This window comes from Adhaeribacter arboris (assembly GCF_003023845.1).
GTDB classification, from domain to species: domain Bacteria; phylum Bacteroidota; class Bacteroidia; order Cytophagales; family Hymenobacteraceae; genus Adhaeribacter; species Adhaeribacter arboris.
The window spans coordinates 6,853,600-6,968,942 of the sequence record NZ_PYFT01000001.1; the positions used below are offsets into that span (position 1 = coordinate 6,853,600).

At 42.8% G+C, this 115,343-nt stretch carries 90 protein-coding genes, 2 tRNA genes and 1 pseudogene (1 of these 93 running past the window's edge); 44 read left to right on the top strand and 49 right to left on the bottom strand.

What is annotated here, in order from left to right:
* A protein-coding gene (locus AHMF7605_RS27705) for a CocE/NonD family hydrolase (RefSeq protein ID WP_199200319.1) crosses the window boundary here: on the bottom strand, window positions 1-13 show its 5' end (the start). Its footprint begins 1,970 nt before the window's first position; the window shows 13 of its 1,983 coding nt (coding positions 1-13); its start codon is at window positions 11-13; its stop codon lies beyond the left edge, outside the window.
* Between the two features lie 689 nt (window positions 14-702).
* On the opposite strand from AHMF7605_RS27705, the gene AHMF7605_RS27710 reads away from it, so the two are divergent.
* Window positions 703-1,068 (top strand): BlaI/MecI/CopY family transcriptional regulator, encoded by a 366-nt coding sequence (locus AHMF7605_RS27710; RefSeq protein WP_106933164.1) that lies wholly within the window; start codon window positions 703-705, stop codon window positions 1,066-1,068.
* Between the two features lie 12 nt (window positions 1,069-1,080).
* Window positions 1,081-3,348 carry a M56 family metallopeptidase gene (locus AHMF7605_RS27715; RefSeq protein ID WP_106933165.1) on the top strand — a complete coding sequence of 756 codons (2,268 nt, stop codon included), beginning with the start codon at window positions 1,081-1,083 and terminating at the stop codon, window positions 3,346-3,348.
* A 701-nt stretch (window positions 3,349-4,049) separates the two neighbouring features.
* On the opposite strand, the gene AHMF7605_RS27720 is transcribed toward AHMF7605_RS27715, so the two are convergent.
* Window positions 4,050-4,901, bottom strand: a complete 852-nt coding sequence (locus AHMF7605_RS27720; RefSeq protein WP_106933166.1) for an SDR family oxidoreductase — start codon at window positions 4,899-4,901, stop codon at window positions 4,050-4,052.
* 434 nt (window positions 4,902-5,335) lie between these two features.
* Entirely contained in the window at window positions 5,336-5,746 is a 411-nt protein-coding gene (locus AHMF7605_RS27725) for a T9SS type A sorting domain-containing protein (protein ID WP_106933167.1), read from the bottom strand.
* 150 nt (window positions 5,747-5,896) lie between these two features.
* Between AHMF7605_RS27725 and AHMF7605_RS30020 the strand changes: the two genes are divergently transcribed.
* The 4 genes from AHMF7605_RS30020 (at window position 5,897) to AHMF7605_RS27740 (ending at window position 11,262) form a co-directional block, all read left to right on the top strand.
* A complete protein-coding gene (locus AHMF7605_RS30020) occupies window positions 5,897-6,055 on the top strand; it encodes a hypothetical protein (protein ID WP_158267638.1) in 159 nt (52 codons plus the stop codon).
* Window positions 6,056-6,184: 129 nt separating this feature from the next.
* The gene (locus tag AHMF7605_RS27730) at window positions 6,185-6,703 is read left to right on the top strand and encodes a response regulator transcription factor (RefSeq protein WP_106933168.1); all 519 of its coding nucleotides are present in this window, start codon (window positions 6,185-6,187) and stop codon (window positions 6,701-6,703) included.
* An 827-nt stretch (window positions 6,704-7,530) separates the two neighbouring features.
* Window positions 7,531-8,652 (top strand): acyltransferase family protein, encoded by a 1,122-nt coding sequence (locus AHMF7605_RS27735; RefSeq protein WP_106933169.1) that lies wholly within the window; start codon window positions 7,531-7,533, stop codon window positions 8,650-8,652.
* A gap of 147 nt (window positions 8,653-8,799) precedes the next feature.
* Entirely contained in the window at window positions 8,800-11,262 is a 2,463-nt protein-coding gene (locus AHMF7605_RS27740) for an ABC transporter permease (protein WP_106933170.1), read from the top strand.
* A gap of 437 nt (window positions 11,263-11,699) precedes the next feature.
* Here the strand turns inward: AHMF7605_RS27740 and AHMF7605_RS27745 are convergent, their stop codons facing one another.
* Entirely contained in the window at window positions 11,700-12,050 is a 351-nt protein-coding gene (locus AHMF7605_RS27745; protein WP_106933171.1) for a hypothetical protein, read from the bottom strand.
* Between the two features lie 927 nt (window positions 12,051-12,977).
* Between AHMF7605_RS27745 and AHMF7605_RS27750 the strand changes: the two genes are divergently transcribed.
* Complete coding sequence (locus AHMF7605_RS27750; RefSeq protein WP_106933172.1) at window positions 12,978-15,257, top strand: glycosyltransferase family 4 protein; 2,280 nt, start codon at window positions 12,978-12,980, stop codon at window positions 15,255-15,257.
* Window positions 15,254-16,261: a glycosyltransferase family 4 protein gene (locus tag AHMF7605_RS27755; RefSeq protein WP_106933173.1), complete on the top strand. Its 1,008-nt coding sequence runs from the start codon at window positions 15,254-15,256 to the stop codon at window positions 16,259-16,261. The genes AHMF7605_RS27750 and AHMF7605_RS27755 overlap by 4 nt, the downstream gene beginning before the upstream one ends.
* Here the strand turns inward: AHMF7605_RS27755 and AHMF7605_RS27760 are convergent.
* The 7 genes from AHMF7605_RS27760 to AHMF7605_RS27785 form a co-directional block, all read right to left on the bottom strand.
* A complete protein-coding gene (locus tag AHMF7605_RS27760) occupies window positions 16,250-17,722 on the bottom strand; it encodes a glycoside hydrolase family 130 protein (RefSeq protein WP_106933174.1) in 1,473 nt (490 codons plus the stop codon). The two genes, AHMF7605_RS27755 and AHMF7605_RS27760, sit on opposite strands and share 12 nt — an antisense overlap.
* Before the next feature lie 200 nt (window positions 17,723-17,922).
* Window positions 17,923-18,096 carry a hypothetical protein gene (locus AHMF7605_RS30025; RefSeq protein ID WP_158267639.1) on the bottom strand — a complete coding sequence of 58 codons (174 nt, stop codon included), beginning with the start codon at window positions 18,094-18,096 and terminating at the stop codon, window positions 17,923-17,925.
* A 67-nt stretch (window positions 18,097-18,163) separates the two neighbouring features.
* On the bottom strand, window positions 18,164-19,234 hold the full coding sequence (locus AHMF7605_RS27765; RefSeq protein WP_146153689.1) for a DUF6544 family protein: 1,071 nt from the start codon (window positions 19,232-19,234) through the stop codon (window positions 18,164-18,166).
* Between the two features lie 944 nt (window positions 19,235-20,178).
* The gene (locus tag AHMF7605_RS30310) at window positions 20,179-20,814 is read right to left on the bottom strand and encodes a L,D-transpeptidase family protein (RefSeq protein WP_199200320.1); all 636 of its coding nucleotides are present in this window, start codon (window positions 20,812-20,814) and stop codon (window positions 20,179-20,181) included.
* Window positions 20,768-21,739, bottom strand: coding sequence for a L,D-transpeptidase scaffold domain-containing protein (locus AHMF7605_RS30315; protein WP_199200321.1), 972 nt, complete (start codon window positions 21,737-21,739; stop codon window positions 20,768-20,770). The genes AHMF7605_RS30310 and AHMF7605_RS30315 overlap by 47 nt, the downstream gene beginning before the upstream one ends.
* 357 nt (window positions 21,740-22,096) lie before the next feature.
* A complete protein-coding gene (locus AHMF7605_RS27780) occupies window positions 22,097-23,164 on the bottom strand; it encodes a response regulator (RefSeq protein ID WP_106933176.1) in 1,068 nt (355 codons plus the stop codon).
* Complete coding sequence (locus AHMF7605_RS27785; protein WP_106933177.1) at window positions 23,161-24,348, bottom strand: PAS domain-containing sensor histidine kinase; 1,188 nt, start codon at window positions 24,346-24,348, stop codon at window positions 23,161-23,163. Before AHMF7605_RS27785 ends, AHMF7605_RS27780 begins: the two co-directional genes overlap by 4 nt.
* Before the next feature lie 361 nt (window positions 24,349-24,709).
* Between AHMF7605_RS27785 and AHMF7605_RS27790 the strand changes: the two genes are divergently transcribed.
* From AHMF7605_RS27790 to AHMF7605_RS27820, 7 genes are all read left to right on the top strand, one after another.
* Window positions 24,710-25,033, top strand: a complete 324-nt coding sequence (locus tag AHMF7605_RS27790) for a hypothetical protein (RefSeq protein ID WP_106933178.1) — start codon at window positions 24,710-24,712, stop codon at window positions 25,031-25,033.
* A gap of 2 nt (window positions 25,034-25,035) precedes the next feature.
* On the top strand, window positions 25,036-25,251 hold the full coding sequence (locus tag AHMF7605_RS31230) for a hypothetical protein (protein WP_394336243.1): 216 nt from the start codon (window positions 25,036-25,038) through the stop codon (window positions 25,249-25,251).
* A gap of 184 nt (window positions 25,252-25,435) precedes the next feature.
* Window positions 25,436-26,410 carry a 2-hydroxyacid dehydrogenase gene (locus AHMF7605_RS27800; RefSeq protein WP_106933180.1) on the top strand — a complete coding sequence of 325 codons (975 nt, stop codon included), beginning with the start codon at window positions 25,436-25,438 and terminating at the stop codon, window positions 26,408-26,410.
* A gap of 162 nt (window positions 26,411-26,572) precedes the next feature.
* Window positions 26,573-27,250, top strand: coding sequence for a porin family protein (locus AHMF7605_RS27805; protein ID WP_106933181.1), 678 nt, complete (start codon window positions 26,573-26,575; stop codon window positions 27,248-27,250).
* 74 nt (window positions 27,251-27,324) lie between these two features.
* Complete coding sequence (locus AHMF7605_RS27810) at window positions 27,325-27,597, top strand: hypothetical protein (RefSeq protein ID WP_106933182.1); 273 nt, start codon at window positions 27,325-27,327, stop codon at window positions 27,595-27,597.
* A 96-nt stretch (window positions 27,598-27,693) separates the two neighbouring features.
* Complete coding sequence (locus AHMF7605_RS27815) at window positions 27,694-28,878, top strand: hypothetical protein (protein ID WP_106933183.1); 1,185 nt, start codon at window positions 27,694-27,696, stop codon at window positions 28,876-28,878.
* Window positions 28,879-28,880: 2 nt separating this feature from the next.
* Entirely contained in the window at window positions 28,881-30,668 is a 1,788-nt protein-coding gene (locus AHMF7605_RS27820) for an OmpA family protein (protein WP_106933184.1), read from the top strand.
* 70 nt (window positions 30,669-30,738) lie between these two features.
* On the opposite strand, the gene AHMF7605_RS27825 is transcribed toward AHMF7605_RS27820, so the two are convergent.
* Window positions 30,739-30,810: transfer RNA gene (locus AHMF7605_RS27825), tRNA-Glu, on the bottom strand.
* A gap of 211 nt (window positions 30,811-31,021) precedes the next feature.
* On the opposite strand from AHMF7605_RS27825, the gene gap reads away from it, so the two are divergent.
* Window positions 31,022-32,029, top strand: a complete 1,008-nt coding sequence (gene gap / locus AHMF7605_RS27830) for a type I glyceraldehyde-3-phosphate dehydrogenase (protein ID WP_106933185.1) — start codon at window positions 31,022-31,024, stop codon at window positions 32,027-32,029.
* Between the two features lie 112 nt (window positions 32,030-32,141).
* On the opposite strand, the gene AHMF7605_RS27835 is transcribed toward gap, so the two are convergent.
* Complete coding sequence (locus tag AHMF7605_RS27835; protein ID WP_106933186.1) at window positions 32,142-33,026, bottom strand: PIG-L deacetylase family protein; 885 nt, start codon at window positions 33,024-33,026, stop codon at window positions 32,142-32,144.
* 213 nt (window positions 33,027-33,239) lie between these two features.
* On the opposite strand from AHMF7605_RS27835, the gene AHMF7605_RS27840 reads away from it, so the two are divergent.
* From AHMF7605_RS27840 to AHMF7605_RS27850, 3 genes are all read left to right on the top strand, one after another.
* The gene (locus AHMF7605_RS27840) at window positions 33,240-33,446 is read left to right on the top strand and encodes a hypothetical protein (protein ID WP_106933187.1); all 207 of its coding nucleotides are present in this window, start codon (window positions 33,240-33,242) and stop codon (window positions 33,444-33,446) included.
* A gap of 648 nt (window positions 33,447-34,094) precedes the next feature.
* Window positions 34,095-35,033 (top strand): dienelactone hydrolase family protein, encoded by a 939-nt coding sequence (locus AHMF7605_RS27845; RefSeq protein ID WP_106933188.1) that lies wholly within the window; start codon window positions 34,095-34,097, stop codon window positions 35,031-35,033.
* A gap of 745 nt (window positions 35,034-35,778) precedes the next feature.
* The gene (locus AHMF7605_RS27850) at window positions 35,779-38,559 is read left to right on the top strand and encodes a CHASE domain-containing protein (RefSeq protein ID WP_158267640.1); all 2,781 of its coding nucleotides are present in this window, start codon (window positions 35,779-35,781) and stop codon (window positions 38,557-38,559) included.
* A 158-nt stretch (window positions 38,560-38,717) separates the two neighbouring features.
* On the opposite strand, the gene AHMF7605_RS27855 is transcribed toward AHMF7605_RS27850, so the two are convergent.
* From AHMF7605_RS27855 to AHMF7605_RS27880, 6 genes are all read right to left on the bottom strand, one after another.
* On the bottom strand, window positions 38,718-41,030 hold the full coding sequence (locus tag AHMF7605_RS27855; RefSeq protein ID WP_106933190.1) for a DUF7133 domain-containing protein: 2,313 nt from the start codon (window positions 41,028-41,030) through the stop codon (window positions 38,718-38,720).
* A 150-nt stretch (window positions 41,031-41,180) separates the two neighbouring features.
* A complete protein-coding gene (locus AHMF7605_RS27860) occupies window positions 41,181-42,533 on the bottom strand; it encodes an MFS transporter (protein WP_106933191.1) in 1,353 nt (450 codons plus the stop codon).
* 703 nt (window positions 42,534-43,236) lie between these two features.
* Window positions 43,237-43,878: a hypothetical protein gene (locus tag AHMF7605_RS27865; protein ID WP_106933192.1), complete on the bottom strand. Its 642-nt coding sequence runs from the start codon at window positions 43,876-43,878 to the stop codon at window positions 43,237-43,239.
* 121 nt (window positions 43,879-43,999) lie between these two features.
* Window positions 44,000-44,761 (bottom strand): patatin-like phospholipase family protein, encoded by a 762-nt coding sequence (locus AHMF7605_RS27870; protein ID WP_106933193.1) that lies wholly within the window; start codon window positions 44,759-44,761, stop codon window positions 44,000-44,002.
* Between the two features lie 4 nt (window positions 44,762-44,765).
* Window positions 44,766-45,608: an MBL fold metallo-hydrolase gene (locus tag AHMF7605_RS27875; RefSeq protein WP_106933194.1), complete on the bottom strand. Its 843-nt coding sequence runs from the start codon at window positions 45,606-45,608 to the stop codon at window positions 44,766-44,768.
* Between the two features lie 126 nt (window positions 45,609-45,734).
* Window positions 45,735-46,685, bottom strand: coding sequence for an acetyl-CoA carboxylase carboxyltransferase subunit alpha (locus AHMF7605_RS27880; RefSeq protein ID WP_106933195.1), 951 nt, complete (start codon window positions 46,683-46,685; stop codon window positions 45,735-45,737).
* 225 nt (window positions 46,686-46,910) lie between these two features.
* Between AHMF7605_RS27880 and AHMF7605_RS27885 the strand changes: the two genes are divergently transcribed.
* Window positions 46,911-46,984: transfer RNA gene (locus AHMF7605_RS27885), tRNA-Asp, on the top strand.
* A 659-nt stretch (window positions 46,985-47,643) separates the two neighbouring features.
* Here the strand turns inward: AHMF7605_RS27885 and AHMF7605_RS27890 are convergent.
* From AHMF7605_RS27890 to rbsK, 10 genes are all read right to left on the bottom strand, one after another.
* Window positions 47,644-49,365, bottom strand: a complete 1,722-nt coding sequence (locus AHMF7605_RS27890) for a GMC oxidoreductase (RefSeq protein ID WP_199200322.1) — start codon at window positions 49,363-49,365, stop codon at window positions 47,644-47,646.
* 1 nt (window position 49,366) lies between these two features.
* Window positions 49,367-50,281, bottom strand: coding sequence for a TIM barrel protein (locus AHMF7605_RS27895; protein WP_106933196.1), 915 nt, complete (start codon window positions 50,279-50,281; stop codon window positions 49,367-49,369).
* A gap of 3 nt (window positions 50,282-50,284) precedes the next feature.
* Window positions 50,285-52,405, bottom strand: coding sequence for an outer membrane protein assembly factor BamB family protein (locus tag AHMF7605_RS27900; protein ID WP_106933197.1), 2,121 nt, complete (start codon window positions 52,403-52,405; stop codon window positions 50,285-50,287).
* 249 nt (window positions 52,406-52,654) lie between these two features.
* Complete coding sequence (locus AHMF7605_RS27905; RefSeq protein ID WP_106933198.1) at window positions 52,655-54,373, bottom strand: ATP-dependent DNA helicase; 1,719 nt, start codon at window positions 54,371-54,373, stop codon at window positions 52,655-52,657.
* A 213-nt stretch (window positions 54,374-54,586) separates the two neighbouring features.
* A complete protein-coding gene (locus tag AHMF7605_RS27910; RefSeq protein WP_233219328.1) occupies window positions 54,587-55,816 on the bottom strand; it encodes a RagB/SusD family nutrient uptake outer membrane protein in 1,230 nt (409 codons plus the stop codon).
* Window positions 55,780-56,091 (bottom strand): hypothetical protein, encoded by a 312-nt coding sequence (locus tag AHMF7605_RS27915; protein ID WP_158267641.1) that lies wholly within the window; start codon window positions 56,089-56,091, stop codon window positions 55,780-55,782. The genes AHMF7605_RS27910 and AHMF7605_RS27915 overlap by 37 nt, the downstream gene beginning before the upstream one ends.
* Window positions 56,092-56,151: 60 nt before the next feature.
* The gene (locus AHMF7605_RS27920) at window positions 56,152-59,157 is read right to left on the bottom strand and encodes a SusC/RagA family TonB-linked outer membrane protein (RefSeq protein ID WP_106933201.1); all 3,006 of its coding nucleotides are present in this window, start codon (window positions 59,155-59,157) and stop codon (window positions 56,152-56,154) included.
* Window positions 59,158-59,188: 31 nt separating this feature from the next.
* Window positions 59,189-61,192 (bottom strand): alpha-amylase family glycosyl hydrolase, encoded by a 2,004-nt coding sequence (locus AHMF7605_RS27925; RefSeq protein WP_146153690.1) that lies wholly within the window; start codon window positions 61,190-61,192, stop codon window positions 59,189-59,191.
* Window positions 61,193-61,202: 10 nt separating this feature from the next.
* Window positions 61,203-62,204 (bottom strand): GRP family sugar transporter, encoded by a 1,002-nt coding sequence (locus AHMF7605_RS27930; RefSeq protein WP_106933203.1) that lies wholly within the window; start codon window positions 62,202-62,204, stop codon window positions 61,203-61,205.
* 140 nt (window positions 62,205-62,344) lie between these two features.
* Window positions 62,345-63,271, bottom strand: coding sequence for a ribokinase (gene rbsK, locus AHMF7605_RS27935; RefSeq protein WP_106933204.1), 927 nt, complete (start codon window positions 63,269-63,271; stop codon window positions 62,345-62,347).
* A gap of 201 nt (window positions 63,272-63,472) precedes the next feature.
* Here rbsK and AHMF7605_RS27940 point away from each other — a divergent pair, with 201 nt between their 5' ends.
* Window positions 63,473-65,014: a hypothetical protein gene (locus AHMF7605_RS27940; protein ID WP_106933205.1), complete on the top strand. Its 1,542-nt coding sequence runs from the start codon at window positions 63,473-63,475 to the stop codon at window positions 65,012-65,014.
* Here AHMF7605_RS27940 and AHMF7605_RS27945 read toward each other — a convergent pair whose 3' ends face one another.
* On the bottom strand, window positions 65,015-67,024 hold the full coding sequence (locus AHMF7605_RS27945) for an alpha/beta hydrolase family protein (RefSeq protein WP_158267642.1): 2,010 nt from the start codon (window positions 67,022-67,024) through the stop codon (window positions 65,015-65,017).
* Window positions 67,025-67,318: 294 nt separating this feature from the next.
* Here AHMF7605_RS27945 and solA point away from each other — a divergent pair, with 294 nt between their 5' ends.
* From solA to metQ, 4 genes are all read left to right on the top strand, one after another.
* Window positions 67,319-68,440: an N-methyl-L-tryptophan oxidase gene (solA, locus tag AHMF7605_RS27950; protein ID WP_106933207.1), complete on the top strand. Its 1,122-nt coding sequence runs from the start codon at window positions 67,319-67,321 to the stop codon at window positions 68,438-68,440.
* A 105-nt stretch (window positions 68,441-68,545) separates the two neighbouring features.
* Window positions 68,546-69,577, top strand: coding sequence for a methionine ABC transporter ATP-binding protein MetN (metN, locus tag AHMF7605_RS27955; protein ID WP_106933208.1), 1,032 nt, complete (start codon window positions 68,546-68,548; stop codon window positions 69,575-69,577).
* The gene (gene metI, locus AHMF7605_RS27960) at window positions 69,570-70,232 is read left to right on the top strand and encodes a methionine ABC transporter permease MetI (protein ID WP_106933209.1); all 663 of its coding nucleotides are present in this window, start codon (window positions 69,570-69,572) and stop codon (window positions 70,230-70,232) included. Before metN ends, metI begins: the two co-directional genes overlap by 8 nt.
* Window positions 70,233-70,241: 9 nt before the next feature.
* Window positions 70,242-71,054, top strand: coding sequence for a methionine ABC transporter substrate-binding lipoprotein MetQ (gene metQ / locus AHMF7605_RS27965; RefSeq protein WP_106933210.1), 813 nt, complete (start codon window positions 70,242-70,244; stop codon window positions 71,052-71,054).
* A gap of 352 nt (window positions 71,055-71,406) precedes the next feature.
* Here the strand turns inward: metQ and AHMF7605_RS27970 are convergent, their stop codons facing one another.
* Window positions 71,407-72,183 carry an NUDIX hydrolase gene (locus AHMF7605_RS27970; protein WP_106933211.1) on the bottom strand — a complete coding sequence of 259 codons (777 nt, stop codon included), beginning with the start codon at window positions 72,181-72,183 and terminating at the stop codon, window positions 71,407-71,409.
* A 157-nt stretch (window positions 72,184-72,340) separates the two neighbouring features.
* Between AHMF7605_RS27970 and AHMF7605_RS27975 the strand changes: the two genes are divergently transcribed.
* The 5 genes from AHMF7605_RS27975 (at window position 72,341) to AHMF7605_RS27995 (ending at window position 79,009) form a co-directional block, all read left to right on the top strand.
* Window positions 72,341-72,727: a hypothetical protein gene (locus tag AHMF7605_RS27975; protein ID WP_106933212.1), complete on the top strand. Its 387-nt coding sequence runs from the start codon at window positions 72,341-72,343 to the stop codon at window positions 72,725-72,727.
* Between the two features lie 39 nt (window positions 72,728-72,766).
* A complete protein-coding gene (locus AHMF7605_RS27980) occupies window positions 72,767-76,543 on the top strand; it encodes a ThuA domain-containing protein (RefSeq protein ID WP_394336223.1) in 3,777 nt (1,258 codons plus the stop codon).
* A gap of 130 nt (window positions 76,544-76,673) precedes the next feature.
* Window positions 76,674-77,552: a sugar phosphate isomerase/epimerase family protein gene (locus AHMF7605_RS27985; RefSeq protein ID WP_106933214.1), complete on the top strand. Its 879-nt coding sequence runs from the start codon at window positions 76,674-76,676 to the stop codon at window positions 77,550-77,552.
* A gap of 46 nt (window positions 77,553-77,598) precedes the next feature.
* The gene (locus tag AHMF7605_RS27990; RefSeq protein ID WP_106933215.1) at window positions 77,599-77,898 is read left to right on the top strand and encodes a Dabb family protein; all 300 of its coding nucleotides are present in this window, start codon (window positions 77,599-77,601) and stop codon (window positions 77,896-77,898) included.
* Between the two features lie 262 nt (window positions 77,899-78,160).
* Window positions 78,161-79,009, top strand: a complete 849-nt coding sequence (locus tag AHMF7605_RS27995) for a ThuA domain-containing protein (RefSeq protein WP_106933216.1) — start codon at window positions 78,161-78,163, stop codon at window positions 79,007-79,009.
* A gap of 334 nt (window positions 79,010-79,343) precedes the next feature.
* On the opposite strand, the gene AHMF7605_RS28000 is transcribed toward AHMF7605_RS27995, so the two are convergent.
* From AHMF7605_RS28000 to AHMF7605_RS28015, 4 genes are all read right to left on the bottom strand, one after another.
* On the bottom strand, window positions 79,344-79,790 hold the full coding sequence (locus tag AHMF7605_RS28000; protein WP_106933217.1) for a DUF937 domain-containing protein: 447 nt from the start codon (window positions 79,788-79,790) through the stop codon (window positions 79,344-79,346).
* A gap of 453 nt (window positions 79,791-80,243) precedes the next feature.
* Entirely contained in the window at window positions 80,244-81,131 is an 888-nt protein-coding gene (locus tag AHMF7605_RS28005; protein ID WP_233219280.1) for an ABC transporter permease, read from the bottom strand.
* Window positions 81,132-81,364: 233 nt separating this feature from the next.
* Entirely contained in the window at window positions 81,365-82,837 is a 1,473-nt protein-coding gene (locus tag AHMF7605_RS28010) for a sugar ABC transporter ATP-binding protein (protein ID WP_106933218.1), read from the bottom strand.
* Between the two features lie 193 nt (window positions 82,838-83,030).
* Window positions 83,031-84,059: a Gfo/Idh/MocA family protein gene (locus AHMF7605_RS28015; RefSeq protein ID WP_106933219.1), complete on the bottom strand. Its 1,029-nt coding sequence runs from the start codon at window positions 84,057-84,059 to the stop codon at window positions 83,031-83,033.
* 153 nt (window positions 84,060-84,212) lie between these two features.
* Here AHMF7605_RS28015 and AHMF7605_RS28020 point away from each other — a divergent pair, with 153 nt between their 5' ends.
* Genes AHMF7605_RS28020 through AHMF7605_RS28030 form a run of 3 tightly spaced genes read left to right on the top strand, consistent with a single transcriptional unit; the run spans window position 84,213 to window position 86,945 of the window.
* The gene (locus tag AHMF7605_RS28020) at window positions 84,213-85,226 is read left to right on the top strand and encodes a GntR family transcriptional regulator (protein ID WP_106933220.1); all 1,014 of its coding nucleotides are present in this window, start codon (window positions 84,213-84,215) and stop codon (window positions 85,224-85,226) included.
* A gap of 55 nt (window positions 85,227-85,281) precedes the next feature.
* Window positions 85,282-86,094, top strand: a complete 813-nt coding sequence (locus AHMF7605_RS28025) for a sugar phosphate isomerase/epimerase family protein (protein ID WP_106933221.1) — start codon at window positions 85,282-85,284, stop codon at window positions 86,092-86,094.
* Between the two features lie 17 nt (window positions 86,095-86,111).
* Entirely contained in the window at window positions 86,112-86,945 is an 834-nt protein-coding gene (locus tag AHMF7605_RS28030) for a phosphogluconate dehydrogenase C-terminal domain-containing protein (protein ID WP_106933222.1), read from the top strand.
* 584 nt (window positions 86,946-87,529) lie between these two features.
* Here the strand turns inward: AHMF7605_RS28030 and AHMF7605_RS28040 are convergent.
* The 3 genes from AHMF7605_RS28040 to AHMF7605_RS28050 form a co-directional block, all read right to left on the bottom strand.
* Window positions 87,530-89,191: a response regulator gene (locus AHMF7605_RS28040; RefSeq protein WP_106933224.1), complete on the bottom strand. Its 1,662-nt coding sequence runs from the start codon at window positions 89,189-89,191 to the stop codon at window positions 87,530-87,532.
* A 291-nt stretch (window positions 89,192-89,482) separates the two neighbouring features.
* A complete protein-coding gene (locus AHMF7605_RS31020) occupies window positions 89,483-90,961 on the bottom strand; it encodes an ATP-binding protein (protein WP_106933225.1) in 1,479 nt (492 codons plus the stop codon).
* A 16-nt stretch (window positions 90,962-90,977) separates the two neighbouring features.
* Window positions 90,978-91,277: a phosphoribosylpyrophosphate synthetase gene (locus tag AHMF7605_RS28050; RefSeq protein ID WP_106933654.1), complete on the bottom strand. Its 300-nt coding sequence runs from the start codon at window positions 91,275-91,277 to the stop codon at window positions 90,978-90,980.
* A gap of 1,008 nt (window positions 91,278-92,285) precedes the next feature.
* Here AHMF7605_RS28050 and AHMF7605_RS28055 point away from each other — a divergent pair.
* Window positions 92,286-92,978 (top strand): DUF421 domain-containing protein, encoded by a 693-nt coding sequence (locus AHMF7605_RS28055; RefSeq protein ID WP_106933226.1) that lies wholly within the window; start codon window positions 92,286-92,288, stop codon window positions 92,976-92,978.
* Between the two features lie 12 nt (window positions 92,979-92,990).
* Window positions 92,991-93,683 (top strand): DUF421 domain-containing protein, encoded by a 693-nt coding sequence (locus AHMF7605_RS28060; RefSeq protein ID WP_106933227.1) that lies wholly within the window; start codon window positions 92,991-92,993, stop codon window positions 93,681-93,683.
* 772 nt (window positions 93,684-94,455) lie between these two features.
* On the opposite strand, the gene AHMF7605_RS28065 is transcribed toward AHMF7605_RS28060, so the two are convergent.
* From AHMF7605_RS28065 to dprA, 3 genes are all read right to left on the bottom strand, one after another.
* Complete coding sequence (locus AHMF7605_RS28065) at window positions 94,456-95,652, bottom strand: class I SAM-dependent rRNA methyltransferase (RefSeq protein WP_106933228.1); 1,197 nt, start codon at window positions 95,650-95,652, stop codon at window positions 94,456-94,458.
* A 196-nt stretch (window positions 95,653-95,848) separates the two neighbouring features.
* Window positions 95,849-96,676: an aminotransferase class IV gene (locus tag AHMF7605_RS28070; RefSeq protein WP_106933229.1), complete on the bottom strand. Its 828-nt coding sequence runs from the start codon at window positions 96,674-96,676 to the stop codon at window positions 95,849-95,851.
* Between the two features lie 143 nt (window positions 96,677-96,819).
* Window positions 96,820-97,944, bottom strand: coding sequence for a DNA-processing protein DprA (gene dprA, locus AHMF7605_RS28075; protein WP_317046572.1), 1,125 nt, complete (start codon window positions 97,942-97,944; stop codon window positions 96,820-96,822).
* A 358-nt stretch (window positions 97,945-98,302) separates the two neighbouring features.
* On the opposite strand from dprA, the gene AHMF7605_RS28080 reads away from it, so the two are divergent.
* A complete protein-coding gene (locus AHMF7605_RS28080) occupies window positions 98,303-99,385 on the top strand; it encodes a PAS domain-containing sensor histidine kinase (RefSeq protein ID WP_106933230.1) in 1,083 nt (360 codons plus the stop codon).
* Between the two features lie 24 nt (window positions 99,386-99,409).
* Here the strand turns inward: AHMF7605_RS28080 and AHMF7605_RS28085 are convergent, their stop codons facing one another.
* Window positions 99,410-99,610 (bottom strand): hypothetical protein, encoded by a 201-nt coding sequence (locus AHMF7605_RS28085; protein WP_106933231.1) that lies wholly within the window; start codon window positions 99,608-99,610, stop codon window positions 99,410-99,412.
* Window positions 99,611-99,891: 281 nt separating this feature from the next.
* Here AHMF7605_RS28085 and AHMF7605_RS28090 point away from each other — a divergent pair, with 281 nt between their 5' ends.
* Complete coding sequence (locus tag AHMF7605_RS28090) at window positions 99,892-100,104, top strand: hypothetical protein (protein WP_106933232.1); 213 nt, start codon at window positions 99,892-99,894, stop codon at window positions 100,102-100,104.
* A gap of 244 nt (window positions 100,105-100,348) precedes the next feature.
* On the opposite strand, the gene AHMF7605_RS28095 is transcribed toward AHMF7605_RS28090, so the two are convergent.
* The gene (locus AHMF7605_RS28095) at window positions 100,349-100,687 is read right to left on the bottom strand and encodes a MerR family transcriptional regulator (protein WP_106933233.1); all 339 of its coding nucleotides are present in this window, start codon (window positions 100,685-100,687) and stop codon (window positions 100,349-100,351) included.
* Window positions 100,688-101,002: 315 nt separating this feature from the next.
* Between AHMF7605_RS28095 and alaS the strand changes: the two are divergent.
* From alaS to AHMF7605_RS28110, 3 genes and pseudogenes are all read left to right on the top strand, one after another.
* Window positions 101,003-103,644: pseudogene (alaS, locus tag AHMF7605_RS28100) on the top strand (alanine--tRNA ligase).
* A 110-nt stretch (window positions 103,645-103,754) separates the two neighbouring features.
* Window positions 103,755-105,215, top strand: coding sequence for an Asp-tRNA(Asn)/Glu-tRNA(Gln) amidotransferase subunit GatB (gene gatB, locus AHMF7605_RS28105; protein WP_106933234.1), 1,461 nt, complete (start codon window positions 103,755-103,757; stop codon window positions 105,213-105,215).
* A gap of 261 nt (window positions 105,216-105,476) precedes the next feature.
* Window positions 105,477-106,601, top strand: coding sequence for a TlpA disulfide reductase family protein (locus tag AHMF7605_RS28110; protein ID WP_106933235.1), 1,125 nt, complete (start codon window positions 105,477-105,479; stop codon window positions 106,599-106,601).
* Between the two features lie 108 nt (window positions 106,602-106,709).
* On the opposite strand, the gene AHMF7605_RS28115 is transcribed toward AHMF7605_RS28110, so the two are convergent.
* The 3 genes from AHMF7605_RS28115 to AHMF7605_RS28125 all read right to left on the bottom strand — a co-directional run bounded on the left by AHMF7605_RS28115 (window position 106,710) and on the right by AHMF7605_RS28125 (window position 108,640).
* Complete coding sequence (locus tag AHMF7605_RS28115) at window positions 106,710-107,270, bottom strand: hypothetical protein (protein ID WP_106933236.1); 561 nt, start codon at window positions 107,268-107,270, stop codon at window positions 106,710-106,712.
* A 46-nt stretch (window positions 107,271-107,316) separates the two neighbouring features.
* Window positions 107,317-107,856, bottom strand: a complete 540-nt coding sequence (locus AHMF7605_RS28120) for an acyl-CoA thioesterase (RefSeq protein ID WP_106933237.1) — start codon at window positions 107,854-107,856, stop codon at window positions 107,317-107,319.
* Window positions 107,857-107,986: 130 nt separating this feature from the next.
* Window positions 107,987-108,640, bottom strand: a complete 654-nt coding sequence (locus AHMF7605_RS28125) for a protein-L-isoaspartate(D-aspartate) O-methyltransferase (protein ID WP_106933238.1) — start codon at window positions 108,638-108,640, stop codon at window positions 107,987-107,989.
* 248 nt (window positions 108,641-108,888) lie between these two features.
* Here AHMF7605_RS28125 and AHMF7605_RS28130 point away from each other — a divergent pair, with 248 nt between their 5' ends.
* The 3 genes from AHMF7605_RS28130 (at window position 108,889) to AHMF7605_RS28140 (ending at window position 112,398) form a co-directional block, all read left to right on the top strand.
* Window positions 108,889-110,286 (top strand): sugar transferase, encoded by a 1,398-nt coding sequence (locus AHMF7605_RS28130; protein WP_233219281.1) that lies wholly within the window; start codon window positions 108,889-108,891, stop codon window positions 110,284-110,286.
* 74 nt (window positions 110,287-110,360) lie between these two features.
* A complete protein-coding gene (gene mgtE / locus AHMF7605_RS28135) occupies window positions 110,361-111,695 on the top strand; it encodes a magnesium transporter (RefSeq protein WP_106933239.1) in 1,335 nt (444 codons plus the stop codon).
* A 4-nt stretch (window positions 111,696-111,699) separates the two neighbouring features.
* Entirely contained in the window at window positions 111,700-112,398 is a 699-nt protein-coding gene (locus AHMF7605_RS28140; RefSeq protein ID WP_106933240.1) for a hypothetical protein, read from the top strand.
* A 25-nt stretch (window positions 112,399-112,423) separates the two neighbouring features.
* On the opposite strand, the gene AHMF7605_RS28145 is transcribed toward AHMF7605_RS28140, so the two are convergent.
* Window positions 112,424-113,035, bottom strand: coding sequence for a hypothetical protein (locus tag AHMF7605_RS28145; protein WP_106933241.1), 612 nt, complete (start codon window positions 113,033-113,035; stop codon window positions 112,424-112,426).
* A 198-nt stretch (window positions 113,036-113,233) separates the two neighbouring features.
* On the opposite strand from AHMF7605_RS28145, the gene AHMF7605_RS28150 reads away from it, so the two are divergent.
* Window positions 113,234-113,818 (top strand): riboflavin synthase, encoded by a 585-nt coding sequence (locus AHMF7605_RS28150; RefSeq protein ID WP_106933657.1) that lies wholly within the window; start codon window positions 113,234-113,236, stop codon window positions 113,816-113,818.
* A gap of 119 nt (window positions 113,819-113,937) precedes the next feature.
* Here AHMF7605_RS28150 and AHMF7605_RS28155 read toward each other — a convergent pair whose 3' ends face one another.
* The gene (locus AHMF7605_RS28155) at window positions 113,938-114,204 is read right to left on the bottom strand and encodes a hypothetical protein (RefSeq protein WP_106933242.1); all 267 of its coding nucleotides are present in this window, start codon (window positions 114,202-114,204) and stop codon (window positions 113,938-113,940) included.
* Window positions 114,205-114,372: 168 nt separating this feature from the next.
* A complete protein-coding gene (locus tag AHMF7605_RS28160) occupies window positions 114,373-115,305 on the bottom strand; it encodes a DUF4249 family protein (RefSeq protein WP_106933243.1) in 933 nt (310 codons plus the stop codon).
* Window positions 115,306-115,343 lie beyond the last annotated feature (38 nt).

Here is a 115,343-nt window from a genome sequence, read left to right on the forward strand (position 1 = left end):
ATAAAAAAGGCAATAGACAACTCTTTAAAAACACCGGATCAAAAGTTCAGTAATCAAGATCTGTTGCCCGCATACTTTCCGGAATCTAACCGGAAATTGAAATTTATTGATTAGTTATAAAATCCGGAGAGTCATTCTATTTACTTACCATTCTTTTGTCCGGAATTAGAAATCTCATGTCAATAAACTCCGCTACCACCAGCCAGAGTACGGCTTTAGTTTTCGAATGATCTTATGCATACCGTCTGAATGTATATAATCTTATACCCAATGGAAAGGAATAAGACGTATTAACTGATTATAATTAAAATCAAGTAGCCAAGAAAAGTTGACACCAGTTTGGCTATGGAGGACCTTCTAAGGTTGTGGTGCTTGAGCATTCTGACGGTTAGGGGCGTGCTGCGCACGTTCCCACCCGTCCGGAAGAGTCAAACGAGGCCCGCCGGCCACGAGGCAAACTTGAAGCCTCAAACTAGATAGCACTATTCCTTGGATACGGGAACCAACTCCAACGACAAACAGCTACTAGTACTTTTAACAAATACGTCTTATACGTTTCCAGCCAGAATAATAATTTGATTTACTTCCCTTATCAGCTTCAAAGGCATTATTTTGTTACATACTCCTAATGTATTAGTTTTTCTACTAATAAATTAGGATTACTCCTAATTTATTAGTAGTATTGGTGAAACAATTAAGATTATGCAGAAATTAGGAAAACGCGAAGAGCAGATCATGCAAATTGTTTGGCAACTCCAAAACGCTTTTGTCAAAGACATTATCGATGCCCTGCCGGAGCCCAAACCCCACTACAATACCGTTGCAACCATGGTAAAAATCCTGACGGATAAGGGATTTTTGAACGCGGAAAAAATTGGGAATACCTTCCGGTATACGCCCTTAATTTCTTTGGGGGAGTACCGCCAACAAGATGTGGCCACCATAAAACGGAAATATTTCAATAATTCTTTCTCTAAAATGATCACGCATTTTGCCCAGGAAGAAAACTTGTCGAACGAAGAGTTGGATGAACTGATTCGCATTATAAAATCGCAAAAAACAAATTAAATTTCTAAAGCCATGATGGAGTTACTACTTAAAGCTTCGTTTGCCCTAGTGGTAGTTTTCTTGTTTTACAAACTTTTGCTGCAGCAGGAAAGCTTTTTTACTATTAATCGCTTTTACTTGCTGGCCGGTTTACTTTTGGCCTTTGTTCTGCCATTTGTTACGTTGCCCAAATTAATGAATCACCAGGGTTATTTAACTACCGTTTGGCAACCAGCTAATAATTACCCGAGCAACAGCATTCATCCGAAGGCGCCAGTGAATGAAATAAATCTTTCTCCTGAACCGGCCCGGTCCTCCTCGGTTAGTACTTCTACGCCGGTACAAAACGAAGCTTCTACTCCTAAAAAGCTTTCTAATAGCGCTACTTTTAGCGGACTGTTTTGGTTGGGCGGGCTTTATTTATTCGGGGTAATGGTTTTTTCGATAAGTCTGCTTTTTCAGGTCGGCAGCCTTTTTTATAAAATTCTCCGGACCGAAGACAAAATATACGATGGGGAAGTGGTAATTGTGAATACCACGCACCGGCAAGCTCCCTGCTCCTTTTTTAAGTACATTTTTATTTATCCCGACGATTATGACTTTGAAACTTACGAGCAAATACTCGCGCACGAAAAAATTCACGTTCGGTTAAGGCACAGTGTTGATTTGCTGCTCGCCGAACTTGCGGTGATTGTACTTTGGTTTAACCCTATTATTTGGCTGTTGAAACGCGAAATAGAGAAAAATAACGAATACCAAACCGATGCCTTGCTCCTGGCGAAAGAACCGGTAAGCCCCGAACATTACCAATTAAATTTATTGCAGATTGCGGTTCCGAATAAACCTCTCTCTATTACCACTAACTACAATCAATCCTTACTAAAACAAAGAATTATGATGATGAACGCAAAAAAGTCTACGCCGCACGCTTACTGGAAGTACAGTTTTCTGGTGCCATTGTTTTTCGGAACGATACTCATGATGAACGAGCCGGCTACCAGTCAGGAATTACCCATAAGCGACATTTTGCTGCCGATGAAACCCATTAGCCAAGCTAAACCAATAAAAGAAAACGTTTTTACTACCAAAGTTGCGGTTAATTTGGCGCGAAAGCCACCAAAGCCCAGCAAACCCAAAGGGAAGTCCCTGCCCATCCAAAGCAACGACTCCGATATGTCGGCGGGTTATTGGTACAGCCACCAGGAGGGCAATGAATATTGCCTGGAATTAAAAGGTAGCCGGAATAATACCACCTGGAACATGTCGCAGTGCTTTGATAAAAAGCTTTTTCAAAAAACCGGTAATGAGGTGTACAAAATGAACAACGAAGTAGGTACGCTGCAATTAACCGGTAACCTGGAAGCCGAAGTTGGCCAGGGAAAATATACCTTTACCGAGAAACCTGCCTTTAAACAATATTTAGCCTCTAACAATTTAGTAGCCAAAGATAAAAACCTGCTATTTCATTTATTCTTTGCCGGCGTAAACCGGGCATACGTTGATTTCTTAAAGAAGAACTACGCCGAGGTAACCGGCGACCGTTTGCTGGAAGTAGCTATTCACGACGTCTCCCTAGCCGATCACCAAAGTTATATTACTATGTTCCAGGAACATAGCCATAAGAAACCAAGCTTGCAAGAAGTATTAGAAGCTAAAATCCACGGCATTGATAAAGAATACGTTCAGGAATTAGGGAAAATGGGCTTTAAAGATCTTAGCATGAAGAAAATGATAGAAGCTAAAATTCATGATGTAGATCCGGCCTACGTAGCGAATTTAAAAAAAGCCGGCTTCCCCAATTTAACTATGGATAAAATTATCCAAGCCAACATTCATGATATTAATCCAGAGTCGGTTAAAGAGTTGCGCGCCCTCGGTTTCGGGGATCTTAGCCTGGATAAAATGATAGAATTAAATATTCACAACGTTAACGCGGGCTATATTCAGGAACTGCAATCCGCCGGTCTTAAGAATCTTGCCTTAGAACAAGTTCTCGAAGCCCGGATTCATGATTTAAATCCGGCGTCGATAAAAGCAATCCGGGATTTAGGTTTTAAAGATTTAGATTTTAGCGAACTAGTAAAGGCTCAGATTCATGACGTGGATGCTGCTTATATCGCTGAATTAAAAGAAGCCGGGTTCCCGAATCTGAGTATGGATAAAGTAGTAGAAGCTAAAATTCATGACGTGGATGGTACCTTCATTAAACAAGCCCGCCAAAAGGGTTATAACTTTAACAAACTCGATAAATATATTGCTCTCAAGATTCATAACTCGGCCATTGAAGCTTTAAAAGAGTAAGGAAAACATAGAATTAAGTAAGCTAAATAGATAAGGAGAGCAATTACTCATCTGACTGCTCTCCTTATTTTTAATATTTAAAACTGTATTATTGAGGAAGTAAAGGAAATTTATTCCATTTATTTTTTTGGCCTGATTTGCTTAGTTTCAATCAAATAAGTCTCTTGGCGGCGGTTTTTAAAGTAACATAAAGCCAAGCGGCAGCAGATTTATTTGGGCTTTTGCGGATTTTGCTCTCTAAAAGTGGAGAATTGTTTTGGCCAATTCCGGAAAAAATTCGCTGGATTATAGGTATTTCTTTAAAATTTTAGGCAACCATCCATTTTTGTTTTCTGCTTGGGTAACCAGATTCTACTTTTCCTGGCTTTTCTCCTGAACACCACTTTTCTCTTCGTTTATTTCCTTCCTATTACTAATTGAGCAAGCAGAGCATAATTTAATCTCGAAAGCTCTAAAGGTTCAGAAAACTACTTGCATCTGGCTGAAATTGGTTCAGGAAACCTTAAAAAATGAAGCCTTCAAAATTAAGTAATAAGATAAAACTCGGTATAGCTGCTCCGAATGAGCCTCTTTTTTAGTTGGGGTATTAATCCGTGAGAGATACAAGGTCGAGTTTTAAGGGCATGCTAGGTTTAAACGGCTAAAAGCTACTATTATGGCTTACGTTTCTCCGGGCCTAAGGTGAACAATAAAAATTAAGATTAAGCAACAACTTGCGGGAATTGAGTAAAATAAGTTTCGAGGGAGAATGGCTTTAGACCGGTTATCTGTTCCACGGCGTTGCTTACCGGGGCAACTTCTCCGGCGGCAATGGCCAGGTAAGAGCCAATCCAGGTAGCTACTTCCCAGGCAGGAGCGCCTAAATCGTTCCGCCATCGGATGCCTTGCGTGATGGTTTCTTCTTGGTAAATATATTCTTTGCCTTGCAGTTGCGTGAACCGTTCGGCGGTTTGCGCTAGGGTTAAGGCTTCCGGGCCGGTAAGGTCGAAAGTTCCTTGGTAGGGAAGCGGGTCCAATAGTACATGGGCAATGGTTCGGGCTACATCTTCCCGGGCTACCCAGGCCACCTGACCGCGTCCGCCCGGTCCTTTCATTAACCGGTTTTCACCGAACATCTCGGGGATCAGATCCATGTAAAAGCTATCCCGGAGCAGGGTAAAAGATAAACCGCTTTGCCGGATAAATTCTTCGGTCTGGAAATGATCCTGGGACATAGGAAATTTACTGCGGGGAGAAGCTCCCTGAAACGACAGATAAACAATATGCTTTACTCCGGCCATAACCGCGGCCGCAATGGCATTTTTATGTAACAAGGCTCTCTGGCCCGGAGCGGCATACCCAGAAACAATAAAGGCAGTATCTATGTCACTAAAAGCATTCCCCAAGCTAGTACTATCCTTGTAGTCTCCTTTTACTTTTTCGGCTTTAGTGAAACCGGCTAATTTTTCCGGTTCCCGGCACATTAACCGCAGCGAATCATAATCTTTTAAGATTTCGGCTACCCGGTTACCAATGTGGCCGGTAGCGCCCGTAATAAGTATTTTATCCGCCATTATTCTTTAACTTAATTTTTTATTCTATCTACGGCTACTGGCCGCTTTTAAGCCGAAAAGTATTTTTTTTTACCCGTTTATACCTTTCCATTCCACATAAGCATCTTTTAGCCTTTCTATCCTTGACCAATAACGGATAGTTAAACGTGCCTGCTAGCGCGAATTTGCAATCCATCAAAATGACCGTACCGTTTAAAGGTAAAGAAAGCTGTAAGGTGGTTTTCCTTCGAGAATACCAATAAAAGCAATTAGAATAAACTTGTTCAGGATGCCGAAAAGGTATTTTCTGGAAAACCCCTGATAAGGTAAATAAAGGCACCTTTCTACATCGCTACTTTTGGAAAGCCTACCAGGATAGGACTTCTAATGATAGCACAAAAAAAGCCAGCCTTTTACTGGCTGACTTTTTAAATTATATTGGGCTTTCGTCTACTCTACCCAAGGGAGAGTTGCTGAGAAGCTGCTTGCGAAGGCACTGTTTTCAGTTCAAATTGCTGCTGCTGAATAACTTTGCCATCCGTTACTTTCACCTGGTACACGCCATCTGCTAAGGCTTTCAGGTCAAAGCGGACGAGGGTTCCTTGGTCTTTTTTAGTCAGGTTTTTGGTAGCAATGGTTCTACCGGAGGCATCAAATAAAAGTATGGTAATCCGGCCATTGGGTATGGAGGCAACCATAACATCTAACTTCGATTTTTGCAGGTTCCCAAAGGTGACGCCTAAGTCCGGGGCAGTCGCCGTTTGTTCTGGCGGGGTGATCTTCTTAGTCGAAGCAAAACTGACATTTGAAGCGCCGATAATTAAGGTAACAAGAAGGGCGGCAACTAAATTTTTTAAGTTTTTCATATTGGTAAATACTTTAGAATAAATTGGTTAAGAATTTTCGCGGCTCACTATCGGCCGGTTTGATGATTCAAAGGAAGAGCTTTCTTGGTCGCGTAAAAAATAGAATAGACCATTGGGGCGGGAACCTAGACTAATAGGAGATAGTAGTCTATGAATGCTCATTTAGGCGCTCTAAAAAAGTGCCAGAGCCTTTCATCGAGGGAAAAAGGTGCTTTCATCGGTAAATTCTGGCTTTTGATAGATGGATGGAGCCGGATAGAAGAAATAAATAATTCTTTAGGAGCTAGTATAAAATGGTTAAAAGAATAACACTGCGAAAAGTTCTTTTTAAAACCTGTTTCCTCTGGCAGTAGTAATATGCCAATTTTTAAGTTTGTTTAATCTTATTCCTGAATTTTTCCAGAATTAACGCTTTACTTGTAGCCAAATGAAAGCACCATGAAAATACTGGTTATTGAAGATGATCCGGACATGTTGGATACCATTACCCAATCGCTCCAAAAAGAAAAATACGTGGTAGAGGTGGCCACCACCTACGATGGCGCCCTGGAAAAAATTGGGGTATATGCCTACGATTGCATCTTATTGGATATTACTCTACCCGGTGGCAGTGGGCTCGACCTTTTACAGGAACTCAAGAAACAGCAAAAAGCCGAAGGCGTGATTATTATTTCGGCTAAAAATTCCTTGGATGATAAAGTAACGGGCTTAGAGTTAGGCGCGGATGATTACTTAGCGAAACCCTTTCACCTGGCCGAATTGCACGCCCGGGTCAAATCCGTACTCCGCCGCAGAAAATTTGAAGGCAATGCGAATCTTACCCTGGAAAATGTAGTGATCGACCCGGACAAACACCTGGTGTGGGTGGCGGTAGAAGAATTAATTTTAAACCGGAAACAATTTGACGTCTTACTTTATTTCTGTAATCGATCCGAGTCGTTAAACGTTACTTTTTGAATGTAATGTTTTCCATGCTTTCTTAAAGAGTATCCTTATTAAGTTGCTGTCTACGGTTGGTGGCTGAACGATGCCCGGATAGTGGGAAAACTAAAATCCATTAGTTGTTTTAAGGCTTAATAGAGGTACAAATGGCGGCTAGATAAATTTCTGCCTCACTCTCGCCAAATCCATGCGGACAGTAGTTTTATTCTGTCAAAGGCGTTCACCAAGGTATTCTCGCAGGAAAGCTTATGGGGTACCATTTTACCGCTAAAAATCTAGTGGGTAATGGCATCAATTTGATAAAGATTATTTTTCATTGTATCACTCTCAAAAATTACAGCCAACGAGGATTTAAGTATGATGTATATACCACCAACGTAGGTGAAATATACTTAACTACGTTAACGAATATACAACAAACAATGGCAGAAAAAGTAACTTTTACTCTTAACTTATAAATTACCACAAGAAAGGTCAACCGACACCCAGCCTGCAATGCTGGAAAGGGATTGGTTCTTACCCGATTGTTACGGTAAACCAGCAACAGTAAAAAAGTAGGACGGCATAAAAAGTGCCAGTGCGATGCTTAAAATGGGAAATGTTCGAAAATATCCTCGCCATAAACTTTCCTTATTGCCAAAGCAGCAAGGTAGTAAAAACGGGAAGAAAAGTGCCGCGTCCAGAACTTGCTGAGTTGCTTTAAACAAACGTATTTTCCGGCGGAGTATCTGCGTTTAACGGCAATAAACTTAATGTAGTTGAATTTTTATTCATGAAATGCCATTGCTAATAACTCTTATTAAAGGTTCAACGTTAATGGCATTTCGCTCTTACCAGAATTAATGAATAAGCTCCAACTAAACCCCGGCCATCCTGAAGCCAACGCCAACCTGGGCATTCTACAGACTAAGCAGCATTTTATAGTTCTCGATGGGTTAAGGGGGATAGCAGCTTTAGCGGTCGTGATTTTTCATTTTATGGAGTGGGTTTACCCAGACTCCAGTAGAAATTTTATCGGGCATGGTTTCTTAGCCGTAGATTTTTTTTTCTGCTTGTCCGGGTTTGTCATCGGGTACGCTTATGACGACCGCATAGGAAAGATAGGAGTGATGGAGTTTTTAAAATCCAGGCTGATAAGGTTGCATCCTTTGGTTATTTTAGGTTCGGTATTGGGCCTGTTAGCTTTTCTCTTGGATCCCTACGCAGTTTATAAAGGAGTGTATGGCACCGGTAAACTTATTTTAATTTTTCTTTGCTCCGTCTTACATATTCCCTTTCCGGTGATGGAAGACCGTGCCTTTAACTTGTACGGCCTCAATGCCCCTTCGTGGTCATTATTCTGGGAATACCTTGCTAATATTGTTTATGGCCTAATTCTCTACAAGCTTTCAAGCCGCTATTTAACTATACTTACCTTGCTGGCAGGGGCTATTCTTTGTCTGGTTGGTTATCGGGCCGGAAACTTGCTGGGGGGCTGGTCAGGAGGGACCTTCTGGGATGGCGGGGCTCGTATTGCTTACTCCTTCTCCGCCGGGCTGTTCATCTATCGTTCTAAATGGGTTATTAAAAATAAACTCGGGTTCATCGGCCTGGCTTTCTTGCTGTTACTGGCCTTCGTTATGCCCCATTTTAAATGGAACTGGGTGGTAGAAGTTCTGGTGGTTCTATTTTATTTTCCATTACTTGTTGCCTTAGGAGCCGGCGCCAGCTTGTCAACGAGAGTGGAAAAAATATGTGTATTCTCCGGAAATATCTCGTACCCCCTCTACATGACCCATTACGCCGCTATCTGGGTGTTTGGCAACTATTACACGAGCCACAAGCCCGGAACAACCGAGTTATTTGTGATAGTTTCCATTGGAACGGTTTTACTGGTCGGTGTAGCCTATTTAGTAATGGTGGGTTATGATATCCCCGTAAGGAGGTACCTCAACAGCAAAAGGCAACAACGGACTGGACAATAATTCCTGTTTATCGTGTACTGTAATTGAACAGTATTGTATCAAAAACGAACAAATTAGTTTAAACCTACTTCTTATAACTTATTGATTTACATGGATTAAGTGGCATGGCTATTTTTTTGCTTCGGAATGAAAGTTAATTCAAGGGCTATGCTTAAAAATTATTTTAAGACCGCATTCAGAAGGTTGATCCGCAACCGGAATTATACGGTTATCAACATTGCCGGCTTGGCGGTGGGTATTGCCGTTTGTATGATGATCTTTATCATTATACAATTTCATACCAGCTTCGATAATTTTCACGCCCAGAAAAAGCGCATCTATCGGGTGTTAACCGAATACCATCGGGCAGATGCAGCAGGTATTTCTTACGGGAAAAACGTTCCTTTTCCCCTGCCCACCAGCTTAAAAACGGCTTTTCCCCAAATAGAACAAGTAGTTCCGGTTTATGCCAGCCACAACGATGAGTTTCAGGTATTGGATGATAATGGAACCCCGGTAAAAAATTTTAAAGAGCAGAACGGTGTATTTTATACCGAACCTTCCTTTTTCAGCTTGTTTGATTTTCCGCTGCTCGCCGGTACCTATGCTTCCTTAAAAGATCCGAATAATGTATTGCTTACAAAAGAAATAGCGGAAACCTATTTCGGCGACTGGAAAACAGCCATGGGTAAAACCATTAAACTAACCGGAACCTATCGGATAGGCGCCGGATTGTTTCAATTTCCGCCCATCGTGCTGAGAGTTTCGGGTGTTCTCGCCACCATACCGGCCAATACCGACTTTCCGCTAAAAATGGTGGTGGCGTACGGAACAGATTTTACCGGAGATAAACAATACGGTTTTGCCCAACCCGGTTGGAACGGAACAGCACCCGATTTTGGTTGCTATGTTTTGTTGCCGCCAACTATTTCGGCTAATAATTTCAATCAACAATTAAGAGCCTACGCACGCAAGGTACAATCTCCCGACAATAAGGATAATTATATTGTCCAGCCATTACATGCCGTGCATTATGATACCCAAACAGGCAATTACAGCAACAAAACCATCAGTCAGGAACTGCTCAACGTATTGTGGCTGATTGCCGCATTCATTTTGTTAATTGCCTGCGTCAACTTTATTAATCTCTCCACGGCACAGGCGGTTAACCGGGCCAAAGAGGTGGGCGTAAGAAAAGTTTTGGGAAGTAATAAATCGCAATTGCAAATCCAATTCATCACGGAAACATTTTTAATCGTTATTAGTGCGGTACTGCTGGCCGCCGTTATTACTCTGCTTGCCTTGCCGGCTGTGAATCAATTTTTAGAACTTTCGCTTTCATTCAACCTCGGGAACAATCCGGCCATTATTTTATTCCTTTTGGCGGTAACAATGGTGGTAACCGCCCTTGCCGGTTTTTATCCATCTATTGTTTTATCTCATTTCAATCCGGTGAATGCTTTAAAAAGTAAGCTCACCGTAAATACAACAAAAGGAGTTTCATTGAGAAGAGGATTGGTGGTGTTTCAATTCATCATTGCCCAGGCGCTGATTATCGGAACCCTCATCATTGTACAGCAGATGAAATATTTTATGAATCAACCCTTAGGCTTTGATAAAGATGCCATTGTAAATGTTCCTTTCCGGCCGAACAATTCGGGCGGCAAGCTGACGGATTATTTAAAACAACAGTTATTGTCGGTAAACGGCGTGCAGGCAGTAAGCTTCAGTTCCAACACTCCCGTGGAGGATGATAATGAAATGTGGACCACCTTAAAATTTAATCATGCCGTAAAAGAAACCGGCTTTCAGGCTATTACCAAATTCGCCGATACGGGGTATGTGTCAACTTATACATTACAACTGGTAGCCGGAAGAAATTTGCAACCCTCCGGGATGACAAGAGAATTTTTAGTGAATGAATCGCTGGTGAAAAGTTTGGGTTTTAAAAACCCGGAAGATATATTAAATAAAGAAATAAGCATAATGGGTGGGGTAATAACATGCCCGGTAGTTGGGGTATTGAAAGATTTTCATAACCGATCTTTCCGCCATAACCTGGCGCCTTTGATTATTACGACCAATAACACCATGTACCGCCAGGTTGCCATAAAATTAGCCACCACCCACCTGGCTTCTACCATGCAATCAGTTAAAAAAATATGGGAGCAGACCTTTCCCGATTATGTTTACGAATACAAGTTTTTGGATGATAAAATAGCCAGTTTTTACAAACAGGAAAACCAGTTGTCAACTTTGTATACAATTTTTGCCGCCATCGCGATATTTCTTAGCTGTCTTGGTTTGTATGGTTTAGCCTCCTTCATGGCGGTGCAGCGGATAAAAGAAGTGGGTATTCGTAAAGTATTGGGTGCTACTGTCGGCAATATTGTTTATTTGTTTTCAAAAGAATTTATCCTCCTCATTGTTATTGCCTTTGTAATTGCGGCACCCCTCACCTGGTATTTCATGCACCAATGGCTGCAAGATTATGTTTATCGCATCCACATCAGTTGGTGGTTGTTTGCGGTAGGCGGACTGGCGGCCCTAATTATTGCCTTGTTTACGATAAGTTTCCAAGCCATAAAGGTAGCCATTGCCAACCCGGCGCAGAGTTTGCGAACGGAATAGTTTTGAAAGGTTAACTGCCAGACTTAATTAAAAACGTTCCTTTCAAAAGGCTTAGCTGAATTTATAAGCGTGCAATATCCGTTTAAAAACGGCTATTGCACGACTAAGCAGCCTTTAAAAGAAGGGATTTAGGAAGTTGAAGAGCAGTACTGAACTAAGATTAATGCCAAACAAGGGCTCTCGTTGAAATGGAATCATCCTCCAGAGGCGACATTTAAAAAGGTGTTTGCTTGTATACAGCGATGGGGAAGAAAAAGGCGGCATATTTTAGCTTTAGTGCCAGTCTTAACTTTAGATAAATAGTTTCTTAAGAACAGTATTAAAAAGCCAGCCCGTAAACGGCTGGCTTCTTTTATTATTTCGGGTTCCTGCCTATGCTAACTAATCGTGAGCTGCTTAGAAGCCTTTTGGGAGGGCACCGTTTTAAGTTCAAATTGCTATTGCTGTGTGGTCTTACCATCCGTAACTTTTACCTGGTACACCCCATTAGCCAAAACTGTCAGGTCAAAGCGGACGAGGGTTCCCTTATCGTTTTTTGCCAATGTTTTGGTAGCAATGTTTTTTTCGGTGGCATCATACAGGCGAATCGTCATCCGGGCATTTATTACGGAGGCAACCATGACATCTAAATTCGATTTTTGCAAGTGGCCAAAGGTGACGGCCAAATCAGTAGCAGGTGCTGGTTGTTCTTGCAGAGTGGTCCGGTTAGGTAAAGCAAAACTAACACTAGAAATGCCGACAATTAAAGTAAAAAGCAGGGCGGTAACTAAATTTTTCATGTTTTTCATATTGGTAAATAGTTTAAAGTAAAGTGGTTAAAATAAGGGCGGCTAACTAGCGGCCGGTTTAATAATTCAAAGGAAGCCCTTTTACTACTAGGTAAAAAATGGAATAGACCACAGGCCCGGGAACTTAGACCAGTAGTAAATACGAGTCTATGAATGTCCTTTTATGAGCTTTATAAAGGCGCTAGCGCCTTTCTATAGGGAGAAAAGTTCTTTTCATCTTTAAATTCGGGGCACTGATAAATCTAAAAAGCCGGAGGAAAGAGATTTAATAAGTTTGTTCGTGAACAAAAATTGGAACTGCTTTAGAGTGGAAGGGAAAATTTTTAAATGGCCGTCTCGCAATTAGAGATAAGAAGATGTAAAGGAACAATGCTTTTATGATGTCAATTAATTCGGTTTTTATTACAAAATCATCCTGGGTAATCGCTTTTTTACACGCAGAAAACACTTTTTTATAAGCTCAAAAATTCTAAATCCGGAAACTCCGCTTAAGTAGATTTTATTTTTCTAATTTTTTCGTATTGTATTCATACTGTTCTCTAATTAATATCGAGTTTCTTATTTATTGATAGTAAATTTCTTAGAATAATTATATTGTACAGCTGAGCTAATGTAACTAATAGATTTATATAATTTATTAATACTTGAATTATACCTTAATGATAAGCGGTTTTATTAAATTGAAATAAACCGATTTTACCATCTACCTTCATTGGATTCAAACCCATGCTTTTAGTTTAGTAACCAGATATTTACCAATGAGAACCGCCAGTTTGTAAATTGCCATCATCCAGAATTAGGTAATACTATTAATTAACGCTATCTTCCTAAAAAGTCATAAGCAGCTGATTCTTTTATTCTTACAGAATTAATTATTGCAAGCCCGCTCTCCTACGGCTCTATGGCGGTTACTTAACCTTACGAAGCATGAAAATAGCCTATATATCTACTTTTTTACCCCGCGAATGTGGTATAGCCACTTTTAATAATAATGTTGTCAGGGCAATATTGGCAAACCTGAAATTGCAGAGACAAACCTGGCAGGCAAGCGTATTTGGAATGGCAATGAATGATTCGGAAAGTTTGTCTGAATACGAATACCCGGAAGAAGTTAAGTTTGTAATCCGCCAGAATAGTCAAAAGGATTATATCTTAGCAGCAACTTATATAAACACCAGCGATGCAGATGTTTGCATACTGGAGCATGAATTTGGAATTTTCGGGGGAGAAAGTGGTATTTATATATTACCCTTGCTGCATCGCTTAGAGAAACCTCTGATTACTGTACTTCACACTATTTTAAAGGAACCTTCCTATACCCAAAAAATCATTATCCAGGAAATAGCCCAGCGCTCCGCCAAATTAATGGTTATGAGTCGGCGGGGAATTGAATTCCTGATTGATATATATGGCATTGCACCCGAGAAAATTCAATTTATTCAACACGGAGCGCCCGATTTGGAGGCTCCTCAGGTTAATCCCTTGCATGCTATATCTCCCTTCCGGAACCGGCGGGTACTTTTTACCTTCGGGCTGCTAAGCCGCAACAAAGGACTAGAAACGGTAATTCGGGCTTTGCCCGCTATTGTGGCGCAACACCCGGATGTTACCTATGTAGTGTTAGGAAATACCCACCCGGGCGTGCTGCGTAGTTCGGGCGAAGAGTACCGGGAACAATTAAAACTGCTGGCAATAAAATTGAAAGTAGACAAGCACTTGGTTTTCATTAATAAATTTGTTTCCGAAGAAGAGCTGATTAATTATCTGAAAGCGGCTACCATTTACATTACCCCTTATAACAACGAGGCCCAGATTACCAGTGGCACTTTATCTTATGCAATCGGTGCGGGTGCCGCAGTAGTATCTACTCCCTATTGGCATGCTCTGGAACTGCTCGCCGAAGACCGGGGTCGTTTATTTGGATTTAAAGATTCGGAAGCTCTCGCAGAAATTGTAAATGAATTACTAAACAATCCCGAAGAATTAAAAGCACTGCAACAAAATGCGTACGAGTATGGGCTGCAACTACGCTGGCCTAAGATTGGGGCGGAGTATATTCAGGCGATAGAGCTAGCCCTTACCCAAGCGGAAGTAGGCGAACCCAAACTTCTTCATATTGTAGACCCGGAAATTATTCCCGAGTTTAGTTTAGCGCATGTACGCCGGCTTACCGACGATACCGGCATTGTGCAACATGCCAAGTACGGCATACCCAATTTAAAAGAAGGCTACTGCCTGGATGATAATGCCCGAGCCTTAATTATGGCCCTGATGGCCTATCAGCAGAATAAAAGTCAGGAGGCTCTTGCCTTATTGCCTATTTACCTCAGTTACATTCATTATATGCAGCGCGAGGACGGTAATTTCCGTAATTTTCTGAGTTTCACCCGCCAGTATCTCGACGAAATTGGTTCTGAAGATTCTTTTGGCCGTACGGTTTGGGCTTTAGGTTACCTGATAAGTTGTGCGCCCAACAATTCTTACCGGGAATTTGCCGGAGAATTATTTTCCAGGTCAGTTATTCACTTTAAACAACTTCACCATTTACGCGGCATTGGTAATACCATTATTGGCGTTGCCTATTATTTAAAAACCCACCCGGATGATGAAGGAATGGTGCGGGAACTGATTAATTTAACCGCTTCTTTAATGCATGCCTACGAAACTCATCGGGAAGATACCTGGCACTGGTTTGAAGATAAGCTTACCTATGATAATGCTATTTTGCCGCTAGCGTTACTACACTCCTGCGAAATTACCGGTGATGAACAAGTAAAGCGGGTAGCCATGGAGTCTATGTCTTTTCTGGATATTTTAAGTTTTAAAAATGGGTTCCTTAGCCCTATTGGTAACCAAGGATGGTATAGCCAAGGCAATGAGATGCCCTTATTTGACCAACAGGCAATTGAAACTATGGCCATGGTTTTAATGTATCTACAGGCTTACCAAACCACGCGTGAACCGGAATTTATTCAGAAAATGTTTGTCAGTTACCAATGGTTTCTGGGGGAAAATATTTTACGTGTGCCCTTGTACGACCAGGAAACAAAGGGGTGTTGTGATGGCCTGCAGCAAACGGCTATTAACCGGAACCAAGGAGCCGAGAGTACCCTGGCATATCTAATTTCTCATCTTACCGTTTTAAAAGCTCTGGAATTAGAATACCAATACGACCTGGCTGATAAAGAATTAGCACCCACAGTATGAGGGTAGCTGTACTAGCACCCATTGCCTGGCGAACGCCGCCCCGACACTATGGCCCCTGGGAACAAATGGCATCTAACGTGGCGGAAGGTTTAGTAGCCACTGGTATGGAAGTTACCCTGTTTGCTACTGCCGATTCCATTACGCAGGGCAAACTGGACGCGGTAGTTCAAAAAGGTTATGAGGAAGACCGTGAGCAGGATGCTAAGGTGGTAGAGTGTCTGCATATCAGTAACCTGATGGAAAAAGCAAGTCAATTTGATATTATCCATAATCATTTTGATTTTTTACCGCTTAGCTATTCCAAATTGATTTCTACGCCTATGGTGACGACTATTCACGGATTTTCGTCTTCTAGAATTATTCCGGTGTATCAAAAATATGCAGCTAATACAAGTTATGTTGCCATTAGCCACGCTGACCGCAGCCCTCAGTTGCCATATATAGCCACTGTGTATAATGGACTACGCACGGAGGATTTTACCTTTATCGAGCAACCAGAGGATTATTTATTATTTTTAGGTCGCATCCATCCGGATAAAGGCACGGCGGAAGCTATTCAAATTGCCCAGCAATGCGAAAAAAAATTACTTATAGCCGGTATTATTCAGGACCAGACTTACTTCCAGGAGAAAGTACAACCTTTTTTAAAGGACTCCATTATCTTTCTGGGTCACGTGGGTCCGGAACAAAGAAATAAATTGCTGGGAAATGCCGCGGCATTATTGCATCCCATTCACTTCAACGAACCATTTGGCTTAAGTGTGGCAGAAGCAATGCTTTGCGGAACACCGGTTATTGCCTTCAACAAAGGCTCCATGCCCGAGTTAATTCAAGCTAACCAGACGGGTTTTTTAGTGGACAATGTTTCTGAGGCCGTGGAAGCAGTTCAGCAACTCGGAAAAATAAACCGGTTAGACTGCCGGGAATGGGCTACCACAAACTTTTCGCAGCAAAAAATGACAAGTGACTACCTTACCGTTTACCATCAGATATTAAACCGCTGAAGACTTATCCAGAAGCTTATTGAGCAAAGAGGTTACATCAACGGTTACAAACGAAGAACTGTAATCAGATAAACCATAAGGAATAACCAGTTTGCCATTATGAATTAGAGAGCCGCAGGAATACAGTACATTGGGTACGTAACCTTCTCTTTCTTCCTTGTTAGGGATAAGCAAAGGCTCACTTAAATGACCTATTTCTATTGCCGGATTATCCAGGCTAAGCAAACTTACGCCCAGGCAGTATCTTCGCATCGGACCAACCCCATGCGTAATTACCAGCCAGCCCTGTTCCGTTTCTATGGGCGAACCGCAGTTACCAATTTGAATAAATTCCCAGGGATATTTGGGTTCCTGGATTCTCACTGGGTTTTCCCATACATTAATGTTATCCGAAAACATAATATAATTGCTCCAGCCATCAATTCGGGATATCATGGCAAACTTGCCGTTGATTTTACGGGGAAATAAAGCCAGATTCTTGTTATGCGCTCCGGCTCCGTAAAGGGGCATTACCCGGAAGTGGTAAAAATCGCGGGTTTTAATTAATTTAGGCATAATAGCCGAACCATCGTAGGCCGTATAGGTGGCATAGTAAACCGTACGCCCGTCTTCTTCGGTAAAGTTCACAAATCTAGCGTCTTCTATACCTTTGCGTTCAAAGTCTGAAATAGGGAAAATGACCCTATCTGATATATCCGTATCTAATGAAAAGGCTAAATCGTAATGCGCATCGGCCAGCCAGAGCACCTTTTCGTATTCTCTTTTCTGGGCACTATCTGGCTGTAATTCCTGCGCAGCCATTACCAGTTTTCTAAGCGAAGTAAAATCAAACTCTTCGTTTAATTGTTCTTCTACTTCCTGTAATACTTGCGGGTTTATTTGGGTGGTAAAGGCATTGTCGAAGAATGTTTTTTTGTTAAACATGGCTCCGCTCACTAGTTCTGCTTCATCGATGTAATTACCGGCAGGCAACACCACTATATTCGCATCTTTGTCCAGCAAGGCCCGCCGAAAAACAATAGAAGAGATATGGCCTTCACCTACTGCCCTGAAACTAATAATAATTCTTTTTTCTCCTGCTTCCAGTTCGGACTGGTCCGGGTCTTCTACAATAGATGGATTAAAAAAAGCAGCTGATTCAATGGAATATTCATGGGTGAAGTAGGACCCCAGTAATAATTTCCGGTAAGGTTCCATTTTTCCATAATCCAAACCTAACTCGGGGAACAGATATTGTAACTTGGCGCAGTGCCGGTTTAATACCTTGGTAATGTTTCGGTGCCTTTTGGAGTATTCCTGTAAAATGGGGGAGATGGTACTAAATACTTGTTCTTCACTGAGGCGCATCACCCGGCTTATAACATGTCGGGCACGTTCATCGCCATTAAAAAAGAAACGGGCAATTACCCGTTTCATATCCGGATTCACTTTTACAGATTTTCTTTCAATGGAAAGTCTCATGGTATTTGGGTATAAAGAAAAAAGACGATCCACCAATGAAAGCCTTAACTAGGTAGTTAGGTACGTGATTGATTTTCAATACCCAAATTCACTATATTTCTTAAAGATAGACTAAATTTAGGTGGACAGACTCTTTTATTTTTAAAGGATAGTTTACCAGAATTTAGAATTATTGCATTTTCTTAGATTTCCTAAATTAATCACTTGATTGCCTCATTGCTTCGCGTTGCATGTTGGTCAATTTTATTTAAGTCCCATTTTTGCAAGCAGGAAGCAATTGAGGCTTCTGATAAATCGGCCTTTAAATTAGTATCTAAAATTGAGGCCAATTCTGCTAAAGTTTTATTGTAAACGGCACTTTTAGTTTTACTCATTATTTATTTTGATTAGCTTCAATTTAAAGATAGAGAAAGGCCTCGCTTATTATCTATAGTTGTTAATTTAATCAAGGTATTTGCTGTTATATTCTAGCTTGATGAGTTTGAAAGTTCCATAACATAAATCTCTATCTGGATAACTGTAAATGGTTTCTGCATTTCCAAACAGTTTGTAATTATTTATTTCATGGTAATCTTTTAAGGGAGTTGACCAAGGTAACTGCTTGCCAGCATCAGCAGAATAGCGGTCTTCCGAAACAAAATTTATGAGTTCGCCGCTGTCATTAAAGAACAGCCACGCAGAAACCGTGATATTGTTATTCGTAAAAGATGCTTTCACTTTATTATTTTCTACCTCTAACCACTTTATTCGCTTGTCAATAAGGGTAGGTGGAGCCAAACAACACATGTCATTGAAAAAGGTAACCGTTTCTGACAAATCCATTTCTGCTCCGTCTTGGTATTGCACTTTGAACAAGGAGAACAGCCGGATATCCATATAAGCCGCTCCATTTTTAAAGCAGTGATAACCTGCCACAGGTAATTTTTTCATTACTGCTTTCATAAAAAATAACCGCGTTGGCGTTTCCATAAAATTATACTGCTCGGAAGTAAAGGACATCCATTCGGATTGCTCGTCTTTTCTGATTTTGCCAGTAAATTCTACTTTAAAAGTATTCACCTTGGGTTTACCAAGAGAACCTGTAAAACGAAGGTATTTTTTAACAGGCTCGGGTAAGTGCTGGATGTCGGTTTCTGTTAGTTCAGAATTTTGGAAATATTCTGGCTGCTGCAATCCGGTTTTAACAGCTTGTTGATATTGATTATAAAAATGGGATGTTGCATAGCCAATTATTGCGGCAATAAGAATAATTACATTGGCAATTGTTCCAAATTTAGCATCGTGCCAAAAGAAACTAATCAAGACTTGTGAGGTCACTAAGGCTATCAATCCAAACAGCCACCAATAATTATTTTTTAAAGCAAATAATAGTGCGGCTATTACAAAAAAGATACAAGCAAGCAGCCAAATCACCCCAAAAGGTTTTGAAATAGTTTGTGTTAATTGTTTTATCTCTGATAGTCTAAAAGCTTTCACAAAGCCAAGTAAATGGATTAACCCATGAACTATCATGAGTATAAAAAAGGCTATTCGCATACTTGACTATTCTATACTGTTGGCTCTTTGATGCTGGCTTCAACTCATTGGTAGCATTCATGCATTTACTATAAAAACACATTCCTATAGGCCTCAGAATAGCTTTATAAGATTAGTTTATCACTTTTTATTTTACCCGTACTAATTTTTGTTTTTTCGGTTTTGCCTTCATAAATGGCTTCTCGGGTAAGGTGAGCAAAGGCCGGGTAGCGTGGTAAATTAGTTGCTTAGAGATACTTTTATAAAATAGATAAACTTTTAAATAAATAGTAAATGTTGCTAGATAATTTGCCGATCAATTAAATACAAAATATCCATAAGTTTTAGGTTTTCATTCCTGTTAAATATTCTAAGTTGCGCTAATTCAGAAGTTGATAAATAGTTAGAATAAAAATAATTATCATGATGGCTGAATATATCAACTTATTGTATTTAGCTATAAAAGTAGGAAGATAAATATCAAAGTTGTCTTTCCTGGAATTGGAGTATTTACTGGCAATAAGAGTTAAGGGGCACCTGCCCTTAAAAATTAGTAAGGTAACGACTTCTGCCATTATGAAACCGTAATCTATCCATAGCCATTTATCGAGTTTATTTACTATTGTTGCATAAAGCATATAGAAAATAATAGAACTGAAAAACAGCCATATTAAGGTGTGAATGATTTTAATCATTGTTAATTTTGCTCCGTACTCCATGTTATAATAGCGCATCGCGGTTATTTATCAAATAACTACAAATCTTTTTAAGTGGGTTATTGCTTCGACAGTTATAATGCCTATTAAAACAATAGCACCGGCAAGAAAATATATTAGTCCAGAGAGCTTTACATTATTCGTAATAGATTAACTCTAATTAACCTCTAGCTATTTAGTTTTAAACCTGTAAAAGAAAGAAGGTTATTTTTTATTTTAGAAGTGTTATTGATAAACACCTTCACCCGAAATAATTGTAGCTGCAAGCCGTTCATCGAGGTTGTAAATATCTTTTCGGAAGTTCAGCCGGCCATTTCGGTCTATAAAGGCAGTAAAATAGGCAATAAATACCGGTACCTTATTTTTTATGGTTACATAATGTTCTTTACCAGAGTGCATAGCACTATCAATTTTGGCGGAATTCCATTTCTGGTTGTCTTTAAGCAGAAAGCCGGCGAGCTTTGCCGGTTCGGCAATCCGGATGCAACCATGACTAAAGGCTCTGGCTGATTCATTAAACAACGATTTTGCTGGGGTATCGTGCAGGTAAATATTATAGCTGTTTGGAAATAGAAATTTAACTAGCCCCAAGGAGTTTGACGGTCCCGGTTTTTGTCTGACTACCGGCAAACCTGCTCGGTAGCCGGTAATTTCCATGTTATGATTTTTAAGGTAATTAGCATTCTTTTTCATGCCCGGAATTACCTCCTTCCGCAAAATTCCCGGAGGTATGTTCCAATAAGGACTAAATACTACATATTTAATTTCGCCGTAGAACAGGGTAGTGGCGTGATCGGTTTGGCCAACTACCGCATTACAACTCCATAGTAAGCTGTCGGCCCGGTACACATCGGTACACATGCAATTTATATTCAGGAATATTAACTGCTACATACTCTCTGTTTAGGGTTACCGGTAGCCAACGACTGCGTTCCATATTTACCAGAATTTGTTTAATCCGGCTTTTTAAAGGAATATTCAGTTCAGCTATGGTTGCTTTGTTAGGTAAACCATTCTTTATCAAACCATTTCGTTCCTGGAAATTCTTTATAGCCGAAGATAAATCGCTGTTAAACACTTGGCTTAAGGTATCCCCTTGGTAATCTTCCAGCTTAAATAAGCGTTTCTTTATTTGAAGTATCGTTGAAGAAGTATCTCCCGGTTTAAGTGGTTTTATAGTAATTGCTATAGGCAACCAGGTTTCCCGGGCTTCTAAGGCCCGGTACTTTTTTAAATATGTTTTTAGTAATTCATATTGGCGATAAACAGGCTCATTAGCAGACAATTCTTTAATTGGTGTGGTTAATAGACTATCCAAATATTGATCATAAGCAACTTTTTTTCTGGGTAAATACCATTTGTTAGATTTGCTTACTGCTGGTGTCATGCCTTCCCAGGCAAGTTTTGAAAATACAAAATATTCAGATGTGAGCATTAGCTCCAGCCGGATATCGGGCTTTCCTAAAGAATCTGTATTATTACTTCCGTACAATAAAGAATCAAGTGCTTTTAGATAGGAAAGTTGCTTGTAAACCCCATCATTTTCTAGATTCATTAACCTGTTTCCTAGATTCCCGGCTTGTTCGATTAATACACCATTATCAAACCAAGCATACGAAAAATTTCTTTTATGATAAAAACTCCTGATATCCTGTTCATAGCCTTTAACATCAGGATAACTCTTAAAAAAATCAGTAAGCTGCGTACTATCAAAAACAAGATTTGATTTTTCGCTAAAATTTCCCGATATAGTCTGATCCCAGTCTTTCTTTAAAGAATTAGTCACCTCCGTTTTCTTAGATGGCTGGCTGCAACTTATTACTGAAAAACTAATGATAAAAATAATTAGGAAGGAATATCTTAGATAACATAAATGCATAGGAATAAGGGAAAATGAGAATGAATACCATAGGCTGGCAACGGATTTTATGCATTTAGTAAATACTTGCTATTTTCTACTGTTTACCTGTTACCTGACAAAGATCGGCAACCGGCATCAGAATTACCATGATCTTAAACAGATGATTTTATGATTCTTATCACAAATTTATTTAAGTAGGAATTAGGGGATATATAGACAAACTACCAAGTTTAATTAAATGGGTTTAATTTTTCTTGATTGGGAAAATGAACTTGGAGCTTCTTACTGTTTTATTCGTCGGAGTTTTTCTACTGATAAGATTTTAATGGTGCTGCCTTCTTTTAGAATCATTTTTTCGTCTTTAAAATCGGTAAGGGTACGACTAATAGTTTCATTGGCCGTACCTACCATAGCCGCCAGATCATCGCGGGAAATTTTTATTTCACAAGTTTCAACTGCGGCGCCCTCAAACTTTTCTGCCAAGTTAATTAAGGCATCTGCTACTCTTTTTCGAACGGAATCATAAGCCAGTTTTAATAGTTGTTCTTGCTTTTCCTGGACATTGCCGGATAATAACTGAATAAATTTCTTCGCAATACTGCGATCTTTAAACAAAAGGGTATTAAACTCATCTTTTGGAATAAGAAAAAGTTCTGTGGCTTCCATGGCTTCCGCATTTTCTGGATAAGGCGTGTTTAACAGAACAGACTCATAACCTAGAAAATCGCCGGTATTAAATATGCCGGAAATTATTTCCCGGCCATCCTGGTAAAGCATATACGACCGGATTTTCCCACTTTTAACCAGATAAACATTCAGTGGTTGGTCGCCGCCCATGTAAATATTTTGCTTTTTTTTGTAGCTGCGAAGGCGGCTATTTCCGGAAATATCGTTTAAGAGTTTGGCCGACCGGGCTTCATCCAGTAAGCCCGTAAAAGAAACCGTGTTATTAGCCTGATGGATGGCCCGCTCGCGCTTTTGTAGCCTGCTTTCGATAGCCGTTAGCAATTCCATATCATTAAAAGGCTTCGTGAGATAATCATCTGCCCCCATTTCCATGCCTTTGCGCATATCCGCCCGTTCTGCTTTAGCCGTTAAAAAGATAAAAGGAATATCGGTGGTGTTTTCATTCTTATGAAGCAGGTACAAAACACTATAGCCATCCATTTCCGGCATCATAATATCACACAAAATAATATCAGGCAGGTTCGCCTGCGCTAGTTCAATACCTTTTTTTCCATTTTCTGCGGTAAAAACCGTAAAGTCGGCCAGAGTTAGAATTTCAGCGGTACTTTCCCGGATATCCTGGTTGTCTTCTATGAGCAGGACTGTTTTTTTTAGTGCGTTCATCTGTTCTTAAATATTAACGAAACAGAAGTTCCTTCGTGTTGGGCACTGTGGTAAATAACTTTTCCCCCCATTAATTCCACGTAGCGCTTTACAATATTTAAACCCAGGCCGGTTCCGGGAATATTGCCCGTATTATGCGCCCGGAAAAAAGGCTGAAATAAGTGTTTCTGTTCCTCTTCCGGGATACCAATGCCATTATCTTTTACCGTAATGCAAACTTCGGCCTCGTCTACTTCAGAATTAAATTCAATAAACGTGTTTTCGCCGGAGTATTTAATGGCATTAGATACGAGGTTAATGGCGGCATTTTTTAATAAGGCTGGATCTAGGTAAACATGACTAATGGCCCCGGTATGTTGGTAGACAATATTTTGATTTTGTTTGGCAATTAATTGCATTTCTTCGATGAGTTCTTCCGAAAATTTTACCAAATCAAAGGATTGTAAGAGTGCTTTTGTTTTACCGGCTTCTAATTTTTCCAATGACAAAAAATCGTTCAGAATCCCGGTTAAGTGTGCAACGGAGTTTTTAATTTTTGCCGTGTGTTTCAGAATGTTTTCCGGCTCTAATTTTTCCAAGTATTTGTCGATTAATAAAGCGGAAAGTTGAATAGAACTTAAGGGGGTCCGGAATTCGTGCGAAGCCATTGAAACAAACCGGGTTTTGAGCAGGTTTAATTCTTTTTGCTTTTCCATGGAGCGATCCGCTTCATCCCGTGCTTTCTCCAAATCATTAATCAAATGCTCTAAATTCTGGGTGCGTTCTTTAATCTTTGCTTCCAGTTCGCTGGTATATTTTTTTAAATTTTCTTCTGCTTCTTTTTCCTTAGAAAGGTCGTGAATAAAACCAGTGTATATTTTGCGGTTTTCGTATTCCACTTCACTCACAGCCAACCGAAACGGGAAAGTAGTGCCATCTTTTTTTAAACCTAACACTTCCCGGCCAGTCCCAATTATTCGTTTTTTTCCGGTATCCTGGTGCCGATGCAGGTAACCATTATGTGCTCCTTTATCCGGTTTGGGTATCAGCACACTTATGTTTTCACCACTCACTTCCTCTTCTTCATAGCCAAAGAGCCTCAGGGCCGCGGGGTTCATTGTTTCAATTAAGCCCTGCGAATCAATGGTAATAATGCCGTCGATGGCGGTATTAAAAATAGCGTGCAGTAATTTTAAATTATCCATTTAGAGCAGTTAACACAAGTAGTGACTTATTTTACGTTGCTTTAAAAAAATCGTGTATGAGTTGCAAGCAGAACAAAGAATAAGGCTTAGCCGGTAAGGGTGAGAACACACGCTTGACGTTAGTTCAGGTCTTAAAGGCACTGTTTCTGTTTGGAGGATATCTTCCCGTAGAGCCTATTAGTATTGAGAATCACTTTTTTACAGCCTCTATATCATTCTTTACCCCTTAAGTGCACGCTACCTTTGACTTATTAATAATCTAAAATTTAAGCCAAAGGAAATGAACGTTTCATACATCCATACCGCCCAAAACAAGAGATTTTTAAAAGGCCTACTCGTCTTGATTATCATATTAGGCCTAATGTCTATTACCCTTTTATCGGTACAAGGGCAAACACCTTACAAACTGGTAACTGGCTCTCTAGTACAAGTCACCGGTACCTCCAACCTGCACGATTGGGACATACTGGCCAGCACCTTTACCTGCGAAGGAAATTTCACAATAAAGGTGCAAGAAATAAATTCGCTCTATTTCTCGCTGCCAGTAACGCACCTTAAAAGTAAGGATAGATTGATGGATACTAGGTCTTATAAAGTATTAAAAGCGAATGAATACAATAAAATTACTTTTAAACTAATTAATGCTACCATTTATCCATTCAAAAAAAGTAATAAAACATCTTAACCATAAGAGGGGTTTCTAATCAAGTAAATCTCCGGACGAGCTATGTTTTAAACCAGGATGAAAGCATTTCCTGCGAAGGATCGCAAAAGATCAAAATGAGTGATTATAAAATAAAGGCGCCAACTTATATGATGGGTGCTCTTAAAACGGGCGACGATGTCACCATCAACATCCTCTTAAAACTCCAAAAAACAGATAATTTATCCGCAAGTAATTAATATCACTAAAAAAGGGTTTTATGAAAAAAGATATATATACCTTATTTAAAGCCTTAGTGTCATTTTTTAGGCCAGAGTTAAAGATTATTTAAAGTGATGAACATCACTTTTTCGCTTGATCTGGCGCACAGCATAAGCGGGTGTTAGAAGGTAAATTTGTACAGAATCTAATATACCCCGACCTATGAAAGTTGTAGCTTACAGTATAAAGCCTTTTGAAAAAGAAGTTTTGGTGAAAGCTAACAAAAAGAAGCATGATATAACGCTTATTTCTAACGCTCTAAGCCTAGAAACCGCCGATTATGCCGAAGGTAAAGATGCCGTGGTAGTATTTACCAATGATGATGTTTCGGCACTTGTAATAAATAGACTAGCTGATTTGGGAATTAAATACATCGCTACCCGCTCGGTTGGTACCGATCATATTGATATAGAAGCCGCCTATAAAACAGGTATTAGCCTCGCCAATGTACCTACTTATTCTCCCCAAGCTATTGCCGAACATGCCATTGCTCTGGCCTTATCGCTTAACCGCCATCTTATTCAGGCCGATGAACATAGCCATAATTTTGACTTTAAATTAGATGGACTAACTGGATTTAATTTTTATGGTAAAACGGTAGGCTTAATTGGATTAGGCAATATAGGTCAAGCCATTGCCGCCATATTTAATGGTTTTGGGTGCCGGGTAATTGGCTATGATGTGGCCAATCTGGTTAATTTGGCGGAAATTGAGTTACTATCATTCGACGAAGTACTTCGCCAGGCAGATATTCTTTCGCTGCACGTTCCATTAACCCCCGCCACTAAATATATGATTAATGCCGCCAGCATGGCTATCATGAAGAAAGGTGTCATGTTGATTAACACTTCCAGAGGAGGTTTATTAAAAACAATTGATATAATAGAAGCTTTAGAACAAGGAAAAATTGGATACTTGGGAATTGATGTTTATGAGCATGAAAAAAACTTGTTTTTTGAAGATCACCAAAATGACCGGAACAAAGATTTATTACTTCAAAGATTAATGACTTATCCGAATGTACTGGTTACGCCGCATCAGTCATTTCTTACCCATGAAGCTTTACAGCAAATTGCCGATCGAACTATCAAAAACCTGGATTTATGGCAAAAGGATAAAGTAGTTGCATCTACTTAGATATGCTTTCAAAAAGCTAGAGCTAAAAATAATGAATTTTTAACATATAGTAATAATAGTGAATCATTTAAGATAAACCAGTGCAAATAGTGAAATAGAATTAAAATAAATCAGTGCAAATAGTAAAATAGAATTTAATAATATTTATAAACCTTAGAAATCATGTTACACAATAATTGTTTTAAAAAATTAGCAGGAGTAAGCTTCGCCTTTTTAATGCTAATGGGTATCAATCAAGTGAAAGCACAAAATAGCAATCCGGGACCTAAATTCGGGGTAAAAGCAGGACTAAACTTTTCCCAACTCTACGTAGATCAGGCAAATGCCGAAGACGAAAATATGAAAGTGGGCTATCACTTCGGGGTGTTCGGGAAAGTTCCGATTACGGATTTTCTGGCCATTCAGCCAGAAGTACTCTATACCAATGTAGGTTCTAAAATAACTTACGGCGGTTCTGATTTGTCGAACCTTCTGGGTATTGAGCCAGGAGAGGTACGTTTTAATTTAAATTACGTGCAAGTACCGGTTGCTCTGGCGGTTAATATTGGTCCGCTTAATGTTCACGCCGGTCCATATTTTTCTTACCTGGTATCTGCCAACGTGAAAGATTTAAAATCATCGGACTTGAACTCTTCGGATATTACGGACTTAAAAACCGACAACTTTAATCGGTTTGATTATGGTGTGATGGGGGGTGTAGGCTTTGATGTGAAAGGAGTAACCGTAGGAGCCCGCTATAACTATGGCCTGCGGGAAGTAGGAAACAGTGGTCTGGCAGGTGAATTAACCGATAATTCTAAGAACTCCGTTGCGCAAATTTACCTTGGATTTGGTTTGTAGGGTTTATTTTTCAATTGCTGCTTATTTATCCTTTTTTAAGGAAGTTCCAGAAAATTCCTCCTTCAAATTTAAATATGATGGCTAGCCTTAACCGGATAATCGTGCTGAAAACACTCATTAAACACGAAACGCTCCTTTTCAGCGATATCGCGAAAGAAGAAAATCTAGGCATGATACCCAACGAAATCCACCTGCAATTCTTGTTGGATGAGTTAGTGGAAAGTGATCATATCCATATACTAAGTGGGGTTACTCCTTGTACGTATACCATCACAGTGAAAGGCATTAACGAAGGCAAAAGACTAGCCCGGGAAGGTGAAAATTTAGATCCCAGCAGAGCAAAGTAGCTGAACCACCAAATAATGGACCTAAAAGCCTTGCTACCTTTCAGGGAGTAAGGCTTTTTTTTGCTTTTAAAAATTCAATACCATACCTGCAAGATTATGAAAACTAAATTCTACATATCGCTTTTTCTCTTAATAGTGAGCTTGCCGGTTGTGGCCCAGTATAAAACAGTGGTCTTTAATTATGAGCGCGCTTATTTTGATGATGGCCAGCCCCTGCCCGCCGAAAATAAATTCATTATTTCGGGAGAAGCCAGTGCCAACGTGGAAATAGTAGAAGTAAAGATCTACCATTCTCCCAACATTAAAAAATCTCCATTTTACCAGAACACCTGGGAGAAAAGGGCTACGAGCCCTCCCGCTACTTTCACCCTGCCGGTAAACCAGCCTTTGCGCGGAAACCAGGAATATACTTTAGTACTGAACTATTATTCTAAAGCTTCGGAGGAGCAGCAGCAACAATTAATAGCCCAGATCAATTCTGCTTTAGGAGCCTACATCGACCAGTCGTATCAGATGGAGCGATCCAGCATAACCATGCTGCAACATCCTAAGACCATGCGCAGCGACCTGAACGCTATTGTTCAACAGGGGCTTTCGTTACATCGTAATCAAATTAACTACTCTTTTGAAGGGTTTTCTGACTTGGTGTATCAAAAGTTAAAACAGTTGGGAGAACTAAATCTACGAAAAGCCAGCTTTAATATTTTTGCAAAAAAAGATGAAAATACTCGAACCGTAAAGTTACGGTATGCGCAGGATCAGATAGCAGCCTTGAAATTAATGATAAACCAGGAAGTAGCGCAATATGCCGGAGTACAGCTATATGCGCTTACGGATAGTAAAAAAATTACCGACTATGTAACCGAGAAAACTAAAAATGCCTTAGCCCTTAATGTTGGTTATGGCGGTGCTTATTATTCGGGTACCTTCGATAATTTATCTTACGATGCGGCGCCGTACGCAGGTATCTCTCTTCCATTTGGTAAGGCACCCTTCGTATCTCCTTTCTGGGCAAAAACCAGTATTTCTACAGGGGTATTTTTGCAAAATTTAAAGTTTGGCCCCGGTAATGTGGCTACCGGACCTTTAGTGCATCGTCCGGTTTACGTTGCTCTGGGTTACCGGGTACTGCCATTTATCCGCCTGAACGCGGGGGCAACGGTTTTACAAAACAAACTTACGAGTAGTACCAGCACCGATTTAAACCTGGATAAGGTATACATCCGGCCCTTTGTAGGTTTAAGCATGGAAATCAATTTGTGGCTGAACTTAAACCGCTAATCATGAAACTTTTTTTATTCATATTACTAGCTGGTCTTAGCTGCCTAAATGCTGTAGCGCAGCACAACTTGTATAAATGGCAGTTAAAAGGCTATACGGGTGTTGCTAATTATTACAACCCAAATAAGAAAACCATTGATTATTTTAAATTAGGAGATAATTTATGGCACCGACTGGAAATAGGTCGGAGTTTAAGCAAAACTTTCGGCCTTTCGGCCAGCGCTTCTTTTGGTAAAGTGAGAGGTCTGGCACCGCAGGACCGCAGCTTTCTTACGGATGTTCGTATGACCTCGGTACGACTTTATTTCTATACCGATAATGGCTGGCTGTTAAAATCCTCTTCCTTAATTTCACCTTTCTTTTTTGGTGGTTACGGCTTAAGTACTTTTAACCAAGGCAGTAATAGTGTTTCTAGCGAAAGTAAATACAGGCAGGTACTTCCGTTTGGTTTGGGGCTCAAGTTCCGGATAACCGAAAGGTGGCAACTCGATCTGCAAACCGAAACAGTGTATAATACCCACCCTTCCTCAAATGAAATAGCAAACGAGCAAAACAAGTATAATAATGGTTTTCTGCACACAGGTCTGGCGCTTGCCTATAATTTTGGATTTAAGCCATCTTCGTTTAAAGCGTCGCGGTTTTACGCGAGCTTCCAAGACCCACTTGCACAGGCTGATTCTACTCAAACGACAAAGACCGCTAACCTCTCTAAATTAACTGCCCGGCCCACTTTGCTGGCTACTCGGACCGATCGCCTGGTAAATCCACGATTAATTATGGTTAGAGATACCGTTTTAATATCCGAAAAAAACACTCCGCAGAAACCCGATACCCTAAACCGCCAAATGTTTATTACGCAAAAACGAGATACTGTGTATTCGGCGGATAGAAATCGGGGTATTACCCGAACAAACCTTATTAGTTCGCATACTATTCGTACTACAGCAAGAGAAAAAGCATTAAATGATAGAGAAAGAGCAATAGCCGAAAATGACCTTAGAACAAGTCGGGCGGCAACTTTTAGGCAAGCAGAAGCGGCCCGGGTACAAGAATTGTTAAGAACAACTGTACCTTACCGGGTAACACCCAGCACCACTACTCGGGTATACCAACCTGGGTATCAGCTCAACCGTAATAGCCGTACCCCTTTATATCCGGCCAGTCAAAGTTCCTTAATGCTACTTCAAAAAGATAAAAGCGACCTGGCGGAAGCAAACCGGAAAAATAACGAACTACAATACGCCTACGACTCATTAAATGCATTAAATAACAAAGACAGCGTTCTAACAACACAACTAAGACAGCAAAAATCCTCTTTCAAAGCTTTAGATAATAGAGTGGTGGGTTATATGCAGGACCAGGCCGTTTTGAATGAAATCATGAAACAACGTTTGGCAGCTTACGAAAACGAATTAGCTCGTTTACCCCAGGCGGCAACATCAACTCTTAATGACACACCAGAAGCAATAAGCGGCTTTGACACGAACGTATTCTTCACAATAAATAGTTACGTAATACCTTCCCAAAGTTTTAACAGTTTACTTACCTGTGCCACTTTGTTAAATGCAAATCCAGGAAAAAAACTTCAACTCACCGGCTATACCGATAAGACGGGTAAATCAAGTTATAACTTATTATTAAGTCGAAAAAGAGTGGAAGCTGTTTCTGATTTTTTTCAAGATCAAGGTATTGAAAAAAAGCGCATATTGATGCAGTATTTTGGCGAAGCAGAATCAGATGATAAGTTAAATTCACTCGGCAGAAAAGTAATGTTACATATTCTTGATTAGGCGAAGTGTTCTTGATTAGGGAAGTGAAGGCATAAAAAAGCCTCTCCGGCTTAGCGAAGAGGCTTTGCAGTAGCCCGTAGGGGAATCGAACCCCTGTTACCAGAATGAAAATCTGAGGTCCTAACCCCTAGACGAACGGGCCGTATACTTACCTGAAAAACAGATTATGTTTTATTTTGGTGGTGCAAATATAGGCTGCCTAACGTAGTTTTCCAAAAAAATCATAAAAATTTAAATATTTTCAACAAAACAGATTACTTGCCACTTTTCAACTAAAGAATAAAATAATTTGTTTTAAAAATATAGATTAATAAATTCGCCCCTATTCTATTAACCCCTTAAACGTAGTTATCATGCCACAAATAAAAGTTGCCATCAATGGTTTTGGTCGGATTGGCCGTCTTACTTTCAAATCGTTACTAGGAAGAGAGAACGTAGAAATTGTAGGAATCAACGACCTTACTGATAATAATACCCTCGCTCATTTATTAAAGTACGATTCGGTGCACGGTAAATTTAACGGTACCGTATCGGCGGATGAGCAAAGCTTAACGGTCAATGGTCAGCGGATTGAAGTATTCGCGGAACGAGATCCAAAAAACCTGCCTTGGGGAAAACTTGGGGTAGACGTAGTGCTGGAATCAACCGGTCGTTTTGTGGACGATGTAAGCGCGGGCGCTCACTTAACGGCGGGAGCTAAAAAAGTAGTTATCTCGGCTCCGGCTAAAGGTAAAGTAGCCACTGTAGTATTAGGGGTAAACGAAAATATCCTGACCGGCGAAGAAACCATTGTGTCGAATGCTTCTTGTACCACCAACTGTTTGGCTCCTATGGCCAAAGTTCTGGACGATGCTTTCGGTATTGATAGAGGATACATTACTACTATCCACGCCTATACCTCCGACCAGAATTTGCACGATGCGCCGCACAAAGATTTAAGAAGAGCGCGGGCAGCGGCTCTTTCCATTATACCAACTTCAACTGGGGCGGCTAAAGCGGTTGGGCTGGTATTGCCGCACTTAAATGGTAAATTAGATGGTATTGCCATGCGGGTTCCCGTACCAACTGGTTCATTAACCGATTTAACGGCCATTTTAAAAAGTACTCCTACCAGAGAAGAAGTAAATGCTGCCTTTAAGAAAGCGGCCGAAGCTGAATTTAAAGGTATCCTGGAATACACGGAAGATCCGATTGTTTCTGTAGATATCGTTGGCAATACGCATTCTTGTATTTTTGATTCTGAACAAACTTCTATCAGCGGTAACCTGGTGAAAGTAGTAGGTTGGTACGATAACGAAGCCGGCTACTCTGCCCGGGCTGCCGACCTTATCGAAAGACTAGCGCAACAAATTAAAGCATAATGTTTTAGATTAATTATTAAATACTAAAAAGCCCATCTTTTGATGGGCTTTTTGTTTATTTGGGTTTCGAGATAGATTACTCTTACAACTGGAAAAATAAACCACAAACTGGTTAAGGTTTCGCGGGCAGCATGGGGAATAGCCGGCGGATGTCGGCATCAGTGGGCCTTTTGCCGTATTCACAAATTTCGAAGGCTTCTACGTTAATTACTTTGGCTGCCTTATCGGCGCCGTACCATTTTTCTAAAGTTTGTTTTATTTCCGGCGAAGGTTGCGAACGGCCCAGCCATCTTTTTGCCAACCATTTCTTCCGCTCTTCCGGGTTAGTAGGTACAGTGGTGTCGTGGTCAATCCAGGGCAGCCACTCGTAAACCTGCGATACGTGCGCGTCCAAGGCATCTAATTTTTTGGGAAAAACCGGGGTTATATCAATAGCTATATCGGGACGAAAAGGATTGGGCCGCTGAAAATTATCGCGGGCATACAAGAAAACGGGATTATTTTCCAGGGCGGGTACACTGCTTAATATATTGGGTACTATTACCAGAAAGGACGCATCCTGCACCAGTATCCCGGTATAACGATGGTCGGGGTGATAATCATTTGGTCGCGGGGCAATTACCAGGTCGGCTTTCCACTCTCTTATTCGTTTAATTACGGCTAAGCGATTCTCCAGGGTAGGCAGCAGTTCGCCGTCGTGATTATCCAATACTTCGTATTCCACGCCCAGGCGACGCGCGACTTCTTGGGTTTCCTTGTAACGTCTTTGGGCCAGTTCTCCCCCGCTTATTTTTTGGTGCCCTTTGTCGCCGTTGGTTAAAGAAACAAATTTAACGGCGTGCCCGGAAGCGGCATACAAAGCAGCCACACCACCGCTCGAAATATCGCAATCATCGGGATGAGCGCCAAAAACCAAAACCCGAATTCTATTATTTTGGCCAGTGGCGTTTAGATAAAAAGTGAAGAGTGTTAGCAAACAAAGAAAATACTTTCTCATGTTACCTGAGTTATAAATGGTTTATTCCGTTACCGCCGGGTATTACTTGTCCGGCAGCAGGATCCTGCTCTAAAATAGGGAAAAGTCTGTTATTTCTATTAGCTCCAAATAAAATATACCATTCCAAACACGCTAAAAAATGGCTGCAAAAGAAATTAACTAAAAACATTATATTTTTAGCGGAGCATTAGAGTAGGTTCTAAAAAATGCTTTTTGAATAAAATATTACTTAAAGATGTAAATCAGACTTTGTTTTTTTGTAATTCTACAAGTAAACAACCTATAAAAGGTAAGCGGGATATAGCAGAATATATCTACGGAGAGGAATACGCCGGAAAGAATCAGACTTTTGCAGCCGAACTAGAACGAATGGAAGAAAAATACCGCACGTTTTTAAAAAAACCGGAAACCCTAAAATAAAACCGCACCGCACGACCGATTACAAAACCATTATGCTTTGCGTGCTGCTTCCAGGCAAGTTTCTTTCCGGTTCAACGAAGCTTCGGATTTGCCCGGGGAGATTAAACAAGAAGGTACAGAAGCCTTTCACCGCATCTGGAAATTAGCCTAATTATATTTTTTAAATAGTAGCAAGCATAAATTAGAATACTTCCACTTCTGACCTTTTACCTATAGTAAATAAATAAAATTGTGCGTTTAATAGATTTGGATATTTTAGGTACTGCCACATGAAGGATTAGTGCTTCAATTAAAATAAGGTAATCAGAGTAGAATTCCTGACCAATTTTGCTTTTAAGTAAAAGGCCAAATTAAAATCTATATAACCATGTTAGAAATAAGAGGATAAGTACTCGACATCTAATTGAATAGAGTTAATTTTGTCTTGATACATGTGCCTTACTACTTGTGTCCATTTACTTAGTTTAAATAAATAAAGATTTATGCAGCTATTAGCAGCAAAGTAAGAGACATGTCTTTCGCCTTCCATGTAAACCGGCTCTTTAAGCTGACTTATGCGGTAACTTTATTTAAAATCACTTTATTTGTGGCTTAGGTATGTCTTAGTTATGAGCGTTACTGCCTGCCTATTCGCAAAATAACTCCGCTATGGTCCCCAAAACTGCTTCAACTCTTACTACCGAAAACAAGCAAATGCAACGCGCAAAATTGTATCAACTCCTAGGCCGATTACCCGACCGGCACCGGCCTATTACAGCTAAAGTAGTTTCGCGGGAAGAAACGGATGAAATAATAATGGAGAAATTGCTCCTGGATTTGAATGGGTTGGAATTAGCATCCGCTTATTTTACGAAACCGAAAACCGCCTCCGGAAAAATACCGGTGATTTTGTTTAACCATTCGCATTTTGGGCAGTACGAAGTAGGGAAAAACGAGTTTGTAAAAGGCCGCCAAGAAATGCAAAGCCCACCTTACGCGCTTGCTTTAGCCAGGGCAAGGTACGCCGGCTTGTGTATCGATAGTTGGGGATTTGGGGAAAGAAGCAACCGACCAGAAGTAGATATCTTTAAAGAAATGCTCTGGAAAGGTCAGGTAATGTGGGGCATGATGGTGTACGATAACCTGCGGGCCCTTGATTATCTGGAAACCCGCCCCGAGGTGGATACCCAACGCATCGCAACTATGGGCTTGTCGATGGGCAGTACCATGGCCTGGTGGCTGGCTGCTTTAGATGAGCGCATTAAAGTTACCGTTGATTTAAATTGCTTAACCGATTTTCAAGCGTTAATAGAAGATAAGGGATTAGACCGACACGGCATCTATTACTACGTACCCGATTTGTTGAATCATTTTACTACATCCGGCATCAATGCCCTCATTGCGCCACGTCCGCATTTTGGTTTGGCAGGCAGCCTCGATCCTTTAACTCCTTTAAAAGGTTTAGAAAAAATAGATGCCGACTTAAAGAAAGTTTATGCTGCTGAGAATGCTTCCAATGCCTGGAAATTAAAAATTTACCCGGTGGGCCACCTGGAAACCCCGGAAATGCGCCAGGATATTATGGCTTTTTTTAAAAAATGGTTGTAATAAAATTTTCTACCTGCTCTGCCATTCTTCTTAACTAACAAGCAATTATTCTTTGGTGTAATTTCTCCTAAATGTAATTTTAGTATTCATGAAAGTTTTAACTATTTAAAAGGTAGCAAAAGGATGTTTCACTATTTTGATTTAATCCTGTATTGGTTAATTGCAGTTAGCAAGGAGTTGAAGTAAGTTGTACGTGGTAATATTTTCTCTTATTTGAAAATTTGATCAGGTAGATTAAAGAACGCCAAAAATTCCAATTCTCTACTTCAAACTAGTTTTAATCAGTTACTTAAATCTAAAAACTACCAGATAGTAAGCTAAGAAGCCTTACACAATTAATCGCTTTTCAAGCCTCCATCAAATTCAACTTAAGTTGGGATCTAAATAAGGCTGCTTATAGTTACGGTTAATTAGTTTGCTATATGCCATCGGTAGAACGGTAAGCACAAAAGCTAGTTTTAAAAATTTCCAAATAAAATTAGGCTTGTTTGGCCGTGTTAGAGTTCTGGTTAAGAGTTATTATATTCTAACATTTTTGTCTTAATTTAGTACTTATAATGGATATAATTGCTGTTTTAATAATATAAATACGAATTAATTGCACTTTTCTATGGTAATAAGAATAAGGCAGTTTTTACAGAATTATTTTTCTGCGACAATCACTTTACTGTTTTGTTTGTTTGTAACGCTTTTTGTTTTTTATACCCTTAAAAACAAAACGAAGGAAAACAATCAAAAAACTTTTTTGAATAAAACCATTCAAGCCAGAGAAGCTTTAAACCGGTGGGTTATTAATTATTTTCAGGTTTTAAAAGGGGGAAAAGCTTTATTTGCTGCGTCGGGCAAGGTAACCCGACAAGAATGGAAAAATTATATTGGTGCTTTAGAGGTAACTAAAAACTATCCGGGTATTCAAGGCATTGGTTTTGCCCAGGTTATTCACCCCGCGCAATTATCAAAACATATCCAGGAAGTTAAAAACTTAGGTTTTCCGGAATATAGAGTAAGTCCGGAAGGGTTACGATCACTTTACACGCCCATTGTTTTTATTGAACCTTTTTCGGGTCGTAACCTGCGGGCTTTTGGTTTTGATATGTTCAGTGAGCCTGTTCGTCGGTTAGCCATGGAAAAAGCCCGCGATTCCGGTAAGCCTACTTTAACCAGTAAAGTACGTCTGGTGCAGGAAACTCAAGAAGATAGGCAGCCGGGTTTTTTGTTGTATTTACCCGTTTACCAGCAGCATATTACCCCGGCTACGCTGGCCGAACGCCGCCAATTATTAACTGGTTTTGTTTATAGTCCTTTCCGCGCGAAGGACTTTATGACAACCATCTTTAACCACAACTTTAATGATTTAAACATTGAGGTCTACGACGGAATAGTTCTTACCCCAGAAAATCTTTTGTACGATTCTAATATTTTTAAGCCGAATAAAAATAGTCATGCCCCAGTTCCGGTTTTTACGCGGGTGCTGCCTTTGCAAATAGAAGACCACACCTGGACCCTTAAGTTTACTCAAATTGTGGAGCCTCCTTCTTCCGATAAAAATTTGCCTGATCTTATCTTGGCAGGAGGAGGTATCATTAGTTTTCTGATATTTCTGGCGATGTATTTAGTGGCAAACACTCGCCGTTTTAACCAATTAAAACAAACTATTACCGATAATGCAACTGCCGCTTTATTTATGATGGATGCCAATGGCTATTGCACCTTCATGAATCCGGCGGCCGAAGCAATGGTTGGGTATACGCTGGAAGAAATTCAGCAAAAGCCATTGCACGATATGATTCACCATACCCGACCGGATGGCAGTCCATACCCTTTGCACGAATGCCCGATTGATCGGGCTTTACCTACAAATAACAATATGCGGGCTCACGAAGATGTATTTATTCGGAAGGACGGAACATTTTTCCCGGTAAGTTGTGCTGCCAGCCCTATTTATGAACATGGTGTTCCCGTTTCAACGGTTATAGAAGTCCGGAATATTACAGACGAACAAGAATCCAGAATTGCATTAGAGGAAAGTGAAGCCCGTTTCCGGAATATGGCCGATAGTGCGCCCGTACTCATCTGGATGAGTAGCAATGAGGGAAAAATAACTTACGTAAATAAACAATGGCTGGAATTTACGGGTCAAACATTAGCAGAAGCTCTGGACCATGGCTGGGATAAAGCCGTTCATCCGGAAGATAAAGAAAAAGTTAAAGCTATTTACAATAATGCCCGAAACAAGAAAGTAAGCTACCAGGTCGATTACCGTATCCGGCGGCACACCGGTACTTACCGGTGGGTAGCCTCTACGGCTACTCCCCGCTTTGATAATAAAGGACAATTACTAGGCTACATTGGGTCGATTAGCGATATAACCGAAAGAAAAGAAGCAGAAAAACGTTTAAAAGAAAATGCGGATTTGCTGCATCAGATCTTTTTAGAAGTGCCCGCTATTGTGGCTTTAATCCGGGCGACCGATCAGGTGTATATGCTGGCTAATCCTATGTTTAGTAAGTTACACGGCAACCGCCCCTTATTAGGCCGCAACATCCGCGAGGCCAACCCCGCTCTAAATAGAGTAGGATTTGCGGAGCACATAAATAAAGTGGTAACTACCGGAAAACCATTTGTGGGAAAAGAACTGCCTATAACTTTCGAGAACGAGGGCCGCACCCAAACCGGTTATTTTAACTTGGTATTGCAACCTTTAACTACGAGCCGCAACCAGGTAGCCGTAGTTTTGCTTTTTGCGGTAGAAGTAACGGAATTAGTAGAAAGCCGCAAAAAGCTGCTCACCACGAACGAAGAATTACAGCAAACGAATGCCGAGTTGCGGCGAATCAATACTGATCTGGACAATTTTGTTTATACGGCCTCGCACGATTTAAAAGCGCCCATTGCCAACTTGGAAGGCTTAACCACCGATTTAAAATATACCCTCCGAGACCAGATTGGCGACGACGAAAAATTGCTGTTAACCTTAATTGCCGATTCCATTTTAAAACTCAAGCGCACTATAGTCGATTTAACCGAAATAACCAAAGCTCAAAAAGAAGCATCCGCCCCAAAAGAGTATCTTAATTTTGCCGAAGTTCTGGATGATGTAATAGCCGATCTTCAACCTATACTAGATAAAGCTAATACTAAATTGCATATTAGTTTGGAGGCGCCGGATGTTTTCTATGCCCGTAAAAACTTACGGAGTATTTTGTATAATTTACTATCAAACGCGGTAAAGTATTGCTCTCCCGGTAAAGCGCCCAATATACGTATTTCTACCGTAGATGCGGGCGATTTTATTCTTCTCACTGTTGCCGATAATGGTTTAGGTATACGTTCCGATCAGCAATCGAAGTTATTCAATATGTTTAAAAGAGTGCACACGCACGTAGAAGGTAGTGGTATTGGCTTGTACATTATGAAGCGGATTGTTGAAAATAACGGCGGACGAATAGAGTTAATCAGTAAAGAAGGCGAGGGCTCAACTTTCCACGTGTATTTCCAAAAAGAAAAGCAAGTTATTCAAGGCTGACCTATCTTTTATAAAAAGCATTTTAGTTTTTTCAGAATTCTATTTTGAATGGTTGCACAACTATTTTTCATACTGCTTCTACTTACGAACCCCGCCTTTTTTGCGCTACTCTTTACCGTGCAACTTGTGCTTATATTATTTCATTTAGTAGTAAAGTTTCATTTAATCAGTTCCTGCACGGTAAATGCTTTTTGGCGGGCTTTCAGGTTCTGACGGATTTTGGCGACTTCTTCGGCGCTAACTTTATCGGCATTGTTTTGCCACGACCGCCGGATATAGCTAAGCACTTGGGCAATATCTTCGTTAGCTAAATCTTTATCGTAACCAATTCCCGGCATGTCGCCGTTAATTTCGGGTGCCTTATACAAGTGCCCTTTTACCTGTACCGGACCAGTTAAGCCAAATAATACAATCGAAACTAGTTTTTCTTTGTCGCCGGTAACCCACTCAGAACCATTTAAGGGAGGAGCTAAACCGTTTACTCCGTTACCATCCGGCCCGTGACAAGTCTGGCAAGTAGAAGTGAACATAGCAGCACCTTTCGGGAATTCTTTTAACAGTACTTTCGGGTCTTTATTTTTCCGGGCACTTTTAATATTGGCAACAACTCCTCGCAATTCTTGGTGAATAACTAAATTGGTATCCGGCGCCAGAACTACTAATTCTTTTTGGAAAGCTTCTTCCTGCTCCGGTAGGGTGCTAATGAGGGCATCCGCTACGTACTCGTTATTCGGGAAACTTTTAACTAACTGCTGCCGCAAGGTTTTAGCGGCAGTTTTATCAATCGGCTGTAGGTAAGAAACCAGGAAGGCAAGGTAGGGTGCGGCTAAGGTATCATTCTGCGATATTAGACTTTTTAATTCGGGTAAGTAGCTTTTATAAGTATTTTTCGTCAGCACGGAAGGTAATACGCTCAAAGCTTGCATGCGCACGGGCCAGGTAGGCTCCCGAAGTAAGTTTAAAACTTCCTCGGTTTGTAACGCACCTAATCCTTCTAAAGTCCATAAGGCGTGCATCACCAACAAGGAGTTGTCCTTATGTTTTAGGGCCTGGTGCAAAGCGGGTAAGGCTTGCGTGTACTTGCTGTCGATTAACATTTGTTGGGCTTTGTCCCGCACCCAACCATTCGCATGCCCTAATAAAGTAACTAGCTGGTCCGGATTTCCGGGTAAGGTAACCGCTTTTGCCGGTTTATTTGCCGGGACAATTTTGTAAATGCGGCCGCAATTTAAAGGTTGGGTAAGCTGCCGGCGGCCAATTTCGTTTTTTAAATAAGTGGTTAAGTACGTTTTATGTTGAATGATACCCCGGTACATATCCACCACGTACAAAGAGCCATCCGGGGCGTCGTATAAATTTACCGGTCGGAAACGCTCGTCTACGCTGGTTAAAAATTCATGACCTTGGTAAGCTTGTTCACCTTTCACCACTAAGCCTTGCTCGTTAATTATGTTACGCTTAATCAGGTTGGCGGAAGGCTCCGCCACAAAAACACTGGTCGCATACTCGGGGCCAAATAAATCACCGCGGTATACCAAAGGGGCGCAGGCCGCGGTAAAGTTTACCAGGTGCTTACTTTCATTTAAAATGCCGTTCATGTAGCCGCGGTTAACCCCAGGCGTAGGGCGGGAAGGATATACCTTATTATCCGCCACAATTTTTTGCACGTATCCGGCTACCCGGCGCTGATTTTTATTGGTAGCGCCTAAACCCGGGGTAAAATAATCGCCTAATAAATTTTCGGAGTTGGTATTGTAATATAAGCGTCCGTAATTATCCTGGCTGATGCCCCATTGACCCCGGAAGTGAGTGGGTTCTATGAGCCATTTATCGCCTTTTTTCCGGTAACGCTTACTCGATTTGGCATTGTAAATCCAATTATCCATGGCCCGGTATAAGCCGTTCGGTTGGTGTTCTACGTTACCTCCTTCGGCATAGGAAGCATCTACCAAAGTTTTTTTACCCGGCCGATCATTTTTAATTTCGTAATAATACAAGCTAGGCGGCTCGGCTACTAAAATGCCCTTTTCAATTAAACAAATAGCTCGGGGGAGGACAAGGGAATCTAGAAATATCCTGCGTTCATCCGGTGTTCCGTCTTGGTTGGTATCTTCCAGAATTACGATTTTACCAGTGGGCTTATCTTCGCCGGTGCCAATAGTATCGGGCATGTAGCCATCCATTTCTACTACCCAAGGGCGCGCCTTCTCATCAAATGTTAAAGCTACCGGAGTACTCACTAAAGGTTCGGCAGCGATTAATTTTACTTCAAAACCTGGTTCTACCCGCATTTTATTTATTGCTTCCAGCGGGGAAATTACCGGTGACGAACTTAAATCCACTGGAGCAGGTTCCGTTTTCCGGTTTGTTTCCGGAGCAGTTGTCTGGGTAACCTGGAGGGGTTTATTCGTGTGGCAGTAAAATAAAAAACAAGTAAGAACTAGTAGAAAAACGGATCTTAATTTAAGCATAAAGAATAAAACAAATAATGTTTTTTAAATTAACCTGTCCTTTAGTTTATCAAAGAAACCTGGAAAATATTGTAAGACTAACCATTTATTAGTCATTATTTTAACTACTAGTAAGGGCGGTTAAGTTCCGATTGATAAAAGGAGGTGTTTTTATAAATCAACGGGTTTCATGCGGGCAGTGAGCAAGTGAATAACGAACCAGGCCACAAAATAGGCAAACCCGCAAATTATAAATAAAATATTGTAACCCGCTCCAATGTTGCCGGCCGCCTTGTAGGAGTCTAGCAGCGAACCTACCAGTAAAGGAAATAAAGCAGATGCAATGGACCCCGCCATACCGCCCACACCTACCACCGAACTTACTGCTTTCTTCGGCACAATATCGGATACAATAGTAAATATATTGGCGCTCCAAGCTTGGTGAGCGGCCGCCGCTAAACTAATAATACCTACCGCCACCCAAATATTGGGGGCGTACTGGGCTAATATAATGGGCAATACCGCAAATGCGACGCAGAGTAAAGTTGCTTTCCGGGCTTTTAATACCGGCCAGCCGCGTTTAATTAAATAAGATGATAAATAACCGCCGCCAATGCTGCCAAAGGTAGTGGCTGTATACACAATGGCTAAATGTAAGCTGGGTTTTTTAAGATCGAGGTTAAACGTGGTGGCAAAATAGGAGGGAAGCCAAAACAGGAAAAACCACCACACTGGGTCGGTTAAAACTTTACCTAAAATAAACACCCAGGTTTGGCGAATCTGGAGTAAGCGACTCCACTTTAATTTACCCGTATTTTCGGGTGCAGGTGGTTCGTTATCGCTGTGAATATACGCAAATTCAGGGGGGGTAATTTTTTTGTGCCGGCTCGGGATTTCGTATAAAAACCACCAGAACAGCAACCAAATAAACCCGATGGCGCCGGTAATTAAAAAAGCTTCCTGCCAGCCATAAGCTCCTAAGATCCAGGGTACTAAAATAGGAGCTGCCACAGCCCCAATGCTGGTGCCGGAATTGAAAATACCAGTGGCCAAAGCTCTTTCTTTTTTCGGGAACCACTCCGCTACGGCTTTCACGGCCGCCGGAAAGTTACCCGCTTCCCCTAAGCCCAATAAGCCTCTAACTATGCTAAAGCCCAAGGTGCTTTTTACAAGAGCGTGTAACATAGCCGCCACACTCCAAATAATAATCGAGATGGTATAGCCTAATTTAGTACCTATTCTATCAATAAAATTACCAAAGATAATATACCCAAGGGCATAAGAAGAGGCAAAAACCATTACAATATTCCCGTAATCCGTTTCCGTCCAGTTAAATTCATTTTCCAGGGTAGGTTTTAGTAAACCAATCACCTGCCGGTCGATATAGTTAATGGTAGTGGCAAAAAATAAAAGCGCACAAACCACCCAGCGGTAATTTCCTGTTTTTGGTTCGGGCGTAATGGGGTTAGTAGGGGAGGTAGTTGCTCCGGCGGCTTGAAATTTTAAAGATTTACTATTTTCCATTATTATAATCTTATGTAACTACCACTTTTCCTCCGGTTGCCGGAAACGGGACATAAATTAGTAATAAAGAGGAAAGAATTCTAAATTTTTCCGGTTGTACTCAAAAAGAATCTATACGTAACTAAAAATACTAAGTAAAAAGCCACAATATTATAACATTAGAAATTAGATTTTTTCTAAGATCGGCAATTGAAATCAAAAGTTTAATGGAGTGGGATTTGCCTGGCTACTTTGTAAGAAAAGAAATACTAAATCCAATTTTGAAGGCTGTATTGTTATCCGTAGGTGATTTACCTTGGAGTATGTTCCAATCTCCAAACCGCGTGTTATTGGGTTTAACAAGTCTCGGCTTGCCTCATATCCGACTGCCTAGGTGTTTTCAACGGTTTCCAACTATTAGAATCTATAAATACGCCTTAGATATTCTGGAAGAATCTAATGGGTAGCCAATTGTAGTCATGACTTAAAATTTAGACATCTTACGACTAGATTAGCTACTAAAAGGTTTCCAGTTAAATTCTAGTTGAAGGACTTCGTTCAAGTAAGATTTTCTAGAAAGATCGAGAGTGGTTGTTTTATACTTGAGTTTATTCTGTTCGAGTACTTAAATACTCGAACAGAATAAACTTAGATTATTATCTCAATTAGTATAGTAAAAAATAGGATTATATTAACTAAAGAACAACTTATAACTAACAGATGCTCAATATTTATGACGCGGCCGTTCGGTGTGAATGCCCATTTTACCCCGGTACAGGAAAGCATGGATAGCTACTCCAAAGGTTGGGCCGAATTCAGTTTGCCGGATAGCACCCGTAGAGGTAGGATAATTATTTTGTAAATAGCGAAACGATAAAAGGGGTTCGATAGCTACTTTTTGATTCAGGAAATGAGTATACCCAAGGGCTACTTTACCTTCAATTAATTTTGAATCTACGGTAGAGTTTAAATTTTCCAGGCCGATACTAAAGCCGGTTTCCCCGAATAAACCATTTTTCAGGTAGCCTCTCACAAATGGACCGTACAAGAAAAGAGTACTTATGGGTCCGGTGCCTTTTAATTCGTTTTTATAATTAAAATGATTTATGCTGGCTTGCAAGCCTACTGCAATATTGGAGGTAATAAAATAACCGGCTTTTAAATCGCCTTTAAAATCAACTACGGTTCCCCTATCTGGGTTAGCTTCGGTGCTGGTGGCAGTGCGGGAATAACTACGAAAAGATCCGTTAACGGAACCACCTACCAAATAGGTGCCTTTCTTCACAAAAGTTTTAAGCGAACTTTGGTTTGTTTGGGAGTAAGCAATAGTGGATACAAGTAAAAAGAAGAGAAGGAGATAACGCATATTATTAAGGAATTTTGTTATTTACATAATTACTATAAATAACAAATGATATGCCGTAAATAAATCTGATTTCTTCTTTCTATAATTCAATTTAAAGGTAGTTTTTAGGAAATTTTTAGAGTTAACTATTCTTTAAAGCTACTAATTTGTCTGCCAAAGAGATGGTGTGTTCGTAACCTGCCTCAAACATAAACCGGGCATTTTTTAAATCTGTTAAACTAAAATATTTTAGAGCAGGCGGCTCAATAATTAAGTTACATAAAGATAAACGAGGATGCACATTATTGTTAATGGCCAGATGGCAAGTGCGCTCCAGAATGCTCCGGAAAGTTTTCAGTTCGGCTTGGGTGTTCATGGGGTTTACGTGCAGGGCAATCCGGAAATCGGTGATATTTAGTAAACACTCTACTGGTAAATTATTCAGTAATCCGCCATCCACGAGTAAGTGGTTTTGGTACTCTACCGGTGGGCTTAGCAGCGGGACGGTATTCGAAGCTAATAAAGGAGTAATTAAATTGCCCGAAGAAAAATATACCGTAGTACCCTGCCGTAAATCCGTAGCGCAAATAAAAAGCGGCAGGTTTAAATCTTCGAAGGTTTTGTTGCCTAAGTACTTACTAAATTCTTTTTCTAACTTATCTAACCGGATTAAGCCCCTTTTATTAAACGCGGGCTTGGCCAATTGCCAGTACGGTAATTCAGTGGCCAGCTTATATATTTCTTCCGGCGTATAGCCCGCCGCAAAAAAAGCTCCGGCAATAGCCCCGGAGCTCACCCCCGATATCGCGTGCAAAGGTATTTGTAGTTCGGTGAGCGCTTTTAAAGCTCCCAAATGCGCCACGCCGTGTACCGCTCCACCCGACATTACTAAACCTATTTTCATTCGTTTATACTTCCGCTAAGGTAAAGGCTTCGTTCATACGAACTCCTTTTTCGGTAGGTTTTACGGTGCAGCACTCATTGGTAGGATCGTGTTCAAAAAATAAAATGTATTGTTCTGCCGCGGCAGTATTTAAAAATTGTTCTTTTTCCTGCAAAGTTAGTAAGGGCCTTGTGTCGTAACCCATTACGTAAGGTATCGGTAAATGCCCTACGGAGGGAAGGAGATCCGCCACGTAAACTAATTTTTTACCTTTGTACGGTATTACCGGCAGCATCATTTTATCCGTGTGCCCATCTACATATAAAATATCGAACTGCGGCAACGGCGAAGGTTGCTGCGGATGAATAAACTGTAAATGGCCACTTTCGGCTAAGGGTAAGATATTCTCTTTTAAAAAACTGGCTTTTTCGCGGGCATTGGGCTCGGTAGCCCATTTGTAATGATCGGTGTTGGTCCAGTAGGTGGCATTCGGAAAAGTAAGTTCCAGCGCTGTTCGGTTATGATTATATTGGACTGCCCCGCCGCAATGGTCAAAATGCAAGTGGGTTAAAAAAACATCGGTAATATCGGAGGAATGAAAGCCTAGATTTTGAAGCGAAGCGGCTAAAGTACGTTCCCCGTGCAGGTAATAATGCGAAAAGAATTTTGCGTCTTGCTTAGTACCAATGCCGGTATCAATTAAAATTAATTGCTTGCTGTCTTCTATCAGCAAGCAGCGCATGGCCCAGGTACACAGGTTATTTTCATCCGCAGGATTCGTTCGTTGCCAGATGCTTTTGGGCACCACACCGAACATAGCGCCTCCGTCTAATTTAAAAAAACCGGTATCTATAACGTGAAAAAGCAATTTAGTTAAGAGTTATGAATTGAAATGTAAATGCCCATTATGTATTTACTTCTTTTGATGATTTCGACTTGGAAGTTTATTCCATTACCTAAACGTGATATAAACTAATAACTCATAACTCTTAACTTACAACTCCTGCACTACTCCCATCGCGGAAAATTTCTCGATGCGTTGAATAATTCGTTCTTCGGCGGGAATAGCGTCTAACTCCGTTAAAGTTTTCAGGATATGTTTTTTGAGCATACGAATCATTTTTTCGGGTTCGGTATGGGCGCCGCCCAAAGGTTCTTTAATGATGCCATCAATCAAGCTGTTTTTCAGCATGTCGGTAGCCGTTAATTTCAAGGCTTCGGCAGCTTGTTCTTTGTAATTCCAACTGCGCCATAAAATAGAAGAACAAGATTCCGGCGAAATGACGGAGTACCAGGTGTTTTCGAGCATGTGTACCCGGTCACCAATGGCTATTCCTAAAGCGCCGCCCGAAGCACCTTCGCCGATTATAATGCAAATAACCGGCACTTTTAACATAAACATTTCTTTTAAGTTGCGGGCAATTGCCTCGCCCTGGCCGCGTTCTTCGGCTTCCATACCCGGGTAAGCTCCCGGCGTATCGATGAAAGTAACAATGGGTTTATTAAATTTTTCGGCCATTTTCATTAAACGCAAGGCTTTGCGATACCCTTCAGGGTTGGCCATCCCGAAATTGCGCATTTGCCGTTGTTTGGTGTTGCGCCCTTTTTGTTGCCCGATAAACATAATCGTGCGGCCATCTACTTCGCCGAAGCCACCCACCATCGCTTTATCGTCGGAAACGCTGCGGTCGCCGTGCAATTCAATAAATTTAGTGGCAAGGCCTTCAATGTAATCGAGGGTATACGGGCGATCCGGATGGCGGGACATTTGTACTCGCTGCCAACGGGTTAAGTTCGCGTAGGTCTCTTTTTTTAAAGTTTTTATTTTATCTTCTAACGCTTTAACCGCCTCGGTTACATCTACCTGGCTTTCAGCCGCCAGTTTTTTCATCTCTTTTAATTTGCCTTCAAGCGCTGCGATAGGTTGTTCAAAATCTAGAAACATACATCCGGGATTAGTTCTACTACACAAAGTTAAGGGAATCTTAGAATTTATGTAAGCGTCCGGAAATTAATTGCCGGGCTATAAAAAGCTCCCTGTCTTTGAATTAGATAGCGTTTAGTTCTTAAATAAATTAAATTTTTTGTTGCCAGGTATTGCAGAATCAAATTTAACCCTATACATTTGCATCACTTTAAAGCGAAATGCCCCTGAATCTTTAAAGTAAACGGTCCGGTAGTTCAGTTGGTTAGAATGCCGCCCTGTCACGGCGGAGGTCGCGGGTTCGAGTCCCGTCCGGACCGCAAAAAAGCTCTTAGATTTATTTCTAAGAGCTTTTTTTGTTTACTTCGGAAATATTTAAAACGCCAATTTTTACGATGTTAAGGGTTCATGACAATAATACCCAATTGTGTTGACTCGTTTCCAGAAAGTATTCGAAAGAGAAGCAAACCTGCTAGATTTCCAAAATAGGCTTGTTCGAAACCTAGGTTCTGGCTATGCCCGTCAAATTTACTTTCCTCATCCTACTGGAAGGTTCTAATCGGCCGAAAAGAAGAACTTAAGCGAAGTAGTACCGGTGATTCCCTCCTGAAATCAACCAATAACCTTTTAAGATGGCTTTAGCTGTTATTTAAAAATGGTTAGATTTTTCCACCAGGCTGACTCAATAGAAAAGGTTCTGAGTACTTCAACGAAATTAGTTTAAACTACCATTATAACTTACTGATCCTCCTAAAAGAATTAGTCGAACAATTACTAACCGACCACTACTTATTCTATTTATTCTAAACCTACTTTCCGGACAATCCAATTTTAAAAATGTACCGGATTTCATCCGCAGCTGTTAGGGCAGATGATTTAGGCGATTGGGTAATAGTAGTTGATTTCTGCAGGAAGTTAATAATCCCATACCATTCCATCCAAAAGATTTAAAAAACCGTTTGACCAGGAACTGTTTTTCTTAAATATTCTGACGTTTTAGCTCCCCTACGGCAAAATTAACGGCGCGGGCGGTTAGCGCCATGTAGGTCAACGAAGGGTTTTGGCAAGCCGATGAAACCATACACGCACCGTCTGTCACGAATACATTTTTGGCTCCCCAAACCTGGTTGTTACCGTTTAAGATGGATGTTTTCGGGTCGCGGCCCATGCGGGCAGTGCCCATTTCGTGGATGCCCTGCCCCGGTGCTTGTTCGGAATCGTACGCTTCGATGTTGACAAAACCGGCTTTTTCCAGCATTTCGGCCCCGGTGGCCAGAATATCTTTCAGCATGGTGAGTTCATTGTTTTTGTATTCGCAATCAATCTCCAGTTCGGGGATGCCCCACTGGTCTTTTTTGGTTTTGCTTAAGGTAACCTGGTTTTTGTGGTAAGGCAAACATTCGCCCATACCATTCATCCAGATATCCCAAACGCCGGGCTCGGTCAGGGCATCCTTAAAGGCGGCGCCAATGGTTTCGGTACCCGGGTTGCCGGTACGCCGGGAGCCACCGGCCGCGAAAGCGTAGCCCCGTAAGAAATCCTTTTGTACATTAGCTCCCACATTCCGGAAGCGCGGAATATATACCCCAGTGGGCCGGCGGCCATAATAATATTTATCCTGCAACCCGGGGAATTCGCCGTTCACGTGGCCGCGGTAATTATGGTCCATCAGGTTGTGCCCGAGTTCGCCGCTATCATTCCCGAAGCCATTGGGAAAGCGCGCGGAAGTGGAATTTAAAAATAACAAGGTCGTGTTTAACGTACCGGCATTGACAAAAATGACTTTGGCAAAATATTCGGTTGCTTCCTGCGTATTGGTATCTATCACCCGTACCCCTTTGGCCTTTTGGGTAGACTCGTCATAAATGATAGAATGCACCACCGAGAACGGCCGGAGCGTCATATTCCCGGTCGCGGTGGCGGCCGGTAAAGTAGCCGAATTACTGCTAAAATAACCCGAGTACGGGCACCCCCGCGCGCACATGTTCCGGTACTGGCAGGGCCCGCGGTTGGTTAAGCCTTTCGACAAGTTAGCCGTTCGGGATATGATGAGTTGCCGGTCGGTATAATTGGTAGCGATACTTTCCTTCAGGTGATCCTCGACCGCATTCATCTCCATGGGCGGTAGAAACTCCCCGTCGGGCAGGTGGGGAATACCATCGCGGTTGCCGCTAATACCGACAAATTTTTCGACGTACGAGTACCAGGGTGCAATGTCTTTGTACCGGATGGGCCAGTCGACCGCAATGCCTTGCCTGGCGTTCGCTTCAAAGTCCAGGTCGCTCCAGCGTTGGGTCCACCGGGCCCACATCAGCGATTTGCCGCCTACTTGGTAGCCGCGTATCCAGTCGAATGGTTTTATTTGTTGGTAAGGGTGCTCGTTATCTTTTACAAAGAAATGCTGCGTGTATTCGTCGTAGGCATAACAGCGGCTGGCGATGGGGTTTTCGTTGGTTTGCTTTAGCGGCAAGGTGCCCCGGTGCGGCATTTCCCAGGGCGCTTTGGTGGCGGTGGGGTAATCTTTAATGTGCTCCACGTTGCGGCCCCGTTCCAGCACCAACGTTTTCAACCCTTTTTCGCAGAGTTCTTTCGCCGCCCAGCCGCCCGACATACCCGAGCCAATCACAATGGCATCGAAAGTATTAGCGGCCGCACCTTTGCTGTTACTATTTACCGTGTCGTTTAATTCTCTCTTTATCATCCTATTTCCATCCAAAAACCTGGTGCACGTAGGCGCGGCTTAATTTTAAATTTTCTTTGATTGGCCTAACGGGTGGTTTATCATAAGCAAGCTCAATGGCCGCCGTTCCGGTATAGTTTACTTCTTTCAAAGCTTTCGCAATGCCCGGAAAATCTAGCACGCCCTCACCGACTGCTTCCGTCCATACCCCAGCCGCCGTTTGGTCGCGCAGGTGCAGGTACACCATTTGCTTGCCGTATTCGCGCACAAACGCCACCGGGTCTAAGCCTGCCCGCACTACCCAGTTCAGATCTGGTCCCAGTTTTAATTCCGGTATTCTTTTAATCAAACCTTTCCACTCAAACTGGTCATATTGGAGCTCATTGATATGACTATGAATATTAGGTACTACCTGATGCGTTTCACAAATCTTCATAATTTCCTTTATCAATAAAGCTTCATTATCCAGATGTTCTTCCGATTTTTTGCCTTCCAAAAAGCCGGTGGTAATCCCAAACTCGGTGGCCCCCAGCTTTTGCATGTTGCCGCTAACCAGTTCCACATCTTCCCGTATTTTGGCGTGCTGGCTTTTGTCGAACATTTCGGCGTAATAAGATATACCGGTTACGGCTACCCCATGCTTTTGGCTGATGGCGCCAATGTTTTCTACCGCATCTTTCCGCCGCAGGTGTATTTCCATCATTTCGATGCCTTTTAAACCGGCATATTTATAATCGGCAAATATGGAATCCAGGATGGGCGTACAATCCCAATCGGGCGGAAACTGGCGGGCGTACTCCCATAAATGCGCGCTTAGCTTTACCTCTTTACCGGGCGCTCCGGCACTGGCACAACCCGGCAATACCTGGTTTAAAACCGCGGCACCCGCCAGACTGCCGGCTATTTTTAAAAAATCACGACGTGTTCTATTGTCCATGCCTTATTTTTTATCGGGCAGTGCAAATGCCACGTAACTATCTCCCGCAGGCGATTCCAATTTAGTACCGCCGCAGGCGATTACTACGTACTGCTTGCCATTTACTTCGTAGGTACTGGGCGTAGCAAAACCAGCCGCTGGCAGTTTGGTTTCCCAAAGCAGCTTCCCGGTTTTTTTATCGTAGGCGCGGAACTTCCCATCTTTGGTACCGGCAATAAACAGCAGTCCGCTGGCGGTAACTACCGGACCACCGTAACTTTCGGCGCCGGTTTGCGGAATACCCTTCGCTAGTAATTCGGGGTGCTCACCGTAGGTAACTTTCCAAACATACTCGCCGGTATTCAGGTTAATGGCGTTTAGGGTGCCCCAGGGCGGACGTACGGCCGGATAACCATTCTTATCAATAAACTTACTGTAGCCCGATATGGAATAGGTGGTTTTGGATTTGCCCGGTTCTTTAGCTAAACCGGGTTCTTTCGCCTCAATTTTTTCATCGTCGAATAAGAAGCCGACCAAGGCTTCTTTCTGTTTCTCGGTAAGTTTTGGGAAAGCCGGCATCATGCCTTTGCCGTGCGAAACAATATTTTTAACAAAGTTTTTATCACGACTGGTTTTAATATTCACCAAGGAGGGGAAACCGCTTTTGGGATTGCCTTTACGCTCGGCACCGTGGCAGGACGTACAGGTCATTCGGTAGAGGCTTTCGCCGGGGGTCATGCTTACCAGTTGCTCTTCGGTGGCAGATGGCCCAATCGAGATACGCCAAGGCATTTCGCTGCTGTTCACGTACATAATACCGTCCGGGTCCACCCCAGCGCCTCCCCATTCGGCACCACCGTCCAATCCGGGATAAATAATGGTTCCATTCTCACTCAACGGCGTAAAAATTCCTTCGGACCGGCTTTTGCGGAACAAGCCCAGCAGTTCCGGACGGTTTTCGGCCAGCGGGTTGATATCGGCCTCGGTAAAGGTTTGTCGGGCATACGGCGCGGGTTTTACCGGGAAGGGCTGGGTAGGCCAACTAGCTTCGCCCGGGATATCGGATTGCGGCACTTTTCTTTCTTCTATCGGGAACAAGGGCTTGCCGGTTTCCCGGTCAAATACAAAAACCAGCCCTTGCTTGGTTACCTGCGCTACCGCGTCGATTTTTTTACCATCGCGGGTTAGGGTAATTAAATTAGGTGGCGCGGGCGGGTCGCGGTCCAGGATATCGTGGTGCACCATTTGAAAATGCCATTTGCGCTTACCGGTTTTGGCATCCAGGGCTAGCAAACAGTTCGCAAACAAGTTGGTACCTTTGCGGTTAGCGCCATAAAAATCATACGCCGCCGAGCCGGTTGGTACATACAAAATGCCGCGTTCCCGATCCACGGACATGCCCGACCAGTTGTTTCCCCCACCCACTTCCAGGTTTTTATACGTATCGGGTGGCCAGGTATCGTAGCCGTATTCGCCGGGCAGAGGAATGGTATGGAAAACCCAAGCAATTTTACCCGTGACAATATCAAAAGCCTGAATAAACCCTAAGGCAGCATCGGTACCTTCGGATACCCGCAAAGGCATGACAATCAAATCTTCATAAACGGTACCTGGCGTATTGGAAATTACCATTTTATCGACGGCCGTTTTACCTAGACCGGCTTTTAAGCTTACCCGCCCCTGCTCCCCAAAAGAAGTTATGGGTTTACCATCCAGCGCATTGACGGCGTACAACCAGGGCCCGTTGGTATATAAAATCCGCTGATCGTCGCCTTTTTTCCAGTAACTGAGTCCGCGGCTGGTGCTAAACTGGTCGGTACCTTCGCTTTGCACCCGCCATATTTCTTTACCGGTGGCGGCGTTCAGGGCGAAAGGTTCGGTGGTAGCCGTCATGCCGTACAAGATGTTATCCACGATTATCGGGTTACACTGGATTTGGCCCGAATCCAGCGTGCGGTACTGCCACGCCACCTGCAACTGTTTTACGTTGGCCGGATTGATCTGCTCCAGTGTGGAGTAATGGTTACGCTCGGGTCCTCCCAAATATTCAGCCCATTGCTTGGAACCAAAGGCAGGTTTATCGTTATTACAGGCAATCGCCAGCATGCTTAATGTCATAATCCCGAGGATGTATATTTTTCTCATTTGTGAGTGGATATCTTGGATTAGATTTTAGGTGAAAATTTTAAAAATTGACCAGGACATGTACCTGCCGCGGTTGATAAATATTTTAGGCAATGGTTCGTTTATTACCGCAGTGGGGGATTTTGAAACCTGTCAGTTAAGTTTAACACCGAAGTTTAATAGCACAATTGTTGAAGTTTGTTCGTCAGCCCTAATTGTTGCAATACCTTGTTAGCGACTAACATACTGTTCGTTCGAAGATGTGTCATACTATTTAGTTCCCACCAATTTTTGATACCACTTGATGTTTTTTTGCCTATTAATTTCTTTTTCACCCTGCTGAATTTTTGATTGAAGGCCAGAAATTAATTTTGAGTTCTTTAAATTCATTTTGTTCGCAGAGAGCAACTTTTTCTTTGTTTTTTCAAGTTCCTGAACAGCATCTTCTAAACTGCTTCCAAGTATTTCTATTTCTTCTGATTGCTCCTGTGTTCTTTGTTCAAGTTGCAGTAGCTTTTTATTTTTTTCATCAAGCCGATTATGCAAATCTCTATTCTCATTTATCAGTTCTGCATATTGCTTATTTAATACTCTTGTTCTGTCTAGTAGTCCGGCAAGAAGTTGTTCGTTAATTGTTGTTTGGTTATTTGCCGTATTTGCAATTTGAACAACCCTGTTGTCAATAATAATGTCTGACTGCCTCAAAAAATTTTTAAAAATTAGTCCATTAAAAGAGGTGCATCTGCTAAGGGCGACATAGCATTGCCCATGAGCAAACATTCCAGTTCCAGAGTCAATAATAACTTGGTCAAATGTCAAACCTTGACTTTTGTGAATTGTGATTGCCCACGCGAGTTTTAACGGGTATTGAGTAAAAGTCCCAACAATTTCTGATTCTATTTCTTCTGCTTCATTAATCCACTTGTATTCAATCTTTTCCCAACGAACCCTTTCTACCGAATACTCTATTTCTATATCCTCATGTTTGATTTTGACTTTTACTGTTTCATTCTTAAGCTCAGTTACTTTTCCGATTGTTCCGTTTACCCATCTACAGCCTTGGTCGTTTTTAACGAATATTACTTGTGAATCAACTTTCAATCTAAGGTTTTGAAGCGTCGGTAATTTGTCTTCAAATCGTCCTTCAATCCTCCCAACATAATTGAACTCTGGTGTCGGTAAGTTTTGTAAATAACTTGCGTTTAGATTGTCTGCAATGGCATTAGTCGTGCATAGAATTATAAAATACTCGTTTTGAGCTGGCTCATAATTTTGATTTACTTTGTTATTAAGAGAAATAAAATCATTATTGGTTGCTTTACCGTTCCGGATTCTATCAAGCAAACCAATGAAGTTAGGGTCAGATTGGCGATAAACTCTAATTAGCTCAATGTTAGAAAATTGCATCTGCTGAAAAACTCTTGCACTAAAGAAGAATGGACTTGCGTAAAACCTTGAAATAATTGGCAAGTCATCTCTAGTTACCACTGGTTCTAATTGGAACAAGTCACCAATGAAAATTATTTGCTTACCCCCAAAAGGTAGATTGGCGTTTCCTCCATTTTTTCGTAGTGAATTGTCGATCGCATCGATCAAATCAGGACGAACCATTGAAATTTCATCAATGATAATTACATCAAGTTTCTTGATGATTTTTCTTTTGGGATGCTCGTCCTCTTCAAGATTCCCATTTACATCGTATTTAGCTTGATGAAAGTATGAAATCCCTTTGTCATTCGGTTGCAATGGTCGTGGCGGTAGGCCGAAAAAAGAATGTATGGTTTGTCCACCAACATTTAATGCAGCAAGCCCGGTTGGTGCAAGAATTAAATACTTCTTGTGAGTATTTTGACAGTAATGTCTTAGAAAAGTTGATTTACCTGTTCCTGCTTTACCTGTTATGTATAGAGGTCTGCTAGTAAACTCCGCAAGGTTAAATGCATTGAGAACTTCTTGGTTGTTCGGGAATATGTCCTCTGGAAATGGCATTTGTCTATTCGATTTTTTGCAGTTAGTTACAAATTAGCGCTATAACCCATAGTTGCCGCTAACTCTTAAGTATATGAAACTTCCGTCGTACTTTTAATGCTTGCTTATAAATTATTTGCATTCTAGCCTGTGATTAAATATTCATTTTTCAAAAGTAATGCTATACAAAATTTACTTGGTGTCATTTTGTATAGCATTACCCTCTTTTATTAGTTAATAACTTGAATTTTGTGTTAATGCCGGATTGGCAGTTAAAGCGTTAAATGGAATTGGGAAAAACTTGCGGAAAGGCTCCGAAGCGGGCTTTTCCCACCACTCATCGTTAAAATGACCAAAACGGATTAGGTCTTCCCGGCGGAGCATCTCGTAGGCAAACTCCCGACCGCGCTCGTTCAGCAGTTCGTCGAGCGTTAATTGACTGGTGGTATACCGGGCATTCCGGTCGTTTTTCTTAAAGCTGCGGGCTCTTACCTGGTTAATAAGGTTAACTGCTTCGGAAGTGGCGGCACCGTCATTTAAGCGCATCAGGCATTCGGCTTTCATGAATAGAATGTCGGATAAGCGGAACACCACCAAATCATTATTCATATTAGCCAACGGGCTATTTTCTACCTCGTATTTTATGTTTACCACCCCATCAGTCCAGCCGCCTTCAAAGTTTTCCAGCGCTTCAATTGATGGATTTAACACGAGTTGTTCTTCCCCATCTAGTACCGGCTGTTCGTCCCCATTCTCATCTATATACGTTTGTGGCCCGTATAGCCACTGTTTCTTACGAAGATCATTATCGGCAAACAAGTCAAAAAACGATTCCTGGGTAACGGTTTTGTACCAAGCGTCTTCTAGGCCATATTTAACTGGGGCCAAACTCCAATGCAATTGCTGCTGCGCCGCGTTAAACTGCGGAGCGCGGTTGGCGTCAAACGGAACCACAAAAATGTTTTCCTGGCTGTCTTCGTTATGGGCTAAGAAGGGGGTGTTCCAGGCCGCATCCAGCGTGTATTCACCGGAGTTGATAATCGCGTTACATTGGTCCAGGGCATCTTGCCAGTGCGCCGTACCGGTAATGGCTTCGGCATTTAGATATAATTTAGCTAACAAGGCCCGAGCGGCGTTTTTGGTAAAATGGCCGTACCAGCCGGTTTCGCCTTTATCGCTTAACAACGGAATATTATCTTTTATTTCTTTTTCCAGCCAGGTAAAAACTTCGGCTGCCGGGCGGGTAGGTGGATTGGGATCACCCACGTGCTCCACAATTGGAATGTTGCCAAAATTACTTAAGGCCCAATAATAGTGTAAGGCTCGCACCAGCTTCACTTCGGCAATCATTTTTTCTTTGCTGATCGGGAGATCCATCTTGCTTAAATCTTTGTCCTGAATTGCGTCGATAAAATAATTGCTGTAGCCTATCGCCTGCCACATATCGTTCCATTCCAGTTCAATCCAGGGTTCGGCGGCGGTCCAGGTGTGGCGGTGAAAGCGGTTCCAGGCCCCGTTCTGATCGACGTAGCCCCCCGGACCGGCGCGACGGCCTCATCGGTAACAAACTCCTGCAAGGCAAAATGCACCTGGTAAATATGCGTTTGCATAAAAGCGTAGGGCATCACAAAACCAGCCATTACCTGGTCTTTGGTCTGAAAAAAATTCTCGGGAATGGCCGCACTATACACTTCTTCGTCGAGGTCTTTACACGCCCCGAAACTCAGTAAAGTGGCCAACACCACGATCAGCCCAACTTTTTTATTTTTTAAATTTTTCATCCTCTTCTTTATAAATATTTAAAAACTGCCGGTTATGCCAAAGGTATACGTGCGGGTAAACGGATAGTAGCTATAGTTGGCCTCCACCCCCGGACCGGTCGTAAACTCCTGTTCTCCGCTTAAATCAACATTCAAAGGCAATTCCGGGTCGGTGCCCGAATATTTGGTAAGGGTTAACAGGTTGGTGCCGGTAGCATAGAACCGGAGCGACTTGATAAAGCCATTTGCTTTTACTGGCAAGGAATATCCAATTGTCAGGTTATCCAGTTTCAGGTAGTCGCCTTTTTCCAGGTAGTAGTCCGAGAAATACATCTGGTCGTTTTTAACGCCCTTGTTAATGGCCGATTGAAACAAGTTATGGGTAGTGAAATTGCTGTAGTTTTCGTGGAAAATACGTTTCGCATTCAACGCTTTAAATCCAAAGGCTCCCCGGAATAAAATTGTCGCGTCGAAAGCACCGAACCGAAAGTTATTGGTTAAACCCAGGTTGTATTTCGGGATGCCGCTGCCTAAGTAAAAATAACTGTCGCCCGCATCTTCGGCGGTTACTGCATCGCCGGCCTGGTTGTAAAACAGCCATTTGCCATCGTCGTTAAAGCCGGCAAATTTACGACCGTAGAAAACGCCTATCGGCTGACCGGCCGCAATGCGCTGCGTGAAGCCCACGCCCACATCGGTTATGTTAAACGCCGTGCCTTTAAACTGATCGCTGGTAACTGATTTAATCTTGTTCTTGTTATAGGCGCCGGTAAAACTCACATTCCAGCTAAATTTATCGCGGTTAGCTACCTGGGCGTTCAAGGCTAACTCGAAACCCTGGTTCTCCATGGTGCCGGCGTTAGCGAAAATGTTCGGGTTAATTTGCGAAGGCAGCTGGGCGGTATAGTTGCCGATCAGGTTATTGATTCGACGATTGTAGAAATCTAAGGAACCGTTTAGCCAGCCATTTTTAAATAAAGCAAAGTCTAAACCCACGTTGACCTCATTTTTGGTTTCCCATCGTAATAAGGGGTTGGCGTTATAGGTAGAGCCATACGGAATTAACCACTGCCCATCAAAATAACCGCTTTGCCCGGCAAAGGCGCCTAAGGTACTGAGGGATTGGTAAGGGCCCAAGCTTTCCTGGTTACCGGTTACGCCATAACCCCCGCGTAATTTCAGGTTGGTAATAATGCCATTATCCGCCAGAAAGTTTTCTTTGCTCAGTACCCACCCGGCGGATACGGAGGGGAAATTACCCCATTTATTTTCCACGCCCAGCACCGAGGCTCCCTCGCGCCGGATGCTTAAATTTAACAGGTATTTTTCATCGAAATTATATAATACTCGGGCGAAGCCGGCTAACAAGGTACGCTCCCAGGCGTAGCTGTTCACGAACACCCCCGACCGGTTGAAGCCCGGCGTTAACTCATTCAAGGCACGGCCGGCGCCCAGGTTATAATAAAGAAAGGAATTGGTGATAAAGTTGTTGTTACCCGCGCCTAAACCTTCTTCAAATATATTTTGGTAAGAATAACCGCCCAGTACGTCCAAATTATGTTGGCCGAACTGTTTGTTGTAGGTTAACAGTCCCTCGAAAATGTTATTGGTGTTGGTGGTTTGCGAGCGCGAAGCCTGCCCGTTTAAACTGTTTTGCTGCTGAAAGAAATCCTGGTTACTGCTAAAGGAGCTGTTCAGGTAGGAATTTTTTATAATGGAATAGTTAACCGATGCTTTCAGCGCCGGCAAAATGCGGTAAGCCGCGGATACAGTGCCCAAGAGGCGGCTTTCTTTTGCCCCGTTGGTGTTATTGGCCATGTTAGCGACCGGGTTCCATTGCAACTGGTAAGGGGTATCGGGGTTTTCAAAATAGGTTCCGTCGGTATTCCGTACCGGGTACACCGGCAACATATTTAACGATTGCGCAATGGCCCCGTAATTGGCAAAAGTCCGGTTATCAAACGTATTGGTCAGGTTTAAGGCAAAATCCAGCTTATCATTCAGGGCTTTGGTATTTAAGCGCACCGTCCCATTTACCGATTCGCGATCGGTAACTTTATCCATGCCTTTAAAATCCCGGTAGTTTACGGAAGCGTAATAGTTGGTTTTTTCGTTGCCGCCGCTTACCGATACGTTGTGCACCTGGCTGACCGGGGTTCGGGTAACTTCTTTAAACCAATCAGTATTCGCGCCCCGGTCATCCACGGTTAATCCATTATCGGTGCCTAACTTACGGTACTGTTCGCCGGTGAGCATATCGTATTTCTTAGCCACCTGGTCGAAAGAAACGTTGCCGCTGTAGGTAACCGTGGGGGCGCCGGCTTTCCCTTTTTTAGTGGTAATAATAATAACGCCACCGGTGGCCCGGGAACCATAAATCGCGGCCGCCGAACCATCTTTTAAAACATCCACCGACGCAATATCGGAGGGCGCAATGGTTTGCAGGTCGCCCCCCGGCACCCCATCAATCACAATGAGCGGACCATTGTAGCCATACACCGTGGTGGCGCCCCGCAAGGAGAATTGGGCCCCGGCATTGGGGTCAGAGCCATTCGGGCGGGTTACGGTTAAACCAGCCACCTTCCCGGAAATAAGAGTGAGCGGGTCGGCAATTAAACCCGCGTTAAAATCTTCGGCTTTAACGGTAGCGATGGAACCGGTAACTGTTTCGCGCTTTTGCAAGCCGTACCCAATTACGACTACTTCGTTCAGGGCTTTGGCATCGCCGGTCAGGGTAATCCGGATCGTGGCGCTGCCATTAACCGCCACTTCCTGGGTAAGGAAACCGACGTAGGATACAACCAGTACGCCCTTGTTGCCCGGTACATTCACGGTGTATTTGCCATCCCCATCGCTTACAACCCCCTGGGTGGAACCTTTTACCAATAGGGTTACTCCCGGCAGGGCGTCCCCTTTCTCGTCGACCACAGTGCCGGTAATTACCGCCTCGTTTTGGGCCAGCACCTGGGTGCCCGCACCAAAAATTAAAAACATCACCAGTAGCCATTGCAGCCCCGAGTGACTTTGATTTGTAAAAATTCTCATAGGAACATATTTAAGTTAATTAGTAAGTAAGTTAATTAGTGAGCAATAACCATTTTACCGAATATCCTTCCAAGGGTACGGCTAATTCAGACATTGATTCTTTTTGGATTATTGGATACCCTTTACTAGTCAACACATTTTTTGCACTCGGCGGTATAGCGGGTAATGTTAACTGGTTTAGGTCGATATTCGCGGTAACGGGCGCCCCGTTCACATTCAACAACACGATAAAATGCTGACTGCCCGCGTACCGGTGTAAGGCCACCACGCTATTGGCGCCGGTTACATTTACCGGTTGCACCTGCGATTGCACCAACGCGGGATATTGTTTCCGGAGGCTGATTAACTGCTGATAATAATGAAATATACCTAGACTATCAAGCGATTGGATCGGTTTATCTGCCTGAAAAATGCTGCGACTGCTGTACGGATGGAAGGTACGGGCCACTTCTTGCCCGTTAAATAATAGGGGCATGCCGGGTAAGGCAAAAAGTAGCCCGGCCGCCATTTTGGTTTGCGCCTGGTTATGCGTATTAATAAACCGGGGCAAATCATTATTTTCCATAAACCGGAGCACCGGCTTATCCATAACCGTGTTTCGGAACAACGCTTCGTATAATTGTATGGCGCGTTGGGTGCTGTCGGTAAGATTAAAAACGGTGAGACTTTTTTTATCGTGGTAAGTTGTTTGCCAGGTCCATTGCGATACCCAGGTGGTATCAGCGGTCCAGTCGTATGCGGCATCAAAGCCTTTGGTATACACGCCGGGGTCGGTTGCCTTATCTTCGGCCAGCAATAGCAGTTCCGGCTTAATTATCTTGAGTTCGGTTCGTAATCGGCGGGCATATTGCGGTGCCCGCGCATTCATGCCCCAAACCGCATCAAATCGGTAACCGTCAATATCAAATTCGCGCACCCAGTACTTGCAAACCTCCGTCATCCACTGCTGTACTTCCGGATTAGTATAATCCAGATTGATCAGTCCGTGCCAGAAATAATACACAAATTGGTTCGCATCAATATGGTAAAACGACGAATACGGCGCCTTATCGTTGGCATGTTGGTAAAATTTAAAATAATGCGAGTTAGTACCATTGGCTACACAATCGAGGGCATACGGATGATTAACGGAAGTATGGTTCGGCACTAAATCCAATATCACTTTCAACCCGAGTACTTTGGCCGAATCAATTAATACTTTTAGTTGCGCGGTGTTGCCCAACCGGCTATCTACCGCCAGGTAATCCATAACATCATACCCTTGCCCCCCTTTTTCGGTTTTGGTAACGGGCTGCAGGTAAATAGTATTAATGCCGAGTTGCTGAATCTCGGTAAGTTTGGCGGTAATGGCTGCAAAACCGCCTTTTTTAACAAACGTATTGGGCGTGATCTGGTAAATAATCGCCTCATTAATCCAGGGCGCGTGATCGGTATCGATATTAAAAGGCTTTACTTCTTGAGCCGTGCGGTTTACGTAAGTCCGGTAAGTAACCGAATCTGTTCCCGAGGTAATTAATAAATTGTAATAATAAATACCGGGCTTTTCCGGGATCGGGACGATAGCGGCAGGCTTATTGGCGTTATTTATCGGCGTAACCTGCGGGTTATTTTTATCGGCGTACCACCGGTAACCTAATGCCTTATTATCGGGATTATTTAAAACAACGGCGCTCAATTTAAGGCCTTCGCCATTTACCTCCGCCACCGGTTTCACGACCGGTACCGGCTGGTAGCCCAACACCAAAAGCAGTTTAGCGGATTGAATTTTTCCCTTTCGGTAACTAGCCCAAATGGTGTTCTTGGCTTCCGCCTGAATATCGAAGCGGAACTTGTTATCTATAATCTTTACCTTAAACTTTTTTTTATTATGATGGATGGTGAGCGATTTTGCTTTAAACCCTGAAATTTCACCGGTGATGCGTTGCTGGGGTAGCCAAATGGTAGCATCCTTTTTATGCAAAATAATTTCCGCGGCCAGACACTGGGTAAATGCTACCGTCCAAACTAGGATTAATATGCTTTTTATTAATTTCAAAATTTCTGGATTAACTGCCCGCAATAATGATAATGCCCAAACCAGCGATAAAGCACAAAAACATACCTGTTAACAGACCGGTTACGTTTTTAGGCGATTGTTTAAATTCTCGCCAAATAAGCACGCCCCAAATAGCTGCTACCAGAGTTGCGCCTTGCCCTAAACCATATGACACAGCTGGACCAGCCTTACCCGCTGCGATCAGGTTACACAAATTACCCAAAGCCCAAATGGAGCCGCCTAAAATGCCGGTAAGGTGAAATGCTGCTTTGCCTTTAAAATAATCTCTATAGCTTACTGGCGTACCCTGGATGGGGCGCCGCATAATTATAGTATTAAAAATAAAGTTGCTGGCCAGTATGCCCAGGGCAAATATGACCGAAGCCGTATAGGGTGTCATTTTACCGGCCGCCGGGTTGACAAAGTTCTCCAGATCCATCGAGGCGGCCACAAAGCGGTAAAATAAAGACATCAGGATACCTGCCACCACCGAAATAATAATTCCCTTCAGGCCCGCCGATTTATTCGCCGAAGATGCTACGCGGTAAGCTCGGGCATTCAGGATGATGGCTACGGTTACCAGCCCAATACCCAGAGCGAGCAAGGCCGGGTTTCCTTTTTCGAGCGCGACGTAATTTACAATTACGCCCAGGATCAGGGCAATGCCGATACCCACCGGAAAAGCAACCGACATGCCCGCAATGGCAATGGCTGCCGTTAATAAGATATTAGCCAGATTAAAGATGATGCCGCCCACAAAAGCGCTCCGCAAATTTTCGGGCAGGGCTTGCTGCAAGTCGGGGATAAAGCTGCGTCCTTGGGAGCCGGCGCTGCCCACGGTAAATGCCGCCACCAGCGAAAACAAAAGAATGCCTACTACATAATCCCAGTAAAATAGCTCAAAGCGCCATTGGCCGTGCACCAGTTTTTGGGTGTTGGCCCAGGAACCCCAGCAAAGCATGGTAATTACACAGAATAATACCGCAAGCGGGTAATTTTCGACGATAAACATAAGCAGGAGTTATAAGTATCAGGACTCAAGTATCAAGACATAAGACACTAGACTTTTATTTTTAATAATTTAAAGATCCAATGCTCATCAAGATGCTGGGTGCCGCGTAAGGTCTGGTTAATTTTGTTTCTTTACTTAGTTTATATAAACGACATCTTTTTGGCAATTAACTCATTGCGGTAGGGTATAGAAGATTGGGCGCCGAGCTTGGTTACCGAAAGCGCGGCCGCCAAACAAGCAAATTCTACTGCCGGAATAATTTCCTGTTCTTCGGCCAAAGCTACAGCCAAGGCCCCGTTAAAAACATCGCCCGCGGCCGTAGTGTCCACCGTATTTACCTTTTGCGCCGGCACCATCGTGAATCCCTCCTCGGTTAAAACTAAAGCCCCAACGGGTCCTAAGGTTACAATCACATTTTTTACGCCTTTTTCATAAAGCACCGTCGCTGCCTTTTTGGCGTCTTCCATACCCTTTACCTCCACTCCCGAGAGCATTTCAACTTCTTTAGAATTAGGCGTGATGATATCAATGCGTTTCAACAACTCCGGTGACAGCAAATTGGCCGGCGCCGGATTTACAATTACTTTAATGTTTTTGCCGGCGGCGTATTGCGTCACAAAATCAACCGTTTCGAGGGGTATCTCTAGTTGTAACAGTATAATGTCGATAGCGCCAATTTTTCGTAGGCACCGCTCTACATCTTCGGGCATCAGGTTAGCGTTCGCGCCCGATGCTACCGCAATGCTATTTTCGCCCATCTGGTCTACCATTATGAGGGCCACGCCGGATGGCGAAGTATGATCCGATAGGATGCAGGAAGTATTAATACCTTCTTCGTCAAATAGTTGCGCCGATTGTTTTCCGAAAACATCCATTCCAATTTTGGTAACAAAGGTAGCGTCTCCTCCCAGGCGGGCTACGGCTACCGCCTGGTTGGCCCCTTTTCCGCCCGGGTTCATAAAAAAAGATCCCCCCAAAACGGTTTCTCCCGGTACGGGCAAGTGGGTGGTTTTCACCACCATATCCATATTGGTACTGCCAATGACAGTTATCTTCTTTGTTTCCATTAATGATAGAGTGAGGGAAGGTGATTTTATAACAGGGCTATATCAAATATATTAGTAGTAATTGTTTGTACATTACCATTTTTTAGTATAAAACATATTTTTAAATTACCTATATTTAGAACTTATACCCATTTAAAAATCAGATTATCAGATGAATATGTGCTTTAAAAATTTACCGGTAACACAATTAAGTATTACGTTATGCTTAAAAACAGTGTAGTGCGCTTGGTAAAAACCCTTTCGCCTTCCGAGAAACGGTATTTGAAACTTTATTGCAAAAAACAATCGGGCCACCGGGCCTACCTTTTCTTGTTCGATCTGATTGAGGAAACGCCGCTGAAAAACATGGACCAGCTGGAGCAGAAATTTAATAGTGCTTTTTCGGATACCTCGTTTGATACCACGGCTAAATACCTGTTACGCATTGTTACGGATAGTTTGATTCAGGTAAGGCTGGATAAAGACCCGCTTTTCCAGCAACTGCAAACGTTTATGCGCGCCAAGGTTTTGCTGGACCGCTCCTTGATGAAAGAAGGTTTAAAAGAATTAAACAAGGCCCAAAAATTGGCGGCCAACTCGCAAAACTATTACCTGGAATACCTGGCTTATCGCGCTGAGCTAAACGTATTTGCCGATTTAAATTTTCGGGAGATTACCGAAGCGGCCATGATAGAGATGCAGATGAAAGCGCGTAATCTGCTAAAAACCCAACTGCAAATACACGAGCACCATTCGCTATACGAGCTTTTAAAATTCCGGCTGATTCATATTGGTAAATCCTTATCCGAACCGGAGAAGAAACAACTAAATGATCTTTTACTGAGTGAGCTCAGCCTGGTAACTAACAAGGTAGCGCACAATTTTGAGTCAAAAAAACTGCATTTACTTTTTCAATCGTTCTTTTTCACCAGCGTAGGCGATTATAAATCGGCCTTAAAAACTTTCTCGGAGCTAAACGAACTGTTCGAGACCAACATGGAGAAAATGCTAGGCTTGCCCTATGATTATCTGTCGGCTTTGGAAGGGATTATGGATAGTTTACGCACCATTCAAGCTTTCGACCGCATCCAATTCTACCTAGATAAGGTGAGCGGACTTATTCGATCAGAAAATACCGAGCAATTTAATTTACAGGCCACTAAAACAGTTATCACTTTCAAACTCACTTTATTTACGGCTACTAAAAACTACCAAGAGGCGCTTACCTACACTAAAGAGTTGCCGGCCGATATTTTAAAAGAAAGCGTTATTGTGGACTACGAAAAGCATTGTGAGCTATTATTTTACATCGCGTTAGCCCATTTTGGCCTTAATGAGTGGGAAAAAACCGTAAAGCTCCTCAACAAAACGACGCTCCTAGAAAAGTCAAACCCGCACCTCCCCATTTACAAAGCCGCCCGGCTCCTGGCAGTACTTGCCCACTATGAATTAGGCAATATGGAGTACCTGCAATATGAAATCCGGTCGTACAAACGGGCGCCAAAATTTAAAACAGAAGCCCTGAAAATTGAAAAATTAGTATTAAAAACGGTGATCCTGAATCCTCACCACAATAACCCGGTTAAAAACAAAGTGCTTTTAAAAAAGCTAACGCCTTTTATAAAAGCTATTGTCAACGATAAGTTTGAAATACAGGTGCTTAAATTTTTTAATTTCTCCGAATGGATCGAAACGAAGTTTACGGCCACCAAAAAAATTAAAATCCGGGCAACCAGTAAATTGCAATCTAAACCGGCCACCTGATTATTTTGCCGGCAGGTGCGTGTTGAACCACTCCAGGGTACGCAGCGTTACATCCAGCGTGTTTTCCGGTTTGTAAAAGCTGTGGCCTTCATCGGCGTAGATCATTAATTGAGTGGGTACCCCTAGCTCTTTCAGAGCATGCCAGTATTGCAGGGATTGCGGCGGCGGCGATTCACCGTCGCGCTCGCCCACCAAAATCAAGGCGGGAGTTTTGGTTTTTTTAATATACGTCATCGCGGAGACCTTCGCGTAAGCCGCCGGGTCGTCGTAAGGCGATGTCCCAAAAAAAGAGCGCATCCATTTATCAATCGAGTTTTGCCCGTAATAACTGAGCCAGTCGGCGGAGCCGGCGCCGGCCACCACGGCTTTAAACTTGCCGGTTTGCGTACCGGCAAACATGGCCTGCGAACCGCCGTAGCTCCAACCCAGCAAGCCTACCCGGCTGGTATCAATGGAGTATTGGGCGGCTACGGCATCCACCCCGGCTAGAATATCGCGCAAATCGCCAAAGCCCCAGTCCCGCCGGTTGGCCCGGGTAAAGGTTTCGCCCTGGCCGTAGCTGCCCCTTGCGTTGGGAAAGAACACAAAATAACCCATCTGCGGGTAAACGGTAGTATTAAAATCCGGCGCCATCCAGGTGGGCGTGGCGATCCAGGCGGGACCGCCGTGCACGGTAACCAACAAAGGGTATTTTTTGGCTGGATTATAATTCGCCGGAAAAAGCAGCCAGCCTTGTACGTGATAGCCTTCGTTTTGCCAAACCATACTTTTTGCCAACGGCAGGGGCAACTTGGCTGCGGAATTAAGTTTGGTAAAAGGTTTTAATTTTTTAAAAGTACCTACCCAGACTTCCGGCAAGGCCGACCAGCCATGAGCGACGAACGCCACTACCGGGCCGTTTTTGGAATCACTTACCGAAAGGCTTAACGAAGTGGAAGTAGCTCCAATCGAAGCATCGGCCTGCCACAGCTGCTTGGTTGCTTTAGCAGCGGTATTTAAAGAAGAAATGACGACTGATCCGCCGACAAATTCACTCATCAGCATATTTCCGTTCGGCATCCATTTAAACCAACCGGGCGTAGATTTGCGGCCGGGCGTTAGGTTTTGCGGAGTGCTTTTACCATCTGCGCTTACCGTAAATATTTCGCCGCCGGTACCGCCTTGGTCGCTCATTAAACCTTCAATAAAGGCGATGTTTTTGCCATCCGGCGACCATTTCGGTAAAGCAATCTGCCATTCGGGCTTATAAACTAATTTGGCTTCCGGCGAAGCCAGATTTTGCTGATAAAGCTGCGCGATGTACCAGTTATCATCACCCGGGGGCAGCGCTGCCGTATAAGCTAGGTTCTGACTATTGGCCGACCAATCGTATTCAAAAACGTATAACCCAGCCGTACTTACTTGTCTGGCTTCACCGGTGGCCACCTCTACTAGGGCTATACGCTGAACGTCTTTGTTTAAGATGGAATCAATTAAACCAACTTTCCGGCCAATAGCCGCCATGGGCGAGGGCTCCCGATTGGCGTCTTCCACGTACAAAACGCTGATGTATTTACCATCCGGCGACCATTTTAAATGCGACACATAGCCTTTGAAATTACTCAACTTTTTGGCTGGTGAGGACGAGCCGGTAGTGTTAGCGATATAAACCTGATTCTGGCCGTCTTCTTTATCCGATAAAAAAGCCAGATGTTTGCCGTCCGGAGAAAACTCCGGTTCGGTGTCGTAGTGATATTCTTCGCCGGCGGAGGCGGAAATCCGGATAATTTTTAAATTTTCTTTTACCGGCGCGAAATAAATGGCATGGGTGCTGTTCCCCGCCGGGCCATCCGCGGCCCAGGCCACCAGTTTCCCATCGTGGCTAATAACCCCTTGGGAGATATATTTTACCTGGCCCTGCTGCTCCACAAATTGCGCGATCTGTTCCCGCAAATTGCTTGCATTTGCGGTGCCGTTATTAGCTAGTTTTTGGGCGAGTACAGTATAGCCTTTAAATAGCACGAATGCCATGAGAAAGAGGTGCCGGTAAAGCATGGTTAGTATATTAGGAATAGCGTCAGCAAGTTAATGCAACTGATAGAGCAAATAAAACTATAATCAGCATGTATCTCACGCCAAGTTTACTGATTTATTATAATTTTGAATTAGATATTTAGAATCAAATTTTATTTAAAAAATTGATTCTAAATATCATAACCAAATCGCCCTATCCATTATTTTATAATCATAGGTCACTACCACAACCGCGGTTTTCACGTTCCTATTCATATTTCTCCTACCTTCGTTTAATTAACCAGACGATAGATGCGAGGTACTTTTGATATACTAGTAATAGGCCTGGGCGCCGCGGGCAGCTCCGCCTTATATCACTTATCCAAAACCGGTAAAAAAGTGGGTGGTATCGACCAGTTTATGCCGCCGCATACGCACGGTTCGTCGCACGGACAAAGCCGTATCATCCGGCAGGCTTACCACGAAGATCCGCGGTATGTTCCTTTTATAAAGCGTGCGTATGTGCTCTGGGAGGAAATTGAAAAAAACTCGGGCAAGTTGTTATTCCGTAAAACCGGCGGATTAATGCTGGGCAACCCCAATGCCGGCGTAATTAAAGGAGCTGAACTGAGCGCCCAAATGCATGATATCCCCTACGCGTATTTAAGCAACCAGGAAATAAGAACCCGCTTCCCGGCCTTTAAGCCGGGTAACGATATTGTGGGTGTGCTGGAAAAAAACGCTGGCATCTTATTTCCGGAAGATTGCATAAAAGCCTACCTGGAAGTAGCCGCAGCAAACAGGGCAAATATTTTAAAAAATGAAAAGGTTTTAAGCCTTAATACCCATACGGATGTGGTAGAAGTAACGACAAACCAAGGCCATTACCTGGCAAATAAAGTAATTGTGGCAACCGGGGCCTGGATCAGCGCGTTTATACCGGACTTAAACCTTTTAACCGTGGAGAGGCAGGTATTGTACTGGTTTAAAACGAATAACCAAAGTCTTCGGGTAGATGATTTGCCCGTTTATATTTGGGAATATGCGCCGGGTAAAATGTTTTATGGTTTTCCGGATTTAGGCGACGGCATTAAAGTAGCGCACCACCATGCCGGCGAAATAACCAGCCCGGAAACCTTAAACCGCCACGTAAGTCCGGAAGAGATACAATCGATGAAAAAAGTAGTAAGTGATTACTTTAACCTAAACGTTGCATTTAATTACGGTACGGTTTGTATGTACACCAACACGCCGGATGAGCGCTTTATTATCGATTATCATCCGCAGCATAAAAATATAATTATCGCCAGCCCTTGCTCGGGGCACGGTTTTAAATTTGCGAGCGTAACGGGCAAGCTGTTGAGTCAGCTAGCCTTGGATGAAAAACCGGAACTGGATATTTCAATGTTCCGAATCAACCGATTTGCTAAGTAGTTGATCGTTAGTAGTTGTTCGTTGTTCGGCTCCTAGCTTTAGGAGAATCAACTACCTGATTATCCCTCTTTTATTTAATTTTGTCCAAGTACTTTAATAAGATAAATGATTGAATTAAAAAATATAATTAAAACGTACCGCCAGAAAGACCGCCTAGTTACCGCGCTTAACGGAGTATCACTGCAGGTTGGTAAGGGCAAGATATTCGGGGTCATTGGCGCCTCGGGGGCGGGCAAGAGTACCCTGATCCGTTGTGTCAATCTGTTGGAAAAACCTACTTCGGGCAGCGTAATGGTGGATGGGCAGGATTTACTGCAATTATCCGCTTCTCAACTGGCGCAGGCCCGCCGGCAAATCGGGATGATATTCCAGCACTTTAACCTGCTATCGTCCCGCACGGTGTTTGATAATATTGCCTTGCCCTTGGAGTTAAGTAATACCCCCAAGCCAGAGATAAAAACCCGCGTGCTCGATCTGCTAACCTTGGTAGGATTACCCGAAAAACAGCACGATTACCCCAGCAGCCTGTCGGGCGGCCAAAAGCAGCGGGTGGCTATTGCCCGTACCCTGGCCAGCAACCCCAAGGTTTTGCTTTGCGACGAAGCGACCAGTGCGCTGGACCCGGAAACCACTGGTTCGATACTAAAATTGTTGAAAGACATCAATCAGCGGCTAAACATTACCATCTTGCTCATTACGCACGAAATGAACGTGGTAAAATCCATTTGCGACGAAGTAGGCGTCATCAGTAACGGCCAATTGATCGAGCAAGGTACCGTGGCCGACATATTTTCGCATCCTAAAACCGAGCTGACCCAGAAGTTTATCGCCTCATCCTTAGAAATAGAACTGCCCGACGATTTCAAACAGCGTTTAAGCGAAGCTTCCGATAGCGGCAAACATCCGTTAATAAAGCTGGAAATTTCGGGCCGGTCAACGGATGTTCCCGTACTTTCCGAAATAGCCCGTGTTTTTGGGATCGATTACAATATTGTCAGCGCCCGCATGGAATATGCCGGCGGGGTTAAATTTGGCATCATGCTGATTGAAGTCCACAGCACCGGCGAACAAACAAAAAAAGTTTTAACTTTTTTTGAAGATAAATTTATTAAAACGCAAATAATAGGCTATGTCTGATTCCATGCTGTCGCTCCTGGGGCAGGGCTTACTGGAAACCATCTGGATGACGCTTGCTTCCGGCTTTTTCGGCTTTGTAATAGGCCTGCCGGCCGGGGTATTCCTGTTCATGACGCGGCCCGGCGAAATACTGCAAAACCGTTCGCTTAACCGGATTATTTCGGTTATCGTTAACATTTTCCGTTCCATCCCTTTTATCATTCTTATTGTCTGGATGATTCCTTTTACCCGCGGTCTAGTAGGTACTTCCATTGGGGTTAAAGCCGCGATTGTACCCCTGAGCATCGGCGCGGCTCCCTTTATTGCCCGGTTAATAGAGAACAGTCTACTCGAAATACCACCCGGTTTAATAGAAGCTGCCCGGGCCATGGGCGCTACCCCCTGGCAGGTAATTCGCAAAATTTTGCTACCCGAGGCATTACCTTCCATTATAAACGCGGCTACTATTACCTTAATTACCTTGGTTGGCTACTCGGCCATGGGGGGGGCCGTGGGGGCCGGCGGTTTAGGACAAATTGGCTATCAATATGGCTACGTCGGTTACGATACGCTGGTCATGAATTCGGTACTAATACTCCTGGTCGGGCTGGTTTTTATCATTCAATTTACCGGAAATTACCTTTCTAAGAAGGTCGATCACCGGAAATCACTTTAAATTTGTGCCATGCAAAAACAGATTAAACTTGTAGTAACTTTATTATTCGCCATTTTTATAACCGGTTGCGGCGGGGCCGAAAAAAAGAATGACCCCAACCATATTGTGGTCGGGATTATGGCGGGTCCGGAATACCAGATAGCCGAAGCAGCCAAGAAAGTCGCCAAAGAAAAATATAATCTGGACGTAGAACTGGTAAGCTTTAACGATTATGTAATGCCCAACGAGGCTCTGCAGCAAGGCGATCTGGACGTAAATGCTTTTCAAAATAAACCTTATCTCGATATCCAGGCCAAACAACGGGGCTACCAGCTGGCCATTGTGGGTAACACCTTTGTTTACCCTTTGGCCGGTTATTCTAAAAAAATTAAAAAAGTGGACGAGTTGAAAGAAGGCCACACCATTGTTATCCCGAACGATCCGACCAACAGCGCCCGCGCTTTATTACTGATGCAGCAGGCGGGCATTATCCAGTTAAAAAACAACGTGGGCCAGTTTCCCACGCTGGCCGATATTACCGCTAATCCTAAAAATATCCGCATCCTGGAAATGGAAGCCCCGCAGCTGCCCCGCGCCCTCGACGACCAGGAAGTTACCGTAGCTGTAATTAACGCTACTTTTTCAACCCCGATTGGCCTGAATGCCCTGCGCGACGGCATTTTTGTGGAAGATAAAAGTTCGCCCTACGTCAATAACATTGTTGCCCGCGAAGACAATAAAAATGAGGAAAAAGTAAAAAAGTTTGTCCAAGCGTATCAATCGCCCGAGGTAGAACAAGCCGCTTTAAAAGCATTTGATGGCGGGGCCATTAAGGGTTGGTAGAACTTGCTCTTATTCGGACATAGGTGGACAATTATTTATACAAACTGAATCTATGGAAGACTACATTCCAGAATGACTCAATCGTTATCCATATAGTGATGAACTGAAAAAAGTAGGTACTTTTCGGCGGCGAAAATGCTCAGGTATTTATGCAGGAATTTGGCATATTTAGTATTTATAGCCAATCGCTTCAAGTAGCTGCCATAACGCAGGATATGCCACCCGGCGGGTTTTCAAAACCCACCGGGTTGGAACAATTTTTTAAATCAACCTGATGAAAGGTAACTAATACTATTGAGTATTACTCATTTTCAAAACACTAAATTCTTTTCAACTCAATTAACAATCATCATTAATAAGTATGCACAATACCTACTTGTAAAGCCTGCTCATAGTTTTCTTTTTCAAATTGATACAAAAAAGGTGAGCGGTGTGCTCCAATCGCCCTTGTTTCATTTAACTTTTGTATCAATCCCAACGCGATTAATTTTTTAGCAAAATTGCGCTGATCGAGTTCTTTTCCCAGAATGGTTTCGTAAAGCGTATGAATTTCGGGCAGCGTGAATTTTTCGGGTAAAAGGTTATAACCAATGGGTTGGTGGTAAATCTGTCGCCGCAGGGTTAATAAAGCTTTCTCTACTACTTCATTCTGGTCGAATAAAAGCGGGGGTACCTCTTTCACATCCCACCATTGGTAATCTTCGGTAAAAAAATCGGTTTGTACGGTAACCTTCGAATAATCTACCAAGGCAAAATAACCAATTGATAAGGTTCGCTGCAGCAACCAGTTATCGTCGTCTACATCCAAATTAAATTTTTCTTTGTACTCCCGGGCGCTTCTTTCCCGGATTCGGTACGGAGAATCGCCAAACACGTGAAACTGTTGCAAATATAAGTTGCTCAGGCTGGTTTTTTCCTGCAAAATGCGGTTGGCAGCCTGGCTCAAGGGTTCTCTTCGCTTGATAAAACCTCCGGGTAATCCCCAACCCTCTAATCCTTTCCATTTCAGGAGTAAAATCTTGAGTTGCTGCTGATGGTAGCCAAAAATAACCGGGTCAATGCTGATATGAGGTAAGTACTCCTGATGGCCATTATGGACAAAGTCGTTCACTTCTTCTAGCGTGTTCATTTAACAAAATTAAAAATTTATTCCGTAAGTTATACGGATTATAAAAAATTGGTTACCTTTATTCCGTAAAGTTTACGATTTGATTTACTTTTCTTACAAACGTATTATTCCTTAATTACTTATATCCATCCATTCACTTTTAAACCTTTATTTAAGCATGAAAAAGTTAAGCACCCTTTTCGTTTTTAGTTTTTTATCGTTGTTGTTTTTTGCTTTTAATTTGCAAGCCCAAACCACTCCGGAAGATTATTTTGTCGGCACTTGGAACGTGAAAGCTTTTGGCTTACCCGATGGCGATAAAGAGTTGGTCCTTCAATTTGAAAAAAAGGATGGGAAACTCACTGGTGGTATTGTCGACCCAACTTCCAAAAAAATTGTCAATCCTTTTACTAGTGTGGAGCTAGCTTCTAATAAATTAAAAGCAAATTTTATAGCTCCGGAGCAGCAGATGGACGTGTATCTGACTTTAGAAAAGAAGGATGATACCAATGTTACCGGCAGTATAATGGATATGTTCAATATGGAGGGCACTAAAGCCAAGTAGTCGCATTCTTCTACGTTCACGGCTATAACTCATTTAATTATGATGCCATATTTTTCTTCCCCGCTTCGGAGAGTTCTCGGAGCGGTATTCGTCTGCCTGTTGGCCCTTGGTTTAGGATCTTATGTGGTCATGAAAGAATCCCCGCGCATTTTAGTGTTCAGCAAAACCGCTGCCTTCCGCCATTCTTCCATTTCGGCGGGACAGAAAGCCTTATTTGCCCTCGGTAAACAACATGGCTTTGCGGTTGACACGACCGAAAATGCCGGAAGATTTACGGATGAAAATCTGAAAAAATACCAGGCCGTTGTATTTTTAAATACCACTGGTGATGTGCTTAATCCCATTCAGCAGAATGCTTTTGAACGCTATATCCAAGCCGGTGGAGGTTACCTGGGTATTCACGCGGCCGCGGATACGGAGTATGGCTGGCCCTGGTATAATAAACTGGCGGGCGCCTGGTTCGAAAGCCACCCCAACCCGGATAATGTGCAGAAAGGAACATTACTGGTTGTAGACAAAAACCATCCGGCCACTAGCTTCTTACCGGAGAAATGGGAGCGGACGGATGAATTTTACTCTTACAAAAACATCAGCCCGGATATAAAGGTCCTGTTGAAAATAGATGAAAAGACCTACCGGGGCGGTACTAATGGGGACAACCATCCGATGGCCTGGTACCAGGAATTTGACGGTGGCCGGTCGTTCTACACGGCAGGTGGGCACACCGATGCCAGTTTTGCCGAACCGCTCTTCCTGAAACACCTGTACGCCGGATTAAACTACGTAATGGGTGGCAATACTCCAAAACCGCTGGACTATAGCAAGGCGAAAACCAAACGAATGCCGGAAGAAAACCGGTTTGCCAAAGTTATCCTCGAAGAGAAACTCGACGAGCCAATGGAACTGACCGTATTACCGGATAGCCGGGTATTGTTTATTGAACGGAAAGGAAACGTAAAACTTTACAGCCCGGTTACAGGCAAAACTAAAGTAATTGCCACCATTCCGGTGAACACGAAGGTTACCGACAAAGCAGGAAAAACAGGCAATGATGAAGCCGGCTTACTTAGTTTAACCAAAGATCCTAACTTTGCGCAAAACGGGTGGATTTACCTGTATTACGCTCCGGAAGGAAAAGAAGCCAAAAATATCTTAACCCGTTACCAGTTAAAAGGCGATGAGCTGCTGATGGACTCTAAAAAAGTACTATTGGAAGTAGCCACACAGCGGGAAATTAGTGGTCATGCCGGTGGTTCGCTCACTTTTGATGCAAAAGGTAATTTATATTTATCCACCGGCGATAATATTAATCCGCACGGTTCTAATGGCTACAGCCCTTCGGATGAACGCCCCGGTCGGGAACCCTTTGATGCGCAGATGACTTCGGGAAATACCAATGATTTGCGGGGTAAAATACTTCGCATTCATCCGGAAAAAGATGGCAGCTATACCACTCCGGAAGGAAATTTATTTCCGAAAGGTACGCCTAAAACCAGACCTGAAATTTACACGATGGGGCACCGCAACCCATACCGTATTTCCGTAGACCCCAAAACCGGTTATCTGTACTGGGGCGATATTGGTCCGGATGCCAGCCAACCCGGTGATAAACGCGGTCCGGAAGGGTTTGACGAAGTAGGACAGGCCCGGAAAGCCGGTAATTTTGGCTGGCCGTATTTTGTGGGTGACAACAAAGCGTATTACCAATATGATTTTGCGGCCAGTAAGTCCGGTGAGTTGTACAACCCGGAGAAACCAGTAAATAATTCACCTAATAACACGGGTTTAAACCAATTACCTTCCGCCCAAAAAGCTTTTATTTGGTATCCTTACGCCGAATCGAAGGAATTCCCACTCGTAGGTGCCGGGGGACGCAGTGCTATGGCCGGACCAATGTTTTACGCCGACCAGTTTAAAACAGCTAAGCGGGCTTTCCCGGATTATTATGATGGAAAATTATTTATTTACGAGTGGATGCGCGGCTGGCTGATGGCCGTTACTTTGGACAAAGAGGGCAATTACGGCTCCATGGAGCGGGTAATGCCCAGCTATAAATTCTCCAATCCGGTAGACATTGAATTTGGCCCGGAGGGCGATTTGTATATGCTCGAATACGGCAGTGGTTGGTTTACCCAAAATGAGGATGCCCGCCTGGTACGCATTGAATACAACAGCGGCAACCGCAAACCGGTTATTCAACTAGCTACGGACAAAAAAGGCGGCGCTCTGCCTTTTAAAGCCCATCTTTCTTCGAAAGGCACCCAGGATGCAGATAACGACGCGTTGAAATACGTATGGAAAGTGACCGCTCAAAATGGAGGCACTACCCGGACGTTTAACGAAGCCAATCCCACGGTAACTTTTGACAAAGCCGGCATATATAAAGCTACGCTTACCGTAACGGATGCCAAAGGAGCCACCAGCAGCCAAAGCCTGGAGATTATGGCGGGTAACGAAGAACCCGTGCTCACCTTTAAAACTCCTACCAGCAACCAAACTTTTTTCTTTCCTAATCAACCTTTTGAATACGAAGTGAAGGTAAGTGATAAGGAAGATGGCAGCCTGGAAAACGGAAAAATAAAACCCGCCGAAGTAGCCATTAGCTTCGATTATCTGCCGGAAGGATACGACATCGTCGCGATTGCCCAAGGCCATCGCAGTGCGGATGCTTCTGTCGGCGTGGTGAAAGGACTAAAACTCATCGAAAGCAGTGATTGCAAAGCTTGCCACAGCATGGATAAAAAATCAGTTGGACCCGCCTATCAGCTAGTAGCTCAAAAATATAAAAACAATGCGGGAGCGGCTCAACGGCTGGCGAAAAAAGTGATTTCCGGTGGGAGCGGCGTATGGGGAGAAGTTGCCATGAGCGCGCATCCCCAGTTAGCAGAAGTTGATGCCCGAGAAATGGTTAACTACATCCTGAGCTTGTCGGAAACAAAGCAAGCCGCTGCAGCCTTACCCGTTAAAGGAAGTTACACCATGGCTATTCCCCAGGGCGATAAAGGAGAAGGTATGTATGTAGTCAGGGCCGCCTACCAGGATAAAGGCAGCAAGAACATTCCTTCGATTAGCGCCGAAAAAATGTTGACCTTGCGTAATGCCAAGATGCCGGCCGGCAAAGCCGAGAAAATAGAAGGCGTAATGAAATACGGTACTATTATCATTGCTTCCACCAAAGGGTCAAGTATTGGTTATAGTAACCTGGATTTAACCGGCATCGAACAGATTAAATTTACGGCCTCTGCTCCCAAAGCGCAACTGAATGCCGCGGGAGGAAGGATAGAAGTTCATTTGGATTCTCCTACTGGAAAACTCGTCGGACAAACGGCCATGATTTCGCCACCCGAAGGAGCCAGTCAAACCGGTATGCCGCCCACTGTTGTAGCCAAACTTTCCGGAGCCGGTGGTATTCACGACGTTTATTTTGTTTTTCAGAATGAGAAAGCTCCCGCGGGTCAATCTTTAATGGTATTGATAGATTTAGAATTTCAAACCAGTAAGTCGGCTAATTTTAGTGCATCACCAATGGCTAAAGTTGGAGCTGGAACAAGTGTTACCGCAAAAAGTCTGGAAGCGTATGCCGGCAAGTATAAGATGACCGGACTTCCTTTTGAGCATGTTGAAATTACGTCTAAAGAAGGAGGTCTCCATATGAATGCCGGCGGCAATGAAGCGGACCTCTCGCCCAGTAAAGAAGTTGATGTATTTGAAGGAACGGGTGGAACCCAATTGATATTTGGCCGAAATGCGGAGAAGAAAATAACCACCATGACCCTTAAAGCTCAAGGCTTTACCTTTGAAGGAGTTAAAGAATAATTTATAAAAGATTGGGCAAGTAAAGGCGTCTCGAATATTGAGGCGCCTTTATTTATTATAAATTAAACTTATTAATTAAAATCCTCTATTTTGTTACGGTTAAAAAACTTACTCTAAAAATCCCGCCTGTATGAAAAACATTGTGTACACTTGTTTTATTTGCCTGGTGGCCTTGGCTGCTTGTAACCAGAACAAAACCGCTATTACCGAAAATTCTACCAACACAGCCGCTACCGGCGACGTAACCCAAGACTGGAAATTTGGCATCGCCCTATGGACCTTCCATACTTTTAACTTTCCGGAAGCCTTGGCCAAGGTGGATAGCGCGGGTGTGCAGTACGTAGAACCCAATACTTTCCACAAAACTGGCCCCGATTTAAAAGATTCTTTAATTCTGCAACTTTCACCGACGGGTTTAACTAAACTCCGGTCTCTTCTGGATCAGAAAAAATTAGCAGTCGGCTCAGTTTATATCGTCGGCGATTCTACGGTTGCCTCTTGGCAAAAACAATTCGAAATTGCCAAACAACTCGGCGCCACCTTCGTCACCGCTGAGCCACCCATTAACATGTGGGATAGTGTAGATAGTCTAGCCGGAGCCTACAACCTGAAAGTAGCCCTTCATGAGCATTGGAAAGGCGTGAGCCGCTACTGGCACCCCGACTCGGTTTTAGCAGCGATAAAAGATCACCCTAACTTTGGCGCTTGTGCCGATCTGGGTCATTGGCCCAAAAGTGGCATAAACCCTTTGGAAGCCGTAAGAAAACTTAATGGGCACATTATTGGGGTGCATTTAAAAGACATTGCGGCTTTTAACGATCCGAAATTAAAAGATGTACCGGTCGGAACGGGCGTAGTTGATTTTCCCGCCGTTTTTCAGGAATTAAAAAAGCAGCAGTTTAAAGGGTACATTTATATTGAACGCGATGCCGAAGATAAACCGAGTAACCTGCCCTCCGTTATCCAGACCGTTAAGTATTACAACGATCAGGTAAAGCAATTGCAATAACTCACTTCATTTAATTAACTGCTCGCGCTTACTCATTCCCTCTGTCATGACCCACTGCCGAATTCGTCACACGGTTATATTTAAACTCAGGCACCCGAAAGGCTCTCCTGAAGAGCAGGATTTTTTAGCGGCGGCTCAGCAACTCGCTTCTCTTCCGGGGGTAGAAAACTTTGAATCGTTGAAGCAGATTAGCCCGAAGAACCGGTTTGAGTGGGGCTTGTCGATGGAGTTTGGCAGTCAGACCGAGTACGACCAATATGACCGCCACCCGGAGCACGTAAATTTTATCAAGGAGCGTTGGCTGCCAGAGGTAGAAAACTTCCTGGAAATAGATTACCAATTATAAGGTAATGCAGCTGGCAGAACAAACTGTGGCGGGCTTTGGGCAAGAATGCAGGTTTGGAGGCTAATTGGAATGCTGCTCTAACCAAAAAGATGCAAGCCAAAGTCTGTCTTGCATCTTTTTGTTGCCCGCCAGAATAAAAAAGTAAATAAATCACTGAAGTAAATTTTTTTTACAATCCAATATCAAAATAATCTGGTAGAAAAAACGGCTGGATAAATAAGGCTGGTTTCTACATTCAAAACCAATATAATTTTTTCAGGCAATGAAAAAGATTGTTAAAATAATACTTTGGAGTTTGTTTGGCAGCCTCCTGCTTTTTGGAACTGCCCTGGGAATTTTCTTCTATAAAATCACCAATGGTTTTCCCGTTACCTACGAGACTGAAAAACCAGTCATTCAATTTCCCCAAAATCAACCGGCTATTTTAGTTTTTTCGAAAGCAACCGCCTTTCGGCACAGAGAATCTATTGCAGCCTCCTTACCGGTATTTACCCAAATGGCCCAGCGAAATGGTTGGTTTGTTTATCAGACGGAAGAAGGAGGTGTTTTCAATCCGGAGCAGCTCCAGCAATTTAAAGCAGTCATTTTTAACAATTCCACCGGTCGGGTGCTCAATGAGGAGCAAGAGCAAGCTTTAAGCCATTATGTAGAAGCAGGTGGGGCTTTGCTGGGCATTCATGGCGCCGGAGACAATTCCCATCACTGGCCCTGGTACGAGACGAACTTACTAGGTACCCGCTTCTCCCATCACCCAATTAATCCTCAATTCCAAAAAACGGAGGTGCATATAGAACCTGCCGTTGATACTATCCTTACCCAGCAATTACCTGCTTCGTGGGTTCATGAAGATGAATGGTATGTCTTTTTGGACCAACCAAAAGGCGCCCGGGTGATGTCCTATATTAATGGTGATAAGATTAATGCCAATGGTAATATGCTTTGGATGAAAAATAAGAATTTTGGCATGGGCAGCTACCATCCGGTAGCTTGGTACCGGGCAGTCGATCAGGGAAAAACCTTCTATACCTCCATGGGCCATAGCCAAGAAGTGTGGCAAGACGCTAATTTCGTCCGGCTGGTGGAGAATGCTCTCCAGTGGTCAATGAAATAATTGTTTAGTTCTAATACCCAATAGTATGAGTTACCTTCCATCAGGTTGATTTAAAAAATTGCTCTAACCCGGTGGGTTTTCAAAACCCGCCGGGTTTCATATCCTGCGTTATGGCCGCTCCTTGAAGCGATTGGGTATAAGATAAGTGGATTAAAACAGCTTAAAAGAGGGAGTACTATTTTCTAAATCTTTGACCTAATTATGGCGGCAAATTCTTTTAGGACCCATCCCGATTACTAATGGTATAGTAATCGGGTATAAATCAGAAAAGCCTGCTTTTAAGCAGGCTTTTCTGATTTATACCCGAGGGAGGTTAATGGAAGGAACAAAGATTTTATTTAAATAAACTGCCTAAACTACCCGCTAAATTGCCTAAACTGCCTCCTCCCAATTTGGAAAGAGATTGGGAAATGCTGTCTTCGGTTATACTGTTATCATTTGGGTCAGCGGCTTTGTGCGCGAATTTTTGAAGCAATCCGGGTAAAGCGGCGGCAATAGCTCCGGTGGCCGCTGGGGGCAAGCCAAACTTGCTGCCCAGGCTACCTACCAAGCCTCCTTCAATAACGCTGGTTATAGGGCTTCCGGAGGACAGGCCACCTTGCAGCATCGACAATAAACCACCTGCGCCGCCTTGGGCCGCTGCTTGGCTGGCTAATCCATTCGTAACATGGTGCGCAATTTCGGTATGCACGGCATCGGCCTGGCCGGCCGGTATAGAAGAAGCAACTTGAGGGTTATTGCCTACTTGTTGCTTAACTAAGTCTAAGATTTGATCAAACATAATTTTCTCTTTTTATGATTTTTATTGTAAACGCGCCAAAAAAGAATTAGTTGGGTTTGTTCTTAGTGAGGTGGTACAAGTGCTAGTGTTGTGTTCATTTTATTAGATAAGTATAATTCTCGGTTATAGCTATGTATTTTAAAAAGAGAATGTTGACTATTTGTACAAACGGAATGAACACATAAATCCAGGCGATATTGTTTCTAAGAATTTTTGAAAGTTGGTTTAAAAGTAGGAGAGTTAGTTCCTTCAAAGTAGACTAGCAGGAATATGAATTTTGGCAAACGAATGCTTATAAAAGGATTAAAAGAATAAATTGATTAAAAACGTTTTGTAATCTAAAAGTCAGATAGTTAAAGTTAAGGCTGTTCGAATTTTTAATTCTTGACAACTTGACTTGTTCCTGGTTTAACTATTGGTAAAACTTTCAATTCATTCTGACCCTGAAGAAAATCACTTCACCTGACTGCGCCGAAGCAGGTATAAATCTAGCCACACGGCGGCTATCAGAATAATGCCCAGAATTATATCTTGCCACAAACCGGAGATACGGGCAATAACCATAATGTTGGCTATTAAACCCATAAACAAAGCGCCCAATAAGGCACCCGGAATTTTACCTACCCCGCCTTGTAAGCTGGCCCCACCCAGTATTACCGCCGTAATTACCCGTAATTCTAATCCGCGGCCTAATGTAGACATAGCCGCTCCTAAACGAGAAGCTAATAATATCCCGGCAATTCCGGCCAGGGTAGCGGATAAAACAAACGCGTATAATTTCATGCGTTTCACCCGGATGCCCGATAATTCGGCCGCTTTTTCGTTGCCCCCGATGTAATAATAGCGGCGGAAGAAAACGGTTTTGTTTACCAGAAAAGTAAATAAACCTACCGTGAGCAGCATGTACCAAACCGGCATTTGCATGCCTAATAACCGGGATTGCCCAATGGCGTTAAACCAATAAGGTAAATTCTGAATATTTGCTCCGGCTACCAATAAGGCCCCACCCCGCACAATACCCAGCATGGCCAAGGTTTGAATCATGGGATTGATGCCTTGGTAAGCAATCAGATACCCGTTTATCCAGCCAATAGCTACGGCACTGAGCAAGCCCGCTGCAATGGCCAGCGGCACTGGTACCTCATGAAAAAACATAAGATTAGCCGCTAACCCCCCGGAAAAAGCCACCACCGAACCAACCGATAAATCAAACATGCCGGCAATAAGCAAAAGCATCATGCCCACGGCCACAATGGTATCGATGGAAAGATTCAATAAAACCTGGCTTAAATTCTCAAAAGTCGGAAAGTTTCGGGGAATAGGATGCTGGCCAAGAGGCAAATAATAACAATGGTAATACTGAGAGAAGTAACACGGTCTTGAAAAATTTTTCTCATGTTTGGGCTATGTCGGGTAAACGAAGCGGATGATCATTTATATTGTTATTCAACTCACACAAAAAGAAAATTACAGCTGTGTATTTATTAGGTTGGTTTTTTTCTAGCAACTAACTCGGAAAAACACATAGCGAAAGCGACTTTGATCATCTATAGAGTGTATTCAGCAAGTAAGATTTACCAACTCGCCAACGCCATTATTTCTTCTTCGGTGGCTTTTTTTCCGATTAATTCCCCTTGGATCGTACCGCCGCGGATTACCAATATCCGGTCGGCTAATGCTAATAGTTCAGGTAATTCGCTCGAAATAAGCAATATGCCTTTGCCACTTGCGGCCAACTGGCGTAAAAGCTCATAAATTTCTGCTTTTGCCCCCACATCAATGCCATGGGTAGGTTCGTCTATCATCAAAACTTCCGGGTTGGTAAGCAGCCACTTAGCCAGTACTACTTTTTGTTGATTTCCCCCGCTTAAATAACTAACCGGTTGGTCCAGGTGCGGAACAGCTATCCGTAACTTTTCTTTGTATTGTTGCGCCCAACTACCGGCCACCTTGTGGTTGTACCAGTTAACTGGAGCAGCGGCTGCTAAGTTAGCGGCAATTACGTTTTCGGTTACCGAGCGATTTAAAAATAAACCCTGCGATTTCCTTTCTTCCGGTACATAGCCCATGCCCGCCGCAATGGCATCCGCCGGATGATGTATAAATATCTGTTCTCCGTGTAAATATACTTCCCCGTGTTCACGGGATAAGTAGCCGAAAAGGGTTTGCGCAATTTCGGTGCGGCCGGCGCCTACCAGCCCGGCTAATCCTAGTATTTCGCCTTTATGCAAAGTAAAGCTTACCTCTTTAAAACCAGCACCGGTTAAGTTAGTAACCCGTACTAATTCTTCGGCTGTAGCGCAGGAAGTTTCAGTTGCTGGGACCAGGTCGCGACCAACCATCAAGCGAATGAGAATTTCGGGGGTAACTTCCTCAATCGGCCGAGTGCCCTGGTAGCGACCATCCTTTAAAACGGTAACCCGATCGGCTATTTGGAATATTTCCGGTAAGCGGTGCGAAATGTAAATAATGGATTTACCGGCCTTTTTTAATTGCTTAATTAAAGTAAATAAGGTTTGCGTTTCGCGGGCGGTGATGGAAGCCGTAGGTTCGTCGAGCAATAAAATAGCCGGATTTTGAGCAAAGGCTTTGGCTATTTCCACCATTTGCTTTTCACCCGGCGATAAATCAGCTACTAATTGTTCCGGTTGAAGGTAATCTATGTGTAATTCCTGCAATAAAGCCCGGGTTTGGGCGAAAAGCTTCGAATAGTGAATAAAGCCCCAGGAATTTCGCGGTTGCCTGTTAGCAAAAATATTTTCGGCTACGGAGAGCGGGTCAATTAAACTTAGCTGCTGGTACACAATGGCAATGCCCAATTCCGCCGCCTGAGCCGGACCAGTAATACGGGTTGGCTGGGCGTTTAGCAAAATAGTGCCGGCGTCGGGTTGGAGATTGCCCGTTAGAATATTCAGGAGCGTGCTTTTACCAGCCCCGTTTTCGCCGCATAAAGCGTGCACTTCGCCCGCTCGAAGCTCAAATGAAATGTCGTCGAGGGCTTTTACTCCCGGGAAATACTTGCTAATTTTTTTTAACTGTAGTTCCATCGTTAGGTAGTACGTTTTAAGTTATAGGTTATACGTTTTAACTTATTGGTTTCCTTTGATTTATATCTAAATCGGACTCATGCTTAACTTTAATTGAATAGTAATTGGTAATAAGTTAATTGTAAGTTGACAGGTGTTCAAGTTGTATTAACTTATAATCAAATAATTACAGCTGTGGTCTATGGACTATGGACTAAAATAAGGACACTACTTTATTTGTCCGGGCCGATTCGTACGCCGCGTGTACCAACCGCACCGTTTGAAAATTATCGTCGCCGGTAGTTTCAGCGGGTGCATTGCCGAGTAAATCTTCCAAAATATTGCGGTTACAATCCACAATGGAAGAATGGACCACCGCGTACGCGGGATCTACCCAGGAGTACATTTGAGGCTCAGCCGCAGTGCTGTTAGTTCCTTGGCGGGTAGTGATTTTAATCTGGAAATCGTGGGTTAGAATTAGCGAGCCATGTTCGCCTTCTACCTGAACCAGCGTTTGCGGAAAAGCTTCTTTTTCCAGCAGAGAAGCGTACGACATTTCGGCGAAGCAGGAAATTCCGTTTTGCATGCGCAGCAACACATGGGCTACATCTTCGCCTTTAATTTGGGAATTTACCCGGTTGGTTTGGCAATACAACGACGCTACTTCGCCGAAAAGAAATCGACAGATATCCAGAATATGGGAGCCAATATCCGTTAAAATAAATTCTTCCAGTTCCGCCAAAAAAGGCTGATTCTGAAACACCGGGAAAGCCGAAACAAAAGTAACCCGCGCCCGAAACAATTTACCTAATAAGCCAGAATCTAAGATTTCTTTTACCTTCCGGATGGGCGCTTGCCACCGGAAGTTTTCGTGGATGTACAACTTTACGCCGGCATTCTTACAAACCGTTACCATGCGGCGGGCCGTTTCGAGAGTCGGCGCCATGGGTTTTTGACAAATGACCGCTAAACCCTGCGCGGCGCCTTTTTCGGTAAATAGTGCGTGGGTGTCTACGTCGGTGATAATATCCATAAAATCCAGTTCCGCCGCGTGTTGCTGCAGGAGTTCGTCCGGGTCATCGTATACGTGCGGCACGTTAAAGGTGCGGGCCACTTCTTCGGCCCGGCTCTGGGTGCGGTTATATAAGGCGATAGGTTCAACTCCCGGGAGTTCCTGCCAACCCGAGAGCTGATAATACGACCAGAAACCCGTACCAAAAACGGCGAACTTTAATTTTTTCATTCTCTTACTTGCATCTATCAAAAAAGTAGTACCTTCGTCTTAACTCTACTGTACTGTACTGTTTGTTTAAAAACAAATATAAAGGTATTTATTTCCCGGCAAAGCATCTGACGAAAGATTTATCCGGAACTCTAACAGAAATGGCGATTATAAATGGAAATGCTGATCCCGGTAAATACGCAATCAAACCATCCCAAATACAAACAAATTCTGGAAGGAGTGATTGCCTCCATTGAAAAAGGAAGGTTAGAACGGGGGCAGCAACTACCGTCTATCAACGAATTAGCGCAGCAGCAGAATATTGCGAAAGTAACCGTAGCTAAGGCGTACGAAGAACTCCGGCAAAGAGGCATCATAACCGCCAAACAAGGGAAAGGATTTTACGTGGCTTCTACCGAAGTTAAAAATTCCTTAAATGTATTTTTACTTTTTGATACCTTAAATGCTTATAAAGAAACTTTGTTTTACGCCTTAAAAGCTACTTTGCCGGAGAATGCCCGATTAAATTTATTTTTTCATCATTACGATCAGAATTTATTTCAGAGCCTGATTAAGAATAATCTGGGCAATTACCAGTACTACGTGGTGATGCCCCATTTTAATCAAGATATATCTGCCATTGTGCGGCAGATTCCGCTGGAAAAATTAGTGGTGCTGGATAAAACCGTACCGAAACTCAAAGGGGATTATGCCGCCGTTTACCAGGATTTTGAAAAAGATATTCAATTGGCTTTAACCGTGGGTATAGACCTCCTCAAGCGGTATACCAAGTTAACTTTAGTGCTTTCCAAAGATCAGTTTCAGTTCGTGCCGGAAGGTATTATTACGGGTTTTAAGAAGTTTGCCAAAAAGCAAAATATAGCTTGTGCCATAACGGATAAATTTACCCCGGACTTAATAAAAGCCGGTGAATCTTATTTACTATTTGCGGATCGGGATTTGATTTCGTTTATTAAATACGTGCACGAAGCTAAATTAAAACTAGGCCGGGAGGTGGGATTAATCTCGTACGACGATACCCCGATGAAAGAAATTTTAGAGGGCGGCATTACCGTAATTTCCACCGATTTTGAGCAGATGGGCCGCACCACTGGCCAGTTAATCTTGGAAAGAAGAAAAGAACAAATAACTAATAGTACCCGATTGATTCAGCGAAAATCTCTTTAGGAGCTGCATATTAAGTTCATAAAAAGACAATGCCGCCCGAAGATAAAATAGAAACATGCAATTAGGAATCAGCACCTATACGTACGGCTGGGGAGTAGGCGTACCCGGTAACCGACCGGCTAATCCCTTAAACGAACTCGACCTGCTCGCGAAAGCGCGTGAATTCGGGTTGCGATTAGTACAATTCGGGGATAACTTACCTTTGCATGAATTGCCGGAACATCGGTTAGCGGGCTTGCAGCAACTAGCAGCGGCTAAGGGTATTACTTTAGAAATTGGGGCGCGCGGCCTTACGCCGGAACACTTGCACCGGTATATATTACTGGCTGAAAAACTAAGGGCTAATTTACTTCGGTTTGTCATAGATGCTCCCGGTTACGAGCCCGACATAAAGGAAATTATTCAAATTATTCAAAACCAGCTCTCTGTTTTAGAAACCAAACAAATAATACTTGGCTTGGAAAATCACGATCGTTTAAAAGCCCGGGAATTTGCGCATATTCTGGATCAGGTAAACAGCCCCAACGTTGGCATTTGCCTCGATTCGGTTAATTCCATAGGGGCCGGTGAAGGCTTGGAGCAAATTGTGGAGACGCTCGCGCCTTACACCGTGAACCTGCACGTGAAGGATTTTGGTATTCAGCGTTTACCCCACCTGATGGGATTTCAAATTGATGGCCGGCCCGCGGGAAAAGGCAGGTTAAACGTGCCTTGGCTACTAAATAAACTACAACCGTTTGGTCGTTGCCGAACGGCGGTACTGGAACAATGGGTAGTACCGGAAACGGAACTAACCGAAACCCGGCGCAAAGAAGAAAACTGGGCCGTAGCAAGCGTCCATTATCTGCGGCAGTATTTTGAAACGTAAACTAAATTCTATACAAAATGGCTAAAATTACGCTCGTAGGGGCTGGCGGTAAAATGGGGTGCCGCCTCACCGATAATTTTAAAAACTGTACTCAGTATTTACTGGATTACCTGGAAGTGAGCCCCCAGGGCATTCAAAACCTGCAACAACGCGGTGTAACCGTGAGCGTGCAGGAAGAATCCGTACCGGATGCGGATGTGGTAATTTTAGCGGTACCCGATGTAGCGATTGGGGCTATATCACGGGAAATTATTCCGCAAATGAAGGCAGGAGCTCTGGTAATGACTTTAGACCCAGCGGCGCCGTTGGATGGCGTTATTCACCACCGCGCTGATTTAGGTTATGTTATTGCCCATCCTTGTCACCCGAGTGTATTTAATTGGGAGCCTACCGAAGAAGCTTTCCGCGATTTTTACGGTGGTATTTCCGCGAAGCAATCCATTGTGGTGGCCCTGATGCACGGTACTGAAGAGCATTATAAGTTAGGAGAAAAAGTAGCCCAGGACATGTACCAGCCCATCAAAGATACCCACCGTATTACCTTGGAGCAAATGGCTATTCTGGAACCGGCCATGGTCGAGACCCTGGCGCAAACCTGCATGGAAGTCGTAAAAGAAGGCTACGATCGTATTGTGCAATTAGGCGTACCCGAGGCCGCTGCCCGTGATTTTGTGTTGGGCCACTTGCGCATTCAGATTGCGGTGTTATTTAAAGAAGTAAACGGTACCTTCTCCGATGCCGCCTATAAAATCAGCAAGCGCGCCAAACCCATTTTGTTTAAAGAAAACTGGCAGAATATCTTTCAAATGGAGGATATCCGCGAACAGGTTAAAGATATTACGACCAAATAAAATTCGAGATAAATTAAATTTAAGCTTCTTAAATCAGGAAAGGAATAAGTATACCATTAACCTTGTGGCAGTTGCTTAAAGCTATTAATGATTAGTAAATGCAAGTTAAAAGATTATTATTTCTGTATTTACATTTACCGGTTCTGAAATATTCCTACTAAAAGTTTAATAACGTTTCTCTTAATAAAAACGCCTTTTTGTTATAGGCTCTGACGATAGCTCGGTTTTTGGTGAATGCACTTATCTGAAAATTTTAGTTGCTTGGATGGAAAGAGGGCTTACTGGCCTATGTAAAAAATTATGGGGCGGGTACTGGCAAGTAGTGCTTCGAACAGATAATACCAGAGGCTTTAAAGTATTGTCGCGCCGATGGGGTATAGAGAGCTGTTTAGCCTGGATTTTATTAGCTAGGCAATTCAAGAAGGATGATGAAAAGAACCGTCGTAACAGCCAAAGTATGGTTTACCTGGCGATGTTAACCATCATTCTTAAACGCTTCTGAAATATTTGAAAACAATTTCTTACTAGTTATCATTCAGCATTTACCATCTGTGGACTATTGACCATCGACTATGAACTAACAATTAATTTTCGGCTAAATATTCGTGTACTAGTTTAATGGCCATGGCTCCTTCGCCTACGGCGGAGGCAATGCGGTTCATGGCCCCAGAACGGACATCGCCAGCGGCAAAAACGCCCGGGTAGCACGATTCCAGCGGAAAAGGTTCGCGATCGAGCTTCCACTTTTTGCGGAAGTTGTCGTATTTCATTAATTCGCGGCCCGTTTCAATGTAGCCTTTGGTATTGGTCATAAAATCTAGTTTAATACCATCGTTACACGGCTTAGCCCCAATAAAAATGAACAAAAAGTGAGCTTTCACTTTCCAGCATTCTTTCGTATCTACGTTTTCTAATATTAATTCTTCCAGCCGGTTATCGCCGTGCGCTTCTTTTACAACGGTTCGGTTTAATACCTGAATAGTCGGCGTATTGTTGATTTGATCAATTAAATACTGCGACATGGTAGCGGCCAAGCTTTGCCCCCGAATTAAGATAAATACTTTCGCCGCAAACTTAGACAAGTACATGGCCGCCTGCCCGGCTGAATTACCGCCGCCCACAATGTAAATTTCTTCGTCTCGGGCTGCCACGGCTTCGGTGGTAGCAGCGCCGTAGTAAATGCCGGCGCCGGTAAAATTATCAATGCCACTAGCGGGTAATTGCATGTATTCTACGCCGGTAGTGAGGACAATGCTCCGGGTTTTTATTTGGGTGCCATCGGTGAGTACCAAAATTTTGTATTTATCTTTTATCTGAATATCCACTACTTCTAAAGGCGCTAAAAACTCGGCTCCCAAACGTGTAGCTTGTAAAATGGCCCGCTTGGTAAGTTCCGCCCCGGTAAGACCCGTAGGAAAACCCAAATAATTTTCGATTTTTGAACTGGTACCGGCCTGACCACCGGGCGCCCGCCGTTCTACCACTAAAGTTTTTAATCCTTCGGAAGCGCCGTACACCGCTGCTGCCAGACCGGCCGGCCCCGCCCCAATAATCACCACGTCGTATAAATTAGCGGTAGCGGTAACGTTTAAGCCAATTTTGGCCGCCACACTCAATAAATCGGGGTTGGCTAAATAACTACCGTCTTCAAAAAATAAAGCCGGTAAATTTTTAGCGTCGAGCTTACTTAAGTCCAGCAACTCCTGGGCCTTACCGTTAGTTTGAATATCCAGCCATTGGTAAGGAATTAAGTTGCCGGCCAGAAAATCTTTGATAAGGTGTGATTGCGGGGACCATTGAAAGCCCACCAGCTTAATACCTTGAAAATCAGGTTTAAAATTTATTTGCCAATCATCCAACTGGTCTTGCAGAATAGGATATAATTTTTCTTCGGGCGGGTCCCAGGGTTTCATTAAATAATAATCGAGCTGTACTTTGTTAATGGCCTGAATGGCGGCATTGGTATCTGAATAGGCGGTAAGCAGCACGCGCTTGGCTTCGGGATAATAGTCTTTGGCCAGTTCCAGAAAATCTACGCCTTGCATACCCGGCATCCGTTGGTCCGACAAAAATAAAGCAACTACCTCGCTTTTTAGCTTTAACTCTTTCACAACTGCCAAAGCTTCTTCGCCTGATTCCGCACTTAATATCCGGTATTCTTTGCGATACTGCTTACGTAAGTCCCGTTCAATAGCCCGCAAAACCTGCTGATCATCGTCGATTACGAATATAATAGGTTGCTTCATTTGCTTTTTTCCTGATTCAAGAAATGGTAGATACTTTAACAATAAATGATTAAGCTTAAAAAGCGCAGTAAAAACTTTATGAGCTTTTAAGGACAAAGATTTTATTACAAGAAAGCAGTGTAAAACCGTTACTTAACAAAGTAACTGGTCTGATATCCGGAAAGATTCTTTGATTTTCTTTCGGTATATGTATTCGATAAAAATAAAAGCTAATTGCCTTAAAGCTTTGATAATTTAATAGTAAGGAGCGTAAAAATTAAAATCAATAACTTAAAACACAATACCTCCTTATTACTCAATACTTGCCTGGCAAAGCGATAAATTAATGGGCAAGCAAACTTTGAACACTGTATTTCCCGGTTCTGATTTTACTTTTATAGAACCTTTATGCTGGTTTACGATAATCCGCTGCGAAATTTCTAAACCAATACCCGTGCCCTTGCCCACTCCTTTGGTAGTAAAAAACGGTTCGAAAATCCGTTGCTGGATTTCCGGCGGAATACCTACCCCGTTATCTTGAAGCTCAATAGAAACCATGTTTTCGTCTACCGGGTCTATAAAAGTGCGAATCTTAATGGTACCTTTTTGCGGTACGGCATCAATGGCATTATCGAGTAAATTCGTCCAAACCTGGTTTAACTCGCTGCCGAAAGCATGAATTTGCGGGATATTGGTACCGAAATCTTTCACTACCTCAATCTCTTTTACTTTTAATTTATGGTTGAGGATAATGAGCGTATTGGTAAGTCCTTCGTGCAAGTCAATGTTTTGGTATTGTGCTTCCTGGTCCATGTACGTGTACGCTTTTATGGCCTGGAGGAGCGCGCTGATGCGTTCGGTACTTTGCTTTAATTCCTGGGCTAAAAGGCGCATTTCAATATCTTTCGGCATCCAGTTCAGGAAATTAATCACGTGCTCGGGCAACAGAAGTTCCGAAAATTCGGCTAGCATAGCGCGGGTATAACCCACCGACACAAAAACGGAGGCAACGTCCCAGGCATTTTCTACTCCTTGGTCTTCGAGCCAGTCCAGCAATTCCTCTTCGCGATCGTTTTTTTCCAGGGTATTTAATTTTACGCCGTCCAGTTGCATTTTCTCGTAGAGAGGCATAAACGGATCGCCGGGTAAATTTTTTTCTTTAAAAACTACGTCTTTCAGCATGTGCGACGAATGCGTATCGAATGCCTCTAGGGTGGTAATTAAATTTTCCGCGGCCCTTTTCGCTGCTGAGGCGGGATTGTTTAATTCGTGGGCCAAGCCCGCCGACATAGTACCCAAAGAAATTAATTTTTCGCGCTGATTGGTGAGGGTGTTAATTTCTTTGGTGCGCTCGGCCATGTTCGTTAAAATTCGATTTCGCACAATAGAACAATTCCCCATCATTTCCCAGAACTCGTCTTGGTAAATAACGAATAGCTTCACGTCGGTTAGCGCCACGGCATTACCCGGATGCGGCGTACCGGCCAATAAAGGTACTTCGCCGCCCGTCATGCCCGGCGTAAATTTATTAATGAGCAAGCGCTGCCCGCGGACAATCCGGTAAATTTGGATGGTACCTTCCAGCACTACTACAAACTGACGCGCCGGATCTCCCTCCTGCCACATAATTTCACCGCGGCGGTATTCCTTTATTTCGCCTATAATATCGCAGCTTAGCTGCTCGTTGCTCAAGCCCTCAAAAAGTGAAATATTGCGGAGGGTTTCTAAAGGCAGCGATATCCGGGGATCTTTCTCCCTGACCGACCGGGTTTGTACGGTTTGCTCTTCCATGATAATTCGCTTAATTCTAAGAAAAATGTAGTTTAGCCATTAAAGCTTCCGAACCAGAGTCGGAATACACACCGTAAGCATTCACCAGTACGCCTTTTGTGCCATTGTTACCTTCAATAGCGTACAGGATAGCACTATCGGCCGGGTCCGTTGGACCTTCGAAGCGATAGAATTCGGTAACTTCAAAATCCTGGGGAAATAATTTTAAGCTGATCGCGGCGCATTCCAGGCAATCCTGGGCCACATTAAAGTTGTATTTATAACCCCGGCTTTCTAAATCCTTTAATGCTTCTACTAAGGTATCGTACTGTTTCATAGCCTTTTCCATTATAGCTCAATCAAGTTAGGAAATATTCTGAAGAAATAAGCTATTTAAGTATAACAGGCAATTAGTCAAGGTGTTTTAAATTAGAAACTAACCGTTTGGTTCTGTCCTAAATAAGTATGACTTGTAAAGAGAAATTATGCATTTTTAAACACGTAACTACATTTCCAATTTGAACCTCTCCCCGGTAACCACCATCTAGCCATACCAGTTTGCTCCGTTGGCAGAGATGGACCAGGTAAGGCACGCGCTTGATATAGCGGAGCATTTACCCAGTTTCTGAAACGCTGGCGGCCCATACCCTAATAGCTAAGAGTAATCCTTGGAATCCGTAAGAATACTTCCTACCTTTTATCTGCTTACCCGCATCAAATCCCCGGTGAGAACCCCACCAGCCGTTGTGTTGATGCTTGGGGAATCTATACTACCAGCGATTGAACAGGCTTTGCGCTTGGACTTACTCCGCCGCTTTTTTACAAAACGCTTTGAACCCATTACCAGGTACCATCCTTACTCCAGCTAGTAAAGTAATCCTACGCGGTTTGCCAGCATAGTAAATCAGGAGGCATTCTCCACTAACTGCAACCCGTTTTTACTACATAAAAGAGGGCGTTAATTACCTTTCACAAATCGACTGCTGGACGACCTGTTTTCCTGGTTGCTGAAGCCGGCCTTTTTAATAACTTCTTTAACTGCTGCCAGCCATTCTGGGGGGCTGGGCAAATGGGCGCTCTATTTGCTGAAAAAGGAACCAGCTAAAATAAGCAGCCAAAGAAAACATAAAAAAGACAGCCGAAGCCCCAACTACCTGCTATAAATTCTCAACCAGTTAACTTTGGGGCGGAAACTCTATTACAATTTAGTATTCTAAAAGATATCGAGTTTTATTAAAATTATACGTGTTTATGCGGTTTTCTCTTGCGAAAAATACGATTGTTAACCTAAAATCCGTAGAAAATCTGCATAACCTCTTCAAAACCAACACGTAATTGGTAAACTATGAAAAAAGAGGAGATTTTTTTAGGGGATTGGCGACGAATATTGTTGGGCAATGCCCCATGGGAGTTTATGCTGGAGGTCTTTATTCGGACCATAATCATTTATATTGCCTTACTTATTACCTGGCGCCTGCTCGGCAAGCGCATGAGCGCCCAGTTAACTATAACGGAGCTGGCGGTAATGATTACTTTGGGAGGTCTTGCCTCGGTACCCATGCAAATGCCCGACCGGGGCATTATACTTGGTGTCTTGGGTTTAGCCATTGCGATTCTTTTCCAGCGCGGTCTGAATTTAATAACATTTCGCTCCCGGAAAGCCGAAGTTATAACCTACGGTGATGTAGCCATGATGGTGAAAGATGGAGTGCTGCAACTAGAGCAGATGAAAAAAAATGAAATTACCAAAGACCAGATTTTTGCCGGATTGCGCACGCATAAAATTCAGCACTTGGGGGAAGTCAAACGCGCTTACCTGGAAACTGCCGGCCGGTTCAGCGTTTTTACGGCGGAAAATCCGCATCCGGGCTTGTCTATTTTACCTGAAAAAGACGAACAACTGCATCAAGCAGAGCCGCAGGATCATACCCATGCTGCTTGCGAACAATGCGGCAAAATAGTAAAACGGGCCGAGTTAAAAAACAAGGCATGCCCGAACTGTAATAATACCCATTGGACTTACGCCGTAGCGGCTTAATTACACCCTAACATGAAACCGGAAGATATTCATATAACGGATTATTTGCGCATACTCCTCGGCGAAGTTCCCTGGAGCTTTTTGATCGAAGTAATTATTCGGGTAACGTTTATATACCTGGTACTTACTCTTGCTATGCGCATTATGGGCAAACGGATGGCTAGCCGCATGAGCCGCTCCGAAATGACGGCAATGGTGGCGCTGGCGGCCTCAAACGGGGTAGCTATTCTGGCCCCGGATCGTGGTTTATTGCCCGTTTTAATAATAGCCATTGTGGTGGTTTGCTTTCAAAAATTCATCGCCTGGCGCACCGAAGCCAATCCCCATTTCGAGCAGCTTACCTCCGGTGATATAGATGTATTGATAAAGGACGGGGTGTTGCAGTTAGATTGCATGCAACATAGCCGTATGAGTCAGGAACAGGTTTTTGCCCAATGTCGCTTTGAACAGATAGATAATTTAGGCAAAGTAAAACGGGCTTACCTGGAAGCGAACGGTGCCGTTTCTATCCTGAAAGCCGATGAAAAACGTCCCGGGCTTTCGATATTACCGCAATGGGATAAAGAGTTCCGGGCTAGCCAAGAACCTGCTCCAAATACGTTTGCCTGTGGTAACTGCGGAAATGTGGTGCCAAGCAAGCCGCCGACCCAGGCACCTTGTTCCGTATGCAAAGAGAATCAATGGAGTGAAGCGGTGGTTTCGTAAGAGCTATTTAAATTTTTTATCATTTTTAGCTTGTAAGTCTCTCTATTGAAAGCAGTATTTATTAAAAATACTGCTTTTTTTTTATACTATGTTGGTTAGCTACTTGTTCCTCCGCTGAGACTGTGCCAGTCTTAGTATTACAGTGCGGATGCAGTTCAATGGGCCGTGTTTGCCTCGTGGCCGGCGGGCCTCGTTTGGCTCTTTCGGGCGGTCTAAACTTGTTTTCCTCCTTACGTCGGAATGCTTACGCACTACAACCTTAGAAGGCCCTCGATAGCCAAACTAGTATCAGTTGCCAGTAGCTTCGGATATTACTGATAATTGAGTTTAAAATTTTCCATATTTTCACCTTTCATCCTTTCTAAAAATATTATTATTTCTTCCTGCTACTGAGCTAGCAAAGTATCTTCTTATACCTGACCAATCTTGCAAGACTTAGGATAGTAAAAATTTAAATTTATACTTCGCAGCAACCTTAGAGTACCATTATGAATATATAAGTCCATAAAAATAATAAAGGCTTCAGCTACAAAGAAATTCTAACAGTTTGGCTAGGGAGGGCCTTCTAAGGTTGTGGTGCTTTAGCATTCCGACGTATAGGGGCGTGCTGCGCACGTTCCCGCCCGGAAGAGCCAAACTAGCCGGCCACGAGGCAAACACAGCCCGTTGAACTGCATCCGTACCATTCTATTGTGCCTTGAAAAGGCTCAACGGATAGACTAGTGATAAAACCATAACTTAACCTTCAAAATAAAAAAGCTTTAATTTTATTTTACTCTACAAACAAAACCAACCCTTTCAGATACTCTCCTTCCGGGTGGAAAATGGAAACCGGGTGATCGGCAGGTTGGGAGAGGTGGTGCATAATTTTAATATTCCGGCCGGCTTCAATAGCTGCGGCCATAATGGTATTGTTAAACAAACTGCGATCAACGGCTTGCGAGCAGGAAAAAGTAAATAAAATACCACCCGGTTTAATTTGCCTTAAAGCTTCGGCGTTCAGGCGTTTGTAGCCCATTACCGCATTGTGCCGCACATTGTGGTGTTTCGCAAAGGCCGGTGGATCCAGAATAATAATATCGTAAGGTTGCGACTGGTTCTTGAAAAAACTGAATGTATCCACGGCAAAGGCGGCATGCCGGTCGCCGGCTTGGTTTAGCGCGGCATTCCGGTCGGTGAGCTCAATTGCTTTTTTAGAACTATCCACGGAATGTACCAGCGTGGCTCCCGCATTTAAGGCATACACCGAGAAACCCCCCGTATAACAAAAGGTATTCAGCACGGATTTACCGGAAGCATAAGTGGCCAGTAGTTGCCGGTTCTCGCGCTGGTCGATAAAAAAACCGGTTTTTTGGCCGGTAATCCAGTCTACGTAAAATTGGTTGTTGTTTTCTTTTACAATTTCGGCTTCGGTGCCACTGCCGATTAAGTAACTATTTAGAGGAGTATGGGCTTCTTGCAGGTGCAGGGTTTCGGCACTTTTATCGTATACCGCCTTTAGTTTATTTCCGTAAATTTCTTGTAAAGCTTGCGCAATATGTTCTTTAGCCCGGTACATGCCTAAGCTATGCGCCTGCATGACGGCTGTTTCGCCGTATACGTCAATAATTAATCCGGGTAAGCCATCGCCTTCAGCAAAAACCAGGCGGTACACGTTGGTGTGCGGGTGGTTAATAAATCCTAAAATTTGCCGGTAATTATATGCTTGCTGCAATTTAGCGCGCCAAAAAGCAGCATCGGCAGCGGTTGGTTCAAACGAAATAATCCGGACGGTAATGGAGCCTTTCTGGTAATGGCCAGTGCCTAAAAACTCGTTGCGGCTTGAATATACATCGACGGTAGCTCCATCTTGTGGTTCCTCTGTTACTTTTTTTATGGCTCCCGAAAATACCCACGGGTGAAACCTTTTCAGTGATTGTTCTTTGCCTGGGTGTAAAATAATGCGAATCCGGTCGGTAGCGGTAGTCATATTCTAATTTAAAATAAGCGGCAAAGGTACGGGTTTACGGGTTTATTTGCTCAATTCGTTGTAGCGGGAAATATTTTGATGGAGAAAGAAATAGTTAGTTATGATTTATCCAACCATTTGAGAATAGGTCACCTTAATTTTACCTGGAATGACTTTCGTTTAGAAATTAGCCAACAATCATTTTCATAAATTATAATTAATCAGTAAACAAAAGGGTGTTTAATTGATCTAAAATAGGATGATGGATTGAGAACTCCTTTTGACCAACAAACTGAATGGGGCGCAAACCAGTAACATTGGAAGTGAAGACGGTTTCGGCGCTTAATACATCTGTTTTAGTAAAAAGACCTTCTTCTATTTTTAAGTTTTCGGTGGCTCCCAGCCGCAGAACATTCTTCCGGACAATACCGGCAATGCAACCCGACTGTAAAGCAGGGGTGTACAAAATGGAATCTTTCACCCAAAAAATATTCGCGATTAAAGCTTCTGAAACAGCGCCTTGGTCATTGAGTAAAATAAGTTCGTCGAGTTGCCGGTGCTTTTTTTCTAAACTGGCTAATACGTAATTAACAGCAAACGGACCTTTAAAAAAAGATAAAGGCGAGTAGGTATTCTGAACAGAAGTAGCAAAATCGGCACGGGGAATATTCTTGTTAAAGGTTGCTTGTGGTTGCAGGGTAATCAAGCTTTCGGCGGTATGGTGGTCTGGGGTAAACAAGCCGCCAGGAGAGCGCCAGATATGTACTTTTAACCGACCTGTTTGGTGCGACAATCGATTCTGTTCGGCTAGATTTTGCAGCAAGGGGAGAAGTACATCTGTATTTTGCAATTCCGTAGGCACCTGAATTTGTAAAATCTGCAACGCCCGTTGCATCCGTTCTAAATGATCCGGTAAAAACCGAATTTGGCCATTACTGATAATGATGGTATCAAATAAGCCATCGTTGTACTGGAAAGCCCGGTTCGTATAAGAAAGAGTAAAATTTTGTTCCGGAACTACTTGAAAGTTATGAAGGAGATACATTTGCCTTTATTCGTGGGTATCGAATGCCTGAAACAGGTATAAACTTAATGAAACCTACTCGTAGCGGATTAATTACTCGAAAAATTTCTGAAACTGCTCTATTAAATTAGTTTTTCCGAAGTACAAAAGAGAACAGACCGTGCTTATACTAAAGCAAACTTTTTACCCGGCAACGACTTTACCACACCTTTAAACTCCAAACCCAGCAGAACCGAGGCTAACCGACTTACCGGAATTTGTACTTTCCAGGAAATATTATCCATCAGTTCTTCTTTGGTAGTAAGCAGCAACTGAATAATCTGCCATTCTTCCGGTTCAAATTCCTCCGGATGGTAAAGCAAACTTTTGCTAGGTTTCACCGCCGGCGCTGCTAAAGCATTATCCCAATTTAGAAGCTCCTCCAAATCTTGATAACCCGTGTAAATCGCCGCTTTGTTCGTTTTAATTAAAAAATTACAACCTTCCGAAACCGAGGCGTCAATATTGCCCGGTACGGCCATTACATCTTTATGATAGCTATGGGCAATATCGGCGGTAATCAATGCGCCGCCTTTTAGGGCAGCTTCCACAATAATGGTACAGTCTCCGAGGCCGGCAATTATTCGGTTACGGGCCGGAAAACGCGGAGCATCGGGTTTGGTGCCGAAGGTGTTTTCAGTCAAAATTCCCCCGTTTTCGAGCATTTTCTCGACCGTTTTCCGGTGTACCGCCGGGTAAATAATATCGGGTCCGCTCGCCATTACGCCAATGGTAGGTAAACCAGCTGCAACCGCCGCCCGGTGGGCAAAAATATCAATGCCATAAGCCAAGCCACTTACAATTACCGGGTTGTGTTTTTTTAAATCAGCTACTATTTTTTCGGTGATGCGCTTGCCGTACTCCGTCGCCTGGCGGGTACCCACAATACCGATCATTTTCTGATGGTTGAGATCGGCCGTACCTTTGTAATATAACAGGCAGGGTGCATCGGCAATTTGTTTCAGGCGAGTAGGGTAATTGGGGTGCGTATAAAACAAGAGCTGGACCTGTTGCTGCTCGGCTAATTGCAGGGTGGTTTCGGCTTGGCGGAGTGCTGTTGTTTGATGGGTGCTAAAACTCTGAACAAAGTTTTGCCCGATACCCGGAATTTTTAGTAACCGGCCGGCTGGCGTAGTAAAAGCCGCTTTAGCCGATCCGCAGTAACTAATAAGCAAGCGGGTAAACAAATTACCCACCCCGGGAATCATCCCCAAAGCAACCTCGTACAACAACGAATCAGAAGAAGTCAAAGCAAAATTTTATTTAGACTTGTAAAACAAAGATTAAAATGCGTGTACGGATACCATACGAAAATGTATGAGTATATACCTCCGCACTATCTTCACATCTTTTGGTAATGATTCCATCGATTAAACGCCTCAGATTTTAAGAGTTTCCCCCGAACAAAGCATATTCTTTATTGGTAGGCAGCCGCTCTTTTTTTATTTACTATATAGTGCAATACTAAAATATTTTTTACTGTAAGACAGTCAAATATCTGGCTGATAGAAGATAAATTAATAACTTTCGATAAACTGTTTTGGGATAGTACAGCCGAAGAAAAAGTACGGTTAGGCTCTAAAATCTGCATTTAAACAATTGTAATTTATGTCATCTATTGATAGAATTCCTTACTATTTAGAAGTTTTAGTTAAAAGTACTAATCAAATTGTATTTGCGTATGAAATAGAAACAAATCAGTTTTCTTTTCTGAATCCGGCTTTTGAAAAAATATGGAATTTACCCTCCGAAAGTGTAAAAAATAATCCCGGTTCATTATGGGAAAAAATTCATCCCGAGGATAAGGAACACGTCCAACGCCAGTACCAGGATTTAAAGGAAGGCGCCCTCATTCCGGACGTAGAAACCCGAATACAGTTACCCAAAGGCGCGGAGCGGTGGCTTTGCGTAAAGGCTTTATTGCTGGAAGATGAGCAGGTTATTATTGGTTTTGCCGAAGATATTACCTCCGCCAAACAATACAATAGTTACCTGAAAAAATTTACCGATAAAAAAAACGCTGTCCTGAATATTCTGTCGCATGATCTGGCCGGACCTTTGGCCATGATTCAAAGCCTGTCCAAAATGTTAAGAGAGGATTTAAAATCCTATGAGAACCAGGAAGTACACCAGGTACTTGAATTAATTGAAAAAAATAGTGTTAAGGGTACGCTGATGATTCAGGAATTTGTGCAACAAGAATTTTTGGAATCTGCCAACGTGGATGTTATCAAGAGGCGCATAAACCTGGTAGCGGCTTGTCGGGAAATACTGGAAGAATACCAGCAAACCCAGCATTTAACGGGTAAGCACTTTTATTTTGAGACCACAAGCGAAACCTTGTACCTGCAACTGGATGATAATAAGTTTATGCAAGCCATTAATAATTTAATCTCGAATGCTTTAAAGTTTACGCCGGATGGGGGAGAAATTAAAATCAGCCTGGAAGAAAAAGAAACGTCGGTTTTAGTAAAAGTAGCCGACAATGGCGTTGGTATCCCGGAACAATTCCATGCGACCTTATTTAATAAGTTTACCCAGGCTCGCCGTCCGGGATTAAAAGGCGAACCATCGGTAGGATTGGGGATGTCTATAATTAAAACAATTGTGGAGTGGCACCAAGGTAAAATCTGGTTTGAAAGTCAGGAAAACCAAGGCTCAGTTTTTTACATTGAGATTCCTAAAAATTAATAGAGAAAGAGTGTTTTGCTTTTCTTACACCTGTTTTTCTTTATCTAATTGAATTAAGCGATTATTTAATTTTACCTTACAGGCCAGAAATTTAATCTGATCGTCCGGCGCCATATCCTTCGTGATAATTTCATTTAAATACTTTAAATAATCCGTAACTTCTTTCCGGTTTAACTTATGTACCTCTAAGCTCCCGAATATAAAATCTAATAAGCCACTCTTCATAAAATCAACAAATAAGCAGAAAATTACTGATACGCAATTGCCGCCGCAGAAGATTTAAAACGAAGATACTCCAAAGTCTAAATGTAAGTTTTAGAAGAAAGCCAAGAATTGTAGAATAGGCAATAATCAAAAAATTGGAAGGCAAAACAGTTATTTGGCAATAGCGCTTAGGATAAGAAAACAGCTACATTAACTAAAATAATGGTTTTTTAAGTTGATAAGCCTAACGTACTCTAAAGAATAACGTAAGAGTTACCTTACTCTTAAACATATTACTTATTATGGCAACTACTCCCATTGAAACGGCGCATAGTCAGAATAAAATAAAGGAATTATTTAGTGACCCAACCGCTTTATTGAATGCAGTTAAAAACCCGAGCCAATTAGGTTTAGATTTATATAATTCGCTCTCTCCCCGGAATAAACAATATTTAGTAATAGCCGGCGGAGTAGGGTTAATTATTTACGGCTTAACCTTGAATAAAAAGAAATAACCCGGTTAAATGAAAGCGGTAACTACTTTTGCGGATAGTTACCGCTTTTTTATTTCTGTACAAGTAGTCTTATTTAGTAAAACAGATAGGATACAATTTTAATCTGCTTACCAACCATATTGCCTTCCAAATAGAATCAAACTCAGTCTGCCATTCAATTCTTAAAATAGTAATCTGGGCCTTCTGGACAAATTTAATTTGATGCAATAATTTTAAAAACAGGTTGGACTAATTTCGTAAATAATTATTTCAGTTCGTTTTTCATACTTACCAAAAAATCCCGGATTTTTTCCAGCGATTTTATTATTTCCACTTTATCCTTGGTTTGCACCGATCGGTTCTTTAGCACATCCCGCGCTCCCTGGATGGTATAACCGCGCTCTTTTACCAAATGGTAAACTAAGCGCAAATTTTCAATATCGGATTTGGTAAACAAACGATTACCTTTTTTGCTTTTTTTAGGTTTAAGTACTTCAAATTCCGATTCCCAAAAACGGATAAGAGAAGGCGCTACCTGGAACATCGCCGCCACTTCGCCGATGCTGTAATATTGTTTTTCTATATCTTTTTCTTTGAATGGCATAAAAAGGGTTATTTACTCCGTTAAAACTTCCCCTACTATTTATTCCTGGTTTCCTGACTTAGAATAACCCTATAAGTTGCGATTTAACGCCGAATTTAGTAAAACCAGAGTGATTTTAAATGATTTACATTCCAAACTATTGCTTTGGATAAAATCAGAATAAGGCTACCGAATAATTTTAAAAAACGTTACTTTTGCCCAAACCCGTTCGGGGTGTAAGGGCTAACGAAATTCTTATCGGCGAAGTTGATTTATTTTTTCCTGATAAACAATAGGATTAGGCTATAACCTTGAATTAAGACTTAAGCATTATAAATGAATTCTTCGGAGATCAGACAAAAGTTTCTTGATTTTTTTGCTTCCAAAAAACACCATATCGTTCCGTCGGCGCCCATTGTGGTAAAAGACGATCCTACCCTCATGTTCACGAATGCGGGTATGAACCAGTTTAAAGATTATTTTCTGGGAAATAAACCGGCACCCTGGCCGCGGGTAGCCAATACGCAAAAATGCTTGCGGGTTTCGGGTAAACACAACGACCTGGAAGAAGTAGGGTATGATACTTATCACCACACCATGTTTGAAATGTTAGGGAACTGGTCGTTTGGGGATTATTTTAAAAAAGAGGCATTGCCCTGGGCTTGGGAACTGCTCACCGAAGTATACAACCTGCCGAAAGACCGCATGTACGTAAGCGTGTTCGGGGGGATGAAAAAGATGGTTTACCCGCCGATGAGGAAGCCTTTAAAATCTGGAAGAAAATTCTGGGCGGCGACGACCGTATCTTGTTCGGCTCTAAAAAAGATAATTTTTGGGAAATGGGCGATACCGGTCCTTGCGGTCCTTGTTCCGAAATTCATATTGACTTGCGTCCCGCGGAAGAAGTAGCCCAAACCCCCGGCAAAGAGCTCGTGAATAACGACCATCCGCAGGTAGTCGAAATCTGGAACAATGTGTTCATGGAGTTTAACCGGCTGGCCGATAGTTCGCTGGTAAAACTCCCTGCGCAACACGTAGATACGGGCATGGGCTTCGAGCGTTTGTGCATGGCCATCCAGGGCAAACAATCCAATTACGATACCGATGTTTTTCAACCACTTATTCAGTTTGTGGCCGAGCAGGCGAATGTAAAATACGGTGAAAACGAAAAAACGGACATTGCCATCCGGGTGCTTTCGGATCATATTCGCGCCATTGCTTTTGCCATTGCCGATGGTCAACTGCCCTCTAATAATAAAGCAGGTTACGTTATCCGCCGCATCTTGCGCCGGGCAGTGCGCTATGCCTTTACTTTCTTAAATTTTAAAAAGCCGTTCTTGTACCAAATGGTACCGGTCCTAGCCAACCAGTTGGCCAATGTCTTCCCGGAACTGAAAGCGCAACAAGCTTTTGTGCAACGGGTGATTGAAGAAGAAGAAATGGCTTTCTTACGGACCCTGGAGAACGGCTTAAAACGGCTGGATTCTTTAACGGAAACTTTTAAAGCCAACCAGAACCGTATTGATGGTAAAACTGCCTTTGAATTGTACGACACCTTTGGTTTCCCAGCGGATTTAACGGCCTTAATTGCTAAAGAAAACAATTTTACCGTTGACGAAGAAGGGTTTGAGGTAGAAATGCAGGCCCAAAAGAACCGGTCGCGCAACGCGGCTCAAACGGAGCAAGGTGATTGGGTTTTGGTAGGGGATGACGTACCTACCGAATTCATTGGCTACGACAGGGTTTCCACCGAAGCCCGGATTGTAAAATACCGGCAGGTAAAAACTAAGAGTAAAACCGAATACCAGATTGTGCTTGATCGCACGCCTTTTTACGCCGAAAGTGGTGGCCAGGTAGGCGATACGGGCTTTTTAGAATCGGATTTAAGTAAGGTGAAAGTGCTGGATACCAAAAAAGAAAACGACCTGATTATTCATATAACTACTGATTTACCATTGGACCTGGAAGTACCGGTGGTAGCCCGGGTAGATGCAGAACGTCGCCGTTTAATTCAGAAAAATCATTCGGCTACGCATTTATTGCACGCAGCTTTGCGGGAAGTGCTCGGCGCCCACGTGGCTCAGAAAGGTTCTTTAGTAAACGATAAATTGCTGCGTTTCGACTTTTCGCATTTTACCAAAGTAACGGATAACCAGCTCCGCGACATTGAAGCTATTGTGAACCAACATATCCGCCAGAGTATTCCTTTAGACGAGAAACGGAATGTACCGCTTGCCGAGGCCAAGCAACTCGGAGCCATGGCTTTATTTGGCGAAAAATACGGGGAGTTTGTGCGGGTAATTACTTTTGATAAAGATTATTCGGTGGAGTTGTGCGGCGGCACGCACGTACCCAATACCGGCGAAATTGGTTTGCTCAAAATAGTATCCGAGAGTTCCGTAGCTGCCGGAGTACGCCGCATCGAAGCGTATACCGCTGATCAGGCGCAAGATTTTATTAACGGTCAGTTGGAGCAACTAGAAGCAATAAAAGAAGCACTGGGCACGCAAACGAACCTGGCCACCGCCATTGAAAAGTTGTTGACTGAAAACAATACTTTAAGAAAACAGCTGGAACAATTTGAATTAAAGCAACTTACTGCACTTAAAGAAACTTTGCTGCGTAAAAAGCACGAAATTGCCGGGGTGAGTTTGATTGCGGAAAAAGTAGAAGTAAGCTCTTCGGATTATTTAAAAAAACTAGCTTATGACACCCGGAATGCCGCGGGGGATAATTTATGTTTAATATTAGCCGCTGAAATAGATCAAAAGCCGCAATTAGCGGTAATGTTATCGGATAATTTAGTAGCGGAGCAAAAACTAAATGCCGTTAATCTAATTAAAGAACTCGCCAAAGAAATAAAAGGCGGAGGTGGCGGGCAGCCCTTTTATGCCACTGCCGGGGGTAAAGAAGTAGCTGGTTTAGCTGCTATTCCCGGCAAAGCGATAGAATTGGTAAAAAGCTTACTTAAAAAATAATTCAACCTTTATAAATCAACGTTTTATAAAGGGGTAGCTAAAGTATTTGATTTAGTAAAATTTATTAATTTAAATTTAGTGTCTAGTATCTGGATACTAGCGTCTAGAAAATGATGGAAGAAAATTTGCGCGATAAATATCAGCCGATTATAGGTTTGGAGGTTCATGCCCAATTACTAACGGAAAGCAAAATGTTTGCGTCGGACTCGACGGAGTACGGCACTTTGCCAAATACCAATATTAGCGTTATTACGCTGGGCCACCCGGGCACTTTGCCCCGGGCAAACGGCAAAGCCGTAAATTTCGCTATAAAAATGGGTTTAGCTACTAATTGCCAAATTACCCGCCAAAACATATTTGCCCGCAAAAATTATTTTTACCCCGATTTACCGAAAGGTTACCAGATTACCCAGGATAAAACTCCTATTTGCCGGGAGGGTTACGTGTATATTCAAACAAGCAAGGGCGAAAAACGCATTGGCATTACCCGCATTCACATGGAAGAAGATGCCGGTAAATCCATGCACTTAGCTGGCGAAACCGAATCACTCATTGACCTGAACCGGGCCGGCGTACCCCTCATTGAGATTGTGTCGGAGCCGGATATTCATACTTCCGAGGAAGCTTACAACTACCTGACGGAAATTAAAAAATTAGTCCGTTACCTGGATATTTGCGACGGCAACATGGAGGAAGGCTCCTTGCGGTGCGATGCTAACGTATCTGTAATGCGGAAAGGGGCCGATAAATTCGGTACTAAGGTTGAAGTGAAAAACATGAACTCTTTCCGGAATGTGCAACGCGCCATTGATTACGAAATTGAGCGCCAGATTCAAATGCTGGAACGCGGCGAAACGATTGAATCGGAAACCCGCGGCTTTGACGCGGTTACGGGCACTACCAGCGGGCAGCGTTCGAAAGAAACCATGAACGATTACCGGTATTTTCCCGAGCCGGATTTAACCCCGGTAATTATTTCGGAAGAAATGCTCACGGCCATTAAGGCGGAAATGCCTTCTTTGCCGCACGAGCTCTACGAACGCTTTACGCAAGTGTATCAATTACCGGAATACGACGCCGGCGTTTTAACCGACCAAAAAGAGATTGCCTTGTATTTCGATGATCTTTGCCAATATACCAGCAATTACAAAGCAGCTTCTAACTGGATGATGGGACCGGTAAAATCGTACATGAACGAATTGGCCTTAGCCATGGCTGATTTTCCTTTGCAACCACAGCAAGTAGCCGATTTAATTAGTCTGGTAGATTCAGGTAAAGTAAATCATACCGCCGCTAACCGGAATATTTTTCCGGAGTTAATACAAAATCCGGCGAAAACGGCGTTACAAGTAGCAGAAGAACTTAACCTGATCCAGGAATCAGATGATGCTCAGTTACAAATCTTTATCGATCAGGTATTAGCGGGTAATCCCAAAAAAGTGGCGGAATACCAAGCCGGAAAAACGGCCTTAGTGGGCATGTTTATGGGAGAAATAATGAAATTAACCAAAGGTAAAGCCGACCCGAAAGCCGTAAACAAACTTTTGCAGGATAGCTTAAAGAAGTTATAGTTTTAAAGGATTAGGTTTTAGTTGGTACGTTTTACGTTATAGATTATACTTTAGGTGATAAATAAAATATCCTATACAAAGGATGAATTGGCAGGCGTAGTTATTCAAACAACTAGTTACGCTATGAGAGAATTGTAAAATGCTTGATTAAAGCGGGTTTATTTACTACTAGCAATCGAAAATGAATATAAGATACGGATCTCACCTAACAATTTGGAAATAAAGGTAATAGAGCTAAGTATTAAAATTATTATCTAAGAAATGAAAAAAATAATATTGATTTGGGTTCTGCCGCTCACCATTTTAGGTGCCTGTAACAAAATGGGTTCTAAAAACGGCGTGGACAGCGGTAGTTATAAAATTTACGGCAAATTAAATAACCAGAGTTCGGGAAAAGTCTACCTGAGCGAGTTAGGCGAGAAGCAGTTTGTTACCCGCGATACCGCCAACGTGTTAAACGATGGTACTTTTACGTTTGAAGGTAAAGTAAACGAGCCTACGGTTTACCGGATTTCTATTTCTGACCAGAATATGTTTATGTTGATGTTGGACAATAAAGAAATTCAGGTGGAAGCCGACGCCAAAGATATGAGTAAAACGTATGCCATAAAAGGATCGGAGGAAGCGCAACTGTTTAAAGAATTAACGGATAAGTTGGAAAAAATGCAGGCCTCCGGTATGCAGTTGCAGAAACGTTTTGAAAAAGCCAACGAATCGGCCAATGCAGATTCCGTGAAAGTTATTCAGGAAACGTACCTGACCATGCAGCAGCGCAACGTGAAGGGTATCAAGGACTTTATAAAACAACACGATAAAACTGCCGTGGCTGCTTTTGCTACCTTAAATTTAATTAACCCGGAAACAGATTTAGCTTTTGCCGATAGCATGGCCAGTATGTTAAATAAAAGCCAACCCGAATCGCAGTATACCAAAGCCTTAGTGAAACGGTTGGAGCCGCTTAAAACCTTAGCCATTGGTAAAGCTGCCCCGGATATAACGTTGCCAACTCCGGAGGGTAAATCGTTGTCGCTTTCTTCGTTAAAAGGCAAATACGTATTAGTAGATTTCTGGGCCTCCTGGTGCGGACCTTGCCGTCAGGAAAACCCCAACGTCGTGCGCATGTACCATAAGTATAAGGATAAAGGCTTTGAAATATTTGGTGTTTCGCTGGATAATTCGCGGGAAAAATGGTTAGGAGCTATTCAAAAAGATCAACTGGTTTGGCCCCACGTATCCGATTTAAAAGGCTGGGAAAGCGCCGCGGCGCAGTTATACAATGTCCAGGCTATTCCGCAAACCTTACTGCTCGACCGCGAAGGTAAAATTATAGCCCGCAATTTACGCGGCCCCGAACTGGAAGCCAAAGTAGCCGAGTTGCTGAATTAGTCCACCGTCCGCAGACCATAGTTAACTTAATTAGTCCGCAGACCATAGTCCATAGTTAACTATAGTCTATATTCTGTGGACTGTGGACCATAGTCTATCGACTATGAACTATTTCAAAAACATAGCTTGTAGAGCAGCCCACAATTGTTTTTTCTTATTTACATCCCGTTCAATCGTTTCTAATTCTTCCGCAATCAGTAAAGGAGTGCGGCCAATACTGGCTGGTTTGTAATAACTAACCTTAGAATCGGCGGTCATATCCAAAATATTTTTCCCGAAAACAATCAGGTGTTTCAGGTTCTCCGCTTTGCTTAGTTCGTAAATGTTAACGGGCTTTAGATGCAAAGTATTTAGGTAAGCTACATCGTTAGGTGCGTACTTAATGGCGCCCAGTATTTTAACCAGAAATTCGTTTTTGGGCAATTCCTGAAAGGCAGGTTCCGGGAGAGAAACCAATAAAACCAAACCTTTGTGGTTTTCCCCAATTACCGGATATTTCTTTACCGGAGTTGTACTCCCTAGTTGGGCAATCTCGGCCGGACTAATTAATTCAGGCTCCGTTTCCTTAGGTAAAGATTCAGGTACTTCTTTATTCAATTCGGGTAAAATAAACAAAGGCTCGGTAAAAAGCTGCTGATAAAAAGTTAATTCTGCTGCCTGATCCGTCATAATGGATGATACTTAAAACGTACAACTTAAAACGTATAACCTAAAATTAATCCGGTACGTTTTCGTCTAAGTTAAAAATAGACTTTAATTCTTTTGCTTCGTGGGGTTTCATGCGACCCGCTAAAACCAAACGTAATTGCCGGCGGCGCAGGGCTCCTTCGAATAAAAGTATTTCTTCTTCGGTCTCGGGTAAGGCTTCGGGTACATCAATCGGAGATCCCATTTGATCGACGGCGACAAAAGTGAGAAAGGCTTCGTTACTTTTAATCTTGGTGCCAGACGGAATATCCTGCGCCCAAACGTTTACGTGCACTTCCATAGAAGAATTAAAAGAGCGGGTTACCTGCGCTTCCATCGTAATCACATTGCCCAGTTTTATGCCTTGCTTAAACGAAATATTATCTACCGAAGCGGTTACCACAATGCGGTTAGAATGCTTTTGCGCCGCAATGGCCGAAACAATATCGAGCCAGTGCATGAGGCGGCCGCCCATTAAGTTATTTAAGGTATTGGTATCATTGGGTAATACCAATTCGGTCATGGTTGTAAAGGATTCTTTAACGCTTTTCTGTTTGCGAGTTCTCATATAAATGGATTAGATGGGCAAAGATACCATTAATCAGTTATCAATTACCAGTTTCCAATTTCCAATTACCAGGTAACCTTAATCTATAAAGTAATTGACTTTAAACTCATAACTTTTAACTCTCAACTCTTTACTTGTTCCAACCCGATTTACCTAGCAGCGGCACAAATTTAAAATTGTCGAATACTTCGCGGGTAAACTCGTCCGGAGTTTCGCGTACCACCCGCACCATTTTCTGGCTTTGTTCGTCGCCCACCGGGATAACCAATGCCCCGCCTACCTTTAATTGCTCTAACAAACTTTTAGGAATAACCGGCGCACCCGCCGTTACTAATATCTTATCAAAAGGTGCCTCCTGGGGTAAGCCTTCCGAACCATCGCCCAAATAAGTATGGGGGTGTAAGTTCATTTGCTTGAAGAACTGTAAAGCTTTGCGGAATAATACTTCGTTGTATTCGATGGTATAGACATGCGGCGTTATTTGCAGCAATACGCAACATTGGTAACCCGACCCAGTGCCAATTTCCAATACGGTATCACTGGGTTTTAATTGCAACAGTTCGGTTTGGTACGCAACGGTATACGGTTGCGAAATGGTCTGGCCTTCGCCAATCGGAAAGGCTTTATCCTGGTAGGCATGTTCCAGAAACATTTTCTCGAAAAAAAAATGCCGGGGTACCGTAGCAATGGCCTGCAATACACGCTCGTCCTTGATGCCTTTTTCTTTTAAAAGTTTCACGAGGACTTTTCGCATTCCTTTGTGCCGGTACGAATCTGTGTGCATGCGTTGAGAAGTAGTTAGTAAAATATTTCTTTTACCGGTTAAAAAATTACCTTTATTTTTGGATTAAGTATAAATTATACCGCTTTTACGGGTAGGCAGTTCTGTAACCAAAGCCGGGAAACTGCGAAATTAGTAATCTGGCAGGATTTACAAAATTAACACAAACGCTATGGATTAATTGGCAAAACATTTTCATTCAATTTCTACCTTTATTGCAGACCATTCCACTATAATTAAAAACGCTTTTCGTGCGTAAAATAAAAAAGATAACCTTTGTTCTCACCGATTTTCTGGCGGCCTTCCTGGCTTGGGTTACGTTTTACATTCTTCGTAAAATTATTCTTGAGGAAGGAATTATTGACCTGACCTATAAACTAGTTGGCAATGCGGCCATAATAGCTTCTTTCTGGACTTTGCTCTACGCTTTAACGGGCCGGTACCGGGATATTTTCCGGAAATCGCGGGTAAAAGAAGTCTTAAACCTGGCTCAGATTTCTTTTTTCGGGGGTATTATTATTTTCTTCGTTTTGCTGCTCGACGATGAAGGTATTTCTAATTACCAGGCCTATTACAAGATTATCTCTACCTACCTGTTCGTTCATTTCTTTATTTCGGCCATTGCCAAAGTTTTGGCCATTATGCATAACCAGAACCTGGTTAAAAGAAGGAAGATTTATTTTAATACTTTAATTATTGGATCTAACACCAATGCGCGCGAAGTATACAAAGAGTTAGAAAAAAATAACCGGCATTTAGGTTTGCAAATTAAAGGGTTCGTGCACGTATTTGATTCATTCGGTCATTTTTACGAAGACGAATTGTGTAATTTAGGCCCTTACCGCGAGATTTCCGACTTGATAAAGCAACACCAGGTAGAAGAAGTAATTATTGCCATTGAACCCTCGGAGCACGAAAAAATAACCGAAATTTTAAGTTTACTGGAAGGCGAAAACGTACGCATCAGCATTTTGCCGGACGTGTACCAGATTTTATTGGGTTCGGTTAAAGTCAATCATTTATTCGGAACGCCACTCATTGAAGTTAAACAAGATTTAATGCCGGTTTGGCAGGAAATCTCCAAGCGGGCGGTAGATATTGGTATTTCGTTGTTTTTTATGTTGTTCTTTTTTTGGGTATACGGCATAATTGCGTTGCTGGTAAGATTATCTTCAACGGGGCCCATTATTTACCGTCAGGAACGAATAGGTAAGAGCGGCAGGCCGTTCTACATCTATAAATTCCGGAGTATGTTCGCGGATGCCGAAACCAACGGGCCGGCCTTATCTTCCGATGCGGATCCGCGGGTGACACCTTGGGGAAGATTTATGCGCAAAGTACGGCTGGATGAGTTACCCCAGTTTTACAATGTGCTGGTCGGCGAAATGTCGTTAGTGGGGCCGCGGCCGGAGCGGCAGTATTTTATTGATCAGATTGTGAAAGCCGCTCCGCAGTACAAACACTTGCTCCGGGTCCGTCCGGGTATTACTTCGCTGGGCCTGGTAAAATTTGGTTACGCCCAAAACGTAGACGAAATGATAAAGCGCCTGAAATATGACATTCTCTACATCGAAAACATGTCGCTGGCCATGGATTTCCGGGTACTCTTATATACCATTAAAGTAATTGTAGAAGGCCGGGGTAAGTAAAGTTAGCAACAAGTTACAGGTTGATATTAAGGTAAAAAAAGCCCTTTATTATTGACGCATTTATTAATTTAGGTATGGATGAAGTAACGCCAGTCCAAGAATTTAATTCCTTACACCCAAACGACTTAGCCGAAATACTCGCGGCTAAAACAGGTAAAGAAAAAGTTTTATCTTTTCTGCTCTTGCCCCCTCAACTAAAAACCGAAACTTTTTCTTACTTAAATATTAACGACCAGGAAGAAATAATTAAAAGTTTAGGTAGTACCCAAGTAGCGGAAATCTTAAATAAAATGGCTCCCGACGACCGTACCAAGTTGTTCGTGGATATTCCGGATGAATTAATAAAAGGCGCTATTAATTTATTAAGCGAAGAAGAAAGGAAAATAGCCGTTAATCTTTTAGGTTACCCCGAAAATAGTATTGGCCGGATAATGACGCCGAATTACGTGCAGGCAAAAAAAGACTGGACGATTGCCAAAACCCTGCAACACATTAAAACGCACGGTAAAAAAGCCGAAACTCTGAATTTTATTTACGTAGTAAACGAACAAAACAAGCTTTTAGATGATATTCAAATCGGCAAGTTGCTGCTGGCAGAAGAAAATGCAACCATGGAACAATTAATGGATAATAGCTTTATTTCTTTACGAAGCTTGTTAGATAAAGAAGAAGCCATTAAGGAGTTCGAAAAATACGATCGGAGCGCCTTGCCGGTTGTTACCGATGCCGGCATACTGGTAGGTATTGTAACCGTTGATGATATACTGGATGTTATTGAAAGAAGAGATACCGAAGATATTCAAAAATTTGGGGGATTAGAAGCATTAGAGATAGCGTACACCGAAACGCCGATCCTTACTCTATTCCGGAAAAGGGCTGGCTGGCTGATAGTTTTATTTCTGAGTGAAATGCTCACGGCTACGGCCATGGGCTATTTTGAAGATGAAATTGCAAAGGCCGTTATACTAGCTCTTTTTGTGCCCTTAATTATTTCCAGCGGCGGAAATTCCGGCTCTCAGGCCGCTACTTTAATTATACGGGCCATGGCTTTGCGCGAAATAACCTTAAAAGATTGGTGGTACGTCATGCGGCGAGAATTTCTTTCGGGTTTTCTATTGGGTAGTACCTTAGGAATCTTAGGCTTTATCCGGATATTTCTGTGGCAGGAAACCGGTATCTACGATTACGGCGATCATTGGCAGGCTCTGGGATTAACCGTTGGATTTTCTTTATTAGGTATTGTCATGTGGGGTACCTTTTCCGGCGCTATGATTCCGTTTCTTTTACGGACCTTTAAATTAGATCCGGCTACTTCTTCGGCGCCGTTTGTGGCTACTTTAGTGGATGTAACCGGTTTGGTAATTTACTTCACGGTCGCCAGTATAATTTTATCCGGCAAGTTACTGTAGCTTCATGTTAAAATATACCACTGGATTAATTCTTCTTCTGCTGCTCGCCTCTTGTTCCAGCCTGCACGAGATTACCACTTTACCTACCGACCAGTACCATATTACCGCTAAACAGTACCAGGCTATTACAGGTAGGGTTTATACCGGCAGAACTAAAAAAGCAAGAGTTAATTTAAAGTTAGAAGCGGATTCTTTAAAATTCCAGCCATTGAATGAGCCGCCGCCCCCCACCTCCTTCCAATTAGAGGAAATAAAAGATTTAAGGTTTCACCGGCATACATTCGATGTGGATGTTTTTACCATTCCGTTTAAAATTAGGCTGGCCATGAATGGTTTTCCCACGCAGCTTAATCCTAATTTTAGCGGCACAGTATACCTGGGTAGGCGACATGACTATTACCGGATACAAGCCATTCCCAAGCACTCTGATCGTCCGTTTAAAATAACTGGCGTAGGGTACGGTTACGGGGGCATATTAGGCATTGGAGCCGTTACCATGAACCCTTTTGTAACGCAAAACTATATTACGTACGAATACGATGGATTTGTTCTTACCGGAGGAGCAGCTGGTATTTACGACGCCAAGAAATTTAATTTAGGTCTGGCAATGGGCACCGATTTGTTGTTGGATAAGAACCGGAAACATTGGCTGTACCAAGGCAAACCCTGGCTCGGTATTTTGTTCGGTATTAACTTAAATTAAAATGAATAAAAGGTGGCTGCCGGAATTAATTAGTAAGCATACTTATCGTTTCGTCTGTTAAAACCTTTTTATTAATGGATTCGCACATCACTTTTAAACCATTTTTAAAAACATCGTGAATTTCAAATTTTTCTGAAAATGCTTCTTCACTTACGGACTCTCCGTCTGCACTAATGATTTTAACTCCGTTTCGATAAAGCGTTAAATCATACTGAAAGTTAGCGGTTATAAATTTTACGGGAGATGAAAACGTGGTTCCACTGGTTCCATAAACCGAGGTAGAAGCGCCTTTTAAACCCCAATAAGGACGAATTCGATAAATAACCAACGTTAAACCAGTAGCTTGTTTTTGATCTTTGAAATCAACCGTAGTAAAGTTTTTACTTAAAGTTGCGTGCAAGTTGTTCGTAACCGTTTTGCGAAAACTAATTACTCGCAACGCTTTAATACTTTGTCCGGAAACCATCACTGTATCTTTAATATCCGTTGGCAGAACAATGGTTAAAGGCTCCTGAATTTTACCCTCTATAGGTTTTGCGTAGGTATCGACGGTAAAATAACCCATAGGTTTTAAGTTCCGGGAACAGCCGCTCAGAAATAAAAATAAAAAGGGCAGAAGTAAAGCTTTCGTTTTCATGATTTTAGTTGAAGATAATACCTTTTTTATCGAATTAGTAGTTACTAGAATAGCTCAATATTTCATTCAGATAAACAAAAATTGATACTAACCTTTTCCCAATTAACTATTTGCCTGAGTTAGTTTATACGGAGCAAAATCAATAATTTGCACGCAACGTACCATATAAATTTACTTAATTTTTTAATAATTAAAAAAGTGTTTACCGGCATCATCGAAACCCTCGGACAAGTAAAAAGTATCCGGGAAGAAAATACAAACAAGCATTTTACCCTGGAAGCGGCCATAACGCCAGAGTTAAAGGTAGATCAAAGTGTGTCGCACAATGGGGTTTGCCTAACGGTAGTAAACATTACTGACCAGGAATATACCGTAACGGCAATTGCCGAGACCTTGCAAAAGACTAATTTAAATCGTTTAGAACCGGGCGACCTAGTAAACCTGGAGCGGTGTATGCCTGCTAATGGCAGGTTTGATGGCCACGTGGTGCAAGGGCACGTTGATCAAGTAGGAACTTGCTTGAGCGTTATAGATCAGAACGGCAGTTGGTTATATACTTTTACTTACGATTCTAGTTTAGGTAATATTACCGTGGAAAAAGGCTCCATTTGCGTGAATGGCATTAGTTTAACGGTGGTAAATTCTCAGGAAAGTCAATTTTCGGTCGCCATTATTCCGTATACTTACGAGCATACCAATTTAAAGAAGGTGAAACCCGGCGATACCGTAAACCTGGAGTTTGATATTATCGGCAAGTACGTAGCGAAATTGTTGAGCAAGTAAATCGGGATTAGTCAAGAAAGTTTGTTTTCCGTATTTGCCATAATTAATATGTTTATAAAACGAACCGGGTGAGCTTTTTAAAGCTCACCCGGTTTCGTTTGGTTTTCCTTTTGTAGCGATTAGTCGCGTTTAACCAATTTGCTGAAATTGCTGTCCGGACTCAAGAGTATGGCTAATTTCTTGGCTTCGAATTCTTTAAAAAACTCATCCCAGGATATTTCTTCAAAACTGTCGTTGTCTTTACTTTTCTTCGGAAAATGAATCCGCAGCACACCTTCGCCTTTTCCATCGTCTTCGGTTTCTTTAATAATCGACGGAACGCCGCCGTGCTGCTCGGCCCATTTTTCAATTTCTTTGCGGTCAGTGGTTTTTTTTGCTTCGCTCATAAGTTTATTTTTTGGTTTAGTACCTATACGCGCCGAGCCCGCTTTAGATTATTGTTTTCTTAAAAGAGTTTACCGGAAAATACCCTAAAATTTATCACAAGTTCCAGTTGAATAATCCGACAGACAACTTTATAACCTTCCAACTTTTCAACCTTCCAACTAATAAAATTACCGGCTGATTACTAGATGCCGACTAACCCCGTAGCCGCCCCAAATACCTAAGCCCCCGTTTATGTTAGAACGAACCGTAGTCGGAAAGCCGAACGGATTACCATTGCTGGCGCGGTCTGCTTCCATGGTAAACCAAAACTGATAATGCTGGTAATCAATAGCTGCCCATTTCAGTTGCACGGTGTCGCCGCGTTCAAAATAACCGGAACTTTCCAGGTCTACTTTCGCCGACTTTGGATAACCTCGTTCCAACGGAAAATCAATGATTCGGCCGTTGACGAATTCATCGGTAAGTACCGAGGCCTGATAACCCGGGTAAAACGGTTCCCCGTTGCGGCTCGTAAAAAACCGAACGTTGTTACCCAAGGTGTCGGGGTCTTGGTAGCGGTACCACAGAGTTACCAGGCTGTCATTTTTGGAATTGGGATGAGGCATAAACCATAACGAATCGACGGGAGTGAGGTGAGGTATAGTAGTTGCCGCGGTAAGCACTTTACCATTTGCCGTTATGCTTAGCCGGTAATTTTGCCCTAACGCCCCTTTTAAATCCGGAGAAGTATACACGTAAAATTCCGTTGCTAAGTTGGGAGAAGAAGAAAGATTAATACCGAAAAACTCATTTACTAATTGTTTTTGGTCGAGTGAAAGATCCACTAATCTTTTTTCCTGTAGAGTACTGGATTGGCTATTGGTACTTACCGTAACCGTGGCACCATGCACGAATGAACCGGTAAAGCTGCTGCTTTGCGTATTGGATAAAACGGCTAAACTACGGGTTAAAACAACAAAAGGAGGAGCATCTTGTTCTATATGGCCTTGTACCACGAGTTTTTCTTCGCCGGTGGCAATGTCTAAATTTATGTCTTCTTCGCAGCTACTAAACGCTCCAAAAAAACTGACCAGTAAAATAGTATATACAAACCATTTCATGATTAAAAACTAAAATTCCAGGTTACGGAAGGAATAGG

Excerpts from the sequence above, each read along its gene's own strand:
- AHMF7605_RS27710 (WP_106933164.1), top strand. The coding sequence starts at position 703 with ATGCAGAAATTAGGAAAACGCGAAGAGCAGATCATGCAAATTGTTTGG.
- AHMF7605_RS27715 (WP_106933165.1), top strand. The coding sequence starts at position 1,081 with ATGATGGAGTTACTACTTAAAGCTTCGTTTGCCCTAGTGGTAGTTTTC.
- AHMF7605_RS27720 (WP_106933166.1), bottom strand. The coding sequence starts at position 4,901 with ATGGCGGATAAAATACTTATTACGGGCGCTACCGGCCACATTGGTAAC.
- AHMF7605_RS27725 (WP_106933167.1), bottom strand. The coding sequence starts at position 5,746 with ATGAAAAACTTAAAAAATTTAGTTGCCGCCCTTCTTGTTACCTTAATT.
- AHMF7605_RS30020 (WP_158267638.1), top strand. The coding sequence starts at position 5,897 with ATGAATGCTCATTTAGGCGCTCTAAAAAAGTGCCAGAGCCTTTCATCG.
- AHMF7605_RS27730 (WP_106933168.1), top strand. The coding sequence starts at position 6,185 with ATGAAAATACTGGTTATTGAAGATGATCCGGACATGTTGGATACCATT.
- AHMF7605_RS27735 (WP_106933169.1), top strand. The coding sequence starts at position 7,531 with ATGAATAAGCTCCAACTAAACCCCGGCCATCCTGAAGCCAACGCCAAC.
- AHMF7605_RS27740 (WP_106933170.1), top strand. The coding sequence starts at position 8,800 with ATGCTTAAAAATTATTTTAAGACCGCATTCAGAAGGTTGATCCGCAAC.
- AHMF7605_RS27745 (WP_106933171.1), bottom strand. The coding sequence starts at position 12,050 with ATGAAAAACATGAAAAATTTAGTTACCGCCCTGCTTTTTACTTTAATT.
- AHMF7605_RS27750 (WP_106933172.1), top strand. The coding sequence starts at position 12,978 with ATGAAAATAGCCTATATATCTACTTTTTTACCCCGCGAATGTGGTATA.
- AHMF7605_RS27755 (WP_106933173.1), top strand. The coding sequence starts at position 15,254 with ATGAGGGTAGCTGTACTAGCACCCATTGCCTGGCGAACGCCGCCCCGA.
- AHMF7605_RS27760 (WP_106933174.1), bottom strand. The coding sequence starts at position 17,722 with ATGAGACTTTCCATTGAAAGAAAATCTGTAAAAGTGAATCCGGATATG.
- AHMF7605_RS30025 (WP_158267639.1), bottom strand. The coding sequence starts at position 18,096 with ATGAGTAAAACTAAAAGTGCCGTTTACAATAAAACTTTAGCAGAATTG.
- AHMF7605_RS27765 (WP_146153689.1), bottom strand. The coding sequence starts at position 19,234 with ATGATAGTTCATGGGTTAATCCATTTACTTGGCTTTGTGAAAGCTTTT.
- AHMF7605_RS30310 (WP_199200320.1), bottom strand. The coding sequence starts at position 20,814 with ATGTGTACCGATGTGTACCGGGCCGACAGCTTACTATGGAGTTGTAAT.
- AHMF7605_RS27780 (WP_106933176.1), bottom strand. The coding sequence starts at position 23,164 with ATGAACGCACTAAAAAAAACAGTCCTGCTCATAGAAGACAACCAGGAT.
- AHMF7605_RS27785 (WP_106933177.1), bottom strand. The coding sequence starts at position 24,348 with ATGGATAATTTAAAATTACTGCACGCTATTTTTAATACCGCCATCGAC.
- AHMF7605_RS27790 (WP_106933178.1), top strand. The coding sequence starts at position 24,710 with ATGTCTATTACCCTTTTATCGGTACAAGGGCAAACACCTTACAAACTG.
- AHMF7605_RS27800 (WP_106933180.1), top strand. The coding sequence starts at position 25,436 with ATGAAAGTTGTAGCTTACAGTATAAAGCCTTTTGAAAAAGAAGTTTTG.
- AHMF7605_RS27805 (WP_106933181.1), top strand. The coding sequence starts at position 26,573 with ATGTTACACAATAATTGTTTTAAAAAATTAGCAGGAGTAAGCTTCGCC.
- AHMF7605_RS27810 (WP_106933182.1), top strand. The coding sequence starts at position 27,325 with ATGATGGCTAGCCTTAACCGGATAATCGTGCTGAAAACACTCATTAAA.
- AHMF7605_RS27815 (WP_106933183.1), top strand. The coding sequence starts at position 27,694 with ATGAAAACTAAATTCTACATATCGCTTTTTCTCTTAATAGTGAGCTTG.
- AHMF7605_RS27820 (WP_106933184.1), top strand. The coding sequence starts at position 28,881 with ATGAAACTTTTTTTATTCATATTACTAGCTGGTCTTAGCTGCCTAAAT.
- gap (WP_106933185.1), top strand. The coding sequence starts at position 31,022 with ATGCCACAAATAAAAGTTGCCATCAATGGTTTTGGTCGGATTGGCCGT.
- AHMF7605_RS27835 (WP_106933186.1), bottom strand. The coding sequence starts at position 33,026 with ATGAGAAAGTATTTTCTTTGTTTGCTAACACTCTTCACTTTTTATCTA.
- AHMF7605_RS27845 (WP_106933188.1), top strand. The coding sequence starts at position 34,095 with ATGGTCCCCAAAACTGCTTCAACTCTTACTACCGAAAACAAGCAAATG.
- AHMF7605_RS27855 (WP_106933190.1), bottom strand. The coding sequence starts at position 41,030 with ATGCTTAAATTAAGATCCGTTTTTCTACTAGTTCTTACTTGTTTTTTA.
- AHMF7605_RS27860 (WP_106933191.1), bottom strand. The coding sequence starts at position 42,533 with ATGGAAAATAGTAAATCTTTAAAATTTCAAGCCGCCGGAGCAACTACC.
- AHMF7605_RS27865 (WP_106933192.1), bottom strand. The coding sequence starts at position 43,878 with ATGCGTTATCTCCTTCTCTTCTTTTTACTTGTATCCACTATTGCTTAC.
- AHMF7605_RS27870 (WP_106933193.1), bottom strand. The coding sequence starts at position 44,761 with ATGAAAATAGGTTTAGTAATGTCGGGTGGAGCGGTACACGGCGTGGCG.
- AHMF7605_RS27880 (WP_106933195.1), bottom strand. The coding sequence starts at position 46,685 with ATGTTTCTAGATTTTGAACAACCTATCGCAGCGCTTGAAGGCAAATTA.
- AHMF7605_RS27890 (WP_199200322.1), bottom strand. The coding sequence starts at position 49,365 with ATGATAAAGAGAGAATTAAACGACACGGTAAATAGTAACAGCAAAGGT.
- AHMF7605_RS27895 (WP_106933196.1), bottom strand. The coding sequence starts at position 50,281 with ATGGACAATAGAACACGTCGTGATTTTTTAAAAATAGCCGGCAGTCTG.
- AHMF7605_RS27900 (WP_106933197.1), bottom strand. The coding sequence starts at position 52,405 with ATGAGAAAAATATACATCCTCGGGATTATGACATTAAGCATGCTGGCG.
- AHMF7605_RS27905 (WP_106933198.1), bottom strand. The coding sequence starts at position 54,373 with ATGCCATTTCCAGAGGACATATTCCCGAACAACCAAGAAGTTCTCAAT.
- AHMF7605_RS27920 (WP_106933201.1), bottom strand. The coding sequence starts at position 59,157 with ATGAGAATTTTTACAAATCAAAGTCACTCGGGGCTGCAATGGCTACTG.
- AHMF7605_RS27930 (WP_106933203.1), bottom strand. The coding sequence starts at position 62,204 with ATGTTTATCGTCGAAAATTACCCGCTTGCGGTATTATTCTGTGTAATT.
- rbsK (WP_106933204.1), bottom strand. The coding sequence starts at position 63,271 with ATGGAAACAAAGAAGATAACTGTCATTGGCAGTACCAATATGGATATG.
- AHMF7605_RS27940 (WP_106933205.1), top strand. The coding sequence starts at position 63,473 with ATGCTTAAAAACAGTGTAGTGCGCTTGGTAAAAACCCTTTCGCCTTCC.
- AHMF7605_RS27945 (WP_158267642.1), bottom strand. The coding sequence starts at position 67,024 with ATGGCATTCGTGCTATTTAAAGGCTATACTGTACTCGCCCAAAAACTA.
- solA (WP_106933207.1), top strand. The coding sequence starts at position 67,319 with ATGCGAGGTACTTTTGATATACTAGTAATAGGCCTGGGCGCCGCGGGC.
- metN (WP_106933208.1), top strand. The coding sequence starts at position 68,546 with ATGATTGAATTAAAAAATATAATTAAAACGTACCGCCAGAAAGACCGC.
- metI (WP_106933209.1), top strand. The coding sequence starts at position 69,570 with ATGTCTGATTCCATGCTGTCGCTCCTGGGGCAGGGCTTACTGGAAACC.
- metQ (WP_106933210.1), top strand. The coding sequence starts at position 70,242 with ATGCAAAAACAGATTAAACTTGTAGTAACTTTATTATTCGCCATTTTT.
- AHMF7605_RS27970 (WP_106933211.1), bottom strand. The coding sequence starts at position 72,183 with ATGAACACGCTAGAAGAAGTGAACGACTTTGTCCATAATGGCCATCAG.
- AHMF7605_RS27975 (WP_106933212.1), top strand. The coding sequence starts at position 72,341 with ATGAAAAAGTTAAGCACCCTTTTCGTTTTTAGTTTTTTATCGTTGTTG.
- AHMF7605_RS27980 (WP_394336223.1), top strand. The coding sequence starts at position 72,767 with ATGATGCCATATTTTTCTTCCCCGCTTCGGAGAGTTCTCGGAGCGGTA.
- AHMF7605_RS27985 (WP_106933214.1), top strand. The coding sequence starts at position 76,674 with ATGAAAAACATTGTGTACACTTGTTTTATTTGCCTGGTGGCCTTGGCT.
- AHMF7605_RS27990 (WP_106933215.1), top strand. The coding sequence starts at position 77,599 with ATGACCCACTGCCGAATTCGTCACACGGTTATATTTAAACTCAGGCAC.
- AHMF7605_RS27995 (WP_106933216.1), top strand. The coding sequence starts at position 78,161 with ATGAAAAAGATTGTTAAAATAATACTTTGGAGTTTGTTTGGCAGCCTC.
- AHMF7605_RS28000 (WP_106933217.1), bottom strand. The coding sequence starts at position 79,790 with ATGTTTGATCAAATCTTAGACTTAGTTAAGCAACAAGTAGGCAATAAC.
- AHMF7605_RS28010 (WP_106933218.1), bottom strand. The coding sequence starts at position 82,837 with ATGGAACTACAGTTAAAAAAAATTAGCAAGTATTTCCCGGGAGTAAAA.
- AHMF7605_RS28015 (WP_106933219.1), bottom strand. The coding sequence starts at position 84,059 with ATGAAAAAATTAAAGTTCGCCGTTTTTGGTACGGGTTTCTGGTCGTAT.
- AHMF7605_RS28020 (WP_106933220.1), top strand. The coding sequence starts at position 84,213 with ATGGAAATGCTGATCCCGGTAAATACGCAATCAAACCATCCCAAATAC.
- AHMF7605_RS28025 (WP_106933221.1), top strand. The coding sequence starts at position 85,282 with ATGCAATTAGGAATCAGCACCTATACGTACGGCTGGGGAGTAGGCGTA.
- AHMF7605_RS28030 (WP_106933222.1), top strand. The coding sequence starts at position 86,112 with ATGGCTAAAATTACGCTCGTAGGGGCTGGCGGTAAAATGGGGTGCCGC.
- AHMF7605_RS28040 (WP_106933224.1), bottom strand. The coding sequence starts at position 89,191 with ATGAAGCAACCTATTATATTCGTAATCGACGATGATCAGCAGGTTTTG.
- AHMF7605_RS31020 (WP_106933225.1), bottom strand. The coding sequence starts at position 90,961 with ATGGAAGAGCAAACCGTACAAACCCGGTCGGTCAGGGAGAAAGATCCC.
- AHMF7605_RS28050 (WP_106933654.1), bottom strand. The coding sequence starts at position 91,277 with ATGAAACAGTACGATACCTTAGTAGAAGCATTAAAGGATTTAGAAAGC.
- AHMF7605_RS28055 (WP_106933226.1), top strand. The coding sequence starts at position 92,286 with ATGAAAAAAGAGGAGATTTTTTTAGGGGATTGGCGACGAATATTGTTG.
- AHMF7605_RS28060 (WP_106933227.1), top strand. The coding sequence starts at position 92,991 with ATGAAACCGGAAGATATTCATATAACGGATTATTTGCGCATACTCCTC.
- AHMF7605_RS28065 (WP_106933228.1), bottom strand. The coding sequence starts at position 95,652 with ATGACTACCGCTACCGACCGGATTCGCATTATTTTACACCCAGGCAAA.
- AHMF7605_RS28070 (WP_106933229.1), bottom strand. The coding sequence starts at position 96,676 with ATGTATCTCCTTCATAACTTTCAAGTAGTTCCGGAACAAAATTTTACT.
- AHMF7605_RS28080 (WP_106933230.1), top strand. The coding sequence starts at position 98,303 with ATGTCATCTATTGATAGAATTCCTTACTATTTAGAAGTTTTAGTTAAA.
- AHMF7605_RS28085 (WP_106933231.1), bottom strand. The coding sequence starts at position 99,610 with ATGAAGAGTGGCTTATTAGATTTTATATTCGGGAGCTTAGAGGTACAT.
- AHMF7605_RS28090 (WP_106933232.1), top strand. The coding sequence starts at position 99,892 with ATGGCAACTACTCCCATTGAAACGGCGCATAGTCAGAATAAAATAAAG.
- AHMF7605_RS28095 (WP_106933233.1), bottom strand. The coding sequence starts at position 100,687 with ATGCCATTCAAAGAAAAAGATATAGAAAAACAATATTACAGCATCGGC.
- gatB (WP_106933234.1), top strand. The coding sequence starts at position 103,755 with ATGATGGAAGAAAATTTGCGCGATAAATATCAGCCGATTATAGGTTTG.
- AHMF7605_RS28110 (WP_106933235.1), top strand. The coding sequence starts at position 105,477 with ATGAAAAAAATAATATTGATTTGGGTTCTGCCGCTCACCATTTTAGGT.
- AHMF7605_RS28115 (WP_106933236.1), bottom strand. The coding sequence starts at position 107,270 with ATGACGGATCAGGCAGCAGAATTAACTTTTTATCAGCAGCTTTTTACC.
- AHMF7605_RS28120 (WP_106933237.1), bottom strand. The coding sequence starts at position 107,856 with ATGAGAACTCGCAAACAGAAAAGCGTTAAAGAATCCTTTACAACCATG.
- AHMF7605_RS28125 (WP_106933238.1), bottom strand. The coding sequence starts at position 108,640 with ATGCACACAGATTCGTACCGGCACAAAGGAATGCGAAAAGTCCTCGTG.
- mgtE (WP_106933239.1), top strand. The coding sequence starts at position 110,361 with ATGGATGAAGTAACGCCAGTCCAAGAATTTAATTCCTTACACCCAAAC.
- AHMF7605_RS28140 (WP_106933240.1), top strand. The coding sequence starts at position 111,700 with ATGTTAAAATATACCACTGGATTAATTCTTCTTCTGCTGCTCGCCTCT.
- AHMF7605_RS28145 (WP_106933241.1), bottom strand. The coding sequence starts at position 113,035 with ATGAAAACGAAAGCTTTACTTCTGCCCTTTTTATTTTTATTTCTGAGC.
- AHMF7605_RS28155 (WP_106933242.1), bottom strand. The coding sequence starts at position 114,204 with ATGAGCGAAGCAAAAAAAACCACTGACCGCAAAGAAATTGAAAAATGG.
- AHMF7605_RS28160 (WP_106933243.1), bottom strand. The coding sequence starts at position 115,305 with ATGAAATGGTTTGTATATACTATTTTACTGGTCAGTTTTTTTGGAGCG.